We start from the raw sequence: 115,343 nt of genomic DNA, 5'->3' as shown, positions 1-115,343 counted from the left end.
GTTACCATCTAAATAAAAATTAACGGCATCACCTGCTTTTTCTCCACGTAATAATGTTGTTGTGCCATTATTGTGAGAAACCTGCATTTCTAAACTATTATCATCAAGCTGTTTAAACGTCGCCGCTTCAATATCACTTTGTTGAACACTAGCCAAAGGAACCGTGGTTAAAGAACGATCTAACATACTATTCAGTTTGATATATGTTTTTACTTTCATATCTGCAACGGCTGGTGATTTACCCGTAATTGGATTCTTACCCGTCCAAAACTCAATTGAGTTAAAGATAAATAAATCAGCAGCAGCTGCAATACCATATACAGGACTTAAGAGTACATATAATCCAGCACGCCCATAACGGTTATCAACAGCAGATAAGTTAGCTTTAGTCACGACCTTTGATACACCCATTTGACCAATACAGCCTGTAAGTGTTGTAGCCAATACTGTAATTACTACTGCTTTAAGTACAAATTTTTTCATTTAAAACCAACTCCGAACGTATAACTTGATGAGATCAAAAACGAGCGGATTATAGGGTTTTGAACATTGATTACGAGCAAATAAGTAATAACAAATGTTTCATTTGAAACAGCATTGTCACACTTTATAAATTCACTATTTATGCTTCATTATCACTATTTGAGAATCTAATAATTATTTTATAAAAAAAAAATAAAAAAATGAACTAATTATTTAATCAAAGTGATAATAAATTCAAAATAGCTATTAGATATACATAAGTTTCCCTTACTAAATTATATTCCAATAAAGAATTAATCAATACTTAATAGCACTTTTAATAGGTGTCCTATTTTTAATACAAAAACAATTTTTAGCTATTATTTTATTTAAAAAAAACAGAAGCATATTGTAGAATACACAAATATTCTGCTAGCTAATAACTTTAAAATGAATATAAAAATTCTTAGGCTTAGATATTCATTAAAACTGTCACAAAGTGATATGGCCTTGGCTTTAGGCATTTCTAGAAGTACCTTAGTTAGAATTGAACGTGGTGATATATCACCTAAAGCAGATATTATAAAAAAACTATCCATTTTATCAGGAAAGAACATCAGTTATTTTTATCACACGAAAGATAGACATATAGAAAAAATTCAAAATATTCTCATTGAGAAAAACGTTAGTAATGATATTTTATCATTATTAATCAAACAAATAGAAGAAGAGCTCATTAGCGACAGTTTATGATAGAAAGACATTATGATAAAAGCGTAGTTTCTGTAAAAATAATGCGAAACTTCATACAACAAAAAATATTAAATGATGATTTATCAGATATAGAACAACTTCTCGATCTATACTATTTAAAAATTAAAGAATTATCATCACTTATTGATTTAACATCTGGAGATGCCAACTAATTTACATGCATAACAATATAAAAACGGCTCGAATAGTATCAAAAATATCACAATTAGAAATGTCGGAACTGCTAAATATTTCAAGACAATCCTACATTGATATTGAAAATGGAACCCGAGTGCCACGGTCCGATATCTTATTTAATATATCTTTAATAACTAAAAAAAATATCACCTTCTTTTATAATGAGTGTCATCCAAACCAACTAGATACACTTATCTTTTTATTCCAAGGAAAAACAGATATAGAAAAAGCACACTATATTGAATTACTAGAGTTACTCATCGAACAAAACAAAAATAATCCTTTGTCTTAATGGCCAAAAATGAACAGCATTGCTACTCGAAAAGCACAAATTAAAAATGCGATTGCAACAGATAAAATACAACCGTTTATACAACCAATAGTTAATATAAACAAAAAGTTAGTTGGATTTGAAGTACTTGCTCGATGGATTGTATCTGAACACGAAATTCAATTACCCTTGAAATTTATCCCAATAATAAAAGATGATCAACCACTGTCTGAAAGTTTAACCATTAGTTTATTACAACAGCTCATTAAGCATTTTACAGTACATCAAAATAAGGAATTATTTCTATCTATAAATATTTATAGTCATAGTTTAACTATATCTGTAATTAATCTATTAACAGAATTAAATGTTTTTATTAATATTGTTATTGAAATATTAGAAAACGATGACATTAGTAATGCTAATGACTTTAAAATAATACTACATTATTTGAAAATCAAAGGTATAAAAATAGCACTTGATGATTTTGGTTGTGGTAATAATATCAATGATAGATTATTTGACTACCCTTTTGATTACGTCAAAATTGATAAAATGTTTGTCAGAAATATTGATAATGACGTTCAAAAACGAGAGTCCTTGCAGTCAATGATACAATTAATACATTACTTTAATTTACCGATCATCGCTGAAGGTGTAGAAAATGAACATGTTTTTAAAATATTAGCAACATTAGATATAGAAATGTATCAAGGATATCTATTTTCCAAACCTGTACCTCTAACTGATACGCAATATCAACAACCACTGTTAATAAATAGTAATTTAGAAAACAAATGACACTTTATTAATTACGGTGCTTTACTCTACTAAAATAGTATAATTAACAACAAAGCACCGCTAATCTTAAATACAATTTGACACACATAAAATCCCCCAAAGGCATATTGTGAGCATTTTATTTTACAGTAGCAACATCACGATCTGGTGTGCACAACATTGATTATGCATAATATATAAATAAAATCTTTAGATACTATAACCAAAAATGAGAATCACACTTAATGGAATAATATAGCATCGCTAACACACAAAATGACCTCTATTCTATGCTTTCAGTGATCATTCTTAAGTAAGCCTTAAGTTACGCTCAAGATAATAGCAGCATTCGTTATTTGACACAGAGTAAACAATGCGCAATATTTTCCACTTAAAAATGACAACTTTTATAGTATGGTTATCCCTTTATTTTTCATTATGTTTTAACTTTCCGACATTAGAAAAGATTTTCTCATTAAGTAATACAGTCTCTAATCCTGTATTTCCTTATACTGCGCCTATTGTTTTAACTGCTGCTTTTATCATCATTTTCAGCTGCTTATGTTGGCCATATATTTTTAAAGCCATCATGATTTTTTTAGTTATAACATCATCAATGGCTTTATTTGCTGAAGTCAATTACCACACCTTATTTGATAATGCAGTTATCGAAAGCATCTTCCAAACACGTTCAGATGAAGCACTATCGTATGTTAATTTGCACTCGATAACCTATATTATCGTATTTGGTTTACTACCCAGTATTTGGATCGCTTGTGTAAAAATCACTAAGCGTGAAAGTATTTTTAAAGAAATTATTGCTCGAATTATACTTATTGGCATTGCAACAACAGCACTGCTAATTATTGCTCTGACTAACTATAAAAGTTATGCCGCGGTTGGTCGTAATAATCATTATTTAAACCGTATGATCATTCCTGGTCATGTATACGCGGGCGGAAAATACTTATACAAAGAGTTTATTTACAAACCTCTACCCTACAAAAAACAAGGCTTAGATGCAAAACTACTGCCAACTAAAAACCACAAACCAACCTTATTTGTTATGGTGTTAGGCGAAACCGCACGTACTTATGATTACGCTTACAACGGCTATAAACGAGATACTAATCCTTACACTAAAAACGAAGGCATTATTTCATTTAAAAATGTTGAATCTTGCGGTACTTATACAGCACTATCTGTTCCTTGCATGTTCTCTAATTTAACGCGTGCTCACTACAATCAAGATCGCGCTTACAGCCAAGATAATGCCGTTGATATTATCCATCGCGCTGGCGCTGAAGTATTATGGATTGATAATGATGGTGGTTCAAAAGGCGTTGCAGCGAGAGTACCGTATGTAGCAACTGACACGTCACAACACAATCAATACTGTGATGGAACAAGTTGTTACGATGGCGTAATGCTAAAGAAAGCCGCTGATTTTATTAATAAAGACGATAAGAACAAATTATTAGTCTTACACTTAATTGGTAGCCATGGTCCAACGTATTTCCAACGTTACCCAAAACAGTTTGATCGATTCAAACCGTCTTGTAACCGTAGTGATATTGAAAACTGTACTGACCAAGAAATTAAAAACGTTTATGACAATACTATTCTCTACACCGACTATGTCGATGAACAAGTGATTAAATTATTGAAGAAAAACGAAGCTAAATACAATGTAGCAATGCTATATATGTCAGACCATGGTGAATCACTTGGGGAAAATGGATTCTATTTACACGGAGCACCTTTTCCAATCGCACCGAAAGAACAAAAACATGTACCATGGTTATTATGGATCCCAACTCAATATGCTCAACAAAAAGGCATTAATCTTAGTTGCTTAAGAAATAAAGAGGATATTGGCCATCTATCACATGACAATTTGTTCCATAGTCTATTAGGGCTTTATGGCGTCCAATCTAAAGTGATCAACCCCGCACTTGATATTAGCGCAAGCTGTAGAGTTCCATCTTAATCAACTAAGATAACATTATGATTTAATGTATACTTATACATCTCGTATAGGTATACATTTTCAATTTGAGTATATAATGAAGCTATTGATCATCGAAGATTCATCCGCATTACGCCGCAGTTTAGTTGTAGGATTCAATAACTTAGGCATTACAACTGATGAAGCTAGTAATGGTACTGATGGACTCAGCTTAGCACTCAATAATCCTTATGATATTATTATCTTAGATCTCATGCTGCCCGGTATCGATGGCATGGATATACTCAAGCAATTAAGAAAATCAGCGGTTCAAACGCGGATAATTATTTTATCAGCCAACAATCAGCGTCAAGATCGTATTGATGGTCTACTTCAAGGTGCTGATGACTATCTTACAAAACCATTCTCTTTTGATGAATTACATGCCAGAATCCTTGCTGTCTCCCGCCGTGGTTTAATTAATAACTTCACAAACACGATCACTATTAATGGCTTTATATTAGATTCAAATAAAATGACCCTACGTTATGAGACCACAGACATAGAATTAACACCGAATGAATTTAAAATAGTTGAATACCTTTTCAACCATAAAGATCAAGTGATGAGTACATCAATGATCAGCGATAATATTGCTAATAATTTTGATTATATCTCTAAAAATACTATTGAAGCGCACATATCAACAATACGTAAAAAAATAAAACTAAAGATGATTGATGCTACCTTTCCAATTAAAAACAAACGCGGTTTTGGCTATTATATTGAGGGATAAGTAATAATGAAAACACGCTCAATAAAAAGAAATCTCATTAATTCTATCTCAGCGATTTTTGGTTTATTTATTATCATTGTATTTACCTTTGTTGATGTCAGTGTTGATGACTGGGTTCAGCAACAATTCAAAATAGAATTAAAAGAAAAAACCAGCCAAATTAAAATCTTAGCTCATGAAGACATCACATCCCGACTGGATAATCCTGGGAGTAATTATGTTTATCAAATCTGGAAGAACAACCAAACAATCAAACGTTCAGCATCCCTTCGCCCTTATCCTGAATTAGACTTAGTTCATCCTAAAATCCCAGTAAATTCATATCGATTGGTTGATGTAACAATGCCAAACAATGAGTCAGGACAAGCACTACTATCTTCATATATTCAACGAAATAAAGATGGTTCAAGTGACTATATGTATATTACAGTCTCCACATCAACGAAGAGTCTGGATCGTATTACAGGTATATTAGATATATTACTCATTGGCAGTTTTTTATTATCTATGATAATCATGAGGATCGTTGCTAAAAAAATTGTTCAGCAAGGCTTACATCCTTTAGAATCGTTAAATAGACAAATTAAAAAATTCAACAATAATAACGCTTATTCAAATAGCAACTTTTCATTTTACGAGCAGAAACATTATTCAGAAATAGATTTAATCATTAAAGAATTAAATAACTTTCTTATAATTCATCGCAATAGTATTGAAAATGAAAAGCGAATCACATCTGATATTGCTCATGAGATAAAAACACCTATTGCAGAGCTCATTACGTTAACTGAAGTCCACCAGCGCTTTCCTAATGATGCTAGATTAGCAGAAACATTTACTGATGATATTTTACAGATTTCTAATAGAATGCGAGTCATTGTTGAAAATTTATTATTACTTCAACGTACATCATCAACCATTGAACTCTACAAAGAGCCAATTGATATCACCTTATTACTAAATAGCATTCAGCATGAACTTACGTTTAAATATCAAAATATAACTAATAGAATACAACTTAAAATACAACTAAATACAGTAATTATTGCCGATGAATTTAGCTTAAAAACCATTCTAACTAATATTATCGATAACGCATTATTTTACAGTCCATTGGCCTCAAACATTCAAATAAATGTACTAAATAATCAATACAATATCATTATCGAAGTGATCAATGTTGCAACGATTAACTATTCAGAAACTGAGATCAAAAAGTTAGTTCAACCTTTATATCAATACGATAGTTCAAGATCAGATGATAATCGCTACGGCTTAGGGCTATCTATTGTTAATAATATTTGTAAGATTAATCAATACCCATTATCAATCACACAAACAACAAAGGGTGATTTTATCGTTACAGTATCTATTGCTAAATAAAGAGAATAAAACCACACCTTATCGATAGGTATCTACAGATTAGAATAATCACCGTTAGGATCTATTCCGATCATTTGTTGGATCCCTATCGTCATGACTTCCATAAACAACCGCAATCTTTTCGAATAATAATTTGAATAGGGATAAACAAAATAAATAGGTAATGGATCTGCTTGCCAATGTTCTACCATATGGACAAGTTGGCCGGTCAGTAAATAAGGTTTAACTAACCATGATGATATTGCACCGATACCAAGCCCACCTTTAATACACTCCAATGCTGAATAAAGATTATCGGTTGATAGAATCGGATCAAGCCCTAATACCGATAACTCATTTGATAGCGTATTCTTTAGTATTAGCTCATGATTATAAAATGTACTAACCGCGATCCAAGGCCATTGCTGTAACTCAGAAATATTCTTAATATCACCGTGTTTTTTTATTACCTTCGGTGCTGCAACAATAATACGTGGCACATAGCCGATCAGTTTTGCCACAACATTGGGATTTGTAATCGCACCAACATGAATAGCACAATCAATATTGTCAGCAAGAAAGTCAGGTGATATATCATTCAAGAGCCAATCAATACGCATTTCAGGATAAAGGGTTAAATATTCCATTAACGGTTTGATTAATTGTTGCTGTCCAAAAGCATGTGGCGCTCTTACTCTCAATCGGCCTTTAATTTTTGCAGTATCACTCCCTACCGAATCTTCTAATATCGACCACTGCTCTAATAACTGCTTAGCATGCTGGTAGCAAGTGTCTCCCTCATCGGTTAATTTTAACTGGTGCGTCGTGCGTAGCATTAGCTTGCACTTAAATATCTGTTCTAACGATTGTAACCGTCGACTAACGGTAGGTTGAGTCGTCTTTAACTGTTTAGCTGCAGCACTTAAACTTCCAGCTTCAACAATTCTCACCCACGTTGTCAGTAACAAAATACGATCGAGATTTTTAGGGTTATTTATATTCATACGCTGAGTGTATAACAATATTACGATAACGCCCTCTATAAAAGCACGTTCTGTTCAGGCATATTCCTATCGAACATTTTTCCACTCATGGATACACAATGACAGCGCAGACCAACATAATAAAAAACAATGAAATATTACCGCTTAAACAGCTTTTTGGCTTATCCGTTGGCGCAGGGTTTAGTGTCGCTTCAATTTATTATAGCCAACCTATCATTGGCTTATTATCACATGCATTTCAGTTAAAAATCAGTGAAGTCGGACTGGTTCCAACGTTAACGCAAATCGGTTATGCGCTAGGTATTTTTTTTCTAGTTCCTCTTGGTGACATGATCAATCGAAAAAAGCTGATCATTACTAAATTAGGGTTGCTTTGTGGTGCACTGGGCTTATGTAGCCTTAGTGCCACTTTTCCAAGTTTATTAATAACAAGCTTACTCATTGGAATATTAGCAACAACAGCACAGGATATCGTGCTCGCAAGCACTGCAATCGCACCACCCAGTCAAAGAGGAAAATCAGTTGGTATTGTCATGACAGGCTTATTGTCAGGCATACTCTTATCGCGCGTCTTTAGCGGTATTATTGGTCAATTTTGGGGATGGGAAGCTATCTTTCAACTAGCCGCTGCCTCTATCATGATGTTAATGGTGTATTTTTGGGTTTCATTACCCACTATGCCGGCTCAAAACACACTTACTTATCAACAGATAATGCGATCATTAAAACCATTATGGCATCAATATCCGCAATTAAGACAATCAGTTATCGCTCAAGGATTACTATCAATTGCATTTAGCGCATTTTGGACAACCCTCGCGGTATTTTTATTACATAACTACAACTTAGGCAGTGCCACTGCGGGGCTATTTGGATTAGCTGGAGCCGCGGGGGCTATCGCAGCACCGTTAGCTGGCGGACTAGCCGACCGTTTAGGTGCAAATAAAATACTCTTCTTGACGATTAGCATTGTTATATTATCGTTTATCGCGATGTTCTTTATTCCATTACTCGCCATACATTTTCAGATCGCGTTTTTAGTTGTGTGTGTCATCTTGTTTGATTTTGGTATTAACGCATCGTTAGTATCACATCAAACGATTGTTTACAGCCTAAAACCTGAAGCCAGAGGACGCCTTAATTCGATCTTGTTTACATTTGTATTTATCGGCATGGCAATAGGATCAGCTTTCGGCGGCTATCTTTACCAGCATGTAGGATGGAACGGCGTTTTAGTGCTTGCTATCGTAACGCCATTAATCGCATTAATTGTTCGATTAAAATCAAACTCAAGTACTCACGCAGTCTAAATCTTTCTAGCAATGAAGTGATGAGGTAATACTCTTCACTTCATCTTAAATAATACATCGTATATTCTATATATCCAGTATGTTGATCCCATTACTCACTGACTATTTTAAAGCCTTGTGACACATAAAATTATGTCACTCGCTTCATTTTGTTTATAAAATCATTATTATAGTATTTTCTTGTCACAAGTATCACCTAACTATATGAAATATAAAAGAAGATCATCTACAAAATAAGATAATCATTATTGCTTTTATCTGTGACTATAATGCATTTATCTTCGTCAATTCAAAGTGTTACCAAGATCTTTCTGAATTATCTATTTTGACATTCCTATAAAGAATGAGATTATGCACGCCGATTATATAACGTCATCTTGATATCGGAGTATCAAATGCAAAATAGAGTACATAATATGATGACGTGGCGTCAGGATATTTTTGCAGGATTATCCGTCGCTGCCATTGCCCTCCCCGCTCAAATGGCGACCGCACATTTAGCTGGGTTTCCTGTTATTTATGGATTATACGTTTTTGTTGTATCCAGCCTTGGCTTTTTCATTTTTGGTAGTAACCGTTATTTATCTTGTGGTGCAGATTCAACCATCGCCCCTATTTTTGCAGTGAGTCTTGCCAGTTACGCCACATTATTCAGCGTGCAATATATGGCATTAGCGTCACTATTAGCATTGCTTGTTGGAGCGATATTATTGGGGGTATATATATTTAAATTAGGTTGGGTGGCTAATTTATTGTCTTATCCGGTCACACTAGGGTTTTTAGCCGGTGTGTCGATTCATATTATTGTTAGCCAATTACCGTCAATATTAGGTTTACCACACAGTTCAGCATCGCCATTTCAAACGCTTTACCACTTAGCGCAACACATCACACAACTGAATCTTATCACGACATTCATCGGTGGCGGCGTGTTTGCCTTTATCTTCTGGTTTAGTCGCCAATATAAACGTTTCCCCGCAGCACTGATTGCCTTGGCTATCAGTATCACCATTGAAATGGCCTTAAATGCAAAGAACATTCATATTCCAACCTTATCAAACCCGGCTGGCTTTGAACTTCATTGGGCTTTTATTGGTTTACCTTGGCATCAAGCATTAACGATTTTTCCATTAGCATTATTAATCGCAATGATTTGTATCGTTCAAACCTCTGCGGTATCAAGTACCATTAAAGATCGTAATACGACCCCTAACTTTAACCGTGACTTTGCTGGCATCGGCTTAGGTTCTGTATTATCAGGTTTAATTGGTGGCTTCCCTGGAAATGCGAGTCCACCACGTAGCATGTTAATTCAACAAGGTGGTGCGCATTCAAAATGGGCGGCGTTATTTTCAGCGGCGGTTATTTGTGTGGTTTTGTTATATGCACAAAGCGCTTTTCATCTGATACCTAAAGCAACATTGTCCGGTATTTTAGTGTATGTCGGTTTAAGTATTTTCAAATGGAATGAAATTAAACGTATCTATCATCAAAACCGTCAAGAATTCTATTTATGTTTAACAACCATCTTGATGATCGTGACTTTTCGTATCGATATTGGCGTCATGTTTGGTGTTTTCTTATCATTACTACATAGTATATTTATTATTACTCGCCCAAACTGTGAAGAATTATTTCGAGAACCACACTGTGATCACTGGGGACACCGTTCACGTTTAAATCCAGAACATAACTTATCCGCAGAAGAAGATGTTGCTGTACTTCACTTTTCAGCACCTTTATATTTCACCACTTTTTCATACTTTGAAGAGCGTATTTTAAACTTAGCCAATACCCGTCCTCTATTGCGTTTAGTCATTATTGATGCCAGCAGTATTAGTGATATGGACTTAACTGCTGTTGATAAAATTGAAGTATTGAATCAAAAACTAGCTCATCGAAACGTCACATTACTGTTTGTTAATATTGAACATCCACGATTTAGGCGTTTAGTTAAGACAACTAACTTATTGGCGATATTAGATCAAAAAACAGAATATACCAGTATTGAGGCTGCAATTACTGCGTATCGTTCAATATAAGAAGAAACAAAAGAGATAAGAGATGGGACAGCCATAACTTACGCTGCATAAAGTATAACCAATTAAAATGCCTTAAAATTGGTTATCACAAAATAGCGATCTTATGGGTGTCCTGTCTTTAAGCATTAACTGTCTTTTTTGATGTGTTTTACATCGCTAATAATGCGAGGAGTTGTTGCGGCTTATCTATAATATAATCAGGATTTTTATCGAGAAGCGCTTTTCGATTGTTATATCCCCATGTAACCGCAATACTTTTAATATTAATTTTTTTAGTTGCTTCAATATCACGGGTTTCATCACCAATGTAGTACACATCATCGGCAATAAATTTATTCTTATTGATGATCTTTTTTATGATCCCAGATTTACCAAAGATACTTGACTTAGAAAAGACAGCATCAAACTGAGTAATATTATTTAAACCAAGAAAAATATTAATATTTTCTTCCGAATTAGAGCTCAATATAAAGAGTTTATGCCCTTCTTGTTTTAAGCTTTCAAGAACAGAAGCAACCCCTGTAAATATTTTTTGCTCTTTCATTCGTTTAGTAAAATCACCACGAATTCGATGAGCAATAATGGGTATTTGTAATGGTGATATACCGAGATAGTGAATTATCTCTTTGCTGGTCATGGCTCGACATAGTTCAATATCCTCATCATGAATATATTTAAAATCATATTCATGGTGGATCTTTCTCATTACATCAATATACAAATTAAATGTATCTGCAATTGTTCCATCAAAATCAAAAATTAATACCATTTATAGCAACCACTTACACTTAACTTAACTTAAAAAATACAACAAGGGTTAGGATACGTGCCAATGTTGCGGCACATATCCAATCTAATACGTAATATTAGCTATTTGCTTGTTGTTGCAATACTTTCTCAGCTTTCACTAAATCAGCAAAAGTCCAACCTACCGCTTCAGTTTTACTCATTAATTCACAGATATCAGCGATTTGAAATACATCTTCTGAGTTATCAGTATAAGTAACCACTAATTGCTGACCTTTCATATCCCAAGCTTCGGGATCTTTTTCACCAATTAGGCCGTCTAAATAATCACCTAAGCAGCAATGCACCACAAAAAAGTGCTGCATTTGTTCTTCTGAAACACCAAGGATGATAGCGGCTTCAACATAGTCATACATATATGTATCTGATTCAGTATCCACAAAAAACTTAGAACCTTCAGCATCCCAATACTCAAAGTCTGTCACTTTAGCCGCTACATAACACTCAATCGCATTAACAACGACACAGTAATCACCAACCATTGACTCATATTTGTTAGACATAACGACCTCTTAAATGATGTTTACACATGTAAACACCTAATGACCGAGCAATTATACCCAATACAAACAGTGATGAAAGCTAACATGAATAATTAAAATAATAAAAAACACACTAACCTAATGAATATTAATCGTTTTAACATTCAAGTATCTAATTAAAAGACGAGGAAAATATACATAAAAGAGGATTTTTATAAATATACAGATTAATGAAATAAATATAGATGTCAGCTCAATTACTTATCATTTGATATTTATCATACAATATTGCTCGTGCTTCACTTATATTGCTTGAGATTTATATCATTACATAAAGAACAATCATTATGACTAATAATAAGCTTGGCCTACTTTACAGTAGTATTACACTTTTATTCTGGGGAATATTGCCTATAGCACTAAAACTTTCTGAAAAATTTATTGATGCAACATCATTAAGTTGGTTCCGTTTTTTCATTGCTTTTATTGTTATTTTTATTCTTCAACTAACCTCTAATAGTTTGCAACAATTTCGAAAAATAACACTAAAAGAGATAATTAAACTGCTATTTGCTGGTATATTTTTAACACTTAACTACGTTACTTTTGTGTTAACATTAAAATACTTATCGCCAGGTGAAGCACAATTAAATTTTCAAGTTGCCCCTTTTTTCCTTGCTTTTGGTAGTCTGTTATTTTTTAAAGAACGCTTAACGGCAATCCAACTTTCTTGCCTCTTTACATTAGCCGTTGGCATTATTCTTTTCTTCCATCCCAATCTTAGTGGACATATTAATACAGGAAGTAAAGTTCTAATTGGTGTTGGCATTATTGAATTTTCAGCATTATCTTGGGCGTGTTATACCCTATTGCAAAAGTCATTAATGGCGAAATTATCAACGTCGAACGTTTTACTGTGCGTATTTGGGGTGGGTATGGTTCTCTTAACACCATTGACTGATTTTACGCGACTATCAACATTGTCAGGCTTTGATTGGAGCATTGCTTTATTTTGTGCACTCAATACGTTAATTGCTTATAGCGCATTAGCTAAAGCGTTAGTTTTCTGGCCAGCAGCTCAAGTGAGTGCTGTTGTTGCCGTAGCGCCAGTGATCAGCTTTATGTCAAGCGCATTTGTTGTCACCATGGGATGGTGGCCAAACATTATCAAAGCGCATTCTCTAAGCTCATTATCAATTTTAGGCATTATTGTTATTGTTGGCTCAGTTGCAACCATGCAATTATTACCGCATTTATTGAAAAAAAGTAAGCCTATTGAACAGCTTAATTAATTATTCATCACATCATAATTAACAACAAAAAGGGTGGCTCATTAGGCCACCCAGCAAACATGCCATTAAAAAGTGTGAAAACGACTACATCGCTCTTTCTACATTAGATACATAATCTGGCAAATTTGTTACATAAGGTGCAAACCATGCCCCTTTAATACAATGTGATTCACAGTCTACAATACAAATATCTTCACTTTGGCTTTCAACAACACCGAGAATAAGACCATCGGCTTCACCAGTAACATTAATTGATACATCAAACCAATATGTAGAGCTCTCTTTATTACAATCTTTACCAGAAAAAACAGCCTTCATTTGTCTCTCCAAATCACAAATTTATTAGCGTGACTATCAAGCTAAAAGATAGGAATGATCTCGTGTAACCATCTGAATATAATAATTATCATGCTATCCATTCGCTTGAACTGGCATCAGTTTATACCTTGAGAGAATCACCAACTTAGTCATTGATCACAAAATAGAAGAAGCATTAAAAAACGAGTAATCTTATGGGTGTCCTATGTTTATTTTCTCTGGCGTTCTTTTTTAGCAAATACATATTCTATTTTTATCAATGGTCAATTAGGCCGTTGATATGATAATAATGACTATCAGTAGTAAAACTCACTAAGGACATCGTATGTACATTGCAATGAACCGTTTCAAAATTCGTTTAGGTTCTGAACAAGAATTTATCGATATCTGGAAAAATCGTGATACTTATCTAGATACTGTCCCTGGTTTTCAGTCATTTGATTTACTGCAAGGGGCGTCTAATGATGAATATACTCTGTTTGCATCTCATTCAGTGTGGCACTCTCGCCAAGCATTTGAAGATTGGACACAGTCAGAACAATTCCGCAAAGCCCATGCTAACGCGCGAGGCAACAAAGAGATCTATTTAGGTGCACCAAACTTTGAAGGGTTTGAAAGCTGCCTTTAATCTATAAAAATCATAGCTGACATAAAGCCCTTACTACGTAAATGAACTGAAGATCCCATTTAGAAATGGTCAGTTTATTCATTAAGGGCTTTTTATTTATCCAATATCCCCACTTCCTAGTTCTAACAAGGTTGCATTTCCCCCTACCGCAGTAATATTAATCGTGCGTGTACGTTCAGTAATAAACCGTAAACAATAACGCTGACTGCCAATAATAGGCAGTGTGATACCATCAAGTTCAACAACTAATTGAGCCAATAATCCCTCTCGTTGTGCTAACTGCCGCGCCAATTGCTGCGCACCTTGAACATCACCACAATAAGCAACACCAACCGTTGATGGGTGCTGAACTAACGCATCTAGCGCGCTATCACTGACCACGGTGATCACATTAGTGAGGCTCTCAACGTATTCAAGTTGAGCAACAATTCGTTCGGCATACTGAGTATCCGCCAAACACACTAAGACTGAATTGCCACATACCAATGCAGCGGTTAATTGACCGACAATTGCTTCTTCGGTTATGCCCTCTTGCGCAGTAACAATAAAGACACCTCGCCCACTACAATAAAGGGTATTGCTCTCACCTGTTGGTCCTGGCATTAATACATGTTTAGCGGCATATTTAAATGCATTAGCACATTGAAATTGCACCATCGCGGCAGACTTTAGCGGCAGTTGTTGCGCCCAACCTCGTAAAATTTCAGCCCGCAGTTCAAAACCAAGCTGATTCCATAAGATCATTGCAGCATGACTCGTATCAATTAACCGCTGCACTGTAGTTACATTATGCTGCATCAATTACTCCTTATGATGAATAGGTTGCACACACTCTTGAGTAAAACGGTATAAATAATGCGGTCCACCCGCTTTAGGGCCTGTTCCTGATAATCCTTGCCCACCAAACGGTTGAACGCCAACAGCAGCACCGACTTGATCTCGATTGATATAACAATTTCCCACTTGGGCACGTTGCTCAATATCAAAATAGGTACATTCATTGCGACTATGAATTGCCATCGTTAATCCAAATCCGGTCTGATTTATTTGGTCAATAACTTGATGTAATTCACAGGATTTAAAGCGCACCACATGCAAAATAGGGCCAAAATGCTCTTGTTGAAGTAAATCAAGATTATTAATTTCAATGGCTGTCGGAGGAACAAAATCACCAAATTGACACTCTGCGGGCAAGGGTGTTTGTGCAATTAATGTTGCTTGATGAGTTAATGTTTCAATATGAGTTAGTAGCTTTTCACGAGCGACGGCATCAATCACGGGGCCAACATCGGTGCTATGGTATTGAGGACAACCAACACTCAGCTCAGCCATTGCGCCTTTGATAAGCTCAATCACTCGATCTGCAATATCAGCTTGAACAAACAATACCCGTAAGGCAGAACAACGCTGACCCGCAGAAGCAAATGCCGAACGAATAACATCACGCACCACTTGTTCAGGTAATGCAGTGCTATCAACAATCATGGCATTTTGCCCTCCCGTTTCAGCAATCAACGGTACTGGTGCACATTCCCTTGCTACTAACATACGGTTTATTGTTTGTGCTGTTGGGGTCGAGCCTGTAAATACCACACCTGCAATACGTTCATCAGATAATAATTGTGAACCTATCTGCGCGCCACGCCCAGGTAACAGATGAATAACCCCTTGTGGTAGCCCTGTTTCCAACAATAATTCAATCGCGCGATAAGCAATTAATGACGTTTGTTCCGCAGGTTTTGCAACCACAGTATTACCAGCAGCGAGTGCAGCACTGATTTGACCAATGAAAATAGCTAATGGAAAATTCCACGGACTAATACAGACAAAAACACCCCGTCCTTGATAACGTAATTGTTGTTCAATACCGTCATAAGTAGTGATCTGTTGTGGTGATTCAAAATTAAGGATTGCTTGTTGGGCGTAATAACGACAAAAATCCACCGCTTCACGTATTTCATCAATCGAATCTTGAATGGTTTTTCCCGCTTCACGGTGACATAACGCAACTAATTCATGCTGGTGTAACGCTAATTTATCAGCTAGTTGTAATAAATAACTGCATCGAACAGAAGCGGAAGATGTAGACCAATTAGCAAACGCATCAGCCGCCTGTGTTATAGCCATCTCGACATGTTCTTCATTGGCAAAGATGACTTTACCGACAACTTCACGGCGATCATAAGGTGCAGTTACTGTCATTATTTCTGCGGTAACATCACTCATCAAATGATATTGAGGTAACGGTGCAGCTTGCCAGTGATGATCAGAAAAAGCCGTTACTGCCGCATTAAATGGCTGCCATTGCGATTCAATATCAATATTAATCGCAACTGAATTACGACGCGCAGCACCAAAAATATCAGGTGGTAAAGGAATCAAATTGTTATGTAATGTTGAACGTTTTTTCAGTGTCTCAATAGGATGCTCAATGAGTGCTTCAATAGGACAATCAGCATCAACGAGCCGATGAACAAACGAACTATTAGCCCCATTTTCTAATAATCGACGTACCAAATAAGGCAATAGATCTTTATGGCTACCAACGGGAGCATAAATACGCACCGCAACATTGTGCATCGCCATCGCATGGTTATACAGCGCATCTCCCATACCATGTAAACGCTGAAACTCAAACTTATCATGTGTAGCCATCGCAACAATAGCACTCACAGTATGGGCGTTATGGGTAGCAAATTGCGGATAAATAACCCCGTTAAGCGCGGGAGATAACAACAGCCGTGCACACGTTAGGTATGATGTATCAGTCGCTTCTTTACGAGTAAATACCGGATAAGCGCTATACCCTCCTTGCTGACTTATTTTCAGTTCACTATCCCAATAAGCACCTTTTACAAGTCGTAATGGAATACTATCACCCTGTTTTTTGGCTAGTGCCGCCACCCACGCTAATACAGCTAAGGCTCGCTTTGAATAAGCTTGAACAACAATGCCAAATTGCCCCCAACCTTGCAGTTGTGGTGACTGATATAATTTTTGAAATAATAACAGTGAAAGCTCCAACCGATCGGCTTCTTCAGCGTCAATCGTAATTCCAACATTATGTTCACGCGCACAGCACAATAATGACAATAACGCGTCATACATTTCAGTAACGACACGTTCGGTGTTAGCAACATCATAGCGAGGATGTAATGCAGATAACTTAATAGAGACTGTCGAATTTAAGGAATGATGAAGCGCCCCATCGATGGTCGAATAACTGTCACGCCCGACTGCAACAATCGCCGTCATATAATCTTGATAATACTTAGTGGCATCATCAGCCGTTAATGCTGCTTCACCTAGCATATCAAACGAATAACTAAAGCCTTGATCGCGCTTTAATTGCCCTTGCTTCATTGCCTCGGTTATATCACGCCCTAAGACAAACTGATGGCCCATAATTTTCATTGCTTGGTGCATAGCTTGGCGGATCACGGGCTCCGACATTTTATTCACTAATCGATTAATAACATCCGTTGCAGAACCATCTTTCGATATCTCTAATCCGACAACTTTTCCAGTTAACATCAACCCCCATGTAGAGGCATTTACAAACAAAGAATCTGAATGTTTGAGGTGAGATTTCCAATCCGCAACGCTTAATTTATCTCGAATCAAAGCATCAGCCGTCGCAGTATCAGGAATACGCATTAATGCCTCAGCTAAGCACATTAATAACACTCCTTCTTTGGTGTCTAAGCTATATTCAAGCAACAATGCATCTATCATTTGAATCGCATTTTTGTCCGCGCGAACACGAGCAATTAATGCCGTCGCGTGCTGATCCATATCTAGATGTTCTTGTAATGACGGTGTTGCTAATGGTATTAATTGCGCTAACCACTCTGACTCATCAACCGCATAGTGAGGAGAAATCAACGCCCACAACCGCTCAAGAGGCTGTTCAATAAAAGATGGCTGTAAAACATCAGCGGCATTAAACATAATAAATCCCTCGATATAATCTGCGTTATAAATCAGCGTTTGTGGCGTGATTATCCTTCTCTACTATGACATTACCTTTTAATTACTACACTACATAACAAAAAGGTAACAATATGAGGTCAATATCAAAATATTCCAATAAAAGATATTTGGGTTTTTATTTAATTAGCGAGGCTTTCATTCATTACGTGCTGGCTATTTTTTTATAAACATGCAAACTATTATCATTATCAACAACTGGACTGTAATAATGAATAATATAGCCATATGGGGTGCAAGCAGTGGATTAGGTGCAGCCATGGTCGACTACTTCCATGAGCAAGGCTTCAATGTGATAGCTATTGCCAGAAACCCAACCAAAAACCCTCACATTGCACAGTACGATCTTATGTCTATTACTTGCGATGCGACAGATAAAACACAAGTTGAAAATACGGTTGCTATGCTGCCTGACAATACGCTCAACATTTCAACAATGGGCAGCTTTCATGCGGATATCCCTGTGGATTATATTGGTCATCGTTATTTGATTGATACGCTTGAAAAAAGCACCTCAAAGCGCCTATTACTGATTACATCTTTAGGCTGTGGCGATTCATGGCAATTTATGTCAGATCGCGCTAAAAACGTCTTTGGTGGAGCATTACGAGAAAAAACACTGGCGGAAGCATGGCTTAAAAGCAGTGCATTGAATTTTACGATTCTGCGTCCGGGTGGGCTTAAAGATGGAGCGCCAACACACCACGGTCAGTTATCACAAAATGAAGAAGTACATGGAGCGATTACTCGCGGAGAAGTGGCGCGATTAAGCCATGAATTACTGTTAGATAACGATAGTATTCATCAAACATTTCAGTGTGTAGATCCTAGTATCGCGCCTTACTAAACATCACAACTCACAGCAGTAAAATACAAGGAGGTAATGCCATGCTTACCTCCTTTATGAAGTCATCACTTTAACGCCAAAGGCTGCAAATAACCCACCAGTAATATAATTAATTTGCCCAGAAACACGCGCATAAACGTTTTTGGCTGATTGATGTGAAAAGGCGAACACTAAAAACAAATGCCAACTAAGTGTGATTAACGACATTGTTAACATTATTGCCAAAAGCAACATCGAATTCATATTTTCAGGTATAGAAATACTAAACAAACTAACCACAAAAAAGCCTGTTTTCGGATTCAAAATGCTAGTAATAAACGCTGAACTAAACACCTTTTGTTTTGATAGTGATATGCTTTGAATGTTTTCAGTATCCTCTCCTATTCTCTTTATTTTACGGGTTAAATAGATCTGGCGAATACCAAGATATAATAAATAACTACCGCCTACCAATTTCATCAAACCAAATAGTGATGGAAAATGAGACAAAAGAAGCACTAAACCAGAACCACCAAAAAATGCCCATAATAATGTTGCACAACTCACTCCAAAAGCTGAGAAAATCGCAACTCGACGTTCATAATTAAGTGCAGCATTAATAGTTAAGAGTACATTCGCTCCCGGTGTCGCCACCGCTAGCATCCAGATTAAAGCAACATGAAAAAGTACTAATAAATATTCCATTACTTACTCCCTAATTACATCGTTTATGAGTTATGAAAGACATCCAATAGTACGTTAAACAATGTCTCATTGAATAACACTCATTTTATAGCTGTATGTACTAGATACTCTTTTTAATATCCTCAATTAAGCCTTGTTTCTTTAATTCCGATGTAATTGCTCCCTTTGTTCGACCATGTATCTCTGAAAGCTCATTAATTAAAGCACCATTATTGAAAGCGGCGATTAATTCATCCCTTTCATTATTAGTCCAAGCCAATCCTGCATTTTTAGGAAGCCCCTTCGCAAGGTTGATCCTTCGTTTGTTATCAATTGACATCTTCCCCTTTTGGGCTGTTTTAACTAAAGTCATCATCGTAAATAATGACCGAATAACCTCCGGATCATTATAAGGAGAGTATTCTGGTAACGTTTCACCTGTTATAGGATTCACGCCATTGGCTAATGCTTCAACGTTTTTTAAAGCCGTAATAATGTCCATATATCCTCGATTTTTATTGTATTAAACAACCAGCCCTAGATTTATTTTTTACAATATAAAAAGCAGTCTCAACCAGACACTATTTATATTTAATAATCGATGGAAGTCACAAAACAATGACAACATATAATGGCGAAGCATAGAGAAACATGAACATAATATAGAACACAGTATGGACACAACATAGAAGCCACAACATAGGACAGCCATATCTATTCTATTAAATATCCAATAGCAAAAAAGCCCCCATCTTTAAAATGAGAGCTTTTGGGGACGAATTTTTGATCGTCAAAATAATATTTATCTAACGCCATACTATTAATAACAAGGAAACTCTGGTTATCCCTGCTATTTTTAAGCGCTATTTTTTCTTACCCTGCACTGCTTTAAATCTTGGATTAGATTTACAAATCACATAAATACGACCACGGCGTTTAACCACCTGACAGTCTTTACTGCGATTTTTTGCACTTTTCAACGAACTAAGAACCTTCATTAACTTTCACCCTTTAACATCATAAGAAAAATTGTTGTCTTAACGAGCCGTCTTATCAGCCAATTAAACAGCGTGTAATTGCCATAGTATTGAACGCTAATAAGACCCCTCAACAATGGTTATGTTATAACATAACAACAAGCACACTGTAAACATAATAAAAAGGGGCAAGAAGAAAACGAAGGCAACCATGATAACAATCGTTATGGTTCCCTACAGCTCTTACTAAAGCTTTATTACAGGAAATAAAATTAATAGATGTTTACCTAATGGCAGATAATAATGAGGATTATCCGTTTTCTGGACTGGGATTTAGAGACAATTCTGTTTGAAGGTAAAATTATGCTACAAGTTGTTTTTTATTATTTTCAAACTAACACTAACATTTTGCTTATTCGCATTAGATAAGACCATATCATCTCTCTTTGTCGTTATTTGAGAACTGTATAGTCGCATATATTCATTTAATGTAAATATCAACTTACTATTTACACTAATACTTCCATTTTGTTTTATTGTATTTAAAGAATATGTAATTAACACTTCATCATTCTTAATTGGTATAATCATAATTGAACTAGTACATAACTGAGCATCACCACAAGTCATAAAACTTTCTTCAATTGCTGATTTTAAAAAAACATTAACGTTATGATTTACTATATGATCCTTATCTTCATAACTAATGTTAAACATCGCGATATAATCAGATCCTTTAGAAATCCCACTATCAATTATAGATTCTTTAAACTCTTTCGAGAAAGAAAGAGATGAAAATAAGAATAAAAACACATAAAATATATTTTTAGACCATATTAATACATTAATCATAAATATATCCCCCATCATAATTATGCTTATTTACTACATATAATAACAATTATTATTATTTATTTTTAACACAGATTTCAAAATACATTTGTCGGTAAGAACGATGTTCTAGATCTATTTCACTCAAACCAAACTTATTAGCTAATATAACCAATTCAGCTCGATAACCATCAAGTAAACTTTCATCATCAGTCATAATGGCAAATTCAGCGAAGTCACCTACCCCATCAAGATGATCAACAGTAATATGAAACTTACCCACAAAATAAATACTGCGGGTTTTCTTCATCGCCAATACAATTTGATAACCCATTGTGGTAAGCATACTTTGTGCTTTATTGACATCAGTAATATTTACGGCTTCACAGCGATCAGTTTCTGGTCCTTTTACGATCCAAAGCTTAATGCCTGACGGTGCCATTTCACGAATGCAAAGGCTTTTATTTTCAGCTAAAAGCTGTTGTTTTGAGGTATCAAAATAACAATCAGATTCTATATTATCTTGAAGCATAATTTCATGCGGCATTGATTTTAATATCGCTAAGAACTGAGATATAGACTTCAATCGATATTTAAGTTCGACTTCAAATTTACCACTAAAATGATCTGAAACCATCATTGCTACTTACTGAATTATAAAGAGCGCAGATTAACACACCAACCCAAAGGTTTATGTTAACTATGTATGATTACTATTGATAACAAAAAACCAGTTGCTTTAAATAAACAAAATAGCAGTGATTAAACCTCATTCGCAAGCTGATCTAAATAGCTCTGCATAAAGCTCGTTCTTTTTGTAGCTTCTTCTTTCGCCGAATGGGTTTGCATTGTGTCTGCAAGTTTTAATAACTTGGTATAAAAGTGATCTATGGTGTAAGTACCATCGTCAGGTTCTCGATTGGCGCAGAAAGGATCAACTGTTGAATATAATGTTCGCCCAAGAGTTGTACTCACTTGAAGGCACCTTACAATTCCCACCGCACCTAGCGCGTCGAGCCTATCCGCATCTTGAACAATTTTAGCCTCAATCGTCATTGGTTTTACATTGGCGCTGAAACTATGAGCGACGATTGCGTGATGTATCTCTTGCCAATATTGTTTGGGATATCCAATTTCATTCAAAAATTTAATTGCCTTTTCTGCTGCGAAGAATGAACTTTGATTACGTTGAGAATGTCCTTTGGGGAAGGTGAAGCAGTCATGTAAATATGCAGCAGGAATAGCAATGTCAGCGTTTCCGCCTTCTTGTTTACTCAACTGTTTAGCTGTCTTAACGACTCGCAGCACGTGATTAATATCGTGTGCCGCATCAGTAACCATTTCCGTTGAGATGAACTCAAGCAATTGTTTTTCAAATACTTCTAAATTACCCATATACACCTCAAGCCGCTAACCAACAATACAGGACACCCACATCTATATGCTTTCAAGTTTCAACACTCTAATAATAGATTCCCTACCGTCCACACAAATATTCACAGTTGGTAATGACGATAGGCAGCTCTAATATTACACCAAATAATAACCTTGGTTCTGCCTACTTTATTGCATAAAGAATTATGGGTGTCCTATGTTTCTGTTGCCTTTGTTTCAATTAGCTACTTTGGCCATTCAATGCCAACTTAATACGTTGATGTGTACGGTAGTTTGGAGTCGAAATAAATTGATTCTGAATTGGTTTAGCTCGAGGGTTATCATAACCGTAGATATCATGGCGCATCTCTAACTGGCCATTAGGTGTTACCCAAGCTGTTAAATAAGCCACATCAAGATTCACACGCACCTTTAAGCCAATCTCACGGTGCTTGTTCGAATTAATCATATCGTCGACAGAGGGCAAACTTGGCATATTTTGATAAGACAAAATAATTTTCGCCATCTCACGAGGTTTTTGTACACGCATACAACCAGAACTCAAATCGCGATGATGACGTTTAAACAATGGATATTCTGATTGTGACTCGTCATGCATATATACAGAGAACGAATCAGGCATCAAGAAGGCTACCCGTCCTAGAGCATTCTCAGGGCCGGGATCTTGACGGAATTGGTGCGTAAAGGTACGCGGATTTACCGTTGCCCAATCAATTGAACTAGGTGGCACAACAGAACGATCACTCCAACTGTTAATCACATCCATGCGGTTATTCTTTAAGAAATTAGGATTAGCTTTAGCTGATGGAATAGTGTTCTGCACTTTGATGGTTTCAGGTACATACCAGTAAGGGTTAATCACAACCGTATTAATGTATGACTGGAACAAATTGGTTGGGCGTTTGGGCATCCCATCGATAATTTTCGATTCAAATATTGGCTTTTGATTATCGTATAGCGTCATTTTGAAATCAGGAATATTAACAATAATTTGCGGGCCATTCCCTTGCAATTGCGCAAAACGTTCTCGTTGTAAATTCAATGCCGTAATACGCGCTAAACTTGAATACGGACGTATTAATTGACTCACAACGTCAGGTCCTATAATGCCATCCATCTTCAAACCATAATTACCTTCAAAGGTTTTTATCGCTTGGTTCATCACTCCGGTATTTGTAATCGTCGCTTGAGCAATAATCTGTTGATACTGAGGCTGAGTTAAATAGCCTAAATTCCAAAGCACTGTCGCCACTTTAGGACCATAAGGGATGGTGTCACCGAGGTAAACAATCTTATCAAAGTGAACATTACTCGAATCAAGTGGATTAGCAGGTAAACTTAATAGATGGTTGATCACTCCCATTGTCGAAACAAACTGCGAAGAAGGAATAAGAGAATTGATCTTTTGAGCCGTCAATGGGAAATAATTCTGCACCATTTTTAATGTCAAAGGCGTCAAAGTTACTGGATGTGAATTGTATAATGGTCGAGGATCTTGCATTAATTGATGCACATAATCCACGTAAACTAGATACGTATCAGTTAATAACAAATCATATCCGCGCTGATCTGGCAATGCCTTTAATTTCTTCAACTCTTTTAGACGCTGCTTCATACCTGGTAGCGTATTGGAATCTGCCAGCGCTTGTAATTGCGGCATGATCGCATTGACAAGCACTGGGTTTAACCAATATGGCATGAAGTTATTTTTGGCATACAGCGCATTCAAAATACTACCGTTACACACTTTGACCGTTGAGTTTGAACACAAAGATGCGGTGCTATTCACTGTAACGCTATCTAGAACATGTAAATCTAGCGCATTGGTCACCGCATTATCGGCAGCCAAAGCTGATCCACAGGTTAGTAATGCTGAAACGGTCATTACTGAACGAATCAATGTTGTCATTTTTTTTCGATTAAATTTCATTCAACGGTCCTTTACTAAAAAAGTAAGAATATGCTTTTTTAGAATTAAAAGCATTCACCATTAAAAGTGACAAAGATTTCAAGAATGATGAGTAAAAAGTTAAAAAGGAGTCGATTACGATCTATTTATAACTAAATCGAACATAAAACACATACAGTTATAGCTATTTGGTGAAACACTGGTGATCGGCACTCCACCTTCTAGCGAGTATTCATTGTTCAACTAAAGCTTATTCACAGAGCACCGTCAGTATTAAACATACTGAATTACAGTTTTTCTTTAAGGAATTACTTCAACGAATTGGAAGTAAAGAATTATGCATAACAGCGTCAATATGACATTGGTTATTATACGTCATCTCGGAAATTGAGAAACGAAACTATCCGTGATCGAGCCTTAAAGACGCCAATGAAACACCTTACGTTTTACGGCTAAATATAAACTCAACAACGCGTGGACAGTAGATTCCCTATCGCCCTCGCGGGCATTCACTATAGGGAATGACGAGGTTGGGGCTTGGCATTCACTCAGCCTAATATTCGTCATCTCGGAAGTTGAGGAACGAAACTATCCGTGATCTACTCACCCCGTGATCGAGCCTTAAAGACGTCACTGAAACACCTTACGTTTTACAGCTAAATATAAGCTTCACAACGCGTGGACAATAGATTCCCTATCGCCCTCACGGGTATTCACTATAGGGAATGACGGGGTTGGATGAATAGTTTCATAATAGCTCTTGCAGGATATTCAATATTTGATATAACAAAACGGAATAGAATTATAGGGCTAAGTAAATTTAACAGAGAATAACAACAGAAGTGAATACAACTGAAAGGAGAAAAAGAGGTAAAACCAAGTTCACCTCCATTGCTACAACTTATTGTATCTTATGATTTTTAGCTAAGAAAGCATCAAGTTTATTAGCGAAATTTTGGCGATCAGCTTGCGTTAATGCAGACGGTCCACCTGTCTGAATGCCACTACTCCGCATGGTTTCCATAATATAAAATAAAAACCTGTTCATACATACAGTCATTATTGTTTTTGCTAACTTCTCGTAATCGATAAGGCATTGAATTTATTGATAAAAAAGTTAGAGTATTAGTAGCGATTTAATTATGAATGATTACGTAGATAATGAATTACTATTAAGAAATAGATTTGTTTTAATGCTCTGACCTTAAAATAGTCTCATCTGTTAAAAAGATACCTCACAAACAGAACCACGAATAAGGTACTTTTTGAAACAATTCAATTCACAATTACTCATTAAATACTATATGATATGCACCGTATTTATTATTCAATGACAAAAAGCACCACATATAATCAATAATAAAAAACAAAGAGAAACATAATGATAACAAACTTTGCGATGACGAATTTTAAATCCTTTGCATCTTCTGAAATGATGCGTTTTGCTCCAATTACATTGATATTTGGACCAAACTCATCAGGTAAAAGTTCAATTATTCAAGCATTAATGATGCTAAAGCAAACATTAGAAAAAGAAAATGGCCAAGGAAAATTAGAAACTGACGGAGAATCTATTTCTCTTAGCAACTACAGCAATATTATACATGGACAAAATGATAAATTACCTATGGGATTTGACATTCAATATACAGCTAACCATAGTGCTCAAGAGTTTAAAAATAGGCATTCATATAATATGCCCTTTGGTAACGATGATTTAAGAACAGCAAATTTTAGCTATAAAAAAATGAAGAAAGCTAATAAACATGCCTACCTTAATAAATTTTCATTTAACTGCTCTGATAGAGTAAATTTTTCTGTGGATATAGGTAGAGAAAGCAGTGAAGGCTATCTTTATTCATTAAAACCTGATCATAACCTCAAAAACGCTATAATAAAGAACAAGAAAATTCTTTCAGATGATGGAAAGTCCTATATTGAAATTGATGACTCCTTATCAAAACCATTTAAAATTGATAGTAAAATAAATCTGCCTAAAATTTTTAGTCATTTACCATACGAAACACTTTCGAGTAGTTACTCTGATCAAATACTAGATGATTTATCATATATTTTAAAAAAGACAAAATATTTAGGCCCATTGCGTAGCTCTCCCAAAAGATTCTATTCTAGTGAGATTAATGCTTATCAAAAAGGCCAAGGCAAAGGTAATCTAGGGTTTGATTTATATAATGCAAGTAATATAACAAAATCTAAAATTGATAAATATCTGTCTAACTTTTCTATTCCTTATGAAATTTTTGCTAAAAACATTGGTGATAATCAAACGGGAGACATTATATCTATTCTGCTTAAAGACAAGCGGAATGATACGATAGTCACACCAAGAGATGTGGGTTTTGGTATAGGGCAAGTATTGCCAATTATTCTAGAAGGTACCGTTTCAAATAAACATCTGATATGTGTAGAACAGCCAGAAATTCATTTACATCCAAGGCTACAAGCTCACTTAGCTGATCTTTTTATTGATTCAGCTATAGATAGCCAAAATCAATGGATTATTGAAACACATAGTGAAGCTTTAATGCTTAGAATACAACGCCGTATAAGAGAGAAAAAAATAGATCAGAGTATGATTTCTGTTTTATATGTTGATGTAGGTGAAAACGGAGCTCAAGTAACAGAGCTACCTCTTGATGAAGATGGTGATTTTACTGTGCATTGGCCAGATGGTTTTTTTGAAGAACGTCTTGAAGAAATATTTGGTAATACTCTATGATTACAACATTTTATTTTGATGAGGAAATGTTCCAAGATAATATATTTCGGGATCATCCAACTACTACTGATCATATTTTAAAAACCTGGTCTAAATATGGCTGCTTAGCTTATTGTGAAAAAGATAAAGGATATATTCTAAAATCACTACAGAATGTTCCTCCTAAATTCTCACAAAGATGGTCTGCTGCTATTCAGCATTTAAAAAAAACACCAATAACATTGGAAAATAGTAAGCTCTCAGACTTTGAATCTTACAATTTAGTTGATAAAGCCCTAACTCAACAAGGTGTCATGATAGGTATATTGCCTAATGATTTTTTAGAACTTTTTCAAGTCGATAATACAGGCAAACTTGAAATAATATCACCACTAGGTATACATGATTCAAAACACTTTGCTAATAGTGAAAAATATTCATCTCTTGATATTGGAGTCGACGATAATATAGACGACATATGGAACAGGAGTTTAAAAAATTTATCCTTATATTCAAAATCAATAATTATCATTGATAGATATTTAATTCAAAACATTATGGATGATTATGAACAGGGAAAAGAAACTTCTATTGAGAAATTCTCAAAATATCTTTCAAAAAACAATAAGCCTTATAATATAAATATATTATCTGCATGTGACATAAATGGTCAAAGAACTAACAGTGATAAGATAAAAGCTTATTTAAATGATATTTTGAGGAAAAAAAATTATATCGTTACGTCTAAAATTACATTCACAGTTGGACTTTGTAAAAATAAGTTTTTTTCGCAACATGCGCATGATCGAATGATTGTCATGGATAAGCATGCAATACAAACAGGTAATGGGTTAGATATTTTCAGAAATCAACCTCTTGGTTTTTGCCAATTTAATATTAAGAACAAAGAGCTCACGAAGTTTGACGAAATAAACAGTAGGCTACAAAAGAATAGAGAGCCAGGTTTATCTTCTCTTTAGATTAACGTTACGCATCACGCTTTACCCTTCACCACCGAAAATGGTCTAAATCACCAACCTCGGTGGTGGTGGCTAAGAAAGCCTGAAAATTTTTATTTCCCAAGAGTCGTACTCGTTTGCAACATTTGACACCCCCAAAGTACCTATTTAAAATAAACACTGTTCGTTTATACAGCTATTTTTTATAAAAATGGAATTACATAATGAAATGTAAGTTAATGATCATAAGTATCAGCTTCATTGTTTTAATCGTTTTTTCTATCAAATTCTTAATAGATAAAAATTATCTTTTATCTCTCATTTTTATTCTCACCTCGTTAGTACCAATAAGATTGTTATTTGTAAGTTTCTCTGATTATTTTTCTGATCAATATCTAAATATAATATCTGTAACTATTGTGGCTTTATCAATCCTTAATTCATTTAATGATTCACCACTGGTTGATACGAATAGCATAACAAAAAACTATGAAATCATCGGTAATTCAGTAAATATCCCATATTGCACAGAAAACGAACAACCAGATAAGATGAAAAGGGATCTTTTCAATTCTGAGAAAGATAAATTACTACAAAAATGTGCATTACAACACATAGCTGATGGGGCAAAACTAACAATTAATATTGCTAAATCTCTTTATTTAGACCCTATAGCAGGAGCTGCAGATTCAATCTATAGTGATATTCACCCAGATCATAAATTAACATGTCAAGAACTAAATATTTACCTACACAAACTCTGCCCTAAAGTTATGCCAACTTATAATTAAATAAATACCCACCGCTTCCCCGCGTGGAGGCGGTCCTCACTAAATACCCTCTCTCCCAAACCGTCTTCAACATAGTACTCGCCCACGAACTCGACAAATTACAACGCTCGGCAATCTGCTCTGCTGTTACCTTTTCACCAGGCATAATCGACTGCAGAACTTTCAACTGGGTTTTACTCAATTTGATTAGACCAACTTGGTGAGGAACTGCTCGTGCAGCTCCCATCAAATTTGCGTTAATTTGTTCATTTTTCGTACACATCTGCATTCTTATTATCATCCGCTGAGGTTTATAATGAAAAGTGGCTTCAAGCCAGTCTGGATAAGGGTTTATCGATGATTGGATTTTGAATCGAGACAGGTGCTAGACAGGTACACCATCCTTTTTTAAGCCATTTATGGTACGTTTCTAACGCTTCTTTCTTCTGTAATTCCATATGTGTATGGATATAGGCTTGATCTAGCTTATCCCTCGCATGATTGAGCAAAGATTCACAGACAATGTAATCAACACCCAATTCCACCCATATTGATCGTGCTCGCTTTCTAAGATCATGTGCACTCCAAGCCTTCTTAGATACTCCTCGCACCCATTCACTGGCTTTAGCACTGTGTATTGGCTGATTATTCCAACGAGATAACGGGAACAAGTGATCACTGTTATAGCCTAGCGCACGTTGCCATGCTTGATATGAGCGTAATAGTTCAATCATCTCGGCAGTTAGTGGATAGCTCATTGCTACTCCGTTTTTGGCGTCTTCTTTAGGGATCAACCACCGCTTTTCAAATAAAGCCTTTCTGGTTTCACCAATACGAGAACCATGGGCTAACATCATCATTAGTAGTAATCGTTGTGGTGGTTGTTGTTGGCCAATCGCCGGCAAGATATCAATCAGGTCTTCAGTATTCACTCGGCAGCCTTTGATTTGAGCTTCTGTAACAGAGAACGTCTCAGGGAAAAACGTCTTAAATTGGACCTAGGATAATGGATTAGTTGTGATGTATTTCAATCGTCTAGCAATAGAGAAAGCCGTTTTCAATAAGAAGAAATTTGCCCTCACATAACTCACTGAATAGCCTTGCTCAAACATCGGCTGAATCAACGCACTATCTATCTTTTGATGGTCTATATCCATGATAGCAACCCCATGAAATAGGCTCATTACATGGGGTTCAGCCATACTTTTTAAGTTATTCAATCGCTCTTTCGTGGAACGTTTTAAGGTATATTGCCGCTGAACATGCCAATCAACCAGCTGATCTACTGTTTCAAATCGATTACATTCAATCGCTTTACCTTTGGCTATTTGAACTGATACCGCACTCACCACATCCATGATGTCTTTGGCCTGAGTACCAGGATATTTCGTAATCCGATATGGGTATTGTTTACCCGCTTCATAACGATAAAACCACCACGTTCCACCGGTTCGAGATGCGTTAAACCGCAAGTAAAGTGGGCATCGAACATCTTTTAACTGACGAACATGTTGATCATTAATATGACGTTTGATTTGAGCATCAGAGATTTTTACGGGGAGGGTTGCAGAAAAGAAGGCATGTTGATTAAAGCGAATTTTACTGTTTGTGATCATTACTCACCTATAAACGTGGCTTGAATACTCATTCGATTGGGTTGTAATCCTTGGCCAGAGAACGACACTTGATCAACAGAACATTGACCTTTAAAAGCGCGAGGGAAAGTGTCATCAAGCAGCACTAGCCCTTCGGCAAAAATGGTGGGATTAGGCGGTGCTTCAATGCTGATTTTCCGTCCTTGGCGTTGCATTTTTCGAAGCTCTGCAGCATACGCTTGTTCTTCTTCCTTCTTGGTGTTCTTATCTTTGCCTAATGACTTAAACGGTCTACTCCCCACTTTGACCTGTTGTCGGCTTCCATCTGCCGTTGAACTATAAAAAGCCTTAACACCATTAAAATCTTGGCGACCATCTAATTCTGCAGACACATTAACAAAGTCACTATTGCCCGGATGATTCACCACATGGAGTGACAGTGTAACGCTTTCAATACGCTTACCTGAAGCACTACGTTGTTCACCCATTGGCACAAAGATGAACCGCTCTTCAACAGGTTTCGCTATTGCATCATAAGACTTGGCCAAGCGGTTCATAAATGCTGGCGTACTTTCATCAGAACGATCTATATGCTCGATTTCAATTTTTTGTAATCGCGGATGAACAAAAACATCAAAGCCATGAGGGGTAAGACAGTCATACACGACTTGTCCTACTGTTGTTTTATCCCAACTGCACGACTTACGTTCACGATAACCACTTTCATCTTTGATAGAGAAAGGCGCAACAGTGAGAACTAACGTGATCTCTCTGGGGTATAAATTCACTGATCGTTTTGATATCTGAAAACTATCACGGACAACATCCCCCAATCGCACCGAATAACGTTCACCTTTGGGTGGCAGTCCATCGACATCATCAGAGCTCACCACCAAAGTGACGTTATCGCCTTCGGTTCCATTGCCATCATTCAACCGCCACGACTTTAAACGGTCCAAGATTAAATCAGCATTATTGCCTATTAGATGAAACATTCTTTAATCCCATGATTTAATAACACGTTGAGTTTTAGGTATCTGCTTGACTTGAGGTAACACCACTTCGGTATCGACAAAAAAAACCTCACGCCGAAAGTGAGGATTTAATTGATAGAAGGCTTGTTCTAATTGGTCATTATCTTGACCAGTGTGCTTATAGAGTAAATCCGTGATCAATTCACCGGCTTTGGCGCTTACCTTCACTCGCGGTACTCCTTCAATTGCAGTATGACATCTGTCACCATAGCTTGGCCGTTATGGATCAATGCCGACTTACCTTCTTTCAGTTGTTGGATCGTCCACTTACCTAAGTTAATACCTTGGCCATCACTGACTTGTTATGGTAATTCAATCAACATTCGCAGCTTTTCAACCGACTCTTGCGCCCCTTGATATAACCACTTAGCGGTTATATCAAGGGGCGCAAGCGGTTTTCCTGTCATTTCAGAACGATACTGCTCAAGGGGCAGTAAAACTCATTAAATCACGTAATAGTGATTGGCAAGAATGTTGGGAACTGTTGATCATTTCAAATCCAACAACTGGTTGGGGTGTCTCAAAATCTTATCCACTTGAAACCGACATCACCCAAGAACTTGTCGAGCAATTTGCTCATGAAGCTATTCACTTTCTATAACGTATTTCGGCTTATGACTACTAATGATAAAAAACGTGAACAAGCACGTAAACGCGCCCAACGTTTGAGAGATAACCGCAAAACCAATGGCGTGACCAGTTTCCCTCTCCCATTAAATAATATGGAGATCGAACGGCTAAATGAGATCTGTAAATTCTTCTCTTATCCCAATACAGCTTGTGATAACACAGAAGCATTACAACTAATGATCCATCGTATTCATGGTGAGATGGAACAAATCAAGCAATCACTAGGTACTTGCCAACATTGTGGTGAGTCATTACCAGAAGGATGTGCAAAATTAAAGGCGGGAGGCTTATTTAAAGGTGATGCCCGTTGCTGGCACACCATGAATCGGGTTCGTCTTTCTCAACCATCAAATAAAAGGATTTAATCATGCAGAATCTAATTATTACCTCCCCTGAATTAGTAGAACTAACAGGTTATAGCCGCGCTGCAGATCAAGCTTCTTGTTTAAGAAGCCACGGCATCTTTTATGTTGAAGGGAAAGATGGTCGTATAAGAACAACCTGGTATCACATTAACCATCCAGCTTCACACAGCAATAATAATGATGGCTTTAACTTAGAGGCATTAGCATGAGAGAACGTAATAACAAAGGCGATCGTAAACTACCACCTCGTGTTTATGCTCATGGTAAAAAATACCGTTGGCACCCTAAATCAGGAGGCTCAATTGCTATATGCCCTATTGAATCACCTTTGTCATTAGTATGGCTCGAATATGAAAAGCTGATTAATAAGCATAGAAGAAATATCGCTGAATTATTTCATGAGTATTTTGATTCACCACAATTTAAAGCACTTGCACCATCAACACAGCGATCTAATTTGGCACGAGTACCAATATTAATAAAAGTGTTTGGTAACATGAATCCTAACGCTTTATTACCTAAACATATTCGTGCATTTATGGATAAACGTGGTGAACATTCAATATCAACGGCAAATAATGACTTTTCATTGCTTTCTAAAGTTATGCAGTGGTCATATGAACGTGGCAAGATAAATAAAAATCCATGCCGTGGCGTGAGAAAATTTTCAGCTAATCAACGTGATCGCTATATTACAGATGAAGAGTATCTTGCTGTTTACCAATGCGCTAATACCATCACTAAAGTTGCAATGGAACTGGCCTATTTATGTGCAGCTCGTAAAGGTGACATATTAAAGCTTGAGTACTCACATTTATTAGATGATGGTATTTTCATTACTCAATCTAAAACTGGCAAAAAACAAATCAAGATGTGGTCACCACGCTTACGTGAAGCAATTGCCCTATCTGAAACATTAGCTGAAAAACAAACTAACTTTGTACTTCGTCGCCCTAATAGTCAAAAGGTTCACGATCGTTCACTACAAGATTATTGGCAAGCAGCAAAAAAGAAAGCCGCTTTAGAATATGGCATTAATACGGATTTCACGTTTCATGATTTAAAAGCTAAAGGTATTTCAGATTACGAAGGAACAATGGCTGATAAACAACGGTTCTCTGGCCATAAAGAATTTGCTCAAGTTAATACCTATGATCGTAAAGTGGACATGGTGCCACCACTTAATCTAAAAAGTATTAATCAGCCTAAGAATGATCAATAGCAAAAATCCCTCATTAAGGGAGGGACTTGTATTTATAATTAAAATCTAAAGTTCACTTCAACATAAAAAATAGAAGATCATTCAGTCTTATGGACTAAACTATTTAACACTATCAGCTCTTCAAAACCTTTAAATAGAGCAAGATACTTTTCTTCGTTTTCAAGATCTGAATTCAGTCTCCAAACAATCGTACCTTTATAATAAATTGTGCAAATAATGTCTTGCCGCTGACGATAAGCTGCAATATCCCACAAAAGCTTATGACACTTAACGAACAAGATGTCGAATTTTTGCCTAAATAGATAATTGTAAATATTAGACAAACTATTGATATCTTGATCTTTAATGCGATCATACATACCACTATCTACTATTGCTTCGTACTTATAAATAGTAGCCCGACAATAATTATAGCTGCTCCTACCTGACTCGATGACTTTATCTAATTGTTTGATTTTTTCAACATTAGTGCGCCCATGGTTAATTTCAAACAATATATTATTCGCTAAAGTAGAATACCCAAGCTTTCTTGCACGCTTCTCTAATCTGACTAACGTTTTTAGTTTTTCATCGATATTTTTTGTCCCAGCAAGAACTACATCAGATAAGATGAAGGCTACCGACTTCTTGTGATAGTTGTTTTTTCGAGCTCTGGCTAAGGTAATCGCTGCATTAATATCAGTCTGCTCAAGAAGATGTAAGCGCTCAACATAAACACTCTCAAGTGTGCCTTTATCCTCAGGACATAGATCCTCACAAAGATTGAGGTACTTTTCTGCTTCGGAATAATTCGCCCTCATTCTGTATGCTGAAGCCATATGCTCGTAATACTTGTATAGGTTGTCTTTATCAATTTCTTTAATAGTGTCAAGCAAGAGATCTACAGCTGAAATTGTTTCAGCGTAACGACCAGAATTACGTAGTATGTAAATATAAGAGCTACTGTAGAAACGGAGTTTATTTAACCTCCTTTCGTTCATCTCATTGCAGTCACCTACTCTTTCGTTATATCTGATGTTTTGCAAACATGATTCAATCGAGTAGAGAAGCAATGTCCCTGTATTGTCTTCTTCTGTGCTATATCCAGTTTGGTATACCTTACGATTAAGTGAACTAAGTTTGACTCCCGTCCTAGTAGGAATTACAGTTACGTTCAAATAAGCATTAGAGATACTGAAAATATCCTCCTTAGTCATTTTGCTAAGAATATAATCTTTAATGATAGGATTGATTTTTATAATCGTGGTAGATAGATCAATCTTCACAGTCGTAGCTAACTCAAATCTAACCAACTCTTGTACGTGTTTAGGGTTTAATCCTGCTCCCAACTTATCTTGCGAAAGATTGGTTAACGTCTCTCCATTTTTTAGAATGGAAAGAATGTTCAACATCTTTAGAGTCAATTCTTTCGAACGATCAGTAAACAATAAATCTATTTGGTTAAGAGTTGTTTTTGGTATGTGAGCGAGGTGAAAATCATCGTCAAAGAGTTCATCATGAGCCAGAACTTCTTCTACTGAACTATTCTCGAGGAAATCCATTATTTGTTCAAGCTTATCAACCACTCCCTCGGAACGCTCATGGATTTGTGCTATTTGAGATTGGGTAAATTGCATCGAGCCAAATCTATCATTCAGAATCAGCTGACTTTCGTGCAAAGTAAGTGCATCTAGCTCTACATGAAAACTTCTAAATTGCTTTATTGTTACACTCGATGAAAAAATGAAAAAAGTATTTTTACCAAATTCAGGAAGTGAATCAGGCAAGTTGGTGAGATACATAAGAGCATCAGCATTTATTTTACTCTTTATGTTGTCGAAAATAATAAAATATACCTCTTCCTCCACTTTTGTACTGAAAAGATATATTAGCTGAGACAATGGTTGATTGGTATCTGCCTTAATCTGATTTTCAACTTGTGCCTTTGTCAAAACTTCAGAGCAATCGATTCGTAAAAATCTTGGCTTCTGCTTCTCAAGAGCATTCTTAAATGATGAGATAAAGTCATAAACACCATAACCAAGAGGAGCACGAATAGACAACGCATTACTATCATGGAGGAAAGTTAATGAGTCTCGAAACGTTTGTTTTCGGACATTACGATTGTATCCTCTGTCTTCTATATCATAGAAGTTTACTATTTCTAGGCGTTGGCGCTCAAGTTCGTTCTTTTCAGCTCTTTTTTTTTTAACTCACTAATATGGCCTAGTTTCTCAAACGTAGTATTGCAATCTATTCCACAATAAAACTGAACACGACCACAAGAAATAGCATCTTCTAGAGAAGCAAACAAATCTTGTCTGTCATACTCGATCTTCGCAGGTTCAGACTCATAGAAACTCCAAAGTATATCGTAACTTGCATTGGGATTAGTGACAACTGTTGCTAATGAACGGGTGAAACTATCTTCCCAACCGCTATATCCTATAACAACAACAAGATCATCGCCTACAAGGTTCTGTAGAGACATTTCAATACGCGCTCTACTCTGCTGCAATTGACTAGTTGTATGCATAGTATCACCTTTGTCCCAGATTCCATGTAGGTGATAAATGTTGATATTTTTATTAACTTTCTTTGGTAGTTGGGTATCAGCAACAACACTAAATGAATTGTAATCAATACCTTGATTAGTAAACTCTTCTTCCAATAAGGTATCAAAATTCGTTGTTATGATATTATCAACACGAAAATTCTTATTTTTGATACCTGAGACAAAGTCTTTAACTGCTTGCGGAATAATATGATTCCCATTGTCATCTATATTGCTTTCTACAACACTTCGAACAATTTCATTAACAGCCTTTTGGCCATAAGAACCAGCAATAATTCTGAAAGCCTGCTGATATTTTTCTTGGGGGGCTACCCCTTCTAATTCTTCTTGATAATCAGCTAAATCCTCCAAATCATCTTGCTTTTGCAAGTACTCTTCTATGAATTGAAGAACACCAGTAACATTGGGAATACCTGCACCACCATTATGAGCTTGACTAAAAGCAGCCCCAAAAAGGAATGTAGTTCCGTCTTTATGCTTTTTTATACGCTTAACGAGTGAACGTTCAAGATGAAATTCTAATGGCATGGATTACACGTCTCTAAACAATTTGAAACACTTCAAACAGTCAATTCCAAACAAATCAGCTTAATACAGCGATTTTTAAGCTTAGAATAAGTAATATAATTTGTTCTATGAATTACTGCTTGGAACAAACAAGCAGATTACACCAATACAAGTAAAATTTCACTGCAATAGGTTTTATATTAACTTTTAGTAACAACTTATTTTGTATATGAAGTAATAATTGTACAAAGATGAAGAAAGCAAAAATTTAATATGTTCTTATAGAGCCCAAAAAACATAACTCCTAATATTAGCCAGAATTAAGCCCTACCTATTTAAATAAACAATTTCGGCTATTACACTCAGAATAAATAGCTAAACCCCACCATATTAAATTCATTTATTTTAAATAATTATGCATATTCATTTTCTAAAAAAACTCAAAACAATCATTTATATTAGCAATTCATATTAGCAAAACGTTAGCAATTGGGATTTAGCAGGAAAATAAGAAGAAATGTGAATACAACTGAAGGGAGAAAAGGAGGTAAAACAGCGTTCACCCCCCATAGTTATAACTTATTGTATCTTATGGTTTTTAGCTAAGAAAGCATCTAACTTATTAGCGAAATTTTGGCGGTCAGCTTGTGTTAATGCAGACGGTCCACCAGTCTGAATTCCACTACTCCGCATGGTTTCCATAAAATCACGCATTTGTAGGCGTTGCTTGATGGTGTCTTTGGTGTACATTTCGCCGCGTGGGTTTAATGCGTGTGCGCCTTTGGTGATCAGTTCATCAGCCAAAGGAATATCAGCGGTGATCACCAAGTCCCCTACTTCGCATTCCTGAACAATATAGTTATCTGCAACATCAAAGCCTTGCTCTACTTGAATCGAGCGTAAAAATGGCGATGGTGGTGTGCGGATATATTGATTCGCCACCAGCGTTACACTTATTTTGGCGCGATCTGCTGCGCGAAAAAGAATCTCTTTTACAACGTTTGGACATGCATCTGCATCAACCCAAATTTTCATAGGTTTCCCTTAAATATTGAGATTACGTGAATGAACACGTTAAATTTATCTATAAAAAAACCGCCCTTAATAAAGGCGGCTTTTATTTAATTCTTTGGCTTAGGCCGCTTGATTAATAGTGAAACTTAACCAATTAGCGCTTTCTTAGCAATGTACTCATCATAAGTGCCGTGGAAGTCTTCTACGCCATCTTTAGTGATCTCAATGATGCGTGTTGCAACAGAAGTTACAAATTGACGGTCATGAGATACGAACATTAATGTACCTTTGAAGTTCTCTAACGCAAGGTTAAGTGCTTCAATAGATTCCATGTCCATGTGGTTTGTTGGTTCATCCATTAATAGGATGTTAGGACGTTGCATGATTAGCTTACCAAACAGCATACGACCTTGCTCACCACCAGAAATCACTTTAACTGATTTCTTAATGTCGTTTTGTGAGAACAGCATACGACCAAGGATACCACGAACAACTTGCTCGTCGTCGCCTTCTTTCTTCCACTGACCCATCCACTCAAGTAGTGTAATGTCTTCAGCGAAATCAGCACTGTGATCCTGTGCGTAGAAACCGATATTGTTGTTTTCAGACCACTTAATCATACCTTCCATTGGGTCCATTTGGCCCGCTAGTGTATTTAGGAAAGTTGATTTACCAATACCGTTTTCACCGATGATCGCAATGCGCTCACCCACTTCTACCAATAGGTTAACGCCATTGATAAGAATGTTATCGCCGTAACCTTGTTTTAGGTTCTCAACTTCAAGTGCGTTACGGAACAGTTCTTTTTCCTGATCGAAACGAATGAATGGAGATTGGCGGCTAGATGCTTTCACAGCTGTTAGCTGGATCTTGTCTAATTGCTTTTGACGAGATGTTGCTTGCTTAGCTTTAGATGCGTTAGCAGAGAAACGGCTTACGAACGTTTGTAGTTCAGCCATCTGTGCTTTCTTCTTCGCATTATCAGCTTGAAGTTGATCACGAGATTGCTCTGCTGCGATCATGTATTCGTCGTAGTTACCAGGGAACAGACGCATTTCACCGTAATCTAGATCAGCCATGTGAGTACATACGCTGTTTAAGAAGTGACGGTCGTGCGAGATAATGATCATTGTGCAGTTACGTGCAAGAAGGATCTGCTCAAGCCATGCAATGGTGTGAATGTCCAAGTTGTTCGTTGGTTCGTCAAGCAGCATGATGTCTGGGTTAGCAAACAATACTTGAGCCAATAACACACGCACTTTAAGACCAGGAGCAACGGCGCTCATAAGACCAAAGTGTTGATCTTCAGAAATGCCAAGACCTAAAAGAAGTTCGCCTGCACGTGCTTCTGCTGAGTAGCCGTCCATTTCTGCGAATTCAACTTCAAGATCAGCAACACGCATGCCGTCGTCTTCAGACATATCAGGCATCGCGTAAATACGATCACGCTCTTCTTTAACAGTCCATAGTTCTTTATGGCCCATGATTACAGTATCGATAACACTGTAGTTTTCAAATGCAAATTGGTCCTGACCTAATTTCGCCATACGCTCGTTAGGATCAAGTGAAACAGTGCCACCAGATTGCTCTAGTTCGCCACCCAAGATTTTCATGAATGTCGATTTACCACAACCATTTGCGCCGATCAGGCCGTAACGGTTGCCACCACCAAATTTAACTGAGATGTTTTCAAATAATGGCTTATCGCCAAATTGCATTGTGATATTAGCTGTTGAAATCAATGTACTGTTTCCAAAATTTGTGAATATATCAAGCATTAAAAAAGCCGCTCAATATAGGCGACTTTTTCTCTAAATTGTTGTCTAGTATAGCAGCTTTCGTGACATACATCACCCTAAATTAGTGCTGCTATTTAGTAACTAATGATTAACGACGCGATCGACCGCCGTTATTGCGGCCACCATTACGACCACTGTTAGAACGTTCTTTATGTGCTGATGCCGCTTTGGCTTGCGATAACAAAATAGACTCAACAGTGAGTTCCATTGGTGTTTTTGGTGTAATGCCGTGGGCAAATGTACGCATACGTGGCGGTAATTCAAATTCAGCCGCAGAAGCACGAGGCATACGCTTAAAACGAGACAGGTAAAAACCTTCTACTTTTTCACGTGCCCACTCTGTTTTCTTCAGGTATTTAACGCTACTTGCAATAGACGGTTTGGTATTGAAACAGTTCATACGCATTGCTGTATCAAGAATTTCCCAACCGTAATGATCAACAAGTTCTGTTAGCATTTTCTCTAAGCTAAGACCATGTAATGGATTATTTTGCAGTAATTGCTGCTCTAGCGTCAGTTCTTTTACTTTTTTTTCTGATTGTGGTTGTTGATCTAATTCTTGCATGTTAATTCCTAACAGAGACTCACTGAGTGGCGCGCATTATACTGATAATAGCAAAATAATCATTAATAAAAAAAGAGAATAAAAAAAGCGAGCACTATACTCGCTTAATAATAGATCTCGATTTTATCGTTTAGAAAGCCAACGACTTATTCCCAATCAAGAATAACTTTACCCGACATGCCAGAACGCATAACGTCAAAGCCTTGCTGGAAATCATCAATCTTGTAATGGTGCGTAATGATTGGGGTTAGATCTAGGCCTGATTGAATCAAGCTTGCCATCTTGTACCATGTTTCAAACATTTCGCGACCGTAGATACCTTTAATGATTAAGCCTTTAAAGATAACCTGAGTCCAGTCAATGCCCATGTCTGATGGTGGAATGCCAAGTAATGCAACCTTACCACCGTGGTTCATACTTGATAACATGCTGTTAAATGCCATTGGATTACCTGACATTTCTAAACCAACATCAAAGCCTTCCTTCATGCCTAACTCATCCATAACATCAGTTAGGTTTTCATTTGCAACGTTAACGGCGCGAGTTACACCCATTTTACGTGCAAGATCTAAGCGGTATTCGTTAACATCGGTGATCACAACATGGCGAGCACCAACGTGTTTTGCAACCGCAGCTGCCATAATACCAATTGGACCAGCACCGGTGATCAAGACATCTTCACCGACAAGATCAAACGATAATGCAGTATGAACCGCGTTACCAAATGGGTCGAAAATCGACGCTAAATCATCTGAGATATCACCTGGAATTTTAAATGCATTAAACGCAGGAATAACCAAAAACTCTGCAAACGCACCTTCACGGTTAACGCCAACACCAACGGTATTACGGCATAAATGGGTACGACCACCGCGACAGTTACGGCAATGTCCACAAGTGATGTGCCCTTCACCAGAAACACGGTCGCCTAAGTTAAAGCCACGCACTTCTTGTCCCATGCCTACAACTTCACCCACATATTCATGACCCACAACCATTGGTACTGGAATGGTTTTTTGTGACCACTCATCCCAGTTATAGATATGCACGTCTGTACCACAGATAGCTGTTTTCTTAATACGAATAAGTAGATCATTATGCCCCATTTGCGGCTTATCTACTTCAGTCATCCAGATACCTTCTTCAGGCTTTAATTTAGACAGAGCTTTGATTTTCATAACACTTATTCCATAAAGCTAGAATAACCATTTAATGGCATTCTATACAATGACCTTAACCAATGGCTAAAGTCGTGCCGATGTTAACAACGAAAAACGAACTAGATAATAGCCATCTCTTTGCCTACTTCGATAAAGACATCAATGGCTTTATCAAGTTGCTCACGGGTATGTGCTGCTGACATTTGAGTACGAATACGTGCTTTACCGTTTGGTACTACTGGGAATGAGAAACCAACCACATAGATACCTTTTGCTAATGCGCGCTCAGCAAATTCTGCTGCTACTTTTGCATCACCTAGCATAATTGGAATGATAGCGTGATCAGCACCTGCCATAGTAAAGCCAGCATCTGTCATACGGGTACGGAAATGCGCCGCATTAATCCATAGGTTATCGCGTAAATCACCACTTTCAGCTAATAGATCAATAACACGGTTTGATGCAGCTACAATCGCTGGCGCAACAGAGTTTGAGAACAAGTATGGACGTGAACGCTGGCGTAACCAATCAATCACTTCTTTCTTACCTGACGTGTAACCGCCTGATGCTCCACCCATTGCTTTACCCAGCGTACCTGTAATGATATCAATACGATCCATTACATTATGGTGCTCATGAGTACCACGACCATTTGCGCCCATAAAGCCGACAGCGTGAGAGTCATCCACCATCACAAGTGCGTCATATTTCTCCGCTAAATCACAAATAGCAGGCAGGTTAGCCACTACGCCATCCATTGAGAACACACCGTCAGTTACGATCAATGTATTACGTGCGCCCGCTTCTTTAGCTGCGATCAATTGTTGCTCAAGCTCTTCCATGTTGTTATTTGAGTAACGGAATCGCATTGCTTTACATAAACGTACACCATCAATAATAGAGGCGTGGTTTAGTGCATCTGAAATGATGGCATCTTCAGCACCAAGGATCGTTTCAAATAAACCAGTGTTAGCATCAAAACATGAGGTATAAAGAATGGTGTCTTCCATTCCTAAGAAATTCGATAGTTTTTGCTCTAATTCTTTATGCGCGTCTTGTGTGCCACAAATAAAACGCACCGATGCCATACCAAAACCGTGTTGATCCATACCCGCTTTTGCAGCAGCAATCAGTTCTGGGTGATTAGCCAAACCTAAGTAGTTATTTGCACAGAAGTTTAATACTTCTTCACCAGATTGAATCTTAACAGCAGCTTGTTGTGCAGACGTAATAATACGCTCAGATTTGTATAGTCCTTCAGCTTTAACATCTTCAATTTGCTGATTAATTTGCTTATAGAATGCAGAAGACATGTGTTCCTCACAGATTTATTGGATGGTAACTAAGCGCAATCGCCGATAAAACCTAAAAGCTCTTTTATCTAGACTAGAACATACTGCAACGACAGCATTAAATATCGAAGTCTAGGGAGTAGCTTTCGTTTTACACCTTTTTTATTTGAAAATCGCCAACTATTTGGTGCTTTTTATCAACACTTTGAACTAGAACTTAATTGGTCACTTTTCAGCATTCTAATTCAAACCTAACCACAGTATTATCCCATACCATGGAAAATGATTATTGACTCTCAGGCACAAATGAATGGAAACTAATAAGCTAATCGCACTAATGCCAGATCTGGCTGTGTTTATTGTCGTCGTTGATGAAGGCAGCTATACCTCGGCTGCCAAAAAGCTCAATGTCACCCCTTCTGCATTAAGTAAACAGATATCACGCTTAGAGAGCGCGCTTTCCGTTAAATTATTAGAACGTACGACTCGAACCTTGGTCATCAGTGAGTCTGGTAAACGCATTTATAGTCAATGTACAGCGATGTTTGATGCCGCAAAACAAGCGATTGAAATCTCCCATTCAGAGCCGATTGTGCCTGCCGGTATGATAACAGTTGCTGCACCCAAAGCATTTCTATCGATAGTATTACAGCCATTAGTGACGCCATTTTTAACTCAATACCCTGATATTCAATTAAAGCTTAAAGCCCGTGATGGTGATATTGATATTATAAAAGAAGGGATTGATGTGGTATTTAGACTAACTGAAAAGCCAAGTGAGGATTTAGTCTTAAAACAAATAGGTAAAGTTGATCTAATGCTATGTGCCAGTCCTGAATACTTAGCACAACGTGGCACACCCCAAACGCCATTAGATCTTATTCATCATGATTGTTTGTATTTAGGGGAAACTAATACAGACAATATTTGGGATTTTGAACAACAACATACACGCCATCGCGTTACCGTAAGTGGTCGTTATGCGGTTAATCACTCTCAAATGCGACTTAATGGTGTAAAAGATAACTTAGGGATTGGTATCTTCCCTGATTTTGTGATTAAAGATGCTTTGCTCGAAGGTGCGGTTATTCAAGTATTACCTGCATGGACGATACGCGGTAATTATCATGGTGATATTGCGCTGCAATACGCCCAAACTAAATTTATGCCCGCCCGACTAAGAGCATTTATTGACTACATAACAGCAAATTTTAACTCGTAAATCATTGATTAAATAAGAAAATGTGCGTTTTTGTCACTTTTTGTTTTTTTTGACACTTATTTTTGTAGTAACGCTAAAGTTATCATTTTCACTGAACTGATACACTTAGTGCATAAAAGGCCATCACAAAATAAAGGACAATCGGTCCTCTCAATGTATGCCTCCAATGCAAAAGGATCAGTGTTTATGCACTCAAAAATCATAGAAAATCATGATGAATTAATCCACTGGATGCGTTTAGTCGAGAATACATATGGTCGTTCAATTCTAACCGATACTGCCATTCATTTTGTTTCTGGCACTTATGATGACGGTACGATAGGTCATATGATTGAAATTTTCGATCTTGATGATGCAATGATCGCCAGTTCAGCAGTGAGCCTCGAATTAGCTGAGTTTGCGAATAAAATGAACAACGTCGTTCAACAGCAAGGGGCTAATAGTCTTGCCGCTTCTCGTAGTGTCATGCATTAAAACAATTAACGTAAATATTCCATCGCTACTTTATTTCTCAGTCACTTCTGATTAGAGTGACGGTATAGTTTATACTTCGAACAGTATAATTAACTGCTTAACGGCCATGATAAACAGCAGCCGTTAAATTGAAATACAGTGGGAACAGCGATGGAAAAATATATTGGTTTAATGTCAGGGACGAGCATGGATGGCGTTGATGCTGTTCTCGTAGAAATTGACAACAATAATATTCGATTACTTGGTTCGCATCCCTTTGCTATGGGTAATAATCTCAAACAATCATTGTTAGATATCTGTTTAGGCCAACCAACAAATTTACAAACATTAGGTGAACTAGACCACCGTTTAGGTCATCTTTTTGCTGATGCTGTATTAGCACTGCTGAATAAAACCCAAACAGATGCTACAGATATCACCGCTATCGGTAGCCACGGTCAAACCGTCTTTCATTCTCCCCACACAGAATATGCGTTTACAATGCAAATTGGTGATGCCAATATTATTGCCGCCAAAACAGGCATTACTACCGTTGCTGATTTTCGTCGTAAAGACATGGCATTTGGTGGTCAAGGTGCACCGCTAGTTCCCGCTTTTCATCAACAACTATTTAGCTCAACCCAATGTACTCGAGTTATTTTAAATATTGGCGGTATTGCTAATATTACTGTCTTAGAGCCTAATAAAGCAGTGACAGGCTTTGATACTGGTCCTGGTAATATGTTGATGGATGCGTGGATCAACCTCCACCAGCAAAAAAGTTATGATGAGAACGGTAATTGGGCCCGCTTAGGTACGGTAAGCTCAGTGTTATTAACCCGCTTATTGTCTGAGCCGTATTTACAACTACCCGCGCCTAAAAGTACTGGTCGAGAGTTATTTAACCTGCCATGGTTAGAACACTATTTAGCCGAACCAACGATTGCAGAACTGCAACTCTCTGCTTGTGATATTCAAGCAACACTCACTGAATATACCGCGCAAACTATTGCAAATGATGTCAAAAAAACAGGCCTCACCCCTGCCGTTACGCCAAATGAACTATTAGTCTGTGGCGGCGGTGCTCATAACCCGATTTTAATGCAACGACTGGCAGAATTGCTACCAAGTTGGCAGGTTATGACAACCGCAGATCGTGGTGTAGATATTGATAACATGGAAGCAATGGCATTTGCATGGCTTGCATATCGCACTATGCACCATCAATCAGGTAATTTACCAGAAGTGACTGGCGCTAGTCGTTTAGCCCAATTAGGTGCGATTTATCCTGCGGATTAACGATAACTAATCAGTAAGCTTTAATACGCCCTGACTAAATGGGGCATACCTTAATGAAAAATAGTAGGTATCCCTGTTTATTACTTGTTGCGTCACTTGTTGATAATAAGATAATGGCAATCGTTGAGCGACAAAAGGCGTTGCTGAAGATTGTTTAAAAATTTCTCTAATAATGCCACTTTCTGAGGGTAATAATGACAGGTATTGTTGCCTCACCTTCTCAGTTAAGGCTTGCGTACCATGCCCATCTTGCACGATCACTTTAATACCGGCCTCTGTTAACTGCTCAACCCACTGAACAATAGCTGGTGCATCAATAGTGGCAGATAAATATAAACTTACCATCAGTGGTTTATTATAGTTATGTACTTGTTTAGCTAATAATACAGTGAGTTGCTGTCGCTGTTGCAATGTTGGAAAATCATAATCACTCAACTCAAGCGGCAAATAAAAGCCTTTAATCGATGCTGAATGCTGAGTTATCCATGGCTTCCAGCGCTGATATGTTTTTTCAAGCTCAACAAAATAATGATTCAAATAATCCGCTTGTTGCGACAATGATTGCGTATGAATGCGTTTAAAATACGTTGGATCTGAATACAAGCCAAACCACACCGTTCCGCCTTGAGCAAACCATGCTTCAATACGTTTTGCTAGCCAGCCCTTTGTACCATCAAATTTTTCTGTGCCATACTGCGACCACTGAATCAGCAACAAATTCATACGTTGCTGTTGAATATCAACCAGCAACGTTTTCCATTCCTGCATTGTTATTGGTTTATCACGATTCAAAGGCTGATACAGAAATCCAACATCAGCCTTTGGTTTAGTTAAATAACAACCAGTAATAATCAGTAATACAATGCATAGCGTAATAAAAAGGCATTGTCGCCCTCTTTTGCGGTACTGCTTTGCCCTACATACTGCCATTCCATCCCCAATTCGGATATGAGTTTATATCCATCATAATGGTTACTCATCCATTCGCTTAACCACAGCACGCCTAATCCATAACGCACATCGTTATCTGTTGTTTTGATATTTAATGTCTCTTCTGCATCATATGAAGAGTAGCTATATTGCATAAAACCATAGGGGACAATACGCTGCTTATGGTTATCAGAAACTTTAACAACACGGCCTAAATCATAACGACCAAAGAATGATAAATTATCAATATGAGCAAGGTTGGCAACCCCTTCGGCATATAATTGTTGAAACCACCATTGCTGTTGATCATATTTCCACGCCTTACTCCATGCATCATTGGCAAGTAGATCGCCACGAATAGTTAAATATGGATTTACTTGATAATCATTCATGGTTTTCTGTGATTTTAAGCCGCCGCGAATAAATACCGTATATTCTTTTAATGGTTTCCATTCCAGACCAATCTCAACTGCATCATTAAATCCTTTACCATAATTTTGCTGATCGCCACCAACAGATACGGTATCAGTAAAGTTGGTACTGTAACCATAATTTATATATAAAGCAGACCGCGGTAATCGCCATTGGTCTTCATTAAAATAGTATTTAGCTTCAAGTTGTTGGTAATAATCCCCCGTTTGACCGGTAATTAACGACGAGCGACTACTTGCATTTTGACCAACCCATCCAGCGACAGAAAAAGCCCAGCCCTGATACACATTACGATGTGAATCTTGAAGATAATGCTGCAATTTTTTCTCTGTTTCAGTTAATGGTTTCTTGTCTTCCAATAGCAAATCTATCGCTTGCTGATAACGTATTTTAGCTTGCTTATTATGGTCTAATTTAGCGAGTACATCCCCATATGCGGTCAATATAAAGACATTAGGTTGATAGTTTGGTTGTTCAAACAAGCGTTGCATAACATACGCAGCTTGCTGGGGCTGATGTCGACTCAAATAAAATGCATATTCTTGCGTTAACTGATTATTGGCACCATATCGAGCCTGAATCTGGTTATAAACTGAGGTGACCTTTGCTGTTTGCTGGGTCTGTTGGTAGACATGAAACAATGCGATCGCTTCTGGCTCTTTTTTAAAAGGATCATGCGCTTGTGTCAGTAAACGTTCGGCTTCGGCTACATTACCTAAACCTAGAGCAATCCTACTGCCATCAATGCGCTGCCACTGCGAACTATTAATAGAACGCTGACGCCATAAACTTTGCGCTTGTTGTAATAATTTAAGATCTAATAAACTATTAATATACTGATGAAATTGATAATCATTTAATTGCTGTTGAGGAACTGATTGCCAATATGCAACGGCTTGTTGATTATTATTAATATCTGCATACCAAGAGCCTAATAGCAATTGTTCCATGATCCCTTTAGGTTCAATCGCTTCAACCATCGTGATAGCTTGCTGCTTATTTGTTTCAGCTTTACATTGAGCAACAGCCATAATAGCGAATGGGCGCTGAGCACTAAGATCTGTATTGATTACATCGTTACATTGGTTGGTATTTACCCAGTAATCGCTCTTTATTTGTTTACTCATTGAAAGATAATGATTTAATTGTCTAACTTGTGTCAGTGAATAAGCATCGCTTGCTGCATAAAAGTCATCAACAAATGCACCAGTAATCGCAGAATACCGTAATGCAACACTGTTTTGTTTCAATAAGCTAGATAACAACTGGCTCATCTCATTATGATTGTTAGTCTTTGATAACGCATAAAGAGCCGATTTCAACAGGCTAATTTTCCCTTGCTGCTGATATAATTTAAGCCAAATTGTTGCCGCTTGTGGGTATTGCTTAAGCTTGTCATAACTCGTAGCAAGAACAGGTAATTGAGATGGTTGTTGCAGTTGTTTTGATAACCGTGCTATCGCTTTCCAGTTATTTGTTTTTACATAACTATTTACTAAAATATTAATTCTTTTTTGCGCTAGGCGATGATTAGAAAATGATGTTTTTTCTAATAAGTTTATCGCATTACTCGCTTCAGCCAAATTAAGCCATTGCGCAGAATGGGTTGTAGGATCACAACCTGCGAGTAATATTCTGGCTTGGTGTTTATTTGGTAAGGCCTCAACCACTTCTTGAGTACACGGTGTATATTCAAGCGCTGCTTTCTGGGCTATTTGCTCGGTTGTTAATTTTTTCAGATCCTGATAAGCAACGGAAGCTTCTGCATTTAGCCCTTTGTTTTTTTCAAGATCACTAAATACAGTCATCGCTTTAACATAATCTTTCAGACCAAGTAGATGGAAAGCATATTCAGTTAATATTCGATTCGAAGTATGACTATTAGGATCAGTATTCGCTAATGCTAACGCAGGCTTAATTTGCCCAAGTTTCAAATAGGAAAGCGCAAGCATGTAACGATCATCCCCAGAAAGCTTATCGATTTGAGCTAAATGAGCCAAAGCATCAATAGTCCCAGCGTAATCTTTCTGAGAAAAAGCAAGTTGTGCTTCAGGTGCTATCGCTGATTTTACTTTAAGATTAAAGGGAATTGACTGACTCCAAGCCAGCGTTTTCTTAGCACCATAATGATGCAAATTCGCATAAAATAAGGTTTGATAACCTAATTCTTGATCGTGTAGTGATAGCCCTTCTAATAACTGATGTAATTCAAAGTAAGTCATTAACTTAGGGTGATTAAGCTGCGTTAGCTTTAAATGTACACTTAAAGCATTTCGTTGTACTAATGGTAATTTTTCAAGCCAAGGCTCCATCAGTTGGTAATCATCCATTTTTATCGATAATTCAATGCCATATTTTAATAATTCATGGTTCTCTGGTGCTTTTTTTAACGCATGCTCTAATTCAGTAAATGCTTCCTTGTACTGGCCATTCTTTTCATCACGCATTGCTTTATCAATAAAAGGATAAGTAGCGAAATGTTGATATTCCGTCATACCCTTACTAATATTTAGTGCTTTATCATCATCGGCAAACGTCACAGTTGATGCCATTAGCAAACATAAAGATAAACTGTGTAATTTATTATTCACCTAAACCAGCTCCTTGTGCTTGTATCAGTTGACTAATACTGATTTCCTGCTTGGTTTTTAATTCCATCGCAGCACTAATAGACGCTGATGAAACATATTGCTGAGAAACTAAAAAGTCACCAAACCTAATATCTGATGTACGAGCAAATGCTAACACTGCTTGATTTAGTACGGTTGGTTCTATCAGTTTTAACGCTAACAAATAGTCACCCAACTGCATACGAGAAGCATAATATTGATCTATAACATACTGACGTTCAGATAAAGGAAGTTGTTTCTCTGCCACCACTTGGTCTAATTTCATTGATGGATTAGTCTCTTGCTGATCAAAATACCAATAGCGTAATCCCAACATAACAGCACCATTGGTAATAATGACCCAAGACACTTCACACTGTAACTGGCGCTTAATAACATTGATTGCAACTGGATTTAGACGTTTATTACAGCCTAAAATAAGTGTTCCATTGTCATACTTAATGGGCAAGACTGAATATTTTAACGCTAACATTTTAGGCAATCGCTCGATGGTACGAGGATCTAATTCAAAAGGATCACAAGCTTGATACTCGGCATCAACCTGAACTGCAATTGCCGCACTTAATTTTTCATTAGTGACATAATGTTTTAATACCAAATGTGTACCAAAAAGCATATTCGTCGGTTTAGTCACCAACGCTTGTTCTAATTGCTTTTCAGTGATCTGCCCTTTTTCTATTAGTATCTGACCTAACGGTATACGGCGAATGGTGTCATCAACGATAGGAAAATCATGAGTAGTTTTATCCCAAGCAACACGACGAGGGTCGCCTTGTTCTACAACCTGACGGATCGCGCGAACATTAGCAAAAAAGTTAATAATATTGCCCCATACCATCCGTGGAAATGACAAGAATCCTTGCCAGAAACCATAATACTGAGTGACAAAGAAAGCCCGTTGGAATGTACGATTAAAAAATAAAATAAAATTAATATAGAGCAATACTTTGACCATAGGATCATCACTTAATAATGATAAAAAGTGATAGCTATCAGGGACCAATGTACTGTATAGCGTTAATGCAACCATCTGAAATAAAAGTAACATAGCTAAAAATCCGCCAAGGTTACTCATCGCTCCACGGCGATCACGCCACAAAAAGTAATTAATTTTCCAATCTTTAGTCCATTTATGGTTTTTCATTCCCTGAAAAACGATGCCGATGATCCAACGTGTTTTTTGTCGTACGGCGGTGTTAAAAGTGGTTGGAAAATATTCACGTACGCATACAACACTTCCTTCGCGCTTTGATACACCGATATGAGATTCACGTAATGTCACATGATCTTTTCCCATAACAGGAAAACGCACGAAAATTTCTTCCATTCCCCACTGCTTTAAACGAAAACCAATATCGTAATCTTCTGTTAAAGATTGCACATCAAACGGCAGACCATCACCCTCTACGGATAAACGTAAAATAGCCTGACGACTAAAGCATGTACCAACCCCCGCGCTAGGTACTTGCCCAGCTAGCGACTCACGTACAATAACGTCTTTACCATGTAATTCTGCGAATTCATCTACATAGTGAGCAGGCGTCATTTGATACCATTTACGTGCATAAGGATAAACAGGTAATTGAATAAGATCTTTTCGTGGTAATAAATGATTAAATAAACGCAGTTCTAAGGCTGAAATAACATCTTCTGAATCATGTAAAACAAAGCCTGCAAATTCTATTTTAGCCTTCTTTTCAAACTCAATAATTGAGGCAATAATATTATTCAGACAATCAGCTTTGCTTGTTGGACCGGGCTGAGCACAAACAACTTTATGCACATGTGAAAATTGCGCACAAACATTATCGACATCGGCTTGTGTTTGTGGATCATTCGGGTAAGTGCCTACAAAAATTTGATAGTTTTCATAGTCTAAACCAGTTGCAGCTAAATGGGCCATTTTATCAATAACCCCATGCTCTTGCCACGCAGGTACCATAATAGCGATAGGTTGTTCGGATTTAACCAGTAATTCATCCGCGTCCATATGATCATGACGGCGATATACCGTGACTCTACGCCACAATTTTCTGGTCCAAAAATAAATATCAATAAACAGATCATCAATGCCAAAAATAGCAAGAACAAACATCAGAACTAACGATATATACTTAAGGACATACAAGTAATTTATAAATAGATCAAAAAACATTAAGCATTCTCACTAAATCATCAGCTATTTTTAATGATGCTTTACCATCACCAAAGGGGTTTTTCATCTCATTAGAGATTGTTTTATCTAACATTAATAAACATGCTTGAATTATTTCTTCCTCACATTCAGCGCCAGCTAAAATAGAAAAACCCTCATTAATCGCCTCTGGTCGTTCTGTTGTTTTTCTTAAAACAACAGTAGGAATACGGTATGTCGGCGTTTCCTCTTGAATGCCACCAGAATCTGTAATAACAAGCTTAGCGGATGCTAATGACTTTTGTAATTCAAAATAGTCTAATGATTCGATAATATGTATTTTATCTTGACCTAATAATGCCTCTTCTACTTGATTTCTTACAATAGGGTTAGGGTGAACAGCAAATTTAAAAATAAGATCAGGTCTTATTTCTGATAGTTTAATTAATGCATTACAAATAATTTTAATATTATTCCAATTTTCACGTCTATGCGCAGTTACAATAATAATATTGCTTTTTTCATTCGGTAATAACCCTTGTTCTAATAAATAAAGTTGTGCATCAACAACGGTATTACCCGTTAATATTATATTCGATGCAGGCACTCCCTCAGAAACAAGAGCAGCATAAGCTAATAATGTTGGAGCATAATGTTTTGTTGCTAACTTACTGACTAATATACGATTTGATTCTTCAGGAAATGGATGGCGTAAATCACCAGAACGTAAACCAGCTTCAACATGAGCAATAATAGGAATTTGATTATAAAATGCCGCTTTTGCTCCAGCTAATGTCGTTGCTGTATCACCATGAACCAATACTGCCTTATAGCTTATCATTTCAAGGATTTGCTGAACATTATTCATTAAACCTGACAATAATGACGTCACACTATTGCCTTCTGGTCTCGATAATATATAAGTAGGTTTAATATTAAATATATTAAATGCTTGCATAGCTAATTCATCATGTTGTCCGGTATGACACCAATCAACACGAATATTATTTGTTTTTAATGCATGAAAAACAGGAGCCATTTTAATAACTTCAGGCCTTGTTCCTGTGATAATTAATATTTTCTTATTATCTTTCACAGTAGATCCTTATTATTTGTTTTAGATTGGTTTAGTTAATATATATTACTATAATGATAAAAAACACAATAAAAATAATAAGGGTAATAATAAAATTAAATATCACAACTATTATTTATATATATAATAAAAATAATAGACTATAAATTTAAATAAAATACCAGTAATGCATTCCCTTATATTTTATAAAAACAAAAAGATACCACCTTGGTATTTTTATTTAAAAAACGGCTTACTTTACGTGCTTATTTTATAAAATAAACTTTAATTTACAAGTAAGATTAATACCCTTAAAATAATCACATTCTTTATTTTTGAGAACTAAAATGAAAAAAAAAACCGTACCTTTGCCAAATAAAGAGCCTTGTCATTATAAAAATGTTGCCTTAATTGCTTGCTCTACTCAATTTGACCCAACACAAGTACCACAAGTGGTTAGCGTTTTAGAGAGTCATGGCTATCATGTAAATTGCCATTATTTACAACAAAATATTTCAGATTTTGGTTATGTTGATACTGATCAAGCGCGAGCCCATAACTTAATTAAAGCATTACTTGATTCAACAATTGATGTGTTGTGGTTTTATCGTGGTGGTGGTGGCGCATTAAACTTACTTCCATATCTCCATCGTTATAAACAACAACTCTTAGCAATACCTGCAAAAATAATTGTAGGATTTAGTGATGTAACTGCTATTCATAGTTTTCTAAATGATGAATTAGGATGGCGCTCAATTCACGGTGTTAATGCCAATAACCACCTTGATATGGGTACCACAAATCAGCAACCATTGCCTGATATCTTCGAAATAATGAATAACGGTATAGTTTATAACAATGCACTGCCACTTAATGCACTAGCACAACAAGCAGCTTCTATTACGGGAATTTTAATCGGTGGTAATCACACCCTTGTTGCTGCAACATTTGGCACTAAATATCAGCCTGATTTCACAGGTAAAGTATTATTACTTGAAGACATTGGTGTGACTTTTCGTCAATTAGATCGTTACTTACAACAATTATTATTTCTAAATGAATTTAATGTAGAAGCGATTATTTTTGGTCAATATTATTCTACCGATCCAACAGATCAAGAACGAATGATGTACAAAGCAGTATTACAACGATTTGCTGATCAATGTAATAAGCCCGTGTATTACTTTCCTTTCTTTGGTCATGGCAAATATAACCAACCATTTATTCTTGGTGAAAGCATAACGTTACAACGTAACCAAGCTTCAACGGAATTAGACATGACTGAATACGTAATATGCATTCAACCCCCCTTTCACAGTAAATAAATCGTCATCATTTACCAATAAAAAAGGCTGCTGAGTAGTTCTCAACAGCCTTTCAATAGCTATAGCTAAATGATTACTTTGCTTGAGTCTTCAAGAATTTCTTCACTTTCTTCATTGCCATTTGGCGCTTAAGAGGTGATAGATAATCAATGAAAAGAATACCTTTTAGGTGATCAATCTCATGCTGGAGTGCGATAGCAAGAAAATCATCACGCTCAAGGTGAATATCATTACCATCACGATCAAGCGCAGTTAATTCGATTTTCTCGAAACGCTCTACATCTGCGTAGTAATCAGGAACTGATAAACAGCCTTCTTGGCCAATTATTGGGTTTTCACCACGAACAATCTTAGAGTTAACGAATACCTGTGGTTCATTACGCTCTTCAGATAAATCGATAACAATAATAGACTCTTTGCGACCTACTTGAGGAGCAGCTAAACCAATACCATTACCCGTTTCGTACATGGTTTGTAGCATGTCGTCGATAAGCGTTTGGATATGTTCAGCTTTTACATCTGTTACTTCTTCAGCTTGAACGCGTAGCTTTGGATTTGGTTCGGTTAAAATTTCTAAAACTGCCATTTTATCTCTTACTTAATCGAGTACTTAGGTTACTTTGCAGTAACTTATCAGATTACCGCAAAGGATCAAAATCCTTACGATATTCTGTTGATGACGCTACTTTACCTAAAAAAAAGCTGCAACAACAATTGATAATAACAATTAATTTAATAAGTGATCCTAATCCAAGGCGTAAACATTATAAAAAACACCCATTTTATTAATATATATTCATAAAACCCTTTCAACGATAACAATCTGTTTCTGAGACCTTTTTCATATTTACGCTTATTTTATTCATCATTTATTCCAAAAAATCGCCACCTAATAAACCATTGTTCAATTAAGAATAAATAACGACAGTTTTCAGACTAAAAGTGATATTCATACGCCAATTAATTGACACATAAGCAACTGATTTAAATGTTTTTTGTTACACAATCACGCTTCTCATCTCCTACCCTTGTGGTAGCATTTATTCGCTTTATTATTACAACTCTTACCTCTTTTTAGGGTCAAATAAATGAATAAAAAAACAACGTTTCTCACATTAAATGCTATTGCTCTCGCGTTAACCTCTATGAGCTTCACCGCCAACGCTGGTGAAAAGATGGTTAACCCTGAAAATGGCGTTGTCGTTGGTTACTGGCATAACTGGGCTGACGGTCGTGGTTATAAAGCAGGTAATGCTCCCGCTATGAGCCTTAAAGCCACGAACCCAATGTATAATGTGGTTGCTGTTTCTTTTATGAAAGTTTATGACACTGCCGAAGGTCGTATCCCTACTTTTCATTTAGACCCTGCAACAGGTTTAACTGAATCACAATTTATCAACCAAATTAAGCTACTAAACGATCAAGGCCGTGCCGTTATACTGGCACTTGGTGGCGCAGATGCACACGTTGAGCTGCAAAAAGGTGATGAAAATGCTTTTGCCGCTGAAATTATTCGCCTCACTGATGTTTATGGCTTTGATGGTTTAGATATCGATCTTGAGCAAGCGGCGATTGATGCAAAAGATAACCAAACCGTTATTCCAGCAGCACTGCGCATCGTAAAAGATCATTACCGTGAGCAAGGTAAAAACTTCCTTATCACTATGGCTCCTGAGTTCCCATACTTAACTGCTGCGGGTAAATATATTCCTTATATCACCGCTCTTGATGGTTACTACGATTGGATCAACCCTCAGTTTTACAACCAAGGTGGCGACGGTGTTTATGTTGAAGGCCCTGGTTGGATTGCACAAAATAACGATGCACTAAAAGAAGAGTTCATTTATTACATTGCGGATTCATTGGTTAACGGTACGCGTGGCTTTACTACTATTCCACACGACAAATTAGTGTTTGGTATTCCAACTAACATTGATGCCGCGGCAACCGGTTTTATTAAGAATCCTCAAGATCTGTTTAATGCTTTTGTACGTTTAGAAAAACAATCACAGCCTCTTCGTGGTGTGATGACATGGTCTATTAACTGGGATATCGGTACTGATGCTTCAGGTAAAGCATACAACAGCAGCTTTATTGAAACCTATGGTCCATTTGTTCACAGCCAAACTCCACCTGTTGTTCAACCTGAAAAGCCTACTATTGCTGGAATAACAGATACTCGCGTACAGCATAAAACATCATTTGATCCAATGGCTGGTGTAACAGCTAACGATAAAGAAGATGGCAATCTAACCGATTCAATCGCGGTAACGGGTAATGTTGATACTCAACGTGTTGGTGATTATGTGCTGACTTACTCAGTAACAGATTCAAATGACAACGAGACCGTATCACCACGTAAAGTCACTGTCTTTAGCGCCTTTCCTACTTTTGCTGGTGTAGAAAACAGTGTGATTAAAGTGGGTGACATTTTTGACCCAATGGCTGGCGTTTCTGCAACAGATGCTGAAGACGGCGATCTAACAACAAACATTTCTGTTTCTGGCACAGTAAACACAGCTATTGCAGGTTCATATGAACTGATTTACCGCATTACAGACAGTGCAAACCAAACTGTAACTGTAAAACGTGTTGTGGTGGTTAACGATGGTTCTATCGTATGTACGCCAGCATGGAAAGCAGATGCAACTTATGTTGAAGGTGATGTTGTCAGCCATAACAATAAAGAGTGGCAAGCAGGTTGGTGGACACAAGGTCATGAACCGGGTACCACTGGCGAATGGGGTGTATGGCGTGAAGTTGGCGACACAGATTGTGGTGATACAGAGCAACCTGAGCTTGATTTTACTGCGAGTTTAACCGGTATTAATAGCAACTACACCATCACTAATGGTACTGCAAAATTAACCCTTAATTACACCGCAAATAAAGCAGCTTCAGTACAAATCGATGTCATTGATGCAATGGGTTACCCTGTTTCAGGTGGTCAATTTACGGCTAAGGTCGATAACAGCAAAACCATTAATATGGTGCTTGATAATGTTGTTGCTGGCACATACTCATTACGTATGATTGCTGAATCAAACAATGACAGCGTAGAACAACGTGCACATTTCACTTTAGAAGATAAAGGCACAGTTGAGCCACCAGTTACAGATGCACCAGCTTATGAAGCAGGTAAAGCTTACCTTGCAGGTGATAAGGTATTAGCGTCTGATGGCAATATATACCAATGTAAACCATGGCCATACACAGGTTGGTGTGCAAGTGCATCATACGCACCAGCAACAAGCCAATACTGGGCTGATGCTTGGGACAAACTGTAATTATCTAGATAATAACTATGAGTAATTAATAATAAGCCAGCGGTAAGTAAATAACTTATTGCTGGTTTTTTTATGATGACAAAATCAACTTTCTAGCCCTAATACCAATCAATTCATCTGTCCAATAATACCCTTTCATAAGATAAACATGGTTATTTTAACTATGCTTAATTAGAATACCAATTTAGCCTAGATACACTTGATACCATGAATAAAAAACCTGATCGTCAAACGGCAATGCGCCAACTTCTGACTGAGGTTAAGCAGGCATTTCCACTTTATGAACCTGAAACCTTTGTTTGTGGACCTGATAATAAATGTATTGGCTGTCCTAAGAAATTATTAGAACTAGTCGATACCGAAGTTAGTTACTGGGAACATGCAATTGAACGTGGTGTAACGCCACAGTTTGATGAAATTCGCCAGTTTGGAAAGTTATGTAAAAACGTCCGCCGTGGCTTAATGCGAAATAATATAATGACCTAAGGTAGCCGTGCTATAATCCACGGCATTGTTCGTCGGCTATTACTTTAACTTTTAGAGATAGCCGTTATTTGATTTATTTATCTGAGATTCTACATGCCTTTCTCTAAGCTTGGATTAAGCGACGCTATCGTTAAAGCAGTAACCGATATGGGTTACACCACTCCTACGCCGATTCAAGAAAAAGCCATTCCGGTGGCACTAACCGGCAAAAACTTACTTGCAGCAGCACAAACAGGTACCGGTAAAACGGCTAGTTTTGTTCTTCCTATTCTGCAAATGCTTGATGATGGCCAGCAAGTGCGAGCTAAACGCGTTCGTGCATTAATTCTTGCGCCTACACGTGAACTTGCGGTTCAGGTTGAAGCAAATATTGTTCAATACAGCAAACACACCAATTTAACCTCAATGGCAATGTACGGTGGTGTCGATTACGAACCACAAAAACGTCGCCTAATTGAAGGTGTTGATATTTTAGTAGCAACACCTGGTCGTTTATTGGATATGTACACCAAACGTGCTATCCACTTTGATGCGATTGAAATTTTAGTGCTTGATGAAGCTGACCGTATGTTAGATATGGGCTTTATCGAAGATATTAATAAGATCATCGAACGTTTACCGCTTGATCGCCAAAACATGTTGTTCTCAGCGACCTTATCAGCTCAAGTACGTCTTCTTGCAAAAACAGCAGTACGTAATCCGGTTGAGATCAGTGTTGCTAAAGATGAAGCATCACAGCCGAAAATTGATCAATGTCTGATCACTGTTGATAAAGACATGAAGTCTTCTCTATTGAGCTATTTAATTAATGAGCAACAATGGGATCAAGCATTAATCTTCATCGAAACCAAGCACGGTGCCGCTAAATTAGTAAGCCAACTTGAAAAACGTGGTATTGCCGCAGAAGCAATCCACAGTGGTCGTAGCCAAGGTTCTCGTGCGCAAGTATTAGAAGATTTTAAAGCGGGTAAAGTAAAATACTTAATCGCAACAGGCGTTGCTGCTCGTGGTCTTGATATTGATGAGCTAACCCGCGTTGTTAACTATGATCTGCCCTTCCCTCCTGAAGAATATGTTCACCGTATCGGTCGTACTGGTCGTGCAGGCTCTAAAGGTGAAGCGATTTCATTTGTATCACGCGATAACTTCAAAAACTTATGCATGATTGAACGTCTGTTAGGCCACTTAATCGTTCGTAAAGAAATTGAAGGCTTTGTACCAACTAAAGAAGTGCCTATTTCTATTTTAAACTTCAAGCCTAAATACCAAAAGCCTGAAAATGATAATAACAACGGTGACAAGCCACGTCGCAATAGTAAACCGCGAAGCAATGCACCAAGCACTGATAAACCAAAGGCAAAGAAGCCGAAAAACCGCAAGCCAATTACGGATCGTGATACGGGCATTCCACGCGGAACGCGTAAGCCTAAATCCGTTTAACTGATATAAATCGCCATAAGATCTGTTATACAGTTTTATGGCGATATTTTCTAAGACGGGACAGCCATATCTTTTCCAAATCGAAGCAATAACAATTCAACAACATTTTGATATTAGACAGCCATAACTAAAATGGGACAGCCATATCTTTCTAGCATCAAGACCACCACACACTGAGACAATAACAACCAAATACCATTTACTTCGGTTTTTAATGTAACAAAAACCAACCTCACAATAATAAAATACCTTATTTATTGTTTAACAAGATCGCCAAATACCACAATAAACGATTATTGCGGTGATAAGCATCTTTATCAAAAATAGGTTTTTAATTAGGGTGTAATCTTTGACTCGCTACCTTACCTTTACACCAACGGCCACCAAAATGCTGTTGAAACGAACACATTCGCGACCATTTACCACTTACATTGGTATAGTGCTCCATAAAGACATGGCTATTATCTAACCACGCATCTCCATTAACCCCCATTTGTTGTAACAGTTTAGGTTGAGTGGCAGGAATAAAGCCTTTTTTATCATCGCGAATACTACGTCCAGTCCAATCAATCAGCTCTAAGTAATCTTTAAAATCAAATTGTATCCCTACCTGTTTAGCCTGATGTTCAGCACCAACAAAAGGTAATAATCCAATTTTAGAGCGCTTAATTGATGATGAATTTAAGGTTGATTTTTTTGCTATAGACGTTTGATGGCACTCTACTATTCGCTGTTGAATTGAAGTGAAATCAGAATCTTGTAACGATGTTGCGAGCCCTGCTCGAATAGGATTTAAATCAACATACATCATGCAAGAGAGTAATGCTTGTTCGTCTAACAACGCTTGAGATTTAAAACGCCCCTCCCAAAAAGCACCAGTACAATCATCTTCTTTGTTGGCTTTACGTGCAATTTCTTCATTTAAACACCGCATAAACCAGCTAATACTACCTAATCGTGACTGCCATTCTGCAACCAATGTTGATAACGCTTGTTTCTTATCTACACCAACATCACCATTATTAACAAAATCTACCGCAATCGGATGACCATTAAATAACTGTAACCAACGCGAAATAACCTCTTGAGGTGATAATGCCTGCTGTTGTTGTGTATCAATTTTCAAGACTAAATGATAGTGGTTATTCATGACGGCATAGGCGCAAACATCAATACAAAACACCTCAGACAATTGCTTGATTCTATTCACGATCCAGCCACGTCGATGCTGGTAATTCTTACCACTGTACGGATCCTCACCACACAAATAAGCCCGCCTGACACAGCGATTAATAATATGATAATACGGAGTAATTTGAGGTTCGATCAATTTACGTCTTGAGACAGTCATTTCTTCCACCATAAGCAACTTGAAGCTTAAGTGTAGTAGCTTATCGAAAGTCTGCAATGATTTGGCTGTCCCGTTTTTTGTTCGGTATTAAAAGGTATGGCTGTCCTTGCTATTTAGCTGATTTTCAAGACTAAATGATAGTGGTTATTCATGACGGCATAGGCGCAAACATCAATACAAAACACCTCAGACAATTGCTTGATTCTATTCACGATCCAGCCACGTCGATGCTGGTAATTCTTACCACTGTACGGATCCTCACCACACAAATAAGCCCGCCTGACACAGCGATTAATAATATGATAATACGGAGTAATTTGAGGTTCGATCAATTTACGTCTTGAGACAGTCATTTCTTCCACCATAAGCAACTTGAAGCTTAAGTGTAGTAGCTTATCGAAAGTCTGCAATGATTTGGCTGTCCCGTTTTTTGCTCGGTATTAAAAGGTATGGCTGTCCTTGCTATTTAGCTGTCCTTGCTATTTTAAGAGCGCTAACTGAACAGCTTCGAACGCATGAATCTCAGTGGTGTCATATAACGGAATGTCGGTATGTTGTTGCTGAATCAATAACGCTATTTCTGTGCAACCTAAAATCACAGCTTCAGCACCACTTTTATATAATTCATTGATAATGTTTAAATATTTCACTCTAGATTCAGCACTGATGATTCCTTTGCAGAGCTCATCATAAATAACATTATGAACAATAGCTCGACTCTCAGCACTTGGAACAATAACATCAATTTCAAACTTATTCGTTAACCGACTTTTATAAAAATCTTGTTCCATTGTAAAACGAGTACCTAATAACCCAACTTTTTTAACGCCATCACTGACTAATTTTTTCACCGTTGCGTCTGCAATATGAAGAATAGGAATCGATATTTCGGCTTCAATTTCTGAAGCAACTTTATGCATAGTATTAGTACAGATAATTAAAAAATCAGCACCGCCAGCCTCAACCGCTTTTGCTGCCTGTGTAAGAATAACAGCAGTATCATTCCACCGCCCTTGGTGCTGTAATTTTTCAATTTCCTCAAAATTCACACTGTATAAACAAATTTTTGCTGAACTAAGCCCGCCAAGTTCAGCTTTTACGCCTTCATTAATCGCTTTATAGTAACTTGCCGTCGATTCCCAACTCATACCACCTAACATTCCGATTGTTTTCATACTGCACTCCATGCTTTTAAAAATGATATAGAACTGTTATGGCTGTCCTACCTTTACTACCTTTATGCCGACGTATACTCATATAAATTGTTTTGAGAACCGTACAACGCCATTGTTCCTTTAAGCTCAAACCCTATTTTTTGTAATAACCGATTAGAGCCTTCATTATCAAGTAATGTAACCGCTAAGACTGTGTTTAAAGAGTGATCTTTCATTCCGACATTAAGCACAGAAGAAGCCGCCTCAGTTGCGTATCCTTTTTTACAAAACTCGGTCAAAAATGCATAGCCTAAGTCAGGATAATCTAATTCTTCTCTTTTTAATAAACCACAGATCCCAATCGGCGTTGCTGTCTCTTTCAGTAACACTAAATTCAATCCAAAGCCATAATCACGATAGCTGGCTAATGGTCCATTCGTTAAATAATTCACAGCATCCGCATGTGTTCGAACATTTTTATCTGCTATATAACGAATAAACGCTTCTTCATTTAATAACTGTATAATAAATTCAACATCATCTAGCGTTAATTGTCTTATTATTAGTTGTTCTGTTTCAGATATTAGTTTCATCAAATAGGTTCCTAAAAATAGTAATACTGTTCAAACATCTTTTTAACGAACCAATTATTTTTGGTTTAATTGTAACAAGTCCCACTTAGTGCCATATAAGTCTTTAAACACAACAACCGTACCGTATTCTTCTACACGAGGCTCTTCTGTAAATTCAACACCTTGCGCTTGCATAAACTCATAGTCACGCCAGAAATCATTCGTTTGAAGAAACAGAAATACACGGCCACCCGCTTGATGACCAACAGACTTTAATTGCTCATCATTACTTGCTTGTGCGAGAAGTAAATTAGTTCCTGTAGAGTTTGGTGGCGAAATTTGAACCCAACGTTTACCACCGCCTAAATCTGTGTCTTCGATAAGCTCGAACTGCAGTTTCTTAGTATAAAAATCAATCGCATCATCATAGTTTTCAACAACTAAAGCAATGTTACCTATTTTTTGTTCAACAGACTTATTCATAATATTTTCACCACGATTTAAAAACAGAATTTTACCTGATTTCAAACATAAACTCATTGATCATCTAGAAATATACAATCACGTTTAAGAAAAACAATGTATGTATCTTCTCTATAAAATCTAAATGAATTGATAGTTATTATTCAGACTTACGGCCGCCCTAAAATTTGCTAGTTTTCAATTCTAAAACACCTAATTTAGCCAGTCGACTTAGCATTAGTAAAAATAAAAAATATAAAATGCTATCTCAATAAAAAGTAAATGTAGTTATCATATAGAAAATAACTATAGGTTTAATTCAATGAAAAAGATTAGATACCCATTTGATTTGCAAGGTAAAATAACAGTAAACTTCAAGAAAAATTTCAAACCTATTTTTATTGATACTCATAATAATAGCGCTGAGATATCAATTGATGAATTCGCAGTACATTCCTTTAATTATGATTCAGAATCTCGATTATTAAGTGTGTCATTACAAAAGGCTATTAATGCAATATCTAACACTGAAGTTGAAGAATTAATTAATGGCGATGAATTAGAAAACAATATAATTAAGGTGGATTTAGTTTATTGTTTATATAATGCTGCGATTATCAGTTCTCATATCTCTTACCCTTTAGATATTAACTCTTTTATCGAATCTATCTCTGTCTCTAAATACTTCACATTACAGTTAAATTAATCATATAAAACATAAAGATACTCGGAAAACTAACAGTACCGAGTGTCATCAACAATTCGTATTACCCTATCAAAGACTACAACATAAATATCCAGAAACTCTTGATATAATGATATACATTTTTAATATTAATCATTATTTCGACAAATCATCAGATGGCTAAATAAATAGAGATTAAAACATTAATTAATATTTAAGTAATAATAAAAATAAATTGATAAATTTAACTATTATTTGTGATAATTATTTCTTTTCTTTAGAATACTGCACTACATAGAATGATAACCAATAACCATCGCATGGTGATGAATGAAACTTTTAGCGGATATAACAGGTGAAAATTTTTTAGAAATCATTGAAGAATCTGGTGATTCCGTGATTGTTCAATTTATATCTAATGAAGGAAAAACGAAAGGAAAACCTTTTAAAGATTCAATGTACGGCTTATCTTTAGCTGGATGGAAAGAACGTACAACATCAACGGCTATCGGATTAAAAAACTTTAGAGATGGCAACATTCATGATCCACAAGTGAGCTTTGCCTTACATCAGCTATACCCTTTAGGACGAAAAGTAAAATTACCCTCTGGTGATATTGCGACTATTGCAAGTTATGCCAATACCCATGCTGATGGCTATTATATTTACCTAAAAAATGAAGGCAAATTGAAGCGTTTTAAAATCACTCCAGAATGGGAACTACTACCTTCAGAAAAGTTACTTGCACTACCCTATTATCCTGCACCAAAAACACAAAAAGAGATTGATAATATAGATGAATTTGATAGATGGGCTGCCGGATTTTAATATCAAGCATCAGGTAATTCTTTGCCGTATACGATCTCTATATTCATATGTAAAATCAACAATATTATAGCTAATAAAGCACAAACAATACTAAACCAAACAGTGATTTTAACCCCCTTTACTTTATTGCTATTTTTTATTCCTAACGATAAACAACATGAAATCGTTCCAATACCAGTACCATATCTTCGCTTGGCACAATATTGAACGCTGAGCATTCAGTCGCAAAGTAGTGCCAATGCGTTTCACGCCACCATTTTAATGACCGATCACCTTCACCTTCTGCATAAGCAAACTCTGCTGATACTTCGTTATATTTACACGTTTCTACTGAATCAATTTCAATAATACAAATAGGCTCACCGTTCCAATCAACAACCACTTGTAAATGGCCATTAACTGGCATTAACTCTTTTTCTGACACATACCAATAATTAAGGCTACATGTTGCTGTCTTTTGCCCACTTCGAATTAATTCTGCGCACAAATTAGCATTATGTTCATCAGCACAAAAATAGTCTGAACTGAATGATTGGTATTTTTTACGCTCAATTTCAGACAGTGAATTGAGATATTTATTTAAGTAGATTTGAGATTTTTCTTCCATGAAATTTTCTTTATTAATAAAAACGGAAACAAATGAAAAATATATGTTAATAGTTAAAAAATAATATGGATACATCTTTTCTGTAAAATAAGTGCCGATAATTCGACACATATATTATCGATCAAGTTTTAATAATTATTTTTTAACAGAAACAGTCTCATCAACTTCATAATCATTTAAAGAAGGATTAGAGCTGATATTCAACTCAACTAACGGATTCCCAGTTGCCCATAATGCTCTTAATCTAGGATTATGGCTAATATCTAACTTAGTAATTTTATTATCTGTAATATGTAATTTTGTTAATTTAATATTCTTACTTATATCTAATTCAGATAATTGATTATACATTAAGCTTAAGTTATTAAGTTGACCATTATGACTAACATTGATTTGAAACAACTGGTTATCAGTTAACCCGGCTTGAATTAATTCAAGATTGTGGCTAAAGTCTATCTTTTTTAAATTATTTTCTTTTGCCCACAAATACATTAATTTAGTATTTTCTGATAGATTAATATCTTCAATTTTATTAGAAACGATGCTCAGATCTGTTAATTGTGGGTTTTTTGTAAGATCTAACTTAGAAATATGGTTAAAAGAAACATTCAACTCAGTAAGTTGGGAGTTATTATTCAAATTTAAGTTAGCTAGATTTGATTTAGTTATAGATACCGATGTTAGCTCAGTATTTTTACTCAAATCTATGTTCGTCAATTGTGATCCTGATAACCATAACTCCTTAAGAGCAGGAAAATAACTAACTTCATTTGCATGATCTATATTTACCTGACGACACACTAGTTTAGTTATATTTTTCGGATTCATAATTTTTTGCGCTAAAACACAGTTCTTAAAATTATTATCTTCAAATTTAATATTGTTAACATCCAGCATTTCACCTGAAAATGCATTTAAAGATACTACTAAACCACACGTAGCCACTGTAAATAGTTGTTTATAACTGCTCATTTTATACTCTTTATGAAAGAAACCTATATTTATTACCTTGATTGATTACAAGCTAAATATTACTTTCTTATTTTAAAAAATACAATATAAACATAACCTTGTATTTATAACTTCACTTGGTGATTCTAATTATTCACTTCGCCATCTCATGAAGTCATCAATCCTATATTACTAATGCATCTTAATGATTGTTAGGGTAATAGTAGAAAAAACCATATTTATACTCACGCTAAATAGACACCTTATCGCCCTCACAGACATTCACTGTAGAGAATGATGATTATCAGGTCAGATAATCGCGTTAATATTATCTATTTTTGAAATAAAAAGTTATGGGTGTCCTATGTTTCTTTTACTATTGATGGCTATAGTCATGCACTTCGTCGTATTACTCACCATTGAATAAATCCCCCGATACATTAACCACTGATGATCTCAAGCGATACTTTGCTCAACTGATTAAAATCCATTCATCGAGCACCGTTAGAATTGATCGTAATGGATTACGAAAGTTATGAATGTCCTATCCCTTACCATCTCTTACAGCGTGCCAAAATGGCACAAAACTTGTCAGCGTATAATAATTAAACTACAATTCACCTGTGCCACTTTGACACTGAATGGAGATTATTATGGCTACTACATTACCTCGTATTACAGCACGTGTAGATATTGATACACAAGAACTACTATCTCAAGCTGCTGCTATTGCCGGTATGTCTAGCATTAACTCATTTGTGCTTAGTGCTGCTGTAGAAAAAGCAAAAACTATTATGGAGCGTGAACGAACCCTACAACTAAGCCAGCAAGATGCTATGACTTTAATGACTGCGTTAGACCAACCAGCTAAGCCAAATAGCAAGTTACAAAAAGCAGCTTCACGTTATATGGATAAAACTCAATAATGAATACTGTCCAATTAGAAAAAGCTAAACATGACCGAAATCGTTTTGATTGTGGTATTACCGCACTCAATAATTACTTGAAAGTTATGGCAAGCCAACAAGCTAAGAAAGACAATACTCGTACTTTTGTTCTTGAAGATAAGCAATGTCCTGAGCACATTATTGGTTATTACACATTAACAATGACACCGATTGATATTCAGGATTTACCTCCTAAATTACAGAAGAAGCATCACAGTGTAACTTCTGGTGGTTTAATTGCTCGCTTAGCCGTTGACCATAGATACAAAGGTCAAGGTTTCGGTGAATGGCTTTTGATTGATGCGCTTAGAAAACTATTAATGGCAAGTGAAACGGTCGCCTTCCCTGTCATCATTGTTGATGCAAAAGATGGCGCTGAGGATTTCTATGAAAAGTACGGCTTTACCGCATTCAAAGATACTGATAACAAACTGTTTATTACAATTGCAGACATTAGAGCTAGTATCTGTGAATTAATTTAAACCGAGAAGCAGTTAACGCCACCATAACACGTGCTGACGACCAACTTTCAAAACCAATTATACTTCAAACCAAAAACGCCGAATGTTATAAGTATCGTATTGATGCATTTGTTGAACGAAGCCGCTGCGCGGCAGAGTAAAGTAGACAACGATTAAACTACCTTTAATACTCCTTTTAATAGGGTATTAATGATGAATAACGAACAACAACAACGTTCAGATTATCTTTATGAACAACATGTTACCCACCTAACCTTACAAGGTAAACGTCCAGGTACTATTGATGGTTATAGTCGTGCACTTCGTCGCATTACTCACCATTTAGATAAATCGCCTGATACGTTAACCACGAATGATCTCAAGCGATACTTTACTCAATTGATTAAAACCCATTCATGGAGCATCGTCAGAATTGATTGTAGTGGTTTACGAAAGTTGTGGGTGTCCTATGTTTTTCCCTATGTTTTTCCTGACGTTGCCCTCACAACAAAAAGTTGTCCGTTTAACGGCACAACCCTTTTGTCCATGCTGTCAGCATGTCATGCAATTAGCGGGGATTTTTCGACCCAGATAAAAATGTAAAATAATAAGGATAATGGCATTAACGCGTAATAATTAAAGAGGATTTTATTATAAATCAAAGTATTAAAATTATTGGTTCACACCAAGGATAACGCTCGACTTCTTTTCAGTATCACCCTTCATGACATTCGCAATATTTACTTATATAAGGTTTGCTAGGGCTTGTCCAACACTTCGGATAGGTGTCGGCTGCGCGACACATATCCTTATTTGTTATGCAGCTATACCCAACGAAATCACCTTAACGAAATCATTAAGCTTTACTTAACAAGTTAGTTAAGTTAAATTTAAGAGTATTGTTAAGACACCAACTGTCGGAGGATATCATGTCAGGACAATCACCAGATCCGTTAGAGCAAATTATGGCTACTGTTGTTTCCGGTTTTCAACAGACAACAGATGCTATTAGAGAGCTACAACTAAAACAAGAAGCTTTAGAACGTCAACAGCAACAACAAGCCAAAGCTGCATATCAAGGTATGACTGGCTGCGGAAAATCAAGATACGTAGCAGAGTTGGTCGAAATTGAAAAACAAAAGGACCCAACCAATACACGCGGTGCTCAAAAAAGAGTTGCTGATACAATTGGCATTTCATCCGCTCGTGTAACACAACTTCTAAACTCTGATAAAAACCGAAAAAATGGCAAATAAAAGCAGAGGGAATACGTACCATCCGTATTCCCTTTTTGCTGCATAACGCCTGCATAACACGTTTGCTACCATACAAACCATACCTAAATTTACCACTTAATACAGTAAACTCAAAGAAACCCAGAATGCCGAATGTAGCAAATCGTGTTGATGCGATTATTAGGTTTATTCAGATATTGTTTAAGGATATTCCACTCTCATCCAGAATAATATAATCAGAGTTACTCAAACCAGACGCATCATACTTTCCACAAAGTTTAGCCTCATCTGTAAACAACTGAATGTTATCATTTAACGTTAAGCAACATGAGTCAAACTCATCACTTTCTTTGAATTTTTCACCATGGCTTTTATATTTCATTTCATTATACTTTGGCATTAAACTTGAAATTAAAGACCTTTCTACCAAATCGATTACGTCATTAAGTTTAGTTTCTCCTAAGTCGTATTCTTTTGGATTTTGTATTATATTTACAGCATCAACTTCAAAAGCCAATATTAATAACTCTTCACTTAACAGATTTTGTCTATTAATTGGTTCTTCTGAACTTAAAATATTAAGCCTAGCATGATGTCCTTTTGATAGCCTTTCATAGGTTGACTTTGATGTTTTACCTACATAGTGAATAAATAATTTTAGAAAGTCTTTATAATTATCAAAACCAGAAATATAACGCTCCCCTCTGCTTTTATAAAATAAAAGCTGCCAAGCACTAATTTCGATCATTCCTTCTCTGATCATGTTACCAGTATCTTTTTCTTTAATACCGATAACAAAATAGCAATTTGGATCAGAATATGTTTTGAAATTTAACAGCACATCACGACTTAAGATAGCGTCAATATACTCTGGGTAGTTAACTTTAAAAAGGTAAAAAATATCAATATAACCAACAGATTTAAACTCATCATTTGAAATAGTAATTTCAATACCGTTTTCCTGCATCTTAAAGTCAATTCTAGGATACCTAGCTTGAGCTATAGCATATAATTTACTATTTTCTAAAGACGACTTTAAATTATTTCTCTGTTGCTTATTACTAAACTCATTATTAGTAATTGGATGACTAACCAAGCTGAATGAACAGGCTTGCATCTTTCTCATGGGCATCGTTGCCTCCTATATAAACCTAACAACTTATTATATTAACAACTTGCCCGAATTTGTTCTTTGAACCTGTGCCCGTATTTAATTCGTCATTATACAAAAAACATTATAAATCAAAAACATTATTACATTGGTTGCCCGATAGAAGTCACAAAATCGGGCACCTGCCTTTTAGTTTCCACTTTTTTTACTAATACTAATTGCTGTATGTATTAACAGTATAAAAGGTGCGCAATGGCTTCTCTCTTTCTAACTTACATAAAAGAATACATGTATCAAAAAAACTACGCAAAACGTACTGTTGAAAGTTACTTATATTGGATAAAAAACTATATTTTATTCCATGATAAAAAACATCCTGATAAATTAGACAATGATGATGTTGAACAATTTCTGTCTTATTTAGCCTATCAATTACATTCATTAAATAATAATTAATAACGATTCAACACGCTGTAAATAGACTCCCTATCGCGTTAGCAACCTCACTGTAGGGAATGACAAGGTGGGTTTTGTATTCACTCTCAGAATTTTCAGTGAGCGTTTAAAAATATCAAAATATAATAACGCTACAACGTGCTGTAAATAGACTCCCTATCGCGTTAGCAACCTCACTGTAGGGAATGACGGGGTGGGTTTTATATTCACTCTCAGAATTTTCAGTGAACGTTTAAATATATCAAAAAATAATAACACTACAACACGCTATAAATAGATTCCCTATCGCGTTCGTAACCTCACTGTAGGGAATGACGGGGTGGGTCTTATATTTATAATTGGAATTTTCAGTGAGCGTTAAAAAATATCAAAAAATAATAACACTCAACACGCTATAAATAGATTCCCTATCGGCGTTTGTAACCTCACTGTAGGGAATGAAGGATTGTTGTTTTGTGGCTTTAATATCACAACATGCGCTGTTCCTAAACCCTAGTCCCTAATAACCTGTTTCCTATCCCCTTTCTCCCCCCAAAAAAAGCCGACAATGAAGTCGGCTTTAAATAATAATCTATTCGCGATTAATTAAGCGTTAGCTTGTGCCGCTTCAGCCGCAACTGAGCCTTCTTCTGGACGCTTTAATAATGCGTACATCACACCTGTTACTACCGTACCCGCAGCAATAGCGACTAAGTAAAGCAATGCTGGTGAAATTGCGTTTGGAATGAGCAGAACAAACAAGCCACCATGAGGTGCCATTAGTTTTGCACCAAACAACATTGATAATGCACCTGTTAATGCGCCACCAATCATACAGCTTGGAATAACACGCATTGGATCGCGGGCTGCAAATGGGATCGCGCCTTCAGTAATAAAGCACATACCTAATACAAACGAGGCTTTACCTGCTTCATTTTCGCTGGCTGAGAACTTACGCTTCGCAAGGAATGTCGCTAAACCCATACCCATTGCTGGCACCATACCTGCTGCCATTACTGCTGCCATTGGGGCATAGGTTTGTGAAGCTAACAAGCCAACACCAAAGGTATAAGCGGCTTTGTTTACAGGACCACCTAAGTCGAAACACATCATACAACCAAGGATAATACCCAGTAATACCGCGTTGGCTGAACCCATGTTGTTTAAGAATGTGGTTAAGCCTGCCATTGCTGCTGATACTGGACCACCAACGATGTAAATCATTACCAAGCCGGTAATTAAGCTGGCTAATAATGGCACAATCAAAATCGGTTTTAACGCTTCCATTGATTGTGGCAGTTTAATTTTTTCAACCAAGAATTTAGCACTGTAACCGGCAAGGAAACCTGCAACGATACCGCCTAAGAAACCCGCGCCTGTGGTACTAGCTAACATACCGCCAATTAAACCCGGTGCTAAACCTGGGCGATCAGCAATTGAGAATGCGATGAAACCCGCCAATACTGGCACCATTAACGCAAATGCTGAACCACCACCGATGGTCATTAGGGCTGCGGCTAACGTGCCTTCTTGTTTAAAGGCTTCGATACCAAATACAAACGATAAGGCAATGGATAAACCACCAGCTACCACTAATGGCAACATGTAAGATACACCCGTCATTAGGTGTTTATACGGCCCTGCTTTTTCAGTTTTTGTATCTGTGTTTTGAGCGTTAGTATTTCCAGAATGTTGATATACAGTAGCGGTTGCAAAGGCTTTTTCAATTTCTGGTTTGGTTTTCTTGAGCGCTAACCCTGTGCTGGTTTTGTAAAGCTTTTTGCCATTAAATCGGGCTAAGTCTACTTCAATATCGGCAGCGATAATGACTAAATCAGCGGCTGCAATCTCCGCATCTGTTAATTGGTTTTTAGCGCCAACTGAGCCACGGGTTTCAACTTTAATATCATAACCCTGACGCTGACCTTCTTCTGTCAATGCTTCTGCTGCCATAAAGGTATGAGCAACACCCGTTGGGCAAGCGGTGATCGCGACAATTTTCTTAACCGCATTATCGATTTCATCAGCGACAAGTTGAGTGCTGGCTGCTGTTAATAATTGTGCTTGTGTGACAGCGTCTGTTAGCCATGCTTTGGTATTTTCAAAACAAGCTGTGATATCGGCTTGATAAACTTTTTTACCCACAAAGCGTGAGTTATCAATCGCTGTGCCCGTCGCAATGATGATCACTTCAGCGTCATCAATCTGTTGTTGAGTCAGTTCTTTGGTTGGATTAAATGCAGTTTGGCATTCAATGCTTGCTTGCCATTGTAGTTCTGCGGCGGCTTTTTCTAATAAACCCGCTGCGATAATGGTGGTTGCGATGCCGCTAGGACAAGCTGTTACTAATGCTATTTTCATATTTACACCTTGGTCAATGTTGCTTCACATGTTCTTCTGTCGTTAAGCAATGATGTGATTAAGCTCTATGTACTTAAGCTATTGAGTTACAATGACATGTTTAGCAATATCATTAACTTTATTGATATTATCAACACCGACACCCACTTGTGTCACCGCTACTGCTGATAATGCCGTCGCAAATTGTAATGACTGCGCTTTTGAATGTTGATTAAGTTCACCCCAACATAAACCAGCGACTAAAGTATCGCCTGCGCCAACAGTGCTCACGACGTCCATTTTTGGCGGTTGGGCATGTAACCAGCCTTCATGGTTAAGCCACATTACCCCTTTTGCACCGAGTGATACCACCACATTAGCAATGCCTTTCGCTGCGATTTGTTCAGCAACTTCCATGCATTGCTGCTGAGTCTCTAATGCTTTCCCTGCCCATTCAGCCAGTTCTTCATCATTGGGTTTAACCAACCATGGATGAGCATCTAAACCTGCGGCAAGGGCTGATTTACTGCTATCAAACAACACTTTTTTGCCTAATTGATGTAATTTTTCTAACCAATTAGCGCACATATCAGGGGTAATGCCTTGTGGCAAGCTACCAGCAATCACAAACACATCATGGGTGACTGCTAATTCAAATAATGTCTTTTCAAAGGCTAAAATATTGGCCGCAGTAACCGCAACACCAGGGAAATTAATGTCACTTACCTGACCATTTTTTTCGACTAATTTAACGTTAATTCGGCTTGCGCCCGCCACGCGGATAAACTTATCGGTTGCGCCGATTTGCTCAAACAATTGGCAAAAAGGTTCTTGGTTATCAGCACCTAATAAACCCGTTACTGTCACATCAGCACCAAGCTCTGCTAAAACTTTAGCAACGTTCACACCTTTGCCCGCAGGATGAAGACTTCCGCTATCAACCACATTGACGCTGCCTAGCGAAATGGCCGTTAAACTGCCAGTAAGATCTAATGCTGGATTGAGTGTTACCGCAACAACTTTGGGTTTAACAACATGGTGCATAGTTTGTGTCTCTGTATGTAAGGTTGAAATTGTCATTGCTGCGATCCTTATAGTTTTTCGCCTAAGCCATCAGCAATAGCTTGACCGATTGCCGTTAATGCCGCGTCTGCATCACTACCATGTGCGGTAAATTGCAGTTCATTACCGCATTTCACACCAAGGCCAATAACTTTCATTAAACTTTTCGCATTAACGGGCTTACTGTCGCTGGTGATATTAACCACTTGAATATCCGCATCGAATTTCTTGGTGGTATTAACTAACATTGCACCAGGGCGAGCATGTAAACCATGGGGATTACGAATCTTAAAGATTGCTTGATTACCTTCTAAGGCCACTTGCGTCAGTGCGGTTACCATTTCTTGTGCTGAAGATGCTAACCATTGCGCAATCTTGCCTTGATAAATCAAAGATGTGAGGTATTCAAGGTTCGCTTTATGGGCAGTATTATTGGCCGCGATCATGATCATACCCGCCACAGGGTGACCTAATTCTTCAAAAGGCTCTTGAGGTGTTACCACTGCAATCGCGGTACGTTGCACTTGTTTATTACTTTTAACCAGCCATAGCCCTTGACCTAAATAAGTCGGACCTTGATTAATCGCATCAGTGACGGTGGCTGTTTCTGCAAATCCTTGGTATTTAATTAAGCCTGCAGCAACAGCGGTTAACTGTAATAAATCTTGTGCTGGAAATTGCTTTAAAATAAGCTCAGCATTACATTCAGCCTCTTGCTGCTCATCACCACTTAATAAGGTAATGATCGCTTGCTCAGACTCACAATGGCGTAATTTTTCTTCAATACCATCAGCAGATAACACTTTGGTTAACTGTTTTAGAATGCCTAAATGCTCATCCGATTGAGCCGCAATCCCTATTGCAATATAAGCCGTATTATCATTGCCCCATGGCACACCTTGTGGAAAGTGATGAATTTTCACTCCGGTATGGTTAACTAAATCACGGGTTTCAGTCGTACCATGTGGAATCGCAATACCGTTACCTAAATAGGTTGAATTCTGTTGCTCACGGGCAAGCATGCCATTGACATACCCTGTCTGTACTAATCCCGTTGCTTCAAGATCAGCCGCCAACGCTTTAATGGCGTCTTGTTTGTTCGATGCCGTTTGTTGCATCGCAATATCATTTTTAGACAGTGATAACATGTAACTCTCCGATTCAATGCTCTGTGAGATCGTCGCTATTTATAATGCTGTTCATTAAGCTATTGATAAACCCTATTCACTTCATCGCAGTATGTGCTTATCAATAGCTGAATCGTTTCAGCAAAACGGGAAATAAAAAATGTTCACAACGGGTGTTTATCGTTTAACAACACCCTGCTGAAACCTTTCAGCTTGCATACTGAATCGTTTCAGCTAGAATTGCAAACGCTGATAAGTATGCATTAAGTGAATATATGATCAAGCGCACAAACTTATATTTAGTAAATAACAATCAGCCCGATTAAATCTCTGATGCTTTCCCTAACATGAATTCACAACGGATAACGATAATGACATTGGATGAAATCGCAAAACTAGCAGGCGTGTCTCGAACAACGGCAAGTTATGTTATTAACGGTAAAGCAAAACAATATCGTATTAGTGAAAAAACTCAGCTCAAAGTAATGGCTGTTGTTGAAGAACATAACTATCGCCCCGATCATGCTGCGACCTCGCTTCGAGTTGGAAACAGCCATTCACTTGGATTGATCATTCCTGATTTAGAAAACAGCAGTTATGCCAAAATTGCTAAGTTATTAGAGCGTGATGCGCGCAAAGCGGGTTATCAAATGATTATCTCTTGCTCTGATGATGATCCTGCAACCGAAATGAAAGTGGCCGACATGCTGTTAAGCCGTCGAACTGATGCGTTGATTGTTGCCAGTGCCCTTACTTCTGACAACGCATTTTATCGAAAGATTCAAGCTAATGGCGTGCCTGTTATTGCCATTGACCGTGCATTAGACGATGAGTTTTTTATCTCCGTGATCAGTGAAGATTTAGAAGGTGCTTATCAACTGACGCAATCATTGTTGAGTAAGCCAATTAACAGTATTGGCCTTATTGGTGCCGTTGCAGATTTAGGAGTATCGAAAGAACGCCAGCAAGGCTTTACCGCAGCGATTAACCGCCATTCACAGCCGATGACGACTATTATAAGTTATGGGGAACATTTTAGTCAGCAAAATGGGCAACGTATGGTTCAGCAATGGATTGATGATGACTGTTTTCCTGATGCGATATTAGCAACATCCTATACCTTGTTTGAAGGGGTACTGGATTGTTTACTTAAAAATCCACAACTGATGAGTCGTACTTATCTCGCAACATTTGGTGATAACCGCCTATTGGATTTTTTACCCAATAAAATACAGTCGTTACCACAACAATTTGAAGTTATTGCTGATCATGCGCTTACATTGGCACTAAAAGCGATAAACGGAAGTTATGAGCCAAATATTGAGGTTATTCCGCGCCAAGTCATTCATCGTTAATGATATTGCTATTATTCTATTGCGGAATAATAGCAATAATGAAAAAATACTCGATTACACATTATTCTCTCTTTCTATTAGGTTGCTATAGGCTCCACCATGTATTTACGTCTTAAAGCATTATTAATATCGCATGCACAATTTTCTCATGCTTTACGGGTAACATTGGCGATTGCTTTTACGCTTGCCTTTTATGCTGTTGTCCACGTTCCACATTCAATGTGGGGTCCTGTCACCGTGGTTGTGGTTATGATGCAGCCTTATGCAGGAGCCATTGTTTATAAAGGTTTTCAGCGTATTGGGGGCACATTATTAGGCGCAGTGTTGGGGTTATTGACAGTTTTATTCCCCGATAAGCTGGACTACCTGATTCCGGTGTGGATGTTGGCATGGGTATTTTTGCTATCACTAAAATCTTACGGTAAAAATATCTATTTCTTCTTTTTAGCCGTGATGACACTCATTATTGTTTCTTATCAAGGAGACACCGCGCTAGAAGTAAGTGTGGCATTATGGCGCGTTGCCAATATCTTAATTGGTAGTTTAATTGCCATTGCCTTTTCGTTGCTATTACCTATTCGCGCGATAACAAGTTGGAATACCCTGTTTAATCAAAACTTACGTGCATTACGTCAGCTTTACCAAGCACACGCTTCAGCCCACATGCTAAGTATTAAACAACTTAATGCCATGAAACGTGAAGTATTAGAACGCCACATGAAGATGATCATTCTATTACCTAATGTACAAAAAGAAAGGCACAAACTCGCCGGCCATTATCGAACAATCATTACCGTGCAACGTTCATTAATTAGTGTAACTGAACAATTAATTGAAACCCATTGGAGTTCAGATATTAGCCGTCGTCAATTACTGGCTCAGAATGATTTAAAAGTCTATCAGCAGCATATTATTACGATTCTAAGCCAATTAGAACAAGCATCAACGCCGCATGTGGATTTATTAAATATTGAACCATTACCTGATATTGATTTGTTATCAACGATGGCTGAAGAAATTTCCCCGACGGATACAGCGAATGCTCTGGGTATTTACGGTTATTTTTGGCTAACACGTCAGTTTATTGGTCGCCTAGAAGCGTTGATTATTCAATTACGTATTATTAATCAGAAGTAAACGATCCATAATAAAAAAACCAGCGCTATTAAAATCAATAGTCGCTGGTTTTTTATGACTAAATAACAACTACTCTCTCATCATTATGATTAGCAACTAACTGATGATTACAAATAGCCTTAATTAACAAATAACAGTGTTAACTTCATGATCCATCAGCCACCGTTGTAAACGCGGAGCTTGTGAAATTGCATCATAATAAATATCACATTCTTTGGATGCACTGCCCGCAACTGCTAACAACATTTTTAATAGCTGTATCACCGCATCATTTTGAGTATCAACCCGATAATGAAGCTTGGTATTGGCAAAATCTTGTCCTAATGCCAATTGTGCTAATTGCGTAACATCTGCGACAAAACCATCAAAGTAATGAATAAAAGTATCCGCTAGCAATGCATTTGCAGGTACTGAACAAAGCATATGCACTCTTAAGCCATTTGCACCACGACATAAACCTTGTTCAGCCAGTAAATCAATCATGGTTGCCGCTTCACTAAAGGTACGCACAAACGGTACTACCAGTTCAATAGTATCACCACCAACAGCTGCACGAGCCCGCTTAATTGCTTCACATTGTAATGCAAAGCTCACTTTATAATGAACATCAGCATAAAAACTTGCACCGCGTAACCCTAATAAAGGATTAACTTCGGCACTTTCTAATTCAGCACCGAGTAATTGATAGCGACATTCAGCATTAGCCCCTGCTAATTGTACTTTTAATGGTGCAGAGCCTTGCTGTCTCGCTGCTGATATTAATAACTCAGTCAGCAGAGCAACATAATATTCAGCTAATGCGACACTCTGTTGTCCATACTGATCCGCTATTTTTTGTTGTAACGCTTGTTGAGTCACATCAGATAAAAGATTTTGTTGGGTAAAAACTAACGGATGAATACCAACTTCTGTGGCAATAAGATCATCTAAAGAAACTAACCCAATCCCTTCATGGTCTAGCGTCGCTAATTGTTGTGCATTGTGTAACACCGCGGTTGTTGCCAGCATTAATTCGGTTTGTGTTGTCATATTCCACCTCGACCTCCATGTTAAATAGCCTAATGTCTATCCCTTTGCACCAATAAAATAGACCGTTATTGACCTTACTGTGTGTTTAATTTTCAAGCAAGAATAAAACGTTATTTGATAACAATTATTCAACTTCATGAACATATGCTACCAAGTTTATGCTGATGCATAATTGCATGTAAAATCACCCTTTCAGCTAACAATATCCACAATTACTCATTAAAAACCTATTTGTTATCACAAGTTTGGTTTATTCCAGTGCTGATTTGGGCTATCTTAACGGGGTTATTACAGGAATACCAAGGTAGGCAAACTATTATGCCAATGAAAACAGATGAACTTCGCACAATAAGTCTAGGTCGAATGCCGACCCCAGCAGAAGTAGAAACAGCCTCACCAATGACAGATGCTATTGCAGTGCATGTTGATAGTGCACGTAAGCAAGTAGAAGCAATCTTATCAGGTAAAGATTCTCGTCTTTTGGTGATTGTAGGTCCATGTTCAATTCATGACACCGACGCTGCTATGGACTATGCGAAACGCCTTGTTGCTGTACAAGAAACATATAAAGACCAATTATTTATCGTTATGCGTACTTATTTTGAAAAGCCGCGTACTGTTGTTGGTTGGAAAGGTTTAATCTCAGATCCACATTTAGATGGTAGTCTCGATTTGGCTACTGGTTTGCATAAAGCGCGTAAATTATTAATTGATATTAATGCGCTAGGGCTACCCACTGCGACTGAGTTTTTAGATATGATCACCGGTCAATATATTGCTGACCTCATCACATGGGGAGCTATTGGTGCCCGCACCACTGAATCTCAAATCCATCGTGAAATGGCTTCTGCATTATCTTGCCCTGTTGGTTTTAAAAACGGTACCGATGGCAATATTAAAATTGCGATTGATGCTATTCGTGCCACGCGCGCATCTCATTTGTTTTGCTCACCCGATAAGAACGGTCAAATGACTATTTATCGTACTGCCGGCAATCCATATGGTCATATCATTCTTCGTGGTGGCAAAATGCCAAATTATCACCACCAAGATATTGCAACGGCTTGCGAAACATTGGCTGAATTTGAGTTAGCACCAAAGTTAATTGTCGACTTTAGCCATGGTAATTGCCAAAAACAACACAAACGCCAGCTTGATGTTACGGCTGATATTTGTGAGCAAATTCGTAATGGTAGCCAGTCAATTGCAGGCATTATGGCTGAAAGCTTTATTAAAGAAGGTAATCAAGCGGTTATCTGCGGTAAAGAAAACGAGCTTGTTTATGGTCAATCGATAACAGATCCCTGTATTGATTGGAAAGATACATTAGTGATGCTTGATATGCTAGCCAGCGCAATTAAAGATGCCAATGCATAATTTTGCTTTACTATTTTAATACAATAAAAGGAGCATCAATATATTGTCGCTCCTTTCTTCGTATTAAATTAACAGTATAATGTACTCATTAATTCATAACGGGATAGATTCCCACATTTAGGTTAGAGGCCAATAACATGCCATCTTTTGATATTATTTCTGAAGTAGATACCGTAGAAATTAAAAATGCGGTAGATAATTCAATCCGAGAAATTAGTACTCGTTTTGATTTTCGTGGTGTTGAAGCCAACGTAGAATTAAATAAAGAAATCGTCAAGATCACATCAGAATCAGAATTCCAAGTTGATCAAATCGTTGCTATTTTACGTGGTAATCTGGCTAAGCGTGGCGTTGATGCCAATGCTCTTGAGCGTAAAACCGTGACGTTTTCTGGTAAAACAGCATCACAAAATATTGAATTTAAGCAAGGCGTCGAAACAACCAATGCTAAGAAGCTAGTTAAAGAAATTAAAGACGCAAAGCTAAAAGTTCAAGTGTCTATTCAAGGTGAAAAACTCCGCGTTACCGCTAAAAAGCGTGATGATCTACAAGCAACAATGGCACTTGTTCGTTCTCAAGAACTGGGTCAGCCATTCCAATTTGATAATTTCCGCGATTAATCGCAACAAATATAAAGAAGGAAGCGTCTTACGCTTCCTTTTTTTTGAATAAAATATTAAACTTTTTTTGAATGAATTTAAAAAAAGTAATAATATTTAAACTGTGTTTATCAAAATTATACTTTACTGTTATGCGCAAATACGTCATACAAATATAAATTAACACACAACACAAACATCAATTTATCAAAAAACCCCACCTTAAAAACGCATCAATAACAGTCGCAACATAAAAATCACACTGTAGAATACTTTTTAAGCAAACGAATTTTTTTTATTTGCAAAAATTGTTGCGGAGCATGCTTATACCCTATAATTCACGCACTTCAATAATGGTTAATTATTTTTCATTCTCTGTAACTAACATAAGTAGGTAACAACAACAGCAACGATAACTAGCACGGAATGCTTATTACGATCATGGAACGCTCACCTCTTACAACAATTATCCTTGTTGTATATCACTATCTATTTGCTTGCTTGTACGGCTTCACTTATCTCGGTATGCAGTGACTGAAAAGAAAATAAAGGAGATGTCCATAATGGGCACCGCACAACAGAAAACAACTGCAACAACCGAAAATACCCAAAAGCTCGGCTGGAGTAAAAGTGATACCGTATGGATGCTAGGTTTGTATGGCACAGCAGTTGGTGCTGGCACTTTATTTTTACCGATCAACGCTGGCGTTGGCGGTTTAATTCCCCTTATCGTAATGATGATTCTAGCATTACCAATGACCTTTTTTGCTCACCGAGCGATGATGCGTTTTGTACTATCAAGTGCTAACCCTGGTGCTGATATTACAGAAGTGGTTGAAGAGCACTTTGGTAAAAATATGGGTAAGATTATTACTGTCTTGTACTTCTTTGCTATCTACCCTATTTTGCTTGTTTATAGTGTGGCTTTAACTAATACCGTTGAAAGCTTTATGAAGTTTCAGTTAGGTATTGAGCCACCAGCACGTGCAATCTTAGCTTTGGTTTTGATTCTTGTATTAATGGCCATTGTTCGTTTAGGTGAGCAACTGATCGTAAAAGCGATGAGTATTTTAGTATTTCCCTTTGTTGCGGTTCTACTGATGCTGGCGTTATACCTTGTTCCGCATTGGAATGGTGCTATTTTCACTGATATTATTCCTCAAGGCGGCGGCAGTAATACCGTCATCATGGCAGTATGGCTAATCTTGCCTGTAATGGTGTTTTCATTTAACCACTCACCAGTTATTTCTTCATTCGCTGTTGCTAAAGAAAAAGAATATGGTGTTAATGCAGAACGCCAAGGGTCTCGTATTTTATTACGCGCCCATATTATGATGGTTATTACGGTGATGTTTTTTGTTTGTAGTTGCGTGTTAAGTTTAACGCCTGCTAACCTCATCGAAGCTAAAGCACAAAATGCTTCAATTTTGACTTACCTAGCGAATCATTTTGATACACCCGTTATTGCTTATGCTGCGCCGATTGTGGCAATTATTGCTATCACAAAATCATTTTTGGGCCACTACTTAGGCGCAAGTGAAGGTTTGAATGGTATTATTCATAAAGTCGCGCGTGATAATAACAAAACACTTTCAGACAAAAAACTTAATCGCTTCACTGCTTTGTTTATGCTGCTTACCACTTGGGCAGTTGCAACATTAAACCCAAGTATTTTAGGTATGATTGAGAACTTGGGTGGACCCGTTATTGCGATGTTGTTATTTATCATGCCAATGTATGCAATTAAGAAAGTGCCAGCGATGAAAAAATATGCAGGTTCAATTAGTAATGTTTTCGTTACTGTTATTGGTTTAATGTCTATCTCTGCTATTTTCTACTCATTAGCACAGTAATATTGCACGCCATCATACAAAAAAACCGAGCCCTAAAAGCTCGGTTTTTTATTTTCTCACATCAATGGCTTATGAATGATATAAGCTCGGCTCACCTTCAGGACGGGTTTTAAACCGTCGGTGTAACCACATATATTGACTTGGTGCAGACATAATAGAACGTTCAACTGCTTTATTGATATACACCGCAGCAGCATGAGGATCCTTATGTGGAAACTCAGTTAATGGCGGAAATATTTTTAACGTATATTTACCACTGTTACTATTACGAATCATCGCAAAAGCCAAAGGCACCGCACCTGAAGCATCAACCAACAAACTGGTGCCAGTTGTCGTACAAGCCTCTTTTACTGCAAATAAAGGAGCAAAGGTTGAGTTACGACCATGACCATAATCTTGATCAGGCGCATACCATAATATCTCACCATTCTTTAAGCCTTTAAGCATGCCTTTCACATTTTTACGATCAAGCATATATTTATTGGAACGTACACGACCTTTAAACTGGAAGTAATCAAAACAGGGATTATTATTCGGTCTATATACGCCAACACCTGGAGTCTTTAAACCAAAAGCACGTGCACCTAATTCTAAGTTCATAGAGTGTACTGCTATTAGTAAAATACCCTTTCCTTGCTGTTGTAACTGTTCTACATGCTCTAATCCTTCGACCTCAACATGCCGTTCTACACGAATATCAGGCCAAAACCACGCCATTGCCGTTTCAAATAAGGCCAGCCCAGCGTTATCTATATTCTGCTTCATTATATGTTGTTGCTCTTCTTTCGCCATAAAGGGAAAACACAGAGCGATATTTTGCTGGACTGTATCGCGGCGACCGGACATCATCTTCATGACTAATCGGCCAATACATTGCCCTAAACGAAACTGAATAAAATAAGGCAGCCAACTTAGCAAATACATTATTCCTATTAATATTAAAACAGGCCAATAACGCGGATGTAAGAAAGCTTTACGAAATGCTGGCTCAGTAAATCTACTCATAATAAAATACAGGGTTCCTCTGCTCATATTTTAAGAATACGTATTCTAAACAGTCTCTTAAAAAACTCACATAACTAATCGTGCCATTATATTATGTAAAATACTTTATTGAATGCAAGTCAATGTAATATCCCAATAATTGCTATACAGCAAAGATTAAGTTTAGTTATTATTTGGTTAATAAATCAACTTTAATTATTGGCTATATATAAAATAAAAAAAGCCCACTTAAAAAGTGAGCTTTCGCAGTATTTTTATGATGTCGCTTTAATTAATAAAGACTTGGCTGTCCTTCTGGACGATTTTTAAAACGACGGTGTAACCACATATATTGACTTGGGGCTGCCATGATTGATTGCTCTACAATCTTATTAATAAACCCAGCCGCAGCATCAGGATCTTTATGCGGGAAGCCCTCAACAGGCTGGCATATCGTTAACGTATAATGACCAGAATCATTATCTCTCACCATAGTAAATGGCACGACTGCACAATCTGTCGCATCAACTAATAAGCTCGTTCCTGTAGTAGTGCATGCTTGTTCTACCGCAAACAAAGGGGCAAATGTTGAACGTCGAAGACCATAGTCATGATCAGGCGCATACCACACTCGCTCACCAGATTTTAGCGCTCGCAACATGCCCTTAACGTCTTTACGATCAATTAAAGTACGATTAGATCGTGAGCGACCTTGATATTGGAAGAAATCAAAACACGGATTATTATTGGGACGATAAACACCCATACCGGTTTTTTTAATGCCAAAAGCACGCGCGCCAAGTTCAAGATTCATTGAATGCACCGCAACCATTAATGCACCTCTGCCCTCGCGTTCAAGTTGTTCCATATGCTCCATTCCGTTAATCGTAACGTGACGACAAACGCGAGCATCAGACCAAAACCATGCCATGCCTGTTTCAAACAATGCCAAACCCGTGTTATCAATATTTTCTTTAACTAAATTTTCTCGTTCACTTTCACTCATCAGAGGAAAGCACAACTCTAAATTACGATAAATAGTATGGCGACGCTTTTTCATTAACTTAATCGCTAAACGGCCAATATGCTTCCCTAGAAAATGTTGCACTGAATAGGGTAATAAACTCAGCGAATACATTAATCCCACTAATGCTAATGTACCCCAGTAACGAGGGTGAAGTAATGATCGTGTAAATACAGGCTTATTTTTAAAACTCATGCGATATTGTGACCTATTTTTTCGTTATTTTTTATCCTAAAAAATACAAAAAATATAATAATTAGATAGGCGTCTATAATAAAGCCTAACCATGATAGTAAAAAGTAAAACTCGTCTATTTGTGATGAAAATTGACGCAATACAAACTTTCCAATAAAAATAAATAAAAATCTGTTTAACATGCGAATATTCTGTATAAAAAACAACCACGATGTAAAATTAAAGATAACTAAATCTTTTTATTATCAAACTGTTATTTATTACTAATGTCAACTTTCGCCTCTCATAACGAGTAATATGTAACAACCCGTAACAGAGACTCGTTCAATACGTATTTTTCCGTATAATTGCCCTATCTTTCTTTACTCTGTGGATCATGCATTGGAATTATTGGTAATCGATTTTTTAGGTAAGCCGTTACGACTTGAAGGCTCAATGGCAGGATGGCAACAATTATTTTGGGACAACACTCTCGTTTCTCAAATTGCCGCTGCACCAACCGATACAGATCAGTTTATACACCAGTTTGAGCTTTCTAATAATGAACAAACTATTCAATGCCAATTGAACGGAAGCTTGAGTTGGCAACCTTTTCTGATCCAATATCACGCGACGGCTAATGACCAAATGATTGCGCAAGGCGAGCGGGATGTTAAAGATATTGAACGCCAACACCCTCAGCAACCGATAAAACCAGAGAAAAAATTCAGCCTGATTGGATTAGTGTCTTTAGGCATGAAAGCCCTCAAAAGTGCTAAATTAATTAAGGTCGTACTTGCCTCTGCAAGCCTTGCTGCTTATTCATGGTTATTCTCAATTCAATTTGCATTAGCGTTACTGGCTTGTTTAGTTTTCCATGAATATGGGCATATTCGTGCCATGAAATATTTTGGCATGAAAACCAAAGGTATTTATTTAATTCCTTTTCTTGGCGGTTTAGCATTAAGTGATGAGAAAATTAACACCCGTTGGCAGGATGTGGTGATTTCTATTATGGGGCCAGCATTTGGTTTAATCATGTCATTAGCCAGCATGATCGCTTATTGGATCACTGGCGAAATGTTTTTTGCGGGTTTAGCCGTCTTTAATGCACTATTAAATCTGTTTAATTTATTACCTATTCTACCTCTCGATGGTGGTCATGTTCTAAAAAGCATTAGTTTTTCGATGAACAGTAAAATTGGCATTATTGCTTGTGCATTGGCGGCAGTTGCTGGGGTAATTTTAAGCTACCGTTTAGGCCTGACTCTATTTGGCTTCCTATTGATTATGGGCAGTTTAGAGATTATTTTTGAATGGCGACAACGTCATCAAAGTCATTTATTGCCTTTAGATCGCTATGGTCAAATATTCTCAACCGTATGGTATGTCAGTCTTGTTGCTGCCTTTATCGGTATTATTGCCTACTTTGCGAGCCTAGGTGACAGCTTATTAAGTCTGCCGCTACAAATTTTAGGCACTTAATTACGTTGGCTTAACCATATAGAGCAACACAACAAAAAATAACAATAAAAAATAACAATAAAAAAGCCAGCATTCAAATAACAATTGCTGGCTTTTCTTGGCTATTATAATCAATAACAGTCGCTAATCTTATTCGCGCATTAGATTATTTTTTCTTTTCCATCATCGCTTTAAGATCTGCAAAAGGGTTAAATGTCGCAGCTTGGTGATCATCTTCACCCGCACGAATTACACTGCCTTGACCATTATCAGCATCGGTGTATTTCTCATGCTCATGATCATGACAAAATAAGCATAATAACTCCCAATTACTACCATCTTGAGGGTTATTCGTATGATCATGATCGACGTGGTGAACGGTTAACTCACGTAGATTTGAATAAACAAACTCACGCGAACAACGGCCACACACCCAAGGATATATTTTTAATGCTTTTTCACGGTAGCCCGCTTCTTGGCGAGCATAAGCAGCACTAGTACCAGTATAATCAGACGACATATCTTGACCTATTTTATAAAGAAATAAACCGCTAGTCTCTCTAGCCGTTTAGGCAACTCTCTGCCAATGGTCGTATTGAACCATCACCGAACAACAAATTTCAAGTAAAGTTTCAGCTCTTCTGTTATCTATCACATTTTAATCTAGGTTGATCTTTTAATACAAACAGTTAGCTTGAAATCGTTTTTAAGCGCCTCCATATATAAAGCAGGCAATCTTTTCCGTTAAAAATCACACAGAAATTCATTGTATTTAACTTAATATTTTGACTGTAATTTAAGCGAAGAGACCTTTTATTCGAGATTTTAGAGGATAAAACCTTGTATAGATAACACGTTTTTAAAAGGTCTATGCTAAGATTCATTCAATTATTTGAAGCTGATTCTAACAGAACGTTTCACGAATCGACCTTTAACCGCTAAGAGTAAACAAATATGGCTTTTGATTTTTCCAATATGCTCACTGAATTATCAGCGATGCACGTAGATTTGTCGGCGATGCCAAAGAGTATCGACATGGGGCACGCTATCTTAGGCGCATTAGCAGTGATCTTTTTGTTAATGTATCTAATGAAAAAAGGTAAACCTGTTGAGATCGAAAAAATTGTTGAAAAAGAGATTGAAGTAGAAAAAATCGTTGAGATTGAAAAACCCGTCGAGATAATCGTTGAGAAGATCGTCGAGAAACCTGTTGAAAAAATTGTTGAAGTAGAAAAAATTGTTGAGAAAATCGTTGAAGTAGAAGTTGAACCAAAACTTAAAACATCAACACCCGATTCAGCTCTCCAGCTACTGTCACTTTTACAACAAGACGCGCGCTTTATTGATTTTATGCAAGAAGATCTTAAAGGCTTTGCCGATGCTGATATTGGTGCCGCTGCTCGTGTTATTCATGAAGGTGGTCAGAAAGTACTTAACGAATACTTTAGCTTCGCACCTGTTCGTGCTGAAGAAGAAGAATCACGTATTACCCTACCCCAAGGTTTTAACGCATCTGAAGTACGCCTAACGGGTAACGTAGTTGGTGAAGCACCATTTAATGGCACTTTAATCCATCGCGGTTGGAAAGTGACAAATGTTAAATTGCCTAAATTGGCAGAAGGCCATGATGTACATATCATCGCAGCCGCTGAGGTAGAACTATAATGCAAGAAGCACAACAACATCGCTACAGCGTGGGTATTGACTTAGGCACAACACATTGTGTGTTGTCTTATGTCGATCTTGAAAATGAAAACGCTGATGTCACAGTAATGGCTATTCCACAATTAACCACGCCTGGTAATGTGGAAGAGAAAAACCAATTACCGTCATTTATGTACCAAGCCCATGAATCAGAATTAGCTGAAGGTGATACTGCACTTCCTTGGAATGCAAAACCCAATGCTATTGTTGGTGCGATGGCACGAAATTTAGGTAGTAAGACCCCTATCCGTCTTATTTCCAGTGCAAAAAGTTGGCTTTGTCACGGTGGTGTCAACCGTCGCGAAGCATTTTTGCCACTCAATAGCCCAGAAGAAGTCGTTAAAGTATCGCCATTAGAGGCAACACAAAAATACCTTGAGCACATGGCTGATGCGTGGAATTTCCAACATCCTGAAACGCCTATTTGTGATCAAGACGTTACAATCACGGTACCTGCATCATTTGATCCTGCTGCACGTGAATTAACCGCAGAAGCAGCACGCAATGTTGGCTTTAAGCACCTAACCTTGCTTGAAGAACCACAAGCGGCAGTTTATAGCTGGATCAAAAATAACGACGAAAACTGGCGTGATCAAGTAGCTGTTGGCGATATCATTCTAGTGATCGATATCGGTGGTGGTACAACAGATTTATCGTTAGTTGCTGTTACTGAAGAAGACGGTAATTTAACCCTTAACCGTGTTGCTGTTGGCGATCACATCCTTTTGGGTGGTGATAACATGGATCTTGCTCTCGCTTATCGCTTAAAGATGAAGCTTGCGCAAGAAGGTAAACAATTACAACCATGGCAAGTACTCGCCATTACTCATGCATGTCGTGACGCTAAAGAAGCATTACTGAACGATGCAGAATTACAATCAATGCCGATTGTTGTTCCTAGCCGTGGTTCTAAGCTATTAGGCGGTACGTTACAAACTGAACTGACCCAAGAAGAAGTACAACAAACGCTAGTTGAAGGTTTCTTCCCTCAAACAGCGATTGAAGAACTGCCAGTACAAACAGCACGTGGTGCACTGACTCAAATGGGTCTGCCTTATGCACAAGATGCTGCGGTATCACGCCATGTTGCAGGCTTTTTAAGCCGCCAAAGCCAAGCTGTTGAAGAGCTATTTGCACAATATGAACAACAGCATGAAGGCTTTATTCGCCCGACGGCTATTTTGTTTAACGGTGGTGTGCTTAAATCTTCATTACTATCAGATCGCCTGTTATCAACCATCAACAGCTGGTTAACAACGGCAGGTTCAACTGAAGCGAAACTACTTTCAGGTCTTGATCTTGATCTGGCGGTAGCAAGTGGCGCGTCATATTACGGTTCGGTACGTCGTGGTAAAGGTGTCCGTATTCGTGGTGGTATCGCAAGTAGCTACTATGTCGGTATTGAAAGTGCAATGCCCGCTATTCCTGGCATGGAGCCGCCACTAGAAGCATTATGTGTAGCTCCTTTTGGTATGGAAGAAGGCAGTCAAGCTGATGTACCAAGCCAAGAGTTTGGTTTGATTATCGGCCAGCCAGTACAATTTAAGTTCTTTGGTTCAACTGTACGTCGTGACGATGTTGCAGGTACACACCTTGATTGGTGGCAGCCAGAAGAAATGGAAGAATTACCGACAATTCAAATGACATTACCTGTCTCTGAAGGTCGTAGCGCTGGCGAGGTTATTCCTGTTAAGCTAGCGTCACACGTGACCGAATTAGGTATGTTATGCCTTGAAGCTATTGCGACTGATAATGGTCAGAAATGGCAAGTCGAATTTGACGTCCGCGAAGCTTAATTGTTCGCACAACGGCGCACTTTATAGTGCGCCGTTTATTTATCTAATCACTAGCCAATGAAGCATGTCAGGGGTACATTCTTATCTGTTTCTTACCCGCAACACACTGACACATCAAACGTTTCTCATCTGGCTATGTTCTCATCTCAATTATTTTATGGAGCCAGCATGTCTTCATCTTCTCCACGTTATCTCGTTGGTATTGACCTTGGTACAACACACACCGTTGTCGCTTATTGTGAAATCACAGATACGTTAGAAACAAGTCCGATGCATATTTTTGAAATTGATCAATTAATTGCACCGGGTGAAGTTGCGCGTAAACCACTATTACCCTCATTCCGCTATCATCCCGCGGAAGGCGAAATGGACGCCACTCAATTAGTATTACCTTGGAATGCTGAGCCTGTAAACGGTGAAATTCCAAGTGTGATTATTGGTGAATTTGCACGTGAGTTAGGTGCAAAAGTTGAAGGTCGCCAAGTTGTCAGTGCGAAAAGTTGGTTATCACATCAACATGTTGATCGTAATGAAGCAATATTACCTTGGTCATCAACGGCCTCAACGTCTGATGTAAAGAAAGTCTCGCCAGTTATTGCTAGTGCAAGTTACCTTAACCACGTGCGTCAAGCGTGGGACTATCATCATAAAAATGACAAACTTGCCCAACAAGAAGTGGTCATTACCGTTCCAGCCTCTTTTGATGAGTCAGCACGCGCACTGACACTAGAAGCTGCAGAATTGGCAGGATTAAAGAAAGTATTACTACTGGAAGAGCCACAAGCGGTGTGTTACGACTGGTATGCCCAAAACCGTCAACAAGCTGATGAATTATTAAAAGACATTCCATTATTGATGGTGTGCGATGTCGGCGGTGGTACTACCGATTTAAGTTTAATCAAAGTCGGCACTGATGAAGGTAAATTGACCCTTGATCGTATTGGGGTTGGCGATCACTTAATGTTAGGCGGCGATAATCTCGATTTAGCATTAGCACACGTTGCCGAACAACGATTACATGGCGAATCTAAAAAACTCAGCCCTGCCGCGTTATCAAAGCTAATTCAGCAAACGCGAAAAGTGAAAGAAAAGTTATTATCAGGCAATGCACCAGACAACGCCAAAGTAACCATGCTAGGCAGTGGCTCACGTTTGATTGGTGGTGCTAAAAGTATTGAGCTGAACCGTGAAGAAGTGCATAGCATCGCCCTTGATGGCTTTTTCCCTATCACCGCATTTACAGATCAACCGAACCAACGTCAAGCAGCGATGGTTGAGTTTGGACTTCCCTATGCAGCGGATCCAGCTATCAGTAAGCATGTAGCACAATTTATTGATCTGCATGACAATGTCTGTCGTGAAGCGTTTAATGATTTTAACCTGCATCACCCTGATTCAATCATTATTAGTGATGATCAACCTGCAATTCCAGTTGCCGTACTGCTCAATGGTGGTGTGTTTAACAGCCCCCTACTGTCAGCACGTACGCTAGATATTATTTCTCGCTGGCGCGGTACTCCAGTTACTGAACTTAAAAACCTCCACCCTGACTTAGCGGTTGCCTTTGGCGCTGTTGCTTATGCCAAAGCACGTCATGGCGCACAACTCAAAATTGGTGGTGGTTCTGCTCGTTCATTCTTCCTCACTATTGGTGAAAATAAAGGCACTAAGCAAGGAATTTGTTTATTACCTAAAGGGATTGAAGAAGGTGTCGAAGTTACGCTAACTCACCGTAAATTTGCATTAACATTAGGTGAGCCAGTACGATTTAACTTAGTTTCTTCTACCAATGATAAACATCACGATATTGGTGAACTGATTGAAATCGTCGGTGATGGTTATGTTAGCCTGCCGCCATTCATTGCAACCTTAGACAGTGATCGTGATCGTGACCAACTGGCTGCGAACCAAAAAGATCGTGAAGAAGTAACCCTAGCTTGCCAGCTAACTGAAGTAGGCACCCTGCAAATTGAAGCAGTTAGCCTTAATGATAATGGCAAACGTTGGAAAGTTGAATTTGCTATTCGTAAAGACTTAGCCCGATTAAATCGTACTAACAATGACAGTGATAGCACGCTTGCAGAAAGTGAACTTCCAGCACGCATGCCAGATGCCATTGATGCGATTAAAAAAGTCTTTGGTGGCACTAAAGCCGCAGATAATAAAGCAGTAAAAACATTACGTAATGATCTTGATAAAATCTTGGGCAAACGTGACGCATGGGAAACGCCATGTTTACGTGAACTAGCAAATGCGTTACTTGATAGTAAGAAACGTCGTCGCCGATCTGATCTTCATGAACGTAATTGGTTAAAACTTACTGGCTTTACTATGCGTCCAGGCTTTGGTTATCCGGCAGATGAGTACCGTATGGAGCAAATCTGGCAGCTATATCAACACGGGATTCAATTTGATACCAATACTCAAACTTGGTGTGATTGGTGGACTTTTTGGCGTCGTGTCGCTGGTGGCTTATCGCAAGAACAGCAACTTGTTATCTATAAAGACATCGCTAAATACATTACGCCAGGGGCAAGCCGTAACGCTAAGTTGAATAAAGAGCTCCAAGAGCGTAGCTACGAAGACATGGTACGCTTAGCGGCTTCTTTAGAGCACTTACCGTTTGATAAGAAGCTACAGCTGATTGAGTGGTTATTTGGTCGTTTACAGAAAACCCAATATGCACAAGCACATTGGTGGGCTATTGGCCGTATTGCAACACGTTCGCCGTTCTATGGCAGTGCTCATAACCTATTGTCAGCTGAGCATGTCTCTTACTGCTTACCAGAGCTAATGAATTATGATTGGCGTAAAGAGTCATACATTGGTTTTGCTGCAGTAATGATGACGCGCATGACAGGCGATCGCACATTAGACATTAACGATGAGCTACGCCAACAAGTCATTACTAAGTTAAAACAAAGCAAAGCCCCTGATAGTTGGATCGAAATGGTATCTGAAGTCAAAATATTGACAGAAGCAGAAACCAAACGCGTATTTGGTGATGCGTTACCCAATGGATTACGCCTTATTGGTTAATTAACTTAAAACAATGCAATAAAGGGAGGTTCACCCTCCCTTTATTTAACTGCATATATTCAATCTAATATTCCTTATTTAAAAACAAGCTGAAATTAGACGCTTATTGATTAAAAACAGAGGCTTTTGATTTTATTTTTCCATTTTAAATACAAAATTAAACCATAAAAATAATTCTATTAATCTTCTGTTAAGGTTCACATTGCTATTGTCTTGCTAACAGCATTTGTTTACTTGTTATATATCTAACAAGTCGACCGTTTTTCAAGCATTGAGTGGACGAATTGGAAAGACCATTATCCCACTCTTAAAAATTCAAATAGGCAAGACTATGACAAATACACAATATGATTTAATCGCACAACGTATCTTTAAATCAGAAAACCAACGCGTTGCTGTTGCTGCAGTCGTGTTTGATGGGCTTTCAAGCTACGAAGCAGAGAAGCGTTATGAGCTACCAAAAGGCACACTATCTCGCAACGTTCGTAAATATAAAAATGAAGTACAATACATTGAGTCTGTTTCTGCAGCTTAATTGTTAAATATATTATTTATAACTGTTCCAATATACTTAGGTATATATGAAATAAAATAATCATCCTCAGTTATAAGTTAAATAAAAGAGAATGTAGCTCTACATTCTCTTTTAAATAACATTAACAATAACAACAAGATTTCAAATTTAATCACCGCTTCGTAAATAAACACTCGTCTTAAATAGACCTACCGCAGCAATTAATAACCCCAATAATGTTATTGATCCTACACTCGCTAATGTATGCCAAGGCTGATCGCTGGTTAAAATATTGAACGCCAAATTACTGACACTGTTTAACCAAGCCCCTATCGCCATTGAATCAAACAACATATAACTAATGAACTTAATGAGTGTTATTGCAACAAACAACACTAGCAATGGGTGCTCTGTTAACTGAGAAGTACAAAAAATTATGCAGGCAATCGGCAATAACGCTAAACTCATTGCCGCCATCATTGAGATAAACTGGCTCCAGTGCAATACAATAGCAACAAAGGAAAGTGAATTCTCAGCCAACATATCTGCAGGCATCATCCACATTGCAACAAGCCATACAGTTACATCAACAAAGAGTAAGAATAATGATGAAAGTAATGGAATAACGACAAATGCCACCAATAACTTAATCGCTATTGCTTTACTATCACTCACGGGCATTGAATGCCAAAAAGCCAACGTGCCTTCTTTACGTTCTTTTGCAAGCGCTCGCGCTGAATAAGTAAAAAAACTCAGCAAAGAAACAATACCAGCAATAAAAAAAGATACCGATCCAACAACACCTGCAAATGATGAGGCGACAATTGGTGGTTGCCAACCATCAATATCATTCATCTGAATATTAAAAGAGAAATCATTAATATTACTTAAAACCATAACCACTAATAGCGTTGCAAATAACGCTAAAAACAGAGGTAATCGTATAATTATTTTATGCTCTAATAATTCATTTTTTACTAAGGTATAACTCTGTTTCATTGTACGGTCTCCTGCTGTTTCGCTAAAAATATATCAGCAAGACTGGGTTGGCTAATATCACCTAACAATGCCAATTGAGAAATATCAGCACCTTCAAATAACAATCGATATTGGCCTAATTGACAATTAACCGTCAGTGGGTTGAGTTGTTTGGCTGCAGCAATATGTTCATCATTCACCGATAAGATAGTAAATTCGCTCGCTAATGAAGAGAGTGGTGCTTGTAATACCGTTTGACCATTTTTAAGTACTAAAACATCTGTCAGCAAATGTGCAATCTCATTCACTTCATGGCTCGCTATGATTAATGCTCGCTCACCTTCTGCAAACCATGCCATCAAGGTACGATAAAATGTCGAACGGTACATAAGATCAAGCCCAAGTGTCGGTTCATCTAAAATAAGTACATTGACGTTCGTTGCCATCACCAACGCTAAATGTAACTGCACTTTCATACCTTTTGATAAGGCTTTTATTTTACTATTAAGCTTAATCTTAGTTTGCGCTAAATACTGATCCATCTTTTGTTGTTCAAAGCGCGGATGAACACCCATGGTATATGCCATTAATTGCTTTACTGTCATCCATTCAGGTAAAGACTCAGCATCAGAAATATAAGCAAGATGTTTAACTATTTTGTCGCGATTTTTTTCCGGTGATAAATTAAAAATACTCAATGTGCCAGTACAACTATGCATACCCAGCAAAGTTTTAATTAAGGTTGATTTACCTGCACCATTATGGCCAAGTAAACCAAGGACTTGTCCACTAGATAAACTAAAGCTAATGTTTTCTAATGCTTTTTTATCATGATAAGACTTAGTAATGTGTTGAGCTTTAATAAAAGGTTCATCACAGTTTATATTACTCACATAGAATCCTTAGTGGCCAGTAAATCGAAATAATGTTTATTAATAACACAAACAATTTGCTTTATAAATTGATGGCTTACAAAATAGCACCTTTAAAATAAAACAACGTTTAATTATAAGATGCCAATAATCAACTGCAAATAATAAAATACACTATGCACAATAATATGAGTTAATAATGGGAAGTAAGGCGAGAGTATACAGAACTAATATAATTAGCTCTGTATACTAAATAAGTGGTTAATATAAAAATGCAACTTACTATATAAAAATAAGAAGGCTGTAATCGAAATTACCAATAAATATAGTATTAAAACATCGGCAGTATGAACATAATTATATTGCAACAATTAACCGTTAAAACTAAAGTTTAACTATTGATTTATATCGTTATTCAGCTTCGTTAGATAACTCTTCAACAACAAGATCATGTGGTGACACGTCATCTTTTTCCATCATAGCTAAGATCTCAATCATACGAGAATGACGTGACTCTTGTTTAAACTCATGTAATACGGCAATTAGATTATTTATTTTTTGAAGGGGAATGCGCTTGATTACTGCTTTTTGGCGACCTGGTACTTCATCAGCAAAATCAATTAAAATTTGGCGATAGTCAACACGTGCTTCCTTTACCTCACCTGTTGCTTCTACGCTTTTTAACATCGCACTGAGCGCTTTTTCTGCAGCCGCGAAACTGTCCATTAATAACCTCGGATAATAATACAAATTTGCTTTGAACATGAAATTGCAAAGCATGCATTGATAAAATGAACAACCTTAATATGAAAATTTAACATTGTTCTATATTTAGCTAAATGAAATTAATAACCTCAGATGAATAAATGAGATTGGTGTTTCCCACCAACACACTTTAAAGTGATATTTTCACATTAAAGACTCTTTTATTATAATTGATCTTTTCATTTTCGTGTAACAGGGGACGCTACTTCTGTGAATATTACTCTGAGTTCGCTTTATTGTGAACACTAATTTAAAAAAATCGTCAATTTATTCACTCGAAATTGAATATACGTCCTTTTTTGACTCGATTTTTAGCACAACATCACAACTTATTATCACGTTCGTTATCTTGTTCCCCTTAATAAAAGCGTAATAATCAACTATAGTTAGCCCAAATTTATCATTTTATAATAGGCAAATTGTGCGTTCATACCCTCTTTTAGTTACCGTTGTTGTCGGTAATATCATTTCTTTATCTAGCTTTGCTGCAAACGCATCAATTCAATCATCAGGCAGCTTTACCTCAAATGGCAGTTGTGAGGCATACCAATCTTTTCGTAAACAAACCAACCCTGATAACACTCAGCTGGTTAACAACAAGCAATATGCAATAAAAGCCATTAATAAAAAAGAATTTGATTGGGTACAAATACTTATCCCAAATGCATCCCCTGCTATGCGCTGGGTTAATAAATCATGCGGAACCGCGCAGTTAACGGATAATATTACAACACAACCTTCGGCATCTACATCATTCAATACCTCATCAAAAAGCTGTAATACTCGCAATGAATTTGATTCATATGTATTAGCATTAACCTGGCAACCTGGTTTTTGTGAACATTTCCACTATAAAGGTAACAAACCTGAATGCACTGCTATTAATGACGGTAAGTTAAAGATAACTAATTTAACATTACATGGATTGTGGCCAAACAAAGCCAGCTGTGGCACAAAATATGGTTATTGTGACCGTTATGCTCGTCTCGATCTTTCTGCATCGACAATCAAAGAAATAGCACCATGGATGCCTAATTTTTACTACCAAACAAAATTTGGCGAATATGAATGGAAAAAACATGGCGTTTGTCAAAACCTCGATGCAAATGACTACTTTTTAACAGCAACCAAGCTGGTTGAAAAAGTCGATACTTCAGCTATTGGTCAATTTATCAAAGCAAATATTGGTAATAATGTCTCAACGGCCAGTTTTAAGAAGAATTTGATCTCTCACTTCGGTGCAAATGCGGTAGATCGCATAAGCCTTTCCTGTAGCCAAGGTAAGTACTTAAATGAAGTTAGATTAAATATCGGTAAATCATTTAATGTTAACAATAGTGTTCAAGCGTTACTAGAATCAGGTCCTAAAGGCCGTCCTTTCTACGGCAATTGTCATAAGAAAATACATATTGAAGCTGCTGGAAAGTAAGCATTCTCATATTTAATTTATCACTATGATAAGAGAGCAATTTATTCACTTGCTCTCTCTTTTCTTTAATGTCTTATTTTCTATACCAAACGCCTTAATTACTGAAGATTATATCTCTAATCTAATTCTAATATAGGAAACACCACCGTAATAGAAAATACGAATAGTCTTTTTTTTAATGGTAAAATCTCAACATACGATAATGCACATCGTTCAATAGCTTTTATACGGCTCAATTCACACATTTTTACAACACATTGATTATAAAGAATAAAAATACAAAAAAACACAGCCAATGTAACGTGTTACATAGTAATAATTCTTTTTTTGTGATATAAGTCTCCTAGGATTTTTCATTTTTTGTGCTACCTTGCATCGCCTTAGATGGCAATGAAATCGGTTACATGTTTAATAATTGTAATAAATAATAGCGGTAAATATTACAAATTATTATCAATAAAAAAACCTATTATAGAAACCGATAGCAAGAGCACTCACAAATAATGAATGTTCCTCTTCACTAAGTAACCCCTCAAGGTTGCATAGTTTTATTAACAGGAAAAAATATGACTTCTACGAATGGAAATATACTGAGTTCAATCAATGACACCTTAATGGCAATTATTGGCTCAGTAAACGGCGTTTTATGGGGCCAACTTCTCGTTTATTTATTAGTTGGTGTAGGCATTTACTTCAGTGTTCGTCTTGGTTTTATCCAAATACGCCAATTCCGTCATTCAATTGACGTATTAAAAAGCGGCCGTGAAATAGAAAATGGCATTAGCTCTTATCAAGTTTTTTGTACATCAATGGCAGCACGTGTCGGTACCGGTAATATGGCTGGCGTTGCGGTTGCATTAACCATTGGTGGTCCTGGTGCGATTTTTTGGATGTGGTTAATTGCTATCTTTGGTATGGCAACCGCTTTTATTGAATCAACCTTAGCACAAGTTTACAAAGTAAAAGACGTTGACGGTCAATACCGTGGTGGCCCCGCTTATTATATGGAGCAAGGTCTTGGTAAACGCTGGATGGGTACTCTTTTTTCAATTTGTCTTATTATAGCTTTCGGCTTTGTCTTCAATGCCGTTCAAGCAAATACCATCACAGACGCACTGCACCACTCTTTTGGTTGGGATGAAACAACACAAGGTATCGTTATTGTTGTCTTTACTGCCTTCTTTATTATGGGTGGTTTACGCCGTGTTGCGACCGCATCAACAAAAATTGTTCCTATCATGGCGGTTGGCTATTTAGCGATTGCATTAGTTATCGTTGCAATGAACATTACTGAACTACCAGCAGTGCTTGCTCTTATTGTGAAAAGTGCCTTTGGTTGGCATGAAGCTGTTGCAGGTGGTGTAGCATTCACAGCTTCACAAGCAATGCAAAGTGGTATTGCTCGTGGCTTATTCTCAAATGAAGCCGGTATGGGTTCTGCGGCGAACGTTGCTGCAAGTGCAACACCAAACCCTAACCACCCTGCTTCACAAGGCTTTGTACAAATGCTTGGTGTGTTTGTGGATACTATTGTTATTTGTACCGCATCAGCAGCTATGATCATGTTGTCAGGCGTAATGAACTCACCTGATGCTGCAACAGGTATTGGTTTGCTTCAACAAGCGTTGAGTAATCAATTAGGTGATTGGACAACCTATTTTATTACCTCAGCTATATTACTATTTTGTTTCTCATCGATTATTGCAAACTACACCTATGCAGAAACAAACATTATGTTCCTAAACGGCAATACCAAAAAAGGCTTATTCCTGTTCCGTCTTGCGGTATTAGGCATGGTAATGTTTGGCGCTGTTGCTTCACTTCCTGTTGTTTGGAGCCTAGCTGACGTTTCTATGGGCTTAATGGCACTGGTTAATATTGTTGCTTTAATATTCCTTTCAGGATTAGCCATTAAAGTTATCAAAGATTATGAAGAACAACTTAAAGCGGGTAAAACACCAGAATTTGATCGCTCTAAGTTTAAAGAGCTGAAAGATATTGAAGGTGCATGGCACCCAGATACTATTGCAGAAGCACGTGAAGCCAATGGCAATACGTTTAATAAATAGAATAATTAAGTAGTATTTATCTATTGAAACCAGTCAGCAATGACTGGTTTTTTTATCTTTATTTTAAGCATTAATTCTAGCCCGATAAAAATAAAAAAAGGCTAAAGAAATATATTCTTTAGCCTTAGGCATATTTATACATTATAGGTAACCATGTTGGCTTTTCCAGCTTTCACTCATTTGTGCTAGAACACACGCAGGAAGTGGTCGATGGGCTTTTGCAGGCTGAGTAGCGATTTTTCGATAACCACTTGCTTGCAGTCTTAAATCAAAGGCTTTATCAATTGGCTTGCCAGCACGTGCCAAATCCCAACGGAAGACACGCAGTGCTGTATATTCATGCTGTTCAATTTCACCACCATAAGGATACATTAGCACTTTAGCATATGCTTGTTTTGCCAATTCGAAGTTCACATTAATCATGAGTTTCTCCTTAGCACCTATTTGGCTATCACTACTGCCAAGGGCTAAGTTTAACGTAAAACGTTACAGTGTCTCATGCAAGCCATTTCTCAAAGATCTTGATGTAAAATGATATATATAACTGAATTATGTGATACTCACCTCAATATTGTATAGTTAAGCAGCATTTTCTGCGGTAAAAACAGCCAACTATTATTTAATTCACTCGATGATATCACTTTCTAAAAATTGCACTTTAAACCCGTTATAAGCTGCATTACTATGCTAGGTATAACCACTTCAAGGACAACATAATGCAACCAATACAAGTGCAACCTAACCCACAACTTGCCGTTATTTTTAAAACATGGTCTACGGAGTGGGCTAAAGATGTTGAAGCTGGAAAAAAAGACACTGCGAACCAGTTTCATACGGTATATAGCATTGCAGCTAATTTGTTTGCAAAAGGTGGTGAAATAGATATTGCCGTTATTTCTGCATTATTTAACGACTGTAAACAAAAAACAGAAATGGCTGAACAGCTGGTTAAAAAAATAAGCATCAGCTTAAAAGATGATGATGAACGCGCACAACAATTAATTACTAAAGTAAATACTGCGGCACAAGATGCGGCTTTTGCAATGAATTACCTTGGCCAGTTATTAATAAAATCAGCATAAATTTATAAACAAGCAGTGCTTCGGCTGATTGCACTGCTTATTTTTTAACTAATACCATTCTGTAACATTACCAATAACGCATTACTTGTATTGCATTATTTATTATATTCTACGCCTCATTTTAGCTTATTTTATCGCTATATTTTGACGTATCAGCATGCTTTATTATTAACAAGCCGCCATCATGAAAATAACAACGTTAACGACTATGTTTAGCCGCTGGTTTTCCAATGCAGCAGACATTCCCGACTCTATTCGTATAACCGTTCCAATGCTAGTCAGTCTAGGTGTGTTTTATAGCTTAGGTTTTACTAGTGCCGGTATATCAGGCTTGATTACAGCATGGTTACTTGGCGTTCAAGCTCGCAATCTACCCTATTTAAAACGATTACAAATACTGTCTATTTCTATCATAATCACCGTTGTGGCAACTTATTTGGCGTTTTTAGTATTTAGCTATATGTGGTTAAGTGCTATTACATTATGTTCAATCGCCATTCTTTATGGCTTAATGTCTAATCAACGCCCTCATATTCGTTTATTTGGCTATAACTTTGGTTTTATCTACATTATGGCGATTCATTTTGCCTCTGTAGGCGATAGTTTAACTATTGTGCTGATGGCGAATGTCTTTGCTGGCTTATGTGTCATGCTCTCATCTTTAATGCTATGGCCTTTTTTTAAAGGACGTATTTTGCATCAACACACAGTAACAGTGCACAATGCATTGGCTGATTGGCTTGATGAATTACGATTATCTAATGATGAAACACAGTTAGCGGCAAGACGACAATTCTTTTATCAAAGTGCCCACAATTTAGCGTATTACAGCAATTCTGTTTCATCGTCTAAGCGTGCCCTACAAATAAAAATAGAACTGCAACGTTTATTAGAAATGTCTGAGTATATTATTTGTTTAGAGCGGGTACTCAGCTTTGATATTCATACAACCACACGAATTAAACTATTTGGTTGGATAGAAAAAGCAGCCGACCAATTAAGAAAAAAACAACAAATCACTGCAACATTTGCAACTAATGAATACAAAAATACAGTTTATATTATTGATATAATAGAAAATTTTAAACGTTGTTATAATTTTGATACTTTTTCATCACCCGATAATAGTAAAAATATCTATTTATTTACTAATGACAGTGAAGCATTTATTAGTGATTTTCGTCTTGCTCTTAAATTTAATTCTAAAGAGTGGCGTCATGCTGGAAAAATTGCGGTAACATTAGCTGTAACGCAATTTTTAACTGAATTTTATCATTTGCCACAAGGTTATTGGATCTCACTAACAGCCTTTATTGTGTTGCTGACATCATCAATGGCAATCACTAATCATCGCATTTGGAATCGTTTTTCTGGTACGGCTTTAGGGGGGATTTACTGCTTCATCTGTTTATATTTTGTACCACCACAATACCTTCTGTTATTAACCAGTATTTCAGTCTTTTTCTCTTTTACGTCTTATCATAAAGAACGTTACGACATCCATGTATTTTGGTTAACATCAATGATTGTATTCGCGATCAGTTTGTTATCTCCTGATAATACTTATGTGTCATTTTACCGAATTATCGACACATTATTTGGTGTAACTATCGCATTTTCGGTGAACTACTTCATTGCACCAAGTTGGACAATGACATGGTTAGATCGCCACACAGCTAGCATGATAAAGTCTCAAATATTGTATGTTGCAGTATTAAACAAACCGCAGTGGGAACAAAAAATTAACTTATATCAAAGCCAGCAACGTTATTATGCGCTAAACGGCGAGGTTATGAATTTACTCAAAGAGCCTAACTTAAGCCCTCGAACATCAAAAGACTGGTTAAGCTTATTAGTATTAATTCAACGCTTAAATGATGCGCTATTATTGGCAACAAAATTGGGTATTCAATCTGAGAAGCCACAGTCAACAACACGTTGGATTAATCAATTACAATGGATAAGACAAACATTTCCTGATCGTTGCAAACATGGCGGAATGCCACCGTTTTATGTAGAAACGACGCCTATCCCTGAAGATATGTTATGTGCATTAATCGAAAAAGACATTCAACAACTTACCGCATGGATGCTATATCAGCGAGCTTTTGTGGTATAGCAAACGTGATATTTAGTTATTAATAAAAAAACCGCGCATCATTCAGATACGCGGTTTTATTTTTTCGATGTCTATTTACGTTATTTAATTCATTTGGCGTACAGTCACTGAATTAATTTGTAATGGATCATGCGTTGGTTCATCAAGCTTTAATGCTTTGACTGCCGCATGTCCAGCAGGTGTAACCCCCCCTTCATAAGAAGGTTCTGTCGCACCAGGGATCATATAAGCTTTAGAGCCTGGTGACCAAGCACTAAAGAAGCCACTTAAATCAGTTTGTGCTGCATAAGAGGCACATACCATTAATTGATCGCCTTTACTCAATCCTTGTGTTGATTGACAAGCATTCGGGGTTGGTAATTGCATATTGTCTTCTAAACCGCCACGCGTTAGACGGTGCATTAATTTAAATAAATTCCAGCCCTTCATGCCATCAACATCAGTGACGTAATAACGAGGTAACTTTCCAGTAATAACTTTAGCAATATCAAACTCAGTTTCAGCCCACTCTTTTAATTGAGCAAACATCACTAATCGTTCACCGTTACCACCAGCCGCCCAAGCATTAGGTTTTTCTAAGTTAACAAAAGCAGGTGCGATACGAATATCTTGTTCAACACGCGCCATTTTACCAAGGTGTTTATCCTGCATATAAAGTGCAAGAATATTGTTAGTTACCTCAGTTGAACCTTCAACACTAAATGGTGCTTCAGCTGCGTTATGACCTACCTCGTGCCATAACAACCAACTATTTAGCGGTGACATTTTTATATCACTACTATTAGTCTCAAAGCTAATATTCATAACCGGATAACCAGAGTGTGCCGTACCAATTGAAATAGCGACATCATTAACCACATGATGCTTATTATTTGGCAGTGTCGCATCCGTTACTTTACGATGATGCCCCGTACCTTCACCCTTCACTTCATCACGCGCATAAAATTCATTTAAATCTTCGGCAAAAACATCTAACTCTTGCGCGAATTGTTGTGGTTTACCACCATAATTACTCGCTTGAAGATTTTTTGATGCCGCAGTATAGATAAAGCTATCAGATTCAATTTCACCAATCGGAGCTGCTGACTCTTGCGAGTTTACCCAAGCATTATCTTTATACCATGGCGCGTCAACAGTGCCGTTTAAGCTAACACTAACCTTTCCTGTTTCATTACCTGATACATAGATCAAACCACCGTATGGCGCAGTAAATTCTGTTGAACCACCAGCAAGCAATGTGAATGATTTAGAAACACGCGGAGGACGCTGTAAACCCAACTCATGTTTTTCACGTCCGGTTAGATCGTCAGCTAAAGCCACCGTAATTGTTACTGGGTTACTATTTCCTTGTACTGAGATAGTAAATGGCTGATGTGCCACAGCCCATTGACCAGTTGATTGACGATTACCTGCGTACCATGCGACGGTATTACTTGATAAATCAACATCCACTTTGGCTGATGATGAACCTTTGGCTTCACCCGGATATTGACGAATATCGGCTTTAATATCTAAATCAAAATATGAACGACCCAGCATTAAACGCGTTAACGGTTTTTCCATATAATTAAGTGGATAGCTTGGGTTCATCCAACCTTGGTATTCCACATTTACGTCGCTATTAGCACCATAAACCATGTTGTTATCAACAAGGCTTTGACCTAACTCGGCACTACACATCGTTTGGTTTGGCGCATTATCACCATAACAATTTAAGAATTCAGTAAAACGTTCAAAACCTAATTCATCATTATTAACACCAGGCTCATAACGGTAATCAAGATTATTCCACAGCCATACCGTCATATTTTGATAAATACGATTGAGATCAACACTGTTTAGACGCTCACCTTGTTTTCCTTTAGTACGGAAATACAATTCATGCTGATATAAACGTTCGATGTTTGTCCCAAGATCAGCCGCTTTCACCATTGCTTTAGCTGTCGCTTCATTCAGATCTAATTCTTGGTAACGTGGTGTATACATGCCACCATCAGTCGCAATACCGGTTCCAGGTCGATATTCTAAGCAGTTAACCTCATAGTGGTAATCGCTAAGCTGGCATTCTTGATAACCAAACTCACTCAATAACTGCTGTTTTGCAATATCAATTTGTTCTGGCGTTTTATTAAATGTATCAATAAATGCAACAACAGTTTCGTTTTTTCCTTCATCGTTAGTAATGACTTTCTTCGCAACTTCTAATTTTGGTTTATCATCAGGTTTATTATTAGTAATGAAATCCCAAATAACGATGCCATCTTTAATTGTATATGGTGGTTTTATCTCGCCACTAACTTCATCTTTTGCTGACTCATAACGTTCAATAACCCAAAAACCATGCTCTCGTTGTGCACGCACACGATCAGGATAACCATAACTAGGGCCACTAGTAACCACTGAATGACCATTTAATGCTAAACCCGCACCATCTAATAAACGCGCAAAATCGTCTTTAGGTTGAGAAGTAATACTTTCCATAATAAGTATATTGCCACCACGCTCAACATAACTAAGTAAACCAGAGACATCTTGCTCTGTTAGTTTAGGTTTGTTGATATCAGCAACGGTCGGAATAGTATAATCACTTGTAATAGCATTAAATTCATATCCATTAATAATCACTAATGGCATTGTTTCCGGATCAATCGAACTAAAATCAGTCACTTGTTCAATATTTAACTTAAAACGTTTATCTGCTTTAAATTCTGCGGAGCGGCCAACCTGCTGCCCTGCTTGACGGAAATAAACATGTGATATATTGGTTCCAACAGTAATAGAATCAGCAGAATTACTATAACGCTCGCCTAATAAATAACGGAACGTATTAGTAAAGAAATTACCCATATCAGGGCTATCCTTTGAATCAGCATCGCGCTGGCTACACACACCATTCTTATCAACACTACCGTTCCAACTGTAGCTATCAGGGCAGACCAAAATGCTGTTATAACGGTTATGTCCCACCATCATAACTTTACCGGTTCCTAACTCACCGATACTGATAAAAGGTAAGTTAAACGTTGCAGTCTCTGCACCAACATTTTCTGGTTCAACCGTTGATGGTGCTTCGGTGATATACGCTAGGCTCTTTTCATCCCATGCTTTTTTATCACCGAACTTAATCCAATAGTTATTATCATTACGCGCCATTAAAATAGGAAAAGCGCGATTAGATATATTGATCGAACTTTGACCTCGAGCACCACCAGAACTGCCATAAAACCATGTTGAATCAGTAAACACGTGGAATTTATTAACGGGTTTCCAGCCAGCTGTAATCGCGTCGGCCCCTGCCCCCCAAAGCTTATTAATATCTGCTTGAATATTTGGCTCTGTTACTGTTGCTGTACGTGGAAATGACAATGGTGAAAATAACAGGTTTGATTTACACGTTTCACCACAAATTGCACTATCAATCTGTTGTGCTAAGCCTGATTCAAATTGCTTATCAAATTCACCAGCAACAAGCACCTCTTTACCTGTACCATTATCCAATTGTACGGACTCAGACAACTCTATATTTAACGCTTCATTAATCACATTAGGGTATTGAGCAAATATGTTATGAACACGCTCGGAAATCTGAATATGATCAGTAGCGTCAGAATAACGTTGTAACAAACGTGCAATATTACGACCAGCATGCCCTTCGGCTAGATCTGTCACTGTAAATTGGGTTTTATTAGCTTTAAATTCACCGAGCTCAAAGGTATCAATACCAAAGGCAACACTTTCGCCCCAGCTAAAGCTAAATTTACCGTCAGCATCAGTTTGTCCACGTCCTGATGGACTATAATAATCAACACCGACAACAGGCTGACTATCTAAATCACGTAAAAAGCCTTCCGTTAAAATTACTTTAGTTGGCTGGTAACTTAAATTTTGCTCAGCATTAGCACTTACAAAATGACTGTTTAAATCATTACTCGTTCCTGGTGTAACAACGGGTTGTGATTCAGGTTCATGAGTTGATGGTTTACTGTCAGTTTCTGTACTTTCATCAAGTTTATCGCTAATCAACGCATTAAATTCAGCGGTTGGTAGCAATATATCATCAGTATTATAGAAGTTATTAAACCGTAATTGCTCAATATCTGATAACTTAAAATCAATCACTTTACCACTAACAACCGCCATTTTATTCAATAATGCTTGTGTATTAGCAACTGCATTTTGACGTTGGATATCATCATCAAAAGCAACAAAGCGATCTGATTGAACGAGCGTCAGTAATTTGATTTTTTCTTTAGCGTTGGACTTAGTTGTTTGTAATTGAACATCACTAAAAGTCGCTAATTCGATGCTATCAAATGAACATACGATAACTTTATCATCCTCGATGATAAAATCCGTCGCGGGTAAGCCATTACAAAGCACACTCGCACCAAAATTCATATCACCATTAAGCGAGAAAATACCGAAGGTAGGAGGAATATCAGGATCGACAGGCGGTAAAATTTCTGGTTTATCCGGATCAACCGGTGGAATAATTTCAGGTGTTTCAGGATCAACAACTGGTGGTGGTGGAATAAGATCACTTGAATCACTACCGCCATTGCACCCCATCAAAAGAGCTGATGATATAGCCAACGCAATCAACTTTTTATTTGCCACAATATACGTCCAATAAGTTATTTTTATTATAAATATTAGCCGTATATATATATTGAGTTATCGCTATAAGCAATAGTCATAATAAGGTAAATAAGCAAATCTAAAAAGAAATCCTTAATATTATAACTCACTTAAAATCAATGCATTACACCCTTACTCTTTGTAACAAACAGATACACTCTTTATATTGAAATAATGGAGTTTCTTATTGTCACGTCGTTAGATTAAGGATATGGCATTACGGTTTTATCATCAGTATTAACGGATAAATAATAATTTTTATCTGACTCTTCATAGCGATTAAAGCTAAATAAGAAACACTGCTGGCAATCGAAAATAGGTTGTGAATAATTGAGTGCTAAATTACTACCACCATTACGGTAATATTGGCTATCTAATGCTAACCCTACCGCGACTAATGCTTGTTGGTGATTATTAAATTCAGGCGCTTTACTTAGATCGGTAAGGTAATGGCCTGCATTATATTTCAGACGGTACATCTTATTATCATCAGCAACTAAAATATCACGCCATCCATTATGTGATTCATCTGCAACCAGGATGGGCTGATAAATGTTTTGCCATTGTGCTAATTTTTTTTGAACATGACTAAATAAAAAACCTTGGCAGCCTTTTTCAGTACAATACTCTTCCGTTTGCATAAGAATAAAGACTTCATCACGCCCATTGTTATTTAAATCAGCATATCCATAAAGATAAGGAAATAAGTCACCTTCAGTCACGGGTAATGATTGATCTGGCTCTAATATGTATTTATGTACGATTTCCGAAGCAAATTCCGCACGCTCTTTATCATTATCTAAATGCAATGAATCTTTAGTCTGTGTTAATAAATGATCATTATGGATTCTATCTACAACTAATATTGCACCGACAAACACTATCGCAAACAATAAATACAACGCCCCATATTTAATCATGCCGACACCTTTTATTCGCTTATCCTCCTATAGTGTACTAACTGTGATACTTTTTGCAGGCTCTGTTGTAATAAAAACCACTTAAAAGTGAGGCCAAAGAATAATTATGCGCCTATCCATTTAGGTTCTTTTTTCTTCCACCTTTTGGCTCATGAAGAACACGTCGATGCCAAATTGAATAATGCCGTAAAGCCGCAGGCCCATGAGCAATAAAGACTGAAAGTAATAATACTGTAATATAGATATTAGGTTGTTGCTGAGGAACCAATATAATTGAAGCCAGTAAAGCTAACTTAACAAAAGTTAATACGCCTTTAAGTTGAATTAACCACAACTTTGAACGATAAATCTCTTGTGACATCATCAAAAGACCACTGAACATGGCCAGTAACCACCAATTAAGCCATAGCGCTTTATCAAGATCGAAAATAAATCCGCCACTCGATATAGCAACACCTAAGATATGTAGTGCACGAATAGACGTTTTACTTAAACGCTGAATCCAAAAACGGGTTTCAGAAAGAGAATATTGGTTGTCGTTGTGCGATGAAGCTTTAGTCATTATGGCATCACTAGTAAGTAAAAAAACACTACTAGCATAACGTATTTATTTAAAAGGCTAAACCTTAGGATTTAAACGCTATAAATTCACAAATCACACCATCTCTAACTCGATAACAATCCATTCCTGCCGCATATGCAGCTTGGCAACCTAATTCAGTATCTTCAAATACCACACATTGTGCTGTTGGTACATCAAGTAAACGTGCCGCTTCAATAAAGGTATCAGGTAATGGTTTATGACGCTGGACATCATTTGCAGTGACCACTGCATCTAACAAGGGAAAAATACCTAAGGTTGTTAATATATCTAAAGCGTGGTGACGATAACATCCTGTCCCCACAGCAATACGTTTATTTACGTTTTTTTGTTGCTGCAACACAGCAAATGTAGCTGGAATAATATCGCCCTTATGCTTGATCTCATCAAAATGGCGTAATTTACTCATCACAAGTAACTGGGGATCGGCATCAATCTCGTGTTTGTTTAATAATGCTATCGCTGTATTTATCGTGGGTGAGCCTCCCATTGAATAAAACCAATCGTGCTCAAATGGCAACCCAAAATCATGACATGTGTGCTGCCATGCTTTAATATGTGCGGGCATTGAATCAACCAATGTGCCATCCATGTCAAAAATAATCCCTTGGTATAACGATAAATCCATTAAACACTCCTGATTTTGATTCTATTTATGCATATTTTAGATAATAGCCGTTACCACTAAAAAGGCGTGGTATTACTGCATACTGAAGCTAGTGCTAATGCACTTGATTGATAGCCATTATTACTAAAAATATTATCATTAATAACAAGACTCTTGCTATTTAACCATTGTTGCTCACTAGAACCATTACCATAAGGTATTCTATAGACTGAAAATTGACGATCATTAGTGCTAAAAATTAAATTAACAGGTACATGTGCTGTATTATGTATACGGTTAGAATAATAGCTAAAAGTTCCCTGACAATCTTTTACAATATAAGAGCCATTAATACTGCGTACTGCAATATAAGGTTGTCGAGTACCTTCATAGTAACGTTGTTGCCATAAACCCGTAGTATGCATCATCATTATTCGAGCTACATTATTTATAGAATCGGCATAATCAACAGTTGCAAGTTGAGTGGCAATAACATTTTTAACTTGAGCAGCAATAGGAACAGGAACCAAATCTGGAGCCTGAGATAGTGGCTGCTGATGTTGTCTTTGATAATGAAAAAATCCTCCTGTCACGACAATAATGACAAAAAGAATAAATAACATAACAAAACAATATTTTTTATTCGACTTTTTAGAGATGGAATTTTTATTCTCCCCTTCATCTAATTGGCGACGTAAAAAAACCAGTTGCTTATTAAGACTATTATTCGCCGCTTGTAGTAATAACAATGTTTGCCGTGCACTGTTTTCACCCGCAGTAAAAGCATGCTCAACATTTTGCTTATGTTGTTCAAGTAAATCTTGTAGTTTTTCTTTTTCTTTAACCAGTTCTGCTATTTTACTTTTAAAATCATTACCTTGATCATTCTTCTCTGCCTGTTTAAGGATGGCATCTGAGCATTTTTTATTACCCTCACCTTTAATTACTTGTTGATAGGCCATGCTCAACATCTGCATTAATGCTTGAGAGCCTCCTTTATCAGGATGTAGCCTATTTGATAATTGACGATATTTTTTCTTTATCTCTGTTGTCGAACAGCTATCATCAGTACCAAGTAATTCATGAAATGTTGTCATTAATCAAATCATCAAAAGAAGTATAATATAATTATAAACAACTCCTCTATTACCTGTAAATGATGATCCACCCGCTATGATTCTTTATAATTATTTGATCGAAACTTTCCCGGAGAACAACCGATGTGTTTTTTAAATACTCGAGAAAAATACGAAACATCTTTAAAGCCTGCAGAAGTTGCCACTGATGCGATTTTTTCATGATCAGAACTTAATAATCCACAGGCTAAATCTAATCTTTTTTGAATAATATACTGTTTTAATGTAACACCCATTGTTGTATGAAATAATCGAGAAAAATAAGTAGCTGAAAAATCACACGCTTTCGCTAATTCTTCCTCTCGCAGTGGCGCACTAATATCATTATCAATAATAGATAATGCAGGTAATATAGATCGTTCACGTTGTGATATATCATCATCAATAACAATTTCTTCTTTATGAGTATGTAGCCGACTTAAACAACTATCAATTTTTTGTCTATTAGCACTAGCAACTAAAATATCTTCCGCACCAGCTCGTAATGCAACAATCGCTAACTCAGAATCTAAATCATGATAAACAATCACAATTTTAACAATAGGGTAATGTTGTTTGATAATTCGTAATAATTTAAAACCATTAGATTGTGAATTTTCAATTTCAATGAAAATCAATTCATATCCAGTCATCGTTAATAACAATTCATAAGGTGATATTTCTAAAACATTATGATATTTAACAAGATTATTTTTAACACTGGTATATTTTTCTTTATGGCAGCAATTAACCCAGATCATATTACCCCCGAACACCACAACTAACACACTTGGTTATCCAACTTTACGTCTTTAATATAAAGCGTATTTATACCTTTAAATAAGAAAATAATTACATGCTATTAATAAAATAATTTAATCTTATTAATTCTGCTGTTCCAAATATTAGATTTCAGCACTATTACTTCAATATACCAATGGAAAATAAAACGATAATCAAAAAGAATATTCAACAGGTTATAGCGTTACCTGACTCATGTCAGCGATTTGAATAAGTCATTGTTTTGTGATGCATATCTAATAACAATAACAAACGGTTATCGGGATATTATAGATACGGTCAATAATAGCAGCAGTTCTTATATTTTGATTAAACGTAAATGACTTCTTTTTTAGCCTCAATTCGTTCTTTTTCTGTATACCCGTTGTTAGCCTGTAGCTTAGTATCTCAAATAAATATTGCTCATGCTGCTGAACATGATCGCCCTTATGTCGTGGCCGCTTATTATCCTGATTGGAAAGTCTATACACCTAACAACCCATACTCTGCTAGCATGGTTCCAGCGGAGAAATTAACTCATCTTATTTACGCATTTCTAGCAGCCTGTGGGCCCGTCGACTCTTCACCTGATAACATCAAAAAAATAATTAAAACCCAATGTAAAGATAAACCTATTGGCACAGCCATTATTTTAGATGAATATGCCGCACTACAAATAAAACTTGCGGGTAAAACGGCCAAGAATGTCAGTTATAAAGGTAATTTTGGCCAATTAAAACTACTGTCAGAAAAACACCCTCACTTAAATATCCTTCCAAGTTTTGGTGGCTGGACCCTTTCAGAACCCTTTCATACAATTGCCGTTAATTCTATTTATCGTCAGACATTTGTAAACTCTGCCATAGATTTAATCACGAAATACGATTTTTTTGATGGTATCCAAATTGACTGGGAATATCCTGGTGGGTACGGGTTATCAGGAAAAGGCAAGGATACAGTATCGCAAGAGCGAGAAGCCTATAGCCTTTTAATTGCGGAATTACGGCATAAATTAGATAGCTTAGGAAGTAAGAATAACCGTCATTACCAACTTTCAGCGGCAATCAACGCCGACAAAAAAACCTTACCCGGTATCAACTGGGCCCATGTTGCTAATCATTTAGATCAACTCTATTTAATGAGTTTTGATTTCTTAGGCAATTGGAGTAACGTCGTTGGCCATCACAGCAATCTATACAGTACCTCCAATACACCAAATAATAATTCTGTGGATAATCTAGTAAAAACACTGATAGAAAAACAGGTTGATCCACATAAGATTATTATTGGTAGTGCTTTTTATGGCAGAGGATGGCAAGGTGTTGATGTTATATTCCCCGACAAACTTGAAAATTTACAGAGCTTAGGTGGATTAGGTAAAGGTTCTGACATTAAAGATCCTGGGTATTTTACTTACAGTGATATCAGCAAATATTTTATTAACAATCCTAAATTAGGCTATCGTTATTACTATGACCAGCATGCAGAAGCTGCTGTACTCTATAATCAAAAAAATAAAGAATATATTAGTTTTGAAGATAAACGTTCTCTCAAAGCTAAAGCGGATTATGCAAAGCAACATAAACTTGGCGGGGTGTTTGGTTGGGAAATTACCTCTGACGCTAATAATGAACTGATCACCATACTCGATAATAATTTAAATCCTTAGTTATCAAGTATAACTTACTATTAATATCAATTGCGCTAGCATAACTGATGGCTCTTTAGCTGGTTTATTTTTATACGGAATATTCCTTTTATTGTCCTCTGACGCTTATTTTATTTCGCTAGCGCTTTTTTTTTTACTTTTTTGCTGACAATCACATTTTTATCCCCTAACATTGCGGGCGAAATGAGTTCCGATGAAGATAGCAGGAGAGCGGCCATTGACGAATACCATGATGGTATAACACGTCGGCCCGCCGAAGAAGTAAGCGAAAAACAACATGATCCCATCAGGTTGTCACTCGTAAATCTTTCAGGCACCAGGTTGCAGTAATGCAATAGGTATGGACTGTTATTGGAGGAGCCTCTGGAGAGACTCGTTAAATCGAGCGCCGAAGGAGCAAACCGTTGCAATATAACGGTGAAACTCTCAGGCAAAAGGACAGAGGAGATAAGAGCAGCAACCAGAAGCCATTCTGTAACTAACATTTACCTGTTGTTCTGTATCTCTTCCTTTGTACGTTGAAGGAGGAATAATGAATCCACTACATGACACAATTTTTAATTTTCTACGCACGTTAGATAGCTTTGTTTGGGGACCGCCCCTATTAATTTTATTAGTAGGCACAGGTTTATACCTCACAATTCGACTTGGTTTTATCCAGATCCGATACCTACCACTCGCATTACAATATGTTTTTGGTGGTAAAAAAGATCCAGATAGCCGTGGCGAAGGTGACGTTTCAAGCTTTGCTGCTTTGTGCACTGCTTTATCTGCAACAATTGGTACAGGTAATATTGTTGGTGTTGCAACCGCAATTAAACTCGGTGGGCCCGGTGCACTATTTTGGATGTGGCTTGCTGCTTTATTTGGCATGGCAACAAAATATGCGGAATGTCTATTAGCCGTTAAATACAGAGAAGTTGACGCTAATGGTCAAATTCTTGGTGGCCCAATGTACTACCTTGAAAAAGGGGTTGGCAGTAAATGGCTTGCTAAACTGTTTGCAATTTTTGCTGTGGGTGTTGCTTGTTTTGGTATTGGTACCTTTCCACAAGCAAACGCTATAGTAGAAGCTGCACATATTTCATTTAGCGCACCTAAAGAAATTACGGTTGTTATATTAACGCTCTTAGTTGCAACAGTAACATTAGGCGGTATTCAATCAATTTCTAAAGTAGCAAGTACGGTTGTACCACTGATGGCTGGCTTTTATATTATGGCTTGCTTAATCGTTTTAGGTACTAACTTCCATGCACTACCCGCTGCCATTGAAACGGTTATTCAATCAGCCTTTACGGGTCATGCGGCTACGGGTGGTTTTGTTGGTGCCGGAATGATGCTTGCGATTCAATCAGGTATTGCCCGAGGTGTATTCTCAAATGAATCAGGACTAGGCAGCGCGCCTATTGCTGCCGCTGCGGCGCAGACAAATTCATGTGTACGCCAAGGCTTAGTCTCAATGACAGGTACGTTCTTTGATACGATCATCATCTGTACAATGACAGGCTTAACCCTTGTAGTAACAGGTGCATGGACTGGTGATTTCGCTGGTGCAACCATGACAACACATGCCTTTGCTGCTGGTTTGAATTCTGATTACTATGGTCCGTTAATGGTCTCTGTTGGCCTAATGTTCTTTGCCTTTACTACTATTTTAGGTTGGAACTACTACGGTGAGCGCTGTATTACGTATTTATTTGGCGTAAAAGCAATCATGCCATACAAGTTAGTTTTCTTAGTCCTCATCGCAAGTGGCGCTTTCATGCAACTTGATATGATTTGGGTTATTGCTGATATTGTTAATGGTTTAATGGCTATTCCAAACCTGATTGGTTTAGTGGTATTACGCCATGTTGTTATTGCTGAAACTCAGCAATACTTCGCAAGCCTAAAGTCACAGCGCGAAAATAACGATCCAATCTCAGTAAGCTAATTAATCTTAGCTCACAATAAAAAGCCTCAGTCCATCACTGCAACGTGATACTGAGGCTTTTTTGCTTCTTATTAATCCTGTTTTACTTATTAAACCGTCTCTCGCTTGCCATAAGCAGTCCATCATCATCTCGCTCAGCTCTAACGCCCCTCTTATTACATCGATATCTATCACATCCTTAGACTCTTCAACAGTAACACCATTAACAAGCTAATCATTACCACGTTACCAACATCAATACAGATGAATGTGACTCTTCTATATTTGATACTAATCTACGCAATAACACATACCCTGCCCTTCCTGCTCTTCCTGCTCTTCCTGCTCTTCCTGCTCTTCCTGCTCTTCCTGCTCTTCCTGCTCTTCCTGCTCTTCCTGCTCTTCCTGCTCTTCCTGCTCTTCCTGCTCTTCCTGCTCTTCCTGCTC

The 115,343-nt window shown here is 37.3% G+C and carries 102 protein-coding genes, 4 pseudogenes and 1 riboswitch (1 of these 107 running past the window's edge); of the genes and pseudogenes, 49 read left to right on the top strand and 57 right to left on the bottom strand.

Translation table 11 applies throughout. The features are described 5' to 3' along the window. Positions 1-483, bottom strand: the 5' portion of a protein-coding gene (locus CZ809_RS09505) for a DUF3332 domain-containing protein (RefSeq protein WP_080157300.1). 60 nt of this gene lie to the left of the window's left edge; 483 of the gene's 543 nt are visible here — the first part of the coding sequence; the start codon lies at positions 481-483; its stop codon lies off the left edge, out of view. Positions 484-912: 429 nt separating this feature from the next. Here CZ809_RS09505 and CZ809_RS09500 point away from each other — a divergent pair, with 429 nt between their 5' ends. From CZ809_RS09500 to CZ809_RS09475, 6 genes are all read left to right on the top strand, one after another. After that, positions 913-1,215: a helix-turn-helix domain-containing protein gene (locus tag CZ809_RS09500; RefSeq protein ID WP_080157298.1), complete on the top strand. Its 303-nt coding sequence runs from the start codon at positions 913-915 to the stop codon at positions 1,213-1,215. Positions 1,216-1,393: 178 nt separating this feature from the next. Further along, on the top strand, positions 1,394-1,705 hold the full coding sequence (locus CZ809_RS21550; RefSeq protein WP_080157297.1) for a helix-turn-helix transcriptional regulator: 312 nt from the start codon (positions 1,394-1,396) through the stop codon (positions 1,703-1,705). A 9-nt stretch (positions 1,706-1,714) separates the two neighbouring features. Next, complete coding sequence (locus tag CZ809_RS09490; protein WP_080157295.1) at positions 1,715-2,485, top strand: EAL domain-containing protein; 771 nt, start codon at positions 1,715-1,717, stop codon at positions 2,483-2,485. Between the two features lie 376 nt (positions 2,486-2,861). Beyond that, positions 2,862-4,454 (top strand): phosphoethanolamine transferase, encoded by a 1,593-nt coding sequence (locus CZ809_RS09485; protein ID WP_080157765.1) that lies wholly within the window; start codon positions 2,862-2,864, stop codon positions 4,452-4,454. Positions 4,455-4,530: 76 nt separating this feature from the next. Continuing rightward, positions 4,531-5,208 carry a response regulator transcription factor gene (locus CZ809_RS09480; RefSeq protein WP_080157294.1) on the top strand — a complete coding sequence of 226 codons (678 nt, stop codon included), beginning with the start codon at positions 4,531-4,533 and terminating at the stop codon, positions 5,206-5,208. A gap of 6 nt (positions 5,209-5,214) precedes the next feature. Further along, on the top strand, positions 5,215-6,591 hold the full coding sequence (locus tag CZ809_RS09475) for an ATP-binding protein (protein ID WP_080157292.1): 1,377 nt from the start codon (positions 5,215-5,217) through the stop codon (positions 6,589-6,591). Between the two features lie 32 nt (positions 6,592-6,623). On the opposite strand, the gene CZ809_RS09470 is transcribed toward CZ809_RS09475, so the two are convergent. Beyond that, a complete protein-coding gene (locus tag CZ809_RS09470) occupies positions 6,624-7,592 on the bottom strand; it encodes a LysR family transcriptional regulator (protein WP_210434281.1) in 969 nt (322 codons plus the stop codon). 80 nt (positions 7,593-7,672) lie between these two features. On the opposite strand from CZ809_RS09470, the gene CZ809_RS09465 reads away from it, so the two are divergent. Both CZ809_RS09465 and CZ809_RS09460 read left to right on the top strand, forming a co-directional pair. After that, a complete protein-coding gene (locus tag CZ809_RS09465) occupies positions 7,673-8,884 on the top strand; it encodes an MFS transporter (RefSeq protein WP_080157289.1) in 1,212 nt (403 codons plus the stop codon). A gap of 395 nt (positions 8,885-9,279) precedes the next feature. After that, entirely contained in the window at positions 9,280-10,926 is a 1,647-nt protein-coding gene (locus tag CZ809_RS09460; RefSeq protein ID WP_080157288.1) for a SulP family inorganic anion transporter, read from the top strand. 148 nt (positions 10,927-11,074) lie between these two features. Here CZ809_RS09460 and CZ809_RS09455 read toward each other — a convergent pair whose 3' ends face one another. Further along, positions 11,075-11,695, bottom strand: a complete 621-nt coding sequence (locus CZ809_RS09455; protein ID WP_080157287.1) for an HAD-IA family hydrolase — start codon at positions 11,693-11,695, stop codon at positions 11,075-11,077. 97 nt (positions 11,696-11,792) lie between these two features. Further along, positions 11,793-12,236: a hypothetical protein gene (locus tag CZ809_RS09450; RefSeq protein ID WP_080157286.1), complete on the bottom strand. Its 444-nt coding sequence runs from the start codon at positions 12,234-12,236 to the stop codon at positions 11,793-11,795. A gap of 326 nt (positions 12,237-12,562) precedes the next feature. On the opposite strand from CZ809_RS09450, the gene CZ809_RS09445 reads away from it, so the two are divergent. Continuing rightward, on the top strand, positions 12,563-13,507 hold the full coding sequence (locus CZ809_RS09445; RefSeq protein ID WP_080157285.1) for a DMT family transporter: 945 nt from the start codon (positions 12,563-12,565) through the stop codon (positions 13,505-13,507). Between the two features lie 84 nt (positions 13,508-13,591). On the opposite strand, the gene CZ809_RS09440 is transcribed toward CZ809_RS09445, so the two are convergent. After that, complete coding sequence (locus CZ809_RS09440) at positions 13,592-13,825, bottom strand: hypothetical protein (RefSeq protein WP_080157284.1); 234 nt, start codon at positions 13,823-13,825, stop codon at positions 13,592-13,594. 325 nt (positions 13,826-14,150) lie between these two features. Between CZ809_RS09440 and hmuQ the strand changes: the two genes are divergently transcribed. Then, on the top strand, positions 14,151-14,453 hold the full coding sequence (gene hmuQ, locus CZ809_RS09435; RefSeq protein ID WP_080157283.1) for a heme-degrading protein HmuQ: 303 nt from the start codon (positions 14,151-14,153) through the stop codon (positions 14,451-14,453). Between the two features lie 96 nt (positions 14,454-14,549). On the opposite strand, the gene CZ809_RS09430 is transcribed toward hmuQ, so the two are convergent. After that, positions 14,550-15,251: a proline dehydrogenase gene (locus tag CZ809_RS09430; protein ID WP_080157282.1), complete on the bottom strand. Its 702-nt coding sequence runs from the start codon at positions 15,249-15,251 to the stop codon at positions 14,550-14,552. Between the two features lie 3 nt (positions 15,252-15,254). Continuing rightward, complete coding sequence (gene putA, locus CZ809_RS09425) at positions 15,255-18,404, bottom strand: bifunctional proline dehydrogenase/L-glutamate gamma-semialdehyde dehydrogenase PutA (protein WP_080157277.1); 3,150 nt, start codon at positions 18,402-18,404, stop codon at positions 15,255-15,257. A 250-nt stretch (positions 18,405-18,654) separates the two neighbouring features. Between putA and CZ809_RS09420 the strand changes: the two genes are divergently transcribed. Then, positions 18,655-19,290, top strand: a complete 636-nt coding sequence (locus CZ809_RS09420; protein ID WP_080157275.1) for an SDR family NAD(P)-dependent oxidoreductase — start codon at positions 18,655-18,657, stop codon at positions 19,288-19,290. Positions 19,291-19,344: 54 nt separating this feature from the next. Here CZ809_RS09420 and CZ809_RS09415 read toward each other — a convergent pair whose 3' ends face one another. From CZ809_RS09415 to CZ809_RS09380, 8 genes and pseudogenes are all read right to left on the bottom strand, one after another. Next, on the bottom strand, positions 19,345-19,974 hold the full coding sequence (locus CZ809_RS09415) for a LysE family translocator (RefSeq protein WP_080157273.1): 630 nt from the start codon (positions 19,972-19,974) through the stop codon (positions 19,345-19,347). A gap of 100 nt (positions 19,975-20,074) precedes the next feature. Continuing rightward, positions 20,075-20,455 carry a hypothetical protein gene (locus CZ809_RS09410; RefSeq protein ID WP_080157272.1) on the bottom strand — a complete coding sequence of 127 codons (381 nt, stop codon included), beginning with the start codon at positions 20,453-20,455 and terminating at the stop codon, positions 20,075-20,077. A gap of 361 nt (positions 20,456-20,816) precedes the next feature. Next, positions 20,817-20,951 (bottom strand): type B 50S ribosomal protein L36, encoded by a 135-nt coding sequence (gene ykgO / locus CZ809_RS09405; protein ID WP_080157270.1) that lies wholly within the window; start codon positions 20,949-20,951, stop codon positions 20,817-20,819. A gap of 345 nt (positions 20,952-21,296) precedes the next feature. Then, a complete protein-coding gene (locus CZ809_RS09400; RefSeq protein WP_144396183.1) occupies positions 21,297-21,782 on the bottom strand; it encodes a hypothetical protein in 486 nt (161 codons plus the stop codon). Between the two features lie 55 nt (positions 21,783-21,837). Further along, the gene (gene cyaB, locus CZ809_RS09395) at positions 21,838-22,398 is read right to left on the bottom strand and encodes a class IV adenylate cyclase (RefSeq protein ID WP_080157267.1); all 561 of its coding nucleotides are present in this window, start codon (positions 22,396-22,398) and stop codon (positions 21,838-21,840) included. A 125-nt stretch (positions 22,399-22,523) separates the two neighbouring features. Further along, the gene (locus tag CZ809_RS09390; RefSeq protein WP_080157266.1) at positions 22,524-23,156 is read right to left on the bottom strand and encodes an HD domain-containing protein; all 633 of its coding nucleotides are present in this window, start codon (positions 23,154-23,156) and stop codon (positions 22,524-22,526) included. Between the two features lie 220 nt (positions 23,157-23,376). After that, positions 23,377-25,086 (bottom strand): L,D-transpeptidase family protein, encoded by a 1,710-nt coding sequence (locus tag CZ809_RS09385; RefSeq protein ID WP_080157265.1) that lies wholly within the window; start codon positions 25,084-25,086, stop codon positions 23,377-23,379. Between the two features lie 880 nt (positions 25,087-25,966). Next, positions 25,967-26,089, bottom strand: a pseudogene (locus CZ809_RS09380) (DUF188 domain-containing protein); the annotation flags it as partial. 357 nt (positions 26,090-26,446) lie between these two features. On the opposite strand from CZ809_RS09380, the gene CZ809_RS09375 reads away from it, so the two are divergent. The 3 genes from CZ809_RS09375 to CZ809_RS09365 all read left to right on the top strand — a co-directional run bounded on the left by CZ809_RS09375 (position 26,447) and on the right by CZ809_RS09365 (position 29,534). Continuing rightward, the gene (locus CZ809_RS09375) at positions 26,447-27,805 is read left to right on the top strand and encodes an AAA family ATPase (RefSeq protein ID WP_080157263.1); all 1,359 of its coding nucleotides are present in this window, start codon (positions 26,447-26,449) and stop codon (positions 27,803-27,805) included. Then, positions 27,802-28,764, top strand: coding sequence for a hypothetical protein (locus CZ809_RS09370; protein ID WP_080157262.1), 963 nt, complete (start codon positions 27,802-27,804; stop codon positions 28,762-28,764). The genes CZ809_RS09375 and CZ809_RS09370 overlap by 4 nt, the downstream gene beginning before the upstream one ends. Before the next feature lie 203 nt (positions 28,765-28,967). Then, positions 28,968-29,534, top strand: coding sequence for a hypothetical protein (locus tag CZ809_RS09365; protein ID WP_080157261.1), 567 nt, complete (start codon positions 28,968-28,970; stop codon positions 29,532-29,534). Positions 29,535-29,842: 308 nt separating this feature from the next. Here the strand turns inward: CZ809_RS09365 and CZ809_RS09355 are convergent, their stop codons facing one another. The 5 genes from CZ809_RS09355 to CZ809_RS21395 all read right to left on the bottom strand — a co-directional run bounded on the left by CZ809_RS09355 (position 29,843) and on the right by CZ809_RS21395 (position 32,393). Then, positions 29,843-30,445 carry a tyrosine-type recombinase/integrase gene (locus CZ809_RS09355; RefSeq protein WP_159447942.1) on the bottom strand — a complete coding sequence of 201 codons (603 nt, stop codon included), beginning with the start codon at positions 30,443-30,445 and terminating at the stop codon, positions 29,843-29,845. Between the two features lie 66 nt (positions 30,446-30,511). Continuing rightward, positions 30,512-31,129: a hypothetical protein gene (locus tag CZ809_RS09350; RefSeq protein WP_080157258.1), complete on the bottom strand. Its 618-nt coding sequence runs from the start codon at positions 31,127-31,129 to the stop codon at positions 30,512-30,514. Beyond that, the gene (locus CZ809_RS09345) at positions 31,129-32,103 is read right to left on the bottom strand and encodes a contractile injection system protein, VgrG/Pvc8 family (RefSeq protein WP_080157257.1); all 975 of its coding nucleotides are present in this window, start codon (positions 32,101-32,103) and stop codon (positions 31,129-31,131) included. Before CZ809_RS09345 ends, CZ809_RS09350 begins: the two co-directional genes overlap by 1 nt. Before the next feature lie 3 nt (positions 32,104-32,106). Continuing rightward, positions 32,107-32,310: a hypothetical protein gene (locus CZ809_RS09340; protein WP_080157256.1), complete on the bottom strand. Its 204-nt coding sequence runs from the start codon at positions 32,308-32,310 to the stop codon at positions 32,107-32,109. Further along, entirely contained in the window at positions 32,307-32,393 is an 87-nt protein-coding gene (locus CZ809_RS21395) for a hypothetical protein (RefSeq protein WP_235865912.1), read from the bottom strand. Before CZ809_RS21395 ends, CZ809_RS09340 begins: the two co-directional genes overlap by 4 nt. Positions 32,394-32,756: 363 nt before the next feature. Here CZ809_RS21395 and CZ809_RS09330 point away from each other — a divergent pair, with 363 nt between their 5' ends. The 3 genes from CZ809_RS09330 to CZ809_RS21390 are packed head-to-tail and all read left to right on the top strand — an operon-like array spanning position 32,757 to position 34,359. Next, positions 32,757-33,137 carry a hypothetical protein gene (locus CZ809_RS09330; protein ID WP_080157255.1) on the top strand — a complete coding sequence of 127 codons (381 nt, stop codon included), beginning with the start codon at positions 32,757-32,759 and terminating at the stop codon, positions 33,135-33,137. 2 nt (positions 33,138-33,139) lie between these two features. Further along, the gene (locus tag CZ809_RS09325; RefSeq protein WP_036794961.1) at positions 33,140-33,346 is read left to right on the top strand and encodes a DUF4224 domain-containing protein; all 207 of its coding nucleotides are present in this window, start codon (positions 33,140-33,142) and stop codon (positions 33,344-33,346) included. Further along, complete coding sequence (locus CZ809_RS21390) at positions 33,343-34,359, top strand: tyrosine-type recombinase/integrase (RefSeq protein ID WP_080157254.1); 1,017 nt, start codon at positions 33,343-33,345, stop codon at positions 34,357-34,359. The genes CZ809_RS09325 and CZ809_RS21390 overlap by 4 nt, the downstream gene beginning before the upstream one ends. 77 nt (positions 34,360-34,436) lie before the next feature. On the opposite strand, the gene CZ809_RS09315 is transcribed toward CZ809_RS21390, so the two are convergent. The 7 genes from CZ809_RS09315 to CZ809_RS09285 form a co-directional block, all read right to left on the bottom strand. Then, the gene (locus tag CZ809_RS09315; RefSeq protein WP_080157253.1) at positions 34,437-36,401 is read right to left on the bottom strand and encodes a hypothetical protein; all 1,965 of its coding nucleotides are present in this window, start codon (positions 36,399-36,401) and stop codon (positions 34,437-34,439) included. A 101-nt stretch (positions 36,402-36,502) separates the two neighbouring features. Further along, complete coding sequence (locus CZ809_RS21385; protein ID WP_080157252.1) at positions 36,503-37,441, bottom strand: SIR2 family protein; 939 nt, start codon at positions 37,439-37,441, stop codon at positions 36,503-36,505. A 558-nt stretch (positions 37,442-37,999) separates the two neighbouring features. After that, entirely contained in the window at positions 38,000-38,455 is a 456-nt protein-coding gene (locus CZ809_RS09305; RefSeq protein ID WP_080157251.1) for a YaiI/YqxD family protein, read from the bottom strand. A gap of 125 nt (positions 38,456-38,580) precedes the next feature. Next, positions 38,581-40,176: an ABC-F family ATPase gene (locus CZ809_RS09300; protein WP_080157764.1), complete on the bottom strand. Its 1,596-nt coding sequence runs from the start codon at positions 40,174-40,176 to the stop codon at positions 38,581-38,583. Positions 40,177-40,321: 145 nt separating this feature from the next. Continuing rightward, positions 40,322-40,798: a VF530 family protein gene (locus CZ809_RS09295; protein ID WP_080157250.1), complete on the bottom strand. Its 477-nt coding sequence runs from the start codon at positions 40,796-40,798 to the stop codon at positions 40,322-40,324. 146 nt (positions 40,799-40,944) lie between these two features. Beyond that, positions 40,945-41,976, bottom strand: coding sequence for an L-threonine 3-dehydrogenase (gene tdh, locus CZ809_RS09290; protein ID WP_080157249.1), 1,032 nt, complete (start codon positions 41,974-41,976; stop codon positions 40,945-40,947). A 101-nt stretch (positions 41,977-42,077) separates the two neighbouring features. Further along, positions 42,078-43,271: a glycine C-acetyltransferase gene (locus tag CZ809_RS09285; protein WP_080157248.1), complete on the bottom strand. Its 1,194-nt coding sequence runs from the start codon at positions 43,269-43,271 to the stop codon at positions 42,078-42,080. A 289-nt stretch (positions 43,272-43,560) separates the two neighbouring features. Between CZ809_RS09285 and CZ809_RS09280 the strand changes: the two genes are divergently transcribed. The 3 genes from CZ809_RS09280 to CZ809_RS09270 all read left to right on the top strand — a co-directional run bounded on the left by CZ809_RS09280 (position 43,561) and on the right by CZ809_RS09270 (position 46,224). Continuing rightward, complete coding sequence (locus tag CZ809_RS09280; RefSeq protein ID WP_080157247.1) at positions 43,561-44,472, top strand: LysR family transcriptional regulator; 912 nt, start codon at positions 43,561-43,563, stop codon at positions 44,470-44,472. A gap of 186 nt (positions 44,473-44,658) precedes the next feature. Continuing rightward, positions 44,659-44,946 (top strand): hypothetical protein, encoded by a 288-nt coding sequence (locus tag CZ809_RS09275; RefSeq protein WP_080157246.1) that lies wholly within the window; start codon positions 44,659-44,661, stop codon positions 44,944-44,946. A gap of 150 nt (positions 44,947-45,096) precedes the next feature. Then, on the top strand, positions 45,097-46,224 hold the full coding sequence (locus tag CZ809_RS09270) for an anhydro-N-acetylmuramic acid kinase (RefSeq protein WP_080157245.1): 1,128 nt from the start codon (positions 45,097-45,099) through the stop codon (positions 46,222-46,224). A gap of 6 nt (positions 46,225-46,230) precedes the next feature. Here the strand turns inward: CZ809_RS09270 and CZ809_RS09265 are convergent, their stop codons facing one another. From CZ809_RS09265 to wecB, 4 genes are read right to left on the bottom strand one after another with little or no spacing between them, the layout of a single operon-like run. Further along, positions 46,231-47,154: a DUF4434 domain-containing protein gene (locus tag CZ809_RS09265; protein WP_080157244.1), complete on the bottom strand. Its 924-nt coding sequence runs from the start codon at positions 47,152-47,154 to the stop codon at positions 46,231-46,233. Then, on the bottom strand, positions 47,076-50,177 hold the full coding sequence (locus CZ809_RS09260) for an NfrA family protein (protein WP_080157243.1): 3,102 nt from the start codon (positions 50,175-50,177) through the stop codon (positions 47,076-47,078). Before CZ809_RS09260 ends, CZ809_RS09265 begins: the two co-directional genes overlap by 79 nt. Then, complete coding sequence (locus CZ809_RS09255) at positions 50,170-52,371, bottom strand: glycosyl transferase family protein (RefSeq protein WP_080157242.1); 2,202 nt, start codon at positions 52,369-52,371, stop codon at positions 50,170-50,172. Before CZ809_RS09255 ends, CZ809_RS09260 begins: the two co-directional genes overlap by 8 nt. Next, positions 52,361-53,446, bottom strand: a complete 1,086-nt coding sequence (gene wecB, locus CZ809_RS09250; protein WP_235865891.1) for a non-hydrolyzing UDP-N-acetylglucosamine 2-epimerase — start codon at positions 53,444-53,446, stop codon at positions 52,361-52,363. Before wecB ends, CZ809_RS09255 begins: the two co-directional genes overlap by 11 nt. A gap of 326 nt (positions 53,447-53,772) precedes the next feature. Here wecB and CZ809_RS09245 point away from each other — a divergent pair, with 326 nt between their 5' ends. Further along, on the top strand, positions 53,773-54,750 hold the full coding sequence (locus CZ809_RS09245; protein WP_080157241.1) for an LD-carboxypeptidase: 978 nt from the start codon (positions 53,773-53,775) through the stop codon (positions 54,748-54,750). 73 nt (positions 54,751-54,823) lie between these two features. On the opposite strand, the gene def is transcribed toward CZ809_RS09245, so the two are convergent. Then, positions 54,824-55,336, bottom strand: a complete 513-nt coding sequence (def, locus tag CZ809_RS09240; RefSeq protein ID WP_080157240.1) for a peptide deformylase — start codon at positions 55,334-55,336, stop codon at positions 54,824-54,826. A 502-nt stretch (positions 55,337-55,838) separates the two neighbouring features. Here def and CZ809_RS09235 point away from each other — a divergent pair. From CZ809_RS09235 to CZ809_RS09225, 3 genes are all read left to right on the top strand, one after another. Then, positions 55,839-58,037: an immunoglobulin-like domain-containing protein gene (locus CZ809_RS09235; RefSeq protein ID WP_080157239.1), complete on the top strand. Its 2,199-nt coding sequence runs from the start codon at positions 55,839-55,841 to the stop codon at positions 58,035-58,037. Positions 58,038-58,244: 207 nt separating this feature from the next. Continuing rightward, positions 58,245-58,523, top strand: coding sequence for a hypothetical protein (locus tag CZ809_RS09230; RefSeq protein WP_045038647.1), 279 nt, complete (start codon positions 58,245-58,247; stop codon positions 58,521-58,523). Positions 58,524-58,616: 93 nt separating this feature from the next. After that, positions 58,617-59,963 carry a DEAD/DEAH box helicase gene (locus CZ809_RS09225; protein ID WP_080157238.1) on the top strand — a complete coding sequence of 449 codons (1,347 nt, stop codon included), beginning with the start codon at positions 58,617-58,619 and terminating at the stop codon, positions 59,961-59,963. Positions 59,964-60,294: 331 nt separating this feature from the next. Here CZ809_RS09225 and CZ809_RS09220 read toward each other — a convergent pair whose 3' ends face one another. The 5 genes from CZ809_RS09220 to CZ809_RS09200 all read right to left on the bottom strand — a co-directional run bounded on the left by CZ809_RS09220 (position 60,295) and on the right by CZ809_RS09200 (position 63,523). After that, positions 60,295-61,314 (bottom strand): transposase, encoded by a 1,020-nt coding sequence (locus CZ809_RS09220; RefSeq protein WP_080157237.1) that lies wholly within the window; start codon positions 61,312-61,314, stop codon positions 60,295-60,297. A gap of 113 nt (positions 61,315-61,427) precedes the next feature. Beyond that, entirely contained in the window at positions 61,428-61,667 is a 240-nt protein-coding gene (locus CZ809_RS09215; protein ID WP_210434280.1) for a transposase, read from the bottom strand. A 126-nt stretch (positions 61,668-61,793) separates the two neighbouring features. Then, positions 61,794-62,489, bottom strand: coding sequence for an aspartate/glutamate racemase family protein (locus tag CZ809_RS09210; protein WP_080157236.1), 696 nt, complete (start codon positions 62,487-62,489; stop codon positions 61,794-61,796). A 62-nt stretch (positions 62,490-62,551) separates the two neighbouring features. Beyond that, the gene (locus CZ809_RS09205; RefSeq protein WP_080157235.1) at positions 62,552-63,061 is read right to left on the bottom strand and encodes a GNAT family N-acetyltransferase; all 510 of its coding nucleotides are present in this window, start codon (positions 63,059-63,061) and stop codon (positions 62,552-62,554) included. Between the two features lie 54 nt (positions 63,062-63,115). Continuing rightward, positions 63,116-63,523 carry a VOC family protein gene (locus tag CZ809_RS09200; protein ID WP_080157762.1) on the bottom strand — a complete coding sequence of 136 codons (408 nt, stop codon included), beginning with the start codon at positions 63,521-63,523 and terminating at the stop codon, positions 63,116-63,118. A 301-nt stretch (positions 63,524-63,824) separates the two neighbouring features. Here CZ809_RS09200 and CZ809_RS09195 point away from each other — a divergent pair, with 301 nt between their 5' ends. Next, on the top strand, positions 63,825-64,208 hold the full coding sequence (locus tag CZ809_RS09195) for a hypothetical protein (protein WP_080157234.1): 384 nt from the start codon (positions 63,825-63,827) through the stop codon (positions 64,206-64,208). Positions 64,209-64,517: 309 nt separating this feature from the next. After that, positions 64,518-65,015, top strand: coding sequence for a hypothetical protein (locus tag CZ809_RS09190; RefSeq protein ID WP_080157233.1), 498 nt, complete (start codon positions 64,518-64,520; stop codon positions 65,013-65,015). Positions 65,016-65,157: 142 nt separating this feature from the next. Here CZ809_RS09190 and CZ809_RS09185 read toward each other — a convergent pair whose 3' ends face one another. Together CZ809_RS09185 and CZ809_RS09180 are read right to left on the bottom strand one after the other, a co-directional pair. Then, the gene (locus CZ809_RS09185) at positions 65,158-65,622 is read right to left on the bottom strand and encodes an ASCH domain-containing protein (RefSeq protein ID WP_080157232.1); all 465 of its coding nucleotides are present in this window, start codon (positions 65,620-65,622) and stop codon (positions 65,158-65,160) included. 135 nt (positions 65,623-65,757) lie between these two features. Beyond that, positions 65,758-66,594, bottom strand: coding sequence for a leucine-rich repeat domain-containing protein (locus tag CZ809_RS09180; RefSeq protein WP_080157231.1), 837 nt, complete (start codon positions 66,592-66,594; stop codon positions 65,758-65,760). A gap of 354 nt (positions 66,595-66,948) precedes the next feature. On the opposite strand from CZ809_RS09180, the pseudogene CZ809_RS21380 reads away from it, so the two are divergent. The 6 genes and pseudogenes from CZ809_RS21380 to CZ809_RS21015 all read left to right on the top strand — a co-directional run. Then, positions 66,949-67,103 (top strand): annotated as a pseudogene (locus CZ809_RS21380) (phage integrase N-terminal SAM-like domain-containing protein); the annotation flags it as partial. Positions 67,104-67,226: 123 nt separating this feature from the next. After that, on the top strand, positions 67,227-67,499 hold the full coding sequence (locus tag CZ809_RS09175; RefSeq protein WP_080157230.1) for a type II toxin-antitoxin system TacA family antitoxin: 273 nt from the start codon (positions 67,227-67,229) through the stop codon (positions 67,497-67,499). Continuing rightward, positions 67,496-68,002 (top strand): GNAT family N-acetyltransferase, encoded by a 507-nt coding sequence (locus CZ809_RS09170; protein ID WP_210434282.1) that lies wholly within the window; start codon positions 67,496-67,498, stop codon positions 68,000-68,002. The genes CZ809_RS09175 and CZ809_RS09170 overlap by 4 nt, the downstream gene beginning before the upstream one ends. A 189-nt stretch (positions 68,003-68,191) precedes the next feature. Beyond that, positions 68,192-68,422: pseudogene (locus CZ809_RS21595) on the top strand (phage integrase N-terminal SAM-like domain-containing protein); the annotation flags it as partial. Between the two features lie 46 nt (positions 68,423-68,468). After that, positions 68,469-68,576 (top strand): annotated as a pseudogene (locus tag CZ809_RS21590) (IS91 family transposase); the annotation flags it as partial. A 334-nt stretch (positions 68,577-68,910) separates the two neighbouring features. After that, positions 68,911-69,237 carry a hypothetical protein gene (locus CZ809_RS21015; RefSeq protein WP_144396182.1) on the top strand — a complete coding sequence of 109 codons (327 nt, stop codon included), beginning with the start codon at positions 68,911-68,913 and terminating at the stop codon, positions 69,235-69,237. Between the two features lie 169 nt (positions 69,238-69,406). On the opposite strand, the gene CZ809_RS09155 is transcribed toward CZ809_RS21015, so the two are convergent. Continuing rightward, positions 69,407-70,342 (bottom strand): hypothetical protein, encoded by a 936-nt coding sequence (locus CZ809_RS09155; protein WP_144396181.1) that lies wholly within the window; start codon positions 70,340-70,342, stop codon positions 69,407-69,409. 237 nt (positions 70,343-70,579) lie between these two features. On the opposite strand from CZ809_RS09155, the gene CZ809_RS09150 reads away from it, so the two are divergent. Beyond that, positions 70,580-70,783: a phage integrase N-terminal SAM-like domain-containing protein gene (locus CZ809_RS09150; RefSeq protein ID WP_080157225.1), complete on the top strand. Its 204-nt coding sequence runs from the start codon at positions 70,580-70,582 to the stop codon at positions 70,781-70,783. Positions 70,784-71,368: 585 nt separating this feature from the next. Here CZ809_RS09150 and fruA read toward each other — a convergent pair. The 3 genes from fruA to fruB form a co-directional block, all read right to left on the bottom strand. Then, complete coding sequence (fruA, locus tag CZ809_RS09145; protein WP_080157224.1) at positions 71,369-73,123, bottom strand: PTS fructose transporter subunit IIBC; 1,755 nt, start codon at positions 73,121-73,123, stop codon at positions 71,369-71,371. 78 nt (positions 73,124-73,201) lie between these two features. Continuing rightward, positions 73,202-74,146, bottom strand: a complete 945-nt coding sequence (gene pfkB, locus CZ809_RS09140) for a 1-phosphofructokinase (RefSeq protein ID WP_080157761.1) — start codon at positions 74,144-74,146, stop codon at positions 73,202-73,204. Between the two features lie 47 nt (positions 74,147-74,193). Then, on the bottom strand, positions 74,194-75,312 hold the full coding sequence (fruB, locus tag CZ809_RS09135) for a fused PTS fructose transporter subunit IIA/HPr protein (RefSeq protein ID WP_080157223.1): 1,119 nt from the start codon (positions 75,310-75,312) through the stop codon (positions 74,194-74,196). Positions 75,313-75,662: 350 nt separating this feature from the next. Here fruB and cra point away from each other — a divergent pair, with 350 nt between their 5' ends. Both cra and CZ809_RS09125 read left to right on the top strand, forming a co-directional pair. After that, the gene (gene cra / locus CZ809_RS09130; RefSeq protein ID WP_080157222.1) at positions 75,663-76,646 is read left to right on the top strand and encodes a catabolite repressor/activator; all 984 of its coding nucleotides are present in this window, start codon (positions 75,663-75,665) and stop codon (positions 76,644-76,646) included. 99 nt (positions 76,647-76,745) lie between these two features. Further along, positions 76,746-77,783, top strand: a complete 1,038-nt coding sequence (locus tag CZ809_RS09125; RefSeq protein ID WP_080157221.1) for an FUSC family protein — start codon at positions 76,746-76,748, stop codon at positions 77,781-77,783. A 123-nt stretch (positions 77,784-77,906) separates the two neighbouring features. On the opposite strand, the gene CZ809_RS09120 is transcribed toward CZ809_RS09125, so the two are convergent. After that, positions 77,907-78,812, bottom strand: a complete 906-nt coding sequence (locus CZ809_RS09120; protein ID WP_080157220.1) for a putative PEP-binding protein — start codon at positions 78,810-78,812, stop codon at positions 77,907-77,909. A 318-nt stretch (positions 78,813-79,130) separates the two neighbouring features. On the opposite strand from CZ809_RS09120, the gene CZ809_RS09115 reads away from it, so the two are divergent. From CZ809_RS09115 to CZ809_RS09105, 3 genes are all read left to right on the top strand, one after another. After that, a complete protein-coding gene (locus CZ809_RS09115; protein WP_080157219.1) occupies positions 79,131-80,189 on the top strand; it encodes a 3-deoxy-7-phosphoheptulonate synthase in 1,059 nt (352 codons plus the stop codon). A gap of 137 nt (positions 80,190-80,326) precedes the next feature. Next, positions 80,327-80,809, top strand: coding sequence for a YajQ family cyclic di-GMP-binding protein (locus tag CZ809_RS09110; protein ID WP_080157218.1), 483 nt, complete (start codon positions 80,327-80,329; stop codon positions 80,807-80,809). A 542-nt stretch (positions 80,810-81,351) separates the two neighbouring features. Further along, positions 81,352-82,641 carry a serine/threonine transporter gene (locus tag CZ809_RS09105; protein WP_080157217.1) on the top strand — a complete coding sequence of 430 codons (1,290 nt, stop codon included), beginning with the start codon at positions 81,352-81,354 and terminating at the stop codon, positions 82,639-82,641. A gap of 69 nt (positions 82,642-82,710) precedes the next feature. Here the strand turns inward: CZ809_RS09105 and lpxL are convergent, their stop codons facing one another. Both lpxL and CZ809_RS09095 read right to left on the bottom strand, forming a co-directional pair. Further along, entirely contained in the window at positions 82,711-83,646 is a 936-nt protein-coding gene (lpxL, locus tag CZ809_RS09100; protein ID WP_080157216.1) for an LpxL/LpxP family Kdo(2)-lipid IV(A) lauroyl/palmitoleoyl acyltransferase, read from the bottom strand. 271 nt (positions 83,647-83,917) lie between these two features. Then, on the bottom strand, positions 83,918-84,844 hold the full coding sequence (locus CZ809_RS09095; RefSeq protein ID WP_080157215.1) for an LpxL/LpxP family Kdo(2)-lipid IV(A) lauroyl/palmitoleoyl acyltransferase: 927 nt from the start codon (positions 84,842-84,844) through the stop codon (positions 83,918-83,920). 381 nt (positions 84,845-85,225) lie between these two features. On the opposite strand from CZ809_RS09095, the gene CZ809_RS09085 reads away from it, so the two are divergent. Continuing rightward, a complete protein-coding gene (locus CZ809_RS09085; RefSeq protein WP_080157213.1) occupies positions 85,226-86,308 on the top strand; it encodes a site-2 protease family protein in 1,083 nt (360 codons plus the stop codon). 145 nt (positions 86,309-86,453) lie between these two features. On the opposite strand, the gene CZ809_RS09080 is transcribed toward CZ809_RS09085, so the two are convergent. Next, on the bottom strand, positions 86,454-86,807 hold the full coding sequence (locus CZ809_RS09080; RefSeq protein ID WP_045036123.1) for a YajD family HNH nuclease: 354 nt from the start codon (positions 86,805-86,807) through the stop codon (positions 86,454-86,456). A 476-nt stretch (positions 86,808-87,283) separates the two neighbouring features. Between CZ809_RS09080 and CZ809_RS09075 the strand changes: the two genes are divergently transcribed. The 4 genes from CZ809_RS09075 to CZ809_RS09060 all read left to right on the top strand — a co-directional run bounded on the left by CZ809_RS09075 (position 87,284) and on the right by CZ809_RS09060 (position 93,361). Next, on the top strand, positions 87,284-87,952 hold the full coding sequence (locus CZ809_RS09075) for a DUF2760 domain-containing protein (RefSeq protein WP_045036214.1): 669 nt from the start codon (positions 87,284-87,286) through the stop codon (positions 87,950-87,952). Next, positions 87,952-89,787, top strand: a complete 1,836-nt coding sequence (locus CZ809_RS09070; protein ID WP_080157211.1) for an Hsp70 family protein — start codon at positions 87,952-87,954, stop codon at positions 89,785-89,787. Before CZ809_RS09075 ends, CZ809_RS09070 begins: the two co-directional genes overlap by 1 nt. Positions 89,788-89,955: 168 nt before the next feature. Continuing rightward, positions 89,956-92,826, top strand: a complete 2,871-nt coding sequence (locus CZ809_RS09065; RefSeq protein ID WP_080157210.1) for an Hsp70 family protein — start codon at positions 89,956-89,958, stop codon at positions 92,824-92,826. A 331-nt stretch (positions 92,827-93,157) separates the two neighbouring features. Next, positions 93,158-93,361 (top strand): hypothetical protein, encoded by a 204-nt coding sequence (locus CZ809_RS09060; RefSeq protein WP_036795050.1) that lies wholly within the window; start codon positions 93,158-93,160, stop codon positions 93,359-93,361. A 147-nt stretch (positions 93,362-93,508) separates the two neighbouring features. On the opposite strand, the gene CZ809_RS09055 is transcribed toward CZ809_RS09060, so the two are convergent. The 3 genes from CZ809_RS09055 to CZ809_RS09045 form a co-directional block, all read right to left on the bottom strand. Beyond that, positions 93,509-94,339, bottom strand: a complete 831-nt coding sequence (locus tag CZ809_RS09055) for an ABC transporter (RefSeq protein WP_080157209.1) — start codon at positions 94,337-94,339, stop codon at positions 93,509-93,511. After that, positions 94,336-95,211, bottom strand: coding sequence for an ABC transporter ATP-binding protein (locus tag CZ809_RS09050; RefSeq protein WP_080157208.1), 876 nt, complete (start codon positions 95,209-95,211; stop codon positions 94,336-94,338). Before CZ809_RS09050 ends, CZ809_RS09055 begins: the two co-directional genes overlap by 4 nt. Positions 95,212-95,601: 390 nt before the next feature. Then, positions 95,602-95,916 carry a hypothetical protein gene (locus CZ809_RS09045; protein WP_080157207.1) on the bottom strand — a complete coding sequence of 105 codons (315 nt, stop codon included), beginning with the start codon at positions 95,914-95,916 and terminating at the stop codon, positions 95,602-95,604. A 460-nt stretch (positions 95,917-96,376) separates the two neighbouring features. On the opposite strand from CZ809_RS09045, the gene CZ809_RS09040 reads away from it, so the two are divergent. Together CZ809_RS09040 and CZ809_RS09035 are read left to right on the top strand one after the other, a co-directional pair. Further along, complete coding sequence (locus CZ809_RS09040; protein ID WP_080157206.1) at positions 96,377-97,384, top strand: ribonuclease T2; 1,008 nt, start codon at positions 96,377-96,379, stop codon at positions 97,382-97,384. Positions 97,385-97,950: 566 nt separating this feature from the next. Continuing rightward, complete coding sequence (locus tag CZ809_RS09035; protein ID WP_080157205.1) at positions 97,951-99,453, top strand: alanine/glycine:cation symporter family protein; 1,503 nt, start codon at positions 97,951-97,953, stop codon at positions 99,451-99,453. 141 nt (positions 99,454-99,594) lie between these two features. Here CZ809_RS09035 and CZ809_RS09030 read toward each other — a convergent pair whose 3' ends face one another. Continuing rightward, the gene (locus tag CZ809_RS09030; RefSeq protein WP_080157204.1) at positions 99,595-99,876 is read right to left on the bottom strand and encodes a hypothetical protein; all 282 of its coding nucleotides are present in this window, start codon (positions 99,874-99,876) and stop codon (positions 99,595-99,597) included. Between the two features lie 293 nt (positions 99,877-100,169). Here CZ809_RS09030 and CZ809_RS09025 point away from each other — a divergent pair, with 293 nt between their 5' ends. Next, positions 100,170-100,535: a hypothetical protein gene (locus CZ809_RS09025; RefSeq protein WP_080157203.1), complete on the top strand. Its 366-nt coding sequence runs from the start codon at positions 100,170-100,172 to the stop codon at positions 100,533-100,535. Positions 100,536-100,719: 184 nt separating this feature from the next. After that, positions 100,720-102,654, top strand: a complete 1,935-nt coding sequence (locus CZ809_RS09020; protein ID WP_080157202.1) for an FUSC family protein — start codon at positions 100,720-100,722, stop codon at positions 102,652-102,654. Between the two features lie 84 nt (positions 102,655-102,738). Here CZ809_RS09020 and CZ809_RS09015 read toward each other — a convergent pair whose 3' ends face one another. The 6 genes from CZ809_RS09015 to CZ809_RS08990 all read right to left on the bottom strand — a co-directional run bounded on the left by CZ809_RS09015 (position 102,739) and on the right by CZ809_RS08990 (position 111,296). After that, a complete protein-coding gene (locus tag CZ809_RS09015; protein ID WP_080157760.1) occupies positions 102,739-107,223 on the bottom strand; it encodes an SslE/AcfD family lipoprotein zinc metalloprotease in 4,485 nt (1,494 codons plus the stop codon). 272 nt (positions 107,224-107,495) lie between these two features. Next, entirely contained in the window at positions 107,496-108,212 is a 717-nt protein-coding gene (locus CZ809_RS09010; protein ID WP_080157201.1) for a hypothetical protein, read from the bottom strand. A 112-nt stretch (positions 108,213-108,324) separates the two neighbouring features. Next, positions 108,325-108,774 (bottom strand): hypothetical protein, encoded by a 450-nt coding sequence (locus tag CZ809_RS09005; protein WP_080157200.1) that lies wholly within the window; start codon positions 108,772-108,774, stop codon positions 108,325-108,327. A 64-nt stretch (positions 108,775-108,838) separates the two neighbouring features. After that, positions 108,839-109,441 carry an HAD family hydrolase gene (locus tag CZ809_RS09000; RefSeq protein WP_080157199.1) on the bottom strand — a complete coding sequence of 201 codons (603 nt, stop codon included), beginning with the start codon at positions 109,439-109,441 and terminating at the stop codon, positions 108,839-108,841. A 56-nt stretch (positions 109,442-109,497) separates the two neighbouring features. Further along, entirely contained in the window at positions 109,498-110,517 is a 1,020-nt protein-coding gene (locus CZ809_RS08995; RefSeq protein ID WP_080157198.1) for a J domain-containing protein, read from the bottom strand. A gap of 74 nt (positions 110,518-110,591) precedes the next feature. Beyond that, positions 110,592-111,296, bottom strand: coding sequence for a helix-turn-helix domain-containing protein (locus tag CZ809_RS08990; RefSeq protein WP_080157759.1), 705 nt, complete (start codon positions 111,294-111,296; stop codon positions 110,592-110,594). A 359-nt stretch (positions 111,297-111,655) separates the two neighbouring features. Between CZ809_RS08990 and CZ809_RS08985 the strand changes: the two genes are divergently transcribed. Further along, the gene (locus CZ809_RS08985) at positions 111,656-112,984 is read left to right on the top strand and encodes a glycoside hydrolase family 18 protein (RefSeq protein WP_080157197.1); all 1,329 of its coding nucleotides are present in this window, start codon (positions 111,656-111,658) and stop codon (positions 112,982-112,984) included. 353 nt (positions 112,985-113,337) lie between these two features. Next, a riboswitch (glycine riboswitch) is annotated at positions 113,338-113,436 on the top strand. Positions 113,437-113,516: 80 nt separating this feature from the next. Beyond that, entirely contained in the window at positions 113,517-114,917 is a 1,401-nt protein-coding gene (locus CZ809_RS08980; RefSeq protein WP_080157196.1) for an alanine/glycine:cation symporter family protein, read from the top strand. Positions 114,918-115,343 lie beyond the last annotated feature (426 nt).

This window comes from Photobacterium piscicola, from assembly GCF_900166965.1.
GTDB lineage: Bacteria > Pseudomonadota > Gammaproteobacteria > Enterobacterales > Vibrionaceae > Photobacterium > Photobacterium piscicola.
The sequence above is the reverse complement of the archived record's forward strand: the minus strand, read 5'-3'. Positions and strand labels throughout refer to the sequence as shown.

Coding starts and splice junctions, on each gene's coding strand:
- CZ809_RS09345 (WP_080157257.1), bottom strand. CDS start 32,103: ATGTTTCATCTAATAGGCAATAATGCTGATTTAATCTTGGACCGTTTA.
- CZ809_RS09440 (WP_080157284.1), bottom strand. CDS start 13,825: ATGAAGGCTGTTTTTTCTGGTAAAGATTGTAATAAAGAGAGCTCTACA.
- CZ809_RS09015 (WP_080157760.1), bottom strand. CDS start 107,223: ATGGGGTGCAATGGCGGTAGTGATTCAAGTGATCTTATTCCACCACCA.
- CZ809_RS09055 (WP_080157209.1), bottom strand. CDS start 94,339: ATGAAACAGAGTTATACCTTAGTAAAAAATGAATTATTAGAGCATAAA.
- CZ809_RS09010 (WP_080157201.1), bottom strand. CDS start 108,212: ATGATTAAATATGGGGCGTTGTATTTATTGTTTGCGATAGTGTTTGTC.
- CZ809_RS09410 (WP_080157272.1), bottom strand. CDS start 20,455: ATGGACATTATTACGGCTTTAAAAAACGTTGAAGCATTAGCCAATGGC.
- CZ809_RS09205 (WP_080157235.1), bottom strand. CDS start 63,061: ATGAAACTAATATCTGAAACAGAACAACTAATAATAAGACAATTAACG.
- CZ809_RS09080 (WP_045036123.1), bottom strand. CDS start 86,807: ATGTCGTCTGATTATACTGGTACTAGTGCTGCTTATGCTCGCCAAGAA.
- CZ809_RS09445 (WP_080157285.1), top strand. CDS start 12,563: ATGACTAATAATAAGCTTGGCCTACTTTACAGTAGTATTACACTTTTA.
- CZ809_RS08995 (WP_080157198.1), bottom strand. CDS start 110,517: ATGACAACATTTCATGAATTACTTGGTACTGATGATAGCTGTTCGACA.
- CZ809_RS09020 (WP_080157202.1), top strand. CDS start 100,720: ATGAAAATAACAACGTTAACGACTATGTTTAGCCGCTGGTTTTCCAAT.
- CZ809_RS09365 (WP_080157261.1), top strand. CDS start 28,968: ATGAAATGTAAGTTAATGATCATAAGTATCAGCTTCATTGTTTTAATC.
- CZ809_RS09430 (WP_080157282.1), bottom strand. CDS start 15,251: ATGCAGCATAATGTAACTACAGTGCAGCGGTTAATTGATACGAGTCAT.
- CZ809_RS09415 (WP_080157273.1), bottom strand. CDS start 19,974: ATGGAATATTTATTAGTACTTTTTCATGTTGCTTTAATCTGGATGCTA.
- CZ809_RS09420 (WP_080157275.1), top strand. CDS start 18,655: ATGAATAATATAGCCATATGGGGTGCAAGCAGTGGATTAGGTGCAGCC.
- cyaB (WP_080157267.1), bottom strand. CDS start 22,398: ATGGTTTCAGATCATTTTAGTGGTAAATTTGAAGTCGAACTTAAATAT.
- cra (WP_080157222.1), top strand. CDS start 75,663: ATGACATTGGATGAAATCGCAAAACTAGCAGGCGTGTCTCGAACAACG.
- CZ809_RS09150 (WP_080157225.1), top strand. CDS start 70,580: ATGGCTTCTCTCTTTCTAACTTACATAAAAGAATACATGTATCAAAAA.
- CZ809_RS09200 (WP_080157762.1), bottom strand. CDS start 63,523: ATGAATAAGTCTGTTGAACAAAAAATAGGTAACATTGCTTTAGTTGTT.
- CZ809_RS09245 (WP_080157241.1), top strand. CDS start 53,773: ATGAAAAAAAAAACCGTACCTTTGCCAAATAAAGAGCCTTGTCATTAT.
- fruB (WP_080157223.1), bottom strand. CDS start 75,312: ATGTTATCACTGTCTAAAAATGATATTGCGATGCAACAAACGGCATCG.
- CZ809_RS09255 (WP_080157242.1), bottom strand. CDS start 52,371: ATGTTTTTTGATCTATTTATAAATTACTTGTATGTCCTTAAGTATATA.
- CZ809_RS09500 (WP_080157298.1), top strand. CDS start 913: ATGAATATAAAAATTCTTAGGCTTAGATATTCATTAAAACTGTCACAA.
- CZ809_RS09070 (WP_080157211.1), top strand. CDS start 87,952: ATGCAAGAAGCACAACAACATCGCTACAGCGTGGGTATTGACTTAGGC.
- CZ809_RS09465 (WP_080157289.1), top strand. CDS start 7,673: ATGACAGCGCAGACCAACATAATAAAAAACAATGAAATATTACCGCTT.
- hmuQ (WP_080157283.1), top strand. CDS start 14,151: ATGTACATTGCAATGAACCGTTTCAAAATTCGTTTAGGTTCTGAACAA.
- CZ809_RS09095 (WP_080157215.1), bottom strand. CDS start 84,844: ATGAGTTTTAAAAATAAGCCTGTATTTACACGATCATTACTTCACCCT.
- CZ809_RS09230 (WP_045038647.1), top strand. CDS start 58,245: ATGAATAAAAAACCTGATCGTCAAACGGCAATGCGCCAACTTCTGACT.
- CZ809_RS09215 (WP_210434280.1), bottom strand. CDS start 61,667: ATGACTGTCTCAAGACGTAAATTGATCGAACCTCAAATTACTCCGTAT.
- CZ809_RS09235 (WP_080157239.1), top strand. CDS start 55,839: ATGAATAAAAAAACAACGTTTCTCACATTAAATGCTATTGCTCTCGCG.
- CZ809_RS08990 (WP_080157759.1), bottom strand. CDS start 111,296: ATGATCTGGGTTAATTGCTGCCATAAAGAAAAATATACCAGTGTTAAA.
- CZ809_RS09270 (WP_080157245.1), top strand. CDS start 45,097: ATGGAAAAATATATTGGTTTAATGTCAGGGACGAGCATGGATGGCGTT.
- CZ809_RS09175 (WP_080157230.1), top strand. CDS start 67,227: ATGGCTACTACATTACCTCGTATTACAGCACGTGTAGATATTGATACA.
- CZ809_RS09285 (WP_080157248.1), bottom strand. CDS start 43,271: ATGTCTTCTGCATTCTATAAGCAAATTAATCAGCAAATTGAAGATGTT.
- CZ809_RS09060 (WP_036795050.1), top strand. CDS start 93,158: ATGACAAATACACAATATGATTTAATCGCACAACGTATCTTTAAATCA.
- CZ809_RS09450 (WP_080157286.1), bottom strand. CDS start 12,236: ATGTCTAACAAATATGAGTCAATGGTTGGTGATTACTGTGTCGTTGTT.
- tdh (WP_080157249.1), bottom strand. CDS start 41,976: ATGAAAATCAAAGCTCTGTCTAAATTAAAGCCTGAAGAAGGTATCTGG.
- def (WP_080157240.1), bottom strand. CDS start 55,336: ATGGCAGTTTTAGAAATTTTAACCGAACCAAATCCAAAGCTACGCGTT.
- CZ809_RS09155 (WP_144396181.1), bottom strand. CDS start 70,342: ATGAGAAAGATGCAAGCCTGTTCATTCAGCTTGGTTAGTCATCCAATT.
- CZ809_RS21550 (WP_080157297.1), top strand. CDS start 1,394: ATGCATAACAATATAAAAACGGCTCGAATAGTATCAAAAATATCACAA.
- CZ809_RS09455 (WP_080157287.1), bottom strand. CDS start 11,695: ATGGTATTAATTTTTGATTTTGATGGAACAATTGCAGATACATTTAAT.
- CZ809_RS09280 (WP_080157247.1), top strand. CDS start 43,561: ATGGAAACTAATAAGCTAATCGCACTAATGCCAGATCTGGCTGTGTTT.
- CZ809_RS09265 (WP_080157244.1), bottom strand. CDS start 47,154: ATGGCAGTATGTAGGGCAAAGCAGTACCGCAAAAGAGGGCGACAATGC.
- CZ809_RS09480 (WP_080157294.1), top strand. CDS start 4,531: ATGAAGCTATTGATCATCGAAGATTCATCCGCATTACGCCGCAGTTTA.
- CZ809_RS09490 (WP_080157295.1), top strand. CDS start 1,715: ATGAACAGCATTGCTACTCGAAAAGCACAAATTAAAAATGCGATTGCA.
- CZ809_RS09195 (WP_080157234.1), top strand. CDS start 63,825: ATGAAAAAGATTAGATACCCATTTGATTTGCAAGGTAAAATAACAGTA.
- CZ809_RS09385 (WP_080157265.1), bottom strand. CDS start 25,086: ATGAAATTTAATCGAAAAAAAATGACAACATTGATTCGTTCAGTAATG.
- CZ809_RS09005 (WP_080157200.1), bottom strand. CDS start 108,774: ATGACTAAAGCTTCATCGCACAACGACAACCAATATTCTCTTTCTGAA.
- putA (WP_080157277.1), bottom strand. CDS start 18,404: ATGTTTAATGCCGCTGATGTTTTACAGCCATCTTTTATTGAACAGCCT.
- CZ809_RS09275 (WP_080157246.1), top strand. CDS start 44,659: ATGCACTCAAAAATCATAGAAAATCATGATGAATTAATCCACTGGATG.
- CZ809_RS09120 (WP_080157220.1), bottom strand. CDS start 78,812: ATGACAACACAAACCGAATTAATGCTGGCAACAACCGCGGTGTTACAC.
- CZ809_RS09305 (WP_080157251.1), bottom strand. CDS start 38,455: ATGAAAATTTGGGTTGATGCAGATGCATGTCCAAACGTTGTAAAAGAG.
- CZ809_RS09110 (WP_080157218.1), top strand. CDS start 80,327: ATGCCATCTTTTGATATTATTTCTGAAGTAGATACCGTAGAAATTAAA.
- CZ809_RS09350 (WP_080157258.1), bottom strand. CDS start 31,129: ATGATCACAAACAGTAAAATTCGCTTTAATCAACATGCCTTCTTTTCT.
- CZ809_RS09180 (WP_080157231.1), bottom strand. CDS start 66,594: ATGAGCAGTTATAAACAACTATTTACAGTGGCTACGTGTGGTTTAGTA.
- CZ809_RS09185 (WP_080157232.1), bottom strand. CDS start 65,622: ATGGAAGAAAAATCTCAAATCTACTTAAATAAATATCTCAATTCACTG.
- CZ809_RS09075 (WP_045036214.1), top strand. CDS start 87,284: ATGCACGTAGATTTGTCGGCGATGCCAAAGAGTATCGACATGGGGCAC.
- CZ809_RS09390 (WP_080157266.1), bottom strand. CDS start 23,156: ATGGGTAATTTAGAAGTATTTGAAAAACAATTGCTTGAGTTCATCTCA.
- CZ809_RS09000 (WP_080157199.1), bottom strand. CDS start 109,441: ATGGATTTATCGTTATACCAAGGGATTATTTTTGACATGGATGGCACA.
- CZ809_RS09105 (WP_080157217.1), top strand. CDS start 81,352: ATGGGCACCGCACAACAGAAAACAACTGCAACAACCGAAAATACCCAA.
- CZ809_RS09225 (WP_080157238.1), top strand. CDS start 58,617: ATGCCTTTCTCTAAGCTTGGATTAAGCGACGCTATCGTTAAAGCAGTA.
- CZ809_RS09485 (WP_080157765.1), top strand. CDS start 2,862: ATGACAACTTTTATAGTATGGTTATCCCTTTATTTTTCATTATGTTTT.
- CZ809_RS09325 (WP_036794961.1), top strand. CDS start 33,140: ATGCAGAATCTAATTATTACCTCCCCTGAATTAGTAGAACTAACAGGT.
- CZ809_RS09045 (WP_080157207.1), bottom strand. CDS start 95,916: ATGGACAGTTTCGCGGCTGCAGAAAAAGCGCTCAGTGCGATGTTAAAA.
- ykgO (WP_080157270.1), bottom strand. CDS start 20,951: ATGAAGGTTCTTAGTTCGTTGAAAAGTGCAAAAAATCGCAGTAAAGAC.
- CZ809_RS21385 (WP_080157252.1), bottom strand. CDS start 37,441: ATGCCATTAGAATTTCATCTTGAACGTTCACTCGTTAAGCGTATAAAA.
- CZ809_RS09400 (WP_144396183.1), bottom strand. CDS start 21,782: ATGATTAATGTATTAATATGGTCTAAAAATATATTTTATGTGTTTTTA.
- CZ809_RS09035 (WP_080157205.1), top strand. CDS start 97,951: ATGACTTCTACGAATGGAAATATACTGAGTTCAATCAATGACACCTTA.
- CZ809_RS08985 (WP_080157197.1), top strand. CDS start 111,656: ATGACTTCTTTTTTAGCCTCAATTCGTTCTTTTTCTGTATACCCGTTG.
- CZ809_RS21390 (WP_080157254.1), top strand. CDS start 33,343: ATGAGAGAACGTAATAACAAAGGCGATCGTAAACTACCACCTCGTGTT.
- CZ809_RS09065 (WP_080157210.1), top strand. CDS start 89,956: ATGTCTTCATCTTCTCCACGTTATCTCGTTGGTATTGACCTTGGTACA.
- CZ809_RS09370 (WP_080157262.1), top strand. CDS start 27,802: ATGATTACAACATTTTATTTTGATGAGGAAATGTTCCAAGATAATATA.
- fruA (WP_080157224.1), bottom strand. CDS start 73,123: ATGAAAATAGCATTAGTAACAGCTTGTCCTAGCGGCATCGCAACCACC.
- CZ809_RS09115 (WP_080157219.1), top strand. CDS start 79,131: ATGCCAATGAAAACAGATGAACTTCGCACAATAAGTCTAGGTCGAATG.
- CZ809_RS09460 (WP_080157288.1), top strand. CDS start 9,280: ATGCAAAATAGAGTACATAATATGATGACGTGGCGTCAGGATATTTTT.
- CZ809_RS21015 (WP_144396182.1), top strand. CDS start 68,911: ATGTCAGGACAATCACCAGATCCGTTAGAGCAAATTATGGCTACTGTT.
- CZ809_RS09125 (WP_080157221.1), top strand. CDS start 76,746: ATGTATTTACGTCTTAAAGCATTATTAATATCGCATGCACAATTTTCT.
- CZ809_RS08980 (WP_080157196.1), top strand. CDS start 113,517: ATGAATCCACTACATGACACAATTTTTAATTTTCTACGCACGTTAGAT.
- CZ809_RS09375 (WP_080157263.1), top strand. CDS start 26,447: ATGATAACAAACTTTGCGATGACGAATTTTAAATCCTTTGCATCTTCT.
- CZ809_RS09210 (WP_080157236.1), bottom strand. CDS start 62,489: ATGAAAACAATCGGAATGTTAGGTGGTATGAGTTGGGAATCGACGGCA.
- lpxL (WP_080157216.1), bottom strand. CDS start 83,646: ATGAGTAGATTTACTGAGCCAGCATTTCGTAAAGCTTTCTTACATCCG.
- CZ809_RS09475 (WP_080157292.1), top strand. CDS start 5,215: ATGAAAACACGCTCAATAAAAAGAAATCTCATTAATTCTATCTCAGCG.
- CZ809_RS09190 (WP_080157233.1), top strand. CDS start 64,518: ATGAAACTTTTAGCGGATATAACAGGTGAAAATTTTTTAGAAATCATT.
- CZ809_RS09295 (WP_080157250.1), bottom strand. CDS start 40,798: ATGCAAGAATTAGATCAACAACCACAATCAGAAAAAAAAGTAAAAGAA.
- CZ809_RS09030 (WP_080157204.1), bottom strand. CDS start 99,876: ATGATTAATGTGAACTTCGAATTGGCAAAACAAGCATATGCTAAAGTG.
- CZ809_RS09220 (WP_080157237.1), bottom strand. CDS start 61,314: ATGACTGTCTCAAGACGTAAATTGATCGAACCTCAAATTACTCCGTAT.
- pfkB (WP_080157761.1), bottom strand. CDS start 74,146: ATGCACCATGTTGTTAAACCCAAAGTTGTTGCGGTAACACTCAATCCA.
- CZ809_RS09025 (WP_080157203.1), top strand. CDS start 100,170: ATGCAACCAATACAAGTGCAACCTAACCCACAACTTGCCGTTATTTTT.
- CZ809_RS09330 (WP_080157255.1), top strand. CDS start 32,757: ATGACTACTAATGATAAAAAACGTGAACAAGCACGTAAACGCGCCCAA.